An 84,063-nucleotide genomic window follows, 5' to 3' on the forward strand; every position below is an offset into this window, starting at 1 on the left:
AGTTACCGGAGGGGATGCGACGAATTGGCTAGATGTGCCGACAACTCAGGAGAAAGCCAGAATTGGGCGCTGCGGAACTATTAATTACTCTTTGATCCAGGTGATCTTCTCTTCTATTGGCTTGGGAGTGCGGGGAGCAGAAGGAACGCGTACATACCCCAGGTAAAAGAAGCCCATCAGCTTATCATCCGCTTCCAGTCCAACCATGGCTTTGGCCTGTTCAAAAAACGTGATACCACCCGTACTCCAGTAACCGCCGATGCCATAAGCCGTAGCCGTCAGGTAGATATTCTGCACTGCACAGGCAACTGCGGCGATCTCCTCAATTTCAGGAATATCCGCGTGGCGCTTCATGCCAATGGATATTACGTGGGAACAAAGCATGGGCGTGATGAGCAGGGAATCGTATTTACCCTGTTTGAACCTGGGACCGGCATGCGCCTTGTAAATAGCAGCCTGCTGGTCGGCCAGGGTCTGAAGGCCATTGCCACTATATATATTGAAGCGCCAGGGCTCAGTCAGTTTATGGTTAGGCGCCATATTGGCGTTATTGAGTACCTGAAGGATGATTTCGTCCGGGATAACCTTGCCGGGCTCGAACTGGGAAGTGAACACACTTCTGCGCTGCTGTATAACCTCGTTGATCGTCTGTGCCTGGGGCGTCAATGCAATGGAGCCGTTCATATTTTTCTGTTTGACCGCAAAGATATAGGATTATCTTTGGCGCCATAACCAACAACAATTTGATGTTAAAAGTAGGTATCCTGGGCGGCGGTCAGTTAGGAAGAATGTTATTGCAAGCCGCAGCAAATTATCCGGTTGAAACATTTGTGATGGAAAACGATCCGGAATGCCCGGCAGCCCATCTCTGTCATCATTTTACAAAAGGTGATATCAGGAATTATGATGATGTGTTCAATTTCGGTAAGGATCTCGATGCCATCACCATCGAAATTGAATCCGTGAACGAGGATGCCCTGGATGCCCTGGAACAAAAAGGTGTGAAAGTCTATCCCCGCCCTTCGGCCCTCCGCATCATCAAAAACAAGATCGTTCAGAAACAGTATTATAAAAACCTGCAGATCCCCAGCCCGGAATTTTTAATTACCCAGAACCTGGAAGGGCTCAAAGGTCATAGCACCTTTCTGCCAGCCGTTCACAAAATCGCACAGGGTGGTTATGACGGTAAAGGTGTTCAGGTAATTGAAAATGCCAGCGATCTCCACAAAGGATTCGACGCCCCCGGCGTACTGGAAAAAATGGTCCCCATCCAAAAAGAGATCGCACAGATAGTGGCCATCAATGCCAAAGGTGAGACCGCACTCTATCCAGCCGTTGATATGGTGATGGATCCCGTGCTCAACCTGCTGGATTACCAGATCAGTCCAGCCGAAATTCCACAGCAGACACTCTGGAAAATTGAAGCCATTGCACTGGCCGTGGTAAAAGGACTGAAAAGTCCCGGCATCTACGCAGTGGAAATGTTCATCGATAAAAAAGGAGATGTGCTGGTGAACGAAACCGCTCCACGTGTGCATAACAGTGGGCATCATACTATCGAAGCCAATTACAGTTCACAGTTCGATATGCTCTGGCGCGTGATCCTGGATTACCCGCTCGGTAATGCGGATCATATCCTCCCCGGCGCCATCGTGAACCTGGTAGGCGCAGAAGGATTCAGCGGTCCCGCCGTTTACGAAGGACTGGATGAAGTACTGAAAATGGAAAATGTATTCGTGCATATCTATGGAAAAAAAGAAACGAAGCCTGGCCGCAAGATGGGACATGTTACAATCGTCTCAAAAGACAGGCAGGACCTGAGTTTCAAGGCACACCGCATTAAAAACATATTAAAAGTAGTGTCCTAGCTACATATCCTGCCGCCGTTCATAACCTTTTTACAGTCTGCTACATTGAATTGAGTATTTTTAGCAGCCCGTAATTTATAAACTACATTCCCTGATACAAATGAAAGGTTTACGCTGGATAGCAACAGGATTACTACTCAGTAGCGTGATTATTGCCTGCAAAGACAAGAAGAAAGAAGAAAAACCTGCGGCGCCTGCACGCGGAAACGTAAGTCTCCAGGCAGATGCATTTATCGTAAGGACCACCTCCCTCAGTGAGAACCTGGAAATACCGGGAAATATCCTGCCATACGAACAAACAGAAATCAGGCCGGAAATTTCCGGCCGCGTTGTTCAACTGAATATCAATGAAGGCAGCAATGTTCAGAAAGGAACCCTGCTGGTGAAATTGTTCGATGGCGACTTGCAGGCTCAACTCAAAAAATTACAGGTACAGCTGCAGATCTCAGAGAAAACCGCAGAGCGTTACAAAGCCCTGCTCAAGATCAATGGCGTGAGCCAGCAGGAATACGATCTCAGCGAACTGGATGCCAATAATCTCCGTGCGGATATCGACCTGGTAAAGGTCAATATTGCAAAGACCGAGATCCGCGCCCCTTTCAATGGCCGCATGGGCCTGCGCCAGATCAGTCTTGGCGCCTATATCACCCCCACCACGCTCATTTCAACCATCAGTCAGGTTGGACAATTGAAAATGGAATTCTCCGTCCCGGAAAAGTACAGCGATGAAATGCGCAAAGGCCGCAATGTTACTTTCACGGTGGCCGGCACCAACCAGACTTTCAGCGCCAGTATCCTGGCCACGGAATCCGTGATCGAGTCCAATACACGTACGCTCAAAGTGAGAACAGTCATCAAAGGCAATCATGCCCTGCTGGTACCTGGTGCATTCGCCAAAGTATCCCTGCAACTGGGAGAAAATGACGAAGCCCTGATCGTTCCCACACAAGCCGTTATCCCGCAGGCACGCAACAAGCGTGTGATCCTGTACAGGGGTGGTGTTGCGCAGTTCCAGGAAGTAACCACGGGGATCCGCGACTCCTCTTTCGTTCAGATCACTGAAGGATTGAAGAAGGGAGATACCGTTGTGACCACTGCCCTGCTCTCCATCCGTGCCAACAGCAAAATCAAATTATCGAAAGTTCAATAATAACCGGTTATGAATATCTCTGAACTGAGTTTACGCAGGCCGGTACTGGCAACGGTACTGAACGTGATGATCGTGTTGTTCGGTATCATCGGCTTCACCTTCCTGGGCATCCGGGATTATCCGGCCATCGATCCGCCCAACGTGAGTGTGAGCACTTCGTATCCCGGCGCCAATGCGGAGATCGTGGAATCGCAGATCACCGAACCACTGGAAAAAGCCATCAACGGTATTGCCGGTGTAAAGAATATCACCAGTACCAGCAGCCAGGGCACCAGCCGTATCAACGTGGAGTTCGATCTCAGCATCGACCTGGAAGCTGCGGCTAATGATGTACGTGATAAAGTATCGCAGGCATCCCGCTCACTGCCGGATGACCTTCCCGCTCCTCCGGTGGTATCCAAGGCTGACGCCAGCTCCGATGCCATCATCTCCATGACCGTACAAAGCAATACCCGCAACCAGTTGCAGGTTACCGAATATGCCAATAACGTACTGGTGGAAAGATTGCAGACCATTCCCGGTGTGAGCTCCATCCAGGTATGGGGAGAGAAAAGATGGGCGATGCGCATCTGGTTCAACCCTGCCAAACTGAGCGCCTACGGCCTCACACCTACGGATGTTCAGCAGGCCCTGGCCCGCGAGAATGTGGAACTGCCTTCGGGTAAGATTGCCGGAAATGCCACAGAGCTTTCCATCCGCACTTTCGGACGTCTCTTCACCGAAGAGGATTTCAATAATGTAATAGTAAAGAATGTAGGTGGGAATGATATCCGCCTGAAAGATGTGGCGGAAGCCGTACTGGGCCCTGAGAACGAAGAGACCATCCTGAAAGAGAGCGGCGTGCCCATGATCGCACTGGCACTGGTGCCGCAGCCCGGCTCCAACTATGTGGCCATCTCCAATGAATTCTACAAACGCTACGAACAGTTACATAAAGAAGTTCCATCGGATATCACGCTCAACATTGCGATGGACCAGACCAGGTTCATTAAGCAGTCGATCTCCGAAGTGGAAGAGACCCTGATCATCGCCCTCATCCTGGTGGTACTGATCATCTACCTCTTCTTCCGCAGCTGGCTGATCGCCATCCGGCCGCTGATCGATATCCCTGTGGCCCTGATCGGCGCTTTCTTCATCATGTATGTCAGCGGGTTTACCATCAACGTACTCTCACTGCTGGGTATCGTACTGGCAACTGGTCTGGTGGTGGACGATGGCATCGTGGTAACGGAAAATATCTTCAAAAAAATGGAACAGGGCATGGATAAATACCGTGCTGCCAAAGAAGGTTCCAAAGAGATCTACTTCGCTGTTATCTCCACCAGTATCACGCTGGCGGTGATCTTCCTTCCTATCATCTTCCTGGAAGGGTTCGTTGGCCGCCTTTTCCGCGAGTTCGGTATCGTAGTGGCCGGTGCTGTATTGATCTCCGCACTCGTTTCGCTCACGCTGACACCGGTACTCAACGTTAAGCTCACACGAAATGTACATAAGCACGGATGGTTCTACCGCGTTACCGAACCTTTCTTCGAAAAGATGGAGCGCGGCTATTTCAATTCTCTCAGGGGCTTCCTTAAAGTTAGATGGATCGCCCTGGTGATCGTGCTGGTTTGTTTTGGCATCATCTTCTTTATCGGACGTGGATTGCAGTCGGAGCTGGCTCCGCTGGAAGACCGCAGCCAATTCAGACTCTCGCTCACCGCTCCGGAAGGCACCAGCTTTGATTATATGGACCGCTACGTGGATGAGATCGGGCAGCTGATGATCGACAGTGTGCCGGAAAAGAAGATCGTGCTCACCATCACGGCCCCCGGCTTCAGTGGCGCAGGTTCCGTGAACAGCGGCACCGTGCGTGTAACGCTCACAGATCCCAAAGAGCGGACCCGCTCGCAGGATGATATCGTGGCCATGGTGAACCGGAATCTCGGAAAGATCTCCGAAGGCCGCGCCTTCGCCATCCAGGAACAGACCATCTCCGTGAACCGCCGTGCAGGTCAGCCTGTGCAGTTCGTAATACAGAACAATGATTTCGAGAAGATCAAGGCCGTGCTTCCCAAATTCCTGGAAGAAGTGCAGAAGAGCAATGTGCTTACTAACGTGGATGCAGACCTGAAATTCAATAAACCGGAATTACAGATCGATGTTGACAGGATAAAGGCCAGCCAGCTGGGTGTGAGCATCGCCGATGTTTCTCAGACATTGCAACTGGCACTGAGTAACCTGCGCCTCGGCTATTTCTACCGCGAAGGCAAACAGTACCAGGTGATCGGGCAGGTAGCGCGGAGCGACCGCGATGATCCCACCGATCTCAAGAATATTTACGTACGTAATAACAGGGGCGAGATCATTTCCATGGACAACCTGGTAAGTATCCGGGAAGAGACCACGCCTCCTACCCTCTACCATTTCAACCGCTATAAATCGGCTACCATTTCTGCAGGAACTGCACCCGGTAAAACCCTGGGAGACGGTATCAAAGTGATGGAAGAGGTTGCAAAGAAATTGCTGGATGAGTCCTTTGCCACTTCATTGTCCGGTCCCTCGCGTGACTTTGCCGAAAGTTCCGGAAACACCAGCTTTGCCTTTATCCTGGCGCTGGTGCTGATCTTCCTGGTACTGGCCGCACAGTTCGAGAGCTTCATCGATCCGCTGGTGATCATGTTCACTGTTCCCCTGGCCATTGCGGGCGCGGTGCTCAGTCTCTGGATCTTCGACCAGACCCTGAATATCTTCTCGCAGATCGGTATGATCATGCTGATCGGTCTGGTTACCAAGAACGGTATCCTCATTGTGGAGTTTGCCAACCAGAAACAGCTCACCGGTCTGAATAAACGCGAAGCTGTTACGGAAGCCGCACAGGCGAGGCTCCGGCCGATCCTGATGACCAGTCTGGCCATGTCATTAGGCGCATTGCCGATTGCCCTCAGTCTTGGCGCTGCCGCCACCAGCCGTATTCCACTGGGAATCGTGATCGTGGGCGGTATCATGTTCTCCCTGGTGCTGACCCTGTATGTGATCCCGGCGATGTACACTTTCATGGTGGCTAAAAAACAGAAAAGTGCCATGGAGCGAGCTGAAGAAAACAACAACGATGGCCAGCCCAATGAGACTGTACCTCATCAGGATGCAACACATGCATAAACGAATTCAACTATGAGATCTCTTTGTTTTATTATATCCCTCTTTGCTGTAACGGTCAGTCAGGCGCAGGACGTCATGAGCCTGCAGGACGCCATCGCACTGGCACTGAGAAACAATTATGATATCCGCATGAGCAGGAATGACTCTGCCTCGTATGCGCTGGATAACGACTATGCCTATGCGGCTTTCCTGCCACGCCTCAATGCCACCGCCACCAAAGTGTGGAATAACAATTCGCAGAAACAGGAACTCCAGAACGGCAATAAACCCTCTGCCAACGGCATCCGCAGCAATAACCTGCAGGCGTCCGTGAACCTGCAGTGGACATTGTTCGATGGTCTGAAGATGTTTGTAACGCGCGACAAACTGGAAGAATTTGAACGCCTCGGCTCCCTGGGCGTTAAGAACCAGGTGGTGAACACAGTGGCCTCGGTAGTGAACGGTTACTTCGATATCGTTCGCCAGAAACAACAGCTCAAGGCCATCGAAGAGCAGATCTCCATCAACGAAGAAAGGGTGAAACTGGCCGACCGGAAACTTTCCGTTGGCCTGGGCAGCAAACCCGAGCTATTGCAGGCCCGTGTTGATCTGAACGCCCAGAAGGCGCAGCAGCTGCAACAACGAACCCTCATCGCTCAACTCAGGGATAATCTCAATCAGCTGATCGGCTTCAGAACAGGTTCGGTTTATGAGGTGAATGACAGTATCCCTATCAATACGGCACTCCAGTACGGCGATCTCCGCAATGAACTGGAAAAAAACAATCCCGGCCTTCTCTTTGCCAAAAAGAATATTGACATTGCTCAACTCACGGTGAAAGAAAGGAAAGCGGATTTTCTGCCCATCCTCAATTTCAATTCTGCCTATAACTTCTCGCAGACCCGTAATACCACGGTGATCAATACCTTCACCCCGCTCTTCAACCAGAACAAGGGGTTCAACTACGGTTTCGGTCTGAATGTACCCATCCTGAACGGGTTCAATACCCGCCGCCTGGTAAAACAGGCACAGCTGGATGTACAGTACCAGCAACTGGTGTACGACAATGAACTGACCAAAGTGGATGTAGGCCTCAGCAATGCATTCAAGGATTATGAACTGCAAAAGCAATTATTGCAGCTGGAGGAAGACAATATCACGCTGGCCAAGGAAAATGTATTCATTGCCCTGGAAAGATTCAGGCAGGGCGTGAGCACCTGGCTGGAACTCCGGGACGCGCAACAAAGCCTGGAACTCAGTTACAACAGGCTAATTGCCGCCAGGTACAATACCAAACTGGCAGAAACCGAATTGCTCAGGCTCAAGGGGAGTCTGGTATATTAAATTTATTTCTTCTGTTCTGCCACGATTATTTTTCTTTTCTTTGCGGTTCAAACCGCAAGATACATGAGTCCGCAGGTAGGAATTATTATGGGAAGTGACAGTGATCTGAATATTATGCAGGCAGCTGCGGATGTGCTGAAAGGCTTTGGCATATCCTTTGAACTGACTGTTGTATCAGCCCACCGGACGCCGATGCGCATGGTAAAATATGCAGCAGAAGCAAAAGAGAGAGGATTGAAAGTGATCATTGCCGGAGCTGGTGGCGCTGCCCATTTGCCCGGAATGGTTGCCAGCATCACCCCTCTGCCCGTGATTGGTGTTCCCATCAAATCGTCCAATTCCATTGATGGGTGGGACTCTGTGTTGTCGATCCTTCAAATGCCCAATGGCATCCCCGTGGCAACGGTAGCGCTCAATGCCGCCAAAAATGCTGGCATTCTGGCCGCCACTATCCTCGGCGCCTTTGATGCAGCCCTGGGTGAAAAAGTAGCCGCCTACAAACAACAACTGGAAACCGAAGTTTTACATAAGGTAGATAAGCTAAAATCGGAAGGCTGGAATAACAGCTTCGACTAACAGGTGAAGTATGAAAATTAAACTGTTCGATTACAAGGAAGTTCCATCATTTCCTTCAGGATCTGGTATTGAGTTTTATGACGATAAGGTATTTCTCGTGGGAGATGATTCAAGAGAAGTACTGGTACTGAACAAAAGATGGAAAGAGCTGGAACGCGTACCCCTCATAGCGGGTACGGAGCCCCGTGTACCCAAAGCTGTGAAGTCAGATCTGGAAGCCACTACCATCGTTACCATCAACCGGATCCCCCGCCTCCTCGTTCTCGGCTCCGGCTCCCTGGAAAAGAACCGTAACAAAGCCATCCTTTTCAACCTCGACAGCTACCTTAAAGACGAATTTGACCTTACTTCTTTTTACAACCGCATCGCCAAAACCGGTGTAAAAAATATGAATATCGAAGCGGCCGCCCTGGTAGAAGACCATATCATCCTGGGTAACCGCGGCAACCGCAAGAACCCCGTAAACCAACTCATCATCACCCGCAATGCCTTCTGGAAACACCAGGCGCAGGCAGAGATCTCCATCGTGGACCTCGAACTGCCGGTGAAAGACAAGAAAGGTATCGGTATCTCCGGGCTCTCCTACTCCATCCTCAACGACACCCTCATCTTCACAGCCTCCACTGAGCAGACTGATAATGCCGTTGACGATGGCTCTATCGGCGACAGCTACCTTGGGATCATCGAAAATGCTTCCAGGAAGATCGGCCGGAAAAGCCTTAAAGTGAATGAACTGATCAATCTGGGCGATGTGCATGAGCTGTTCAAAGGATTCAAGATAGAATCCGCTTGTATACAGTCAGAGAAATCAAATCGGTTGAAGCTTCACCTCGTGGCGGATAATGATACCGGGAAAAGCTATCTTTTTAAGGTTCGTTTAAAATGGTGAACCCGCTTCAGGGTTTACCAAATCCGTCTGCAAAACATACCCACACCTTTTAGGGGTACTATTGAGATTCTGTGGGGTGTGTTAGGGCTGTGGTGCTATACCGGGTTGTAGGATCGTATGTTTTGAAGGACCGATTTGTCAAACCCTTCCGCTGATGGACACACTGGAGGTGCAGCAGAAAATCACCTTATGGCAGTATCAAAAGCAGTACTGGCGTAACTTTTGAAGGAATGATTTGTCAAACCCTTCCACTATGGGTACACTGAACGTGCAGTAAATAAAAACGTTTATGGCATTATCAAAAGTAATACTGGTGCAACGAATGATTGATGACCTGATCAGACAGGCCGCTTATTTCCTGGAAGAGTCGGGAGAGTTCTATCCTTTTGCATTGTATGCGGATGGGCATCAACAGATCCGCAATATCAGCTTCTTTACCAAAGATGAATTTCCTGCAGCCGATGAAGTGCTCAAGGAATTGGAAGCACTTGTGCTGTCCGGTCTGAAAGCAGGTCAGTATAAAGCCGCTCTGATTGGAGTGAATGTTCATGCAGCTGCTCCCGGCGTATCACCGGAGATCCACAATGCCATGGAAGTACGCAGCTATGATGAGCATGGAAACCTTACGCTCCGCTATTCCAGATATCAAAAAAGAGAAGATGGATATGAGTTCAGCGAACTCATCGATCCCAATAATGATCCCAATAATTAGCAATAATTCAAAACTGCATTCCCTGTATTTCACCCAATATTGACTGATGCACCCTCGGAGCCATAGCGGAAGGGTTTGACAAATCAGTCTTTCAAAACATACGATCCCCAGCCAGGCGTTGCACTCCCCCCCAACACTCCCCACAAAATCTCAATAGTACCCCTAAAAGGTGTGGGTATGTTTTGCAGACGGATTTGTTAAACCCTGGAGCGAACCTAATCTTTGGGGCGAATGATGACGAATTCCTGCTCAAGCGCAAGACTGCTCTTATAAATACAGTCAATGAATTCCTTTCCATACTTCGCATAATACGGCATGAAGTTCTCCACGCGTTCCTGCAGGCCGCCCGTGGGAAACAATGCTTCACGGATCTGCCGAATCTGCTGTTGCTCGGATGCGTACTTCTTCTTTTCAGCACGGATCATTTTCTTTTCAAGCTCCTGCAAAGGCTTTACAGTACGGACTTTGAGGGCTTCGATATGGGCGATGAGAGACGAGTCGATCTGAGTGGCCTTCTCCCGGATAGTGTCATAGAGTTGTGAAGTGGCCTGTAATTCCTGGGTGAGCTTTAGATGACCATTGGCCTGGCGCGTAACCAGATGCGTGAGCAACTGCTGCTCCTTCTGGAAGAAGTCAGCGATCTGCAGGTCCATTCTTTCTACTTTTTCTTCCCATTTTTTTTCAACTACCAGGAAGGAATTGCGGACTACCAGAACGGGGTAAGGCACTTTGTAATGATGGAAGAGATCGCGGAGCTCAAGCCAGTAGCTGGTTTCACCGCCACCGCCAATAAAGGCGATATTGGGAAGCAGGGTCTCCTGAAAGAGGCCGCGGAGGATCACGTTCGGACTGAAGCGATCAGGATGATTGTTCAGTTCAACAGCTATCTCCTCTTTGGTGAAACGGATGCCGGTGTTGCGCACTTCATAAACATCGTTCTTCAGTTCAATGAGCTCACGGATGCCGTCTTTGAGATAAAAAAGATTTACGGCACGGGGATTGGCCTGCACCTTGTAATGTTCGCCGAGACGGGCGATCGTTTTTTCAACGATGCTGCCGGGTGTCTGGTGGAAGAGATCGTCTTCAAACACAGCCACCATCAGCTTTTTCACTTTTGCAGTGTCGGGAATGATGGTGATCAGGCCGTACTCAGCAAAGAGCTGGTGAATGAGTTTGAAAGTGGCGGTCTGAATATTTTCGCTGTTGAGATAAGCGTCTTTGAGCATAGTGATAAGCTCTTCGCCATGCGGTAGCACCGAGAGCTCACCGGCAATGCGGTGAATGAGCTGGTCGAGCCCTTTGGTATTCATGCGGCCTACAGCCCCCGTCTGGCGGGTGTTCCAGACAAGTTTGTCGCCACTGAGCCATACATTGCCCAGTTCATCGAGATCGGCATCTTCGCTGCCCATCCAGAAGACAGGTACGAAATTATATTCAGGCAGTTCCTTTTTGAGTTGGTCAGCCAGCCTGATGGTATGAACGATCTTGTAAATGAAATATAAATGACCGGTAAAGATGGCCGGTTGATGTGCGGTGGTAATAGTAAAGGTATTATCCTGCTGCAAAGCCTGGATATTGTCCTGTACTTTAGCCGAGGCAGGTACAATACTGTACTGATCGGTCAGCGCCTGGGCCAGGAGTTTTCTTTCCTGGATGAACTGCTGCCGTTCCCTGATGGCTGCTTTGATACCTTCGAGGTTTGGGAGATGTTCGTAGAACGGACGTAACTCCGGTGATTCCTGTAAATAATCGATCACCACTTTGGAGAAATATCCTGTTTTGCTGTATGGGAGTTGTGTAGTGCTACAGTTCATAAGCGGACATAAAAGTACGACTTGCCTATCTTTAAAAAATCCTTTGGCCATATTTAACAAAGCCTAAGTGAATTTTGTTCAGCCGTCTATTTCCTTTCCACGTTAAAAGCGTTGTAATCCATACTGGGCGTGGCATGAGTGAGGATCTCCTCTACTGCTTTGCCTGTGCCCGCGGCCAGTGAGAGGCCAAGCATGGCATGCCCGCAGGCGATCACCAGGTTGCTGTAACGGCTATGCCTGCCGATATAGGGAAGTCCGTCAGGGGTAAGTGGACGGTAACCATGCCAGATTTTTTCGGTTGCGGGGAACTCAACAGGCAGGCTGGGGTAATAGAGTTTGGCCGCATTGTAGATGGCCTGCGCCCGCTTCAGCAGTGTAGGAGAACCAAGACCGCTGATCTCCATGGTGCCGCCCATGCGGAGGTCGGCCCCCATCGGGGTCATTGCCGTACGATGGTCTACCAGGATGGCAGGGTATTGAAGGTTGCGCTCCACATTGGGGAAGGTCATGCTATACCCCTTACCTGCCTGCATCAGCAGTTGGATGCCCAGTTGTTTTGTGAGCATGGGCAGCCAGGAGCCGGGCGACAAGACCAGTTCATCGCAACTGAATCTGCCTTTATCCGTGATCACGGCCGTTACTTTATCTCCCCGTTTTTCGAAACCGGTAATATTGGTATTGAGTTGGAATTTTACGCCGTTCTGTTCAAGCTGTGCTTTGAGGGTGCGCATGAAATCGCCGGGATGAAGATGTGCATCTATCGGGTAGAGCACTCCTCCCCTAACCCGGGTCTCCACTTCAGTTTCCATATCCTGCACCTGCTGTGCGTTGCAGATAATGGTTTCCAGTCCGAGCTCATTGGCTTCTTTTGCGAGATCATATTCCTTTTTTTCCGTGGTGGCGTTCTTGTACATCATGAAGATGCCTTTTTCTTCCATGCGGAAATGATCGCCAAGCTCCATTTTCATATCACTGGTGAGCTCGCGGCTCAGCATGAGGAACCGGAAGAGTGGCGGAATATTCCGGTGCATGGTAATATGGTTGGCATTGCGCCAGAAGGCAAGGCACCAGCGGATAAGATCCAGGTTCAGCCGTGGTTTGATATAGAACGGACTGGTAGAACTGAGCATCCAGCGGAGGCCTTTCGCCACAATGCCTGGCGAGGCAAGCGGATGAATATGACTGGGAGAAACATAACCGGCATTACCAAATGAAGTACCTGTAGTGATATCACCACGGTCTATAACGGTTACCTGTAGTCCTTTTTTCTGAAGATACCAGGCGCAGCATAAACCGATCACACCACCGCCTGCAATTGTTACTTGTTGGCTCATGTAAGAAGGGATAAACGATAGCAACAATATACAAAAAATGTAGACTAGAGCGATTCTTTTGAGAGTTCATCGTTCACCGTTCTCCAGATGTTCAGTATATTTTTATTTTTCAGTTCATCCGGCAGCAGGCTGTCCGGCCAGTTCTGAAAACTTACGGGGCGTGCTAATCTTTTGATCCCATCCGCGCCCACAGCGGAAAAGCGGCTGTCGGTAGTAGCAGGGAAAGGTCCTCCATGATGCATACTCAGCGCAACAGTTACACCAGTTGGCACACCATTCATTACAAATCTTCCTGCAATATTTTTTATTGCTTCCACCAGTGCGGGATTTTGCAGCACATCATTCTCTGTTGCCATCAGACTGGCTGTCAGCTGGCCTTCCAGCCGGGTGACAATCTGCATCATCTCCTCCAGGTCCCTGCATCTTACCACGATGGAGTATGGACCGAAAACTTCCTGATGCAGCACGGAATTGCTGAGAAATGCAGCGCCCGGCGCAGTGGCGATAGTGGCAATGCCTTCTGCCTGCGCAGTGCTGTTGCGGCTTTCTGCCACTTCGGTTACACTATCCTGTGATAAGGCCGTTTGCCGTTTTTCGGCATAGGCTTTTGCGATGCCCGGATGCAACATGGGTGCGGCAGGTGTTGCTGCAATCCCCTCGCCCAGCATTTCAATGAAATTGTCGAGCTCATTTCCTTCCACACCAATGATCAGCCCCGGATTGGTACAGAACTGTCCAACACTGGTTGTTACCGATTCAACATACATACCTGCAATTTCCTTTGATGACTGTTTCAGTTTCTCCGGAAAAAGGAAAACAGGATTGACACTTCCCATTTCTGCGAACACAGGTATGGGCTCGGGTCTTGCATTGGCCCAGTCCCACAACTGTTTACCGCCTGCAAAAGAGCCGGTAAAACCAACGGCTTTCACCCTCGGATGTGTCACCAGCGCCTTGCCCACTTCAAAGGAGCTGCCATGCACATGCGCAAATACATGTTCCGGCATACCGGTTTCCCTGGCTGCTTCCAGAATGAGGTCTGCCACCATCTGTGAGGTGGCTGCATGTGCAGGATGTCCTTTCACGATGACGGGGCAGCCGGCTGCCAGTGCGCAGGCGGTATCACCTCCCGGTGTTGAATAAGCGAAGGGGAAATTACTGGCCCCGAATACCACAACGGGTCCCAGCGGCGTCATTGTCTTCCGGAGATCAGGGGTAGCCGGACTGCGATCCGTTTTTGCCGTATCGATCCGTACATCCAGCCAGTTGCCGCGCTCACAGGCATCTGCATAACTGGTCAGCTGAAAAACAGTACGCGTTTTCTCCAACCTCAGTCTCGCCTCTGAAAGATGTGTTTCCTCCATGGCAGTCTGCAAAAGCGCGGCCGGCGCCTTATCCAGCTTTGCTGCAATTGCCCTCATAAAACCGGCACGTTGCTTCAGGCTCAGCAACCTGAACTCATGAAAAGCCTTCCATGCATTGTTACAAATAGTATCGATGGTTTCCAGTGATGCATCAGGTACTGCCATACGTAGGAATTTGAGCGATGAAGAAGAATAAGCACCTGCAATGTACGATGCCTGCCGCAATCTGGCGTTATCTGTGGGTTAATGCAATCCTGAAACAGTCGAAAGAAGGGAACGAAAGAAAATTTTCCGACGGCTGGGTAAGGGGCAAAGTGAAGGATTAAGTGAAGCGTAAAATCTTTATCAGGTAAGGGTGACTGATGGGTTCAGGCCGCAAATTAAGGAATTCCTTAATATAAAATGTAAATGATTATTGAGGCCATCCAAAAAGCCTGCGAAAGTTTCATCTTCCATTTCAAAGTTGAACAGATAACTTCCCGGTGCGGTTTGTTTTGCAGCCGGTGTTCATCATATCACTTTACAGACTGATTTATTGAACCATGGAGCGGTTAAGGAACGATTTCTCCTTCGAGATCATAATCATACGCCTTCGTGATCTTCACATTCACAAACTCTCCGATCCTGAGTTTCTTATCAGTCTGAATGATCACTTCATTATCCACTTCCACTGAATCGAATTCAGTTCTTCCCAGGTATCTTCCTGACTCTTTCTTATCGATCAGGGTCTTGAAAGTCTGTCCGATCTTCTCCTGGTTCTTCTCAAAGCTGATCTCCTGCTGCACTTCCATGATCTCCTGGGCACGTGCTTCCTTCTCTTCTGCAGGGATGGTGTCTTCAAGATCGTAGGCAGTAGTATTCTCTTCGTGCGAGTAAGTGAAGATCCCTACCCTGTCGAACCGGTGCTGACGGAGGAAATCCTTGATAGTGTCCACATCTTCGCGTGTTTCGCCGGGGAAACCGGTGATCAGCGTGGTACGCAGACAGATACCGGGAACAGTTTCGCGGATCCTGGCAATGAGTTCATCCATTTCGCCTTTGGTGATCTGGCGTTTCATGGCCTTGAGCATATTGTCGCTGGCATGTTGCAGCGGCATATCGAGGTAATTACAGATATTATCGCGTTGACGCATTACATCGAGGATTTCAAGGGGGAACTTCGATGGATATGCGTAATGGAGGCGGATCCATTCCAGTCCTTTTACATCTGCGAGGCGATGCAGAAGATCGGGAAGCATTCTTTTTTTATAGATATCAAGACCGTAATAAGTGAGTTCCTGTGCAATGAGCATCACTTCTTTCACTCCCATGCTCACGAGTTTCTCTGCTTCTTTCACCAGGTGTTCGATGGTACGGCTGACATGTTTGCCGCGCATCAGGGGGATGGCGCAGAAACTGCAGGTACGGTTGCAACCTTCGGAGATCTTGAGATAAGCGTAATGTTTGGGGGTAGCCAGGAGGCGTTCACCGATAAGCTCAGCCTTGTAGTCTGCTTCAAACTGTTTGAGGATCAGGGGCAGCTCCATGGTGCCGAAATAGGCATCCACTTCGGGAATTTCTGTTTCCAGGTTATTTTTGTATCTTTCACTTAAGCAACCTGTTACATAAACCTTATCTAATTTTCCTTTACGTTTGAGCTCTACCTGGTCCAGGATGGTATTGATACTTTCTTCCTTGGCCTTATCTATGAAGCCACAGGTATTCACGATCACGATATTATGGTCTTTTTTCGCATTCTCGTGCACCACATCGATCTCGTTTGCAAGAAGCTGTCCGCTGAGCACTTCGCTGTCAACCATATTCTTGCTGCAGCCGAGCGTAATGATGTTTACTTTATCCTGTTTTCTTGTTCTTGTTTTCATACCTGTGGGCGCAAAGGTAATTACATTTAAAATATGGTACGAACCTATTATATTTGCCCCCGCATTTTGGGCACTATTTCCTTGATAAATATTGATTTATCCCTGCCAAGGCCCTTTTTGGGGAGGTTTGGCATAGTTTTTTAAGAATAGCTTTCATCATTAAACAATCACAGTATGAAAAATTTATCGGTTGTGTTAGCACTGGTGTTGGTAATGGGTGCAGGATCTGCGGCAAATGCGCAATCCATGGGGTCAGAGTACAAAACAGCGCTTGGTGTGAAGTTTTATCCCGGAGCGGTGACGCTCAAGCATTTTTACAAAGACAATAAAGCAGTGGAAGGATTGCTGTCTTTCTGGAGGTATGGCGCCCGTATTACCGTTCTGCATGAGTGGCATGGTGATATCAACAATGCCCGCGGCCTGAAATGGTATGCCGGTGGTGGTGCGCACCTTGGTTTCTGGAACAGCGACTGGAAAGACCGTTATCCCAGCCGCGATCATGGCGTTCAGCTTGGTATCGACGGCGTGGTAGGTCTGGATTATAAATTCACAGACGCTCCTATCAACCTGAGCCTCGACTGGCAGCCTTCATTCAACATTGCAGGATATTCCTACTTTGAAGGCAGCTGGGTTGGCCTGGCTATCAGGTACACTTTCTAGGTTCAGGTTTATGATGTAAACTTTTTAAAAGGCGTTCACTGCAGTGAGCGCCTTTTTCGTGTTCCGAAAAAAGTTATCAACGCTATTGCATTATTTCAAAATTCATCATAGCTTAGGAAACACTTCAGCGCAGCCGGCGCATAGTTCATCAACTCTCCACTCCATTTCAGCAACGGTCCTGTACCCTAACGGAAGCATGTTCTGTCGTTTTTTTCAAAGCGGCCGGTTCTATCTTTTATACCTTATCCTTTTGTACCATGCTGAAACTCATAACACCTTTTATCCTTGTTGCTGCACTGGCAGTAACGCTGCTGAATGGTAATGCATTCGGGAGTCCCACGCTTGTATCGCTTTTTCTTTTCTCTCTTCTGACCTGTATTGCCGGCATGATACTCTTCCTCACGCTGGTATTCCGGAAGCGAACAAAACTGCCAAAGCCTCCACTTCCCCTCTGGTTATTTCTATCCCTGGTAATATATGTGCTGGCCGACGGCCTGTTACATGAATTCAATTTAACCCATCTTTTGTGGGCCGCCTATGGTTTATGGTCACTGGTGATCTACTTCTGGGCAACCTTGATGGTATCTGAACGGCGTACTTCCCCTGCAATTGTTTTATACAGGGTGGTCCTTTTCCTGGCTTTAACGGAATCAGTGATCGTATTACTGCAGACCGCAAGGCTTTTTCCTGTTCCTTCACAATGGTTCATTGCCACGGGTACCTGGGTGAACCCCAATGTAACTGCCATCTTTATTGCTCTTTCGCTCTTTGCGGTTTTGAGATTGAAGGAGGCATCTTCCGCTATCATGCAGCATTTTTTTTACTGGCCTGTATTGATCCTGATGATGCTTGCCACGGCATTGCTGCAATGCCGCAGCGCCTGGCTGGCGGCTGTTGTCATATGGCTTGCGGAATACCGCCATTCCCTGTTTGAAACCGTTCGCCGTAATTTCAGATTCAGCTGGAAAGGAGGACTGCTGTTGATTGGGCTGTTGATGGTATTGCAAGCCTTTTATGTACTGTACAGCACAAAAGAAGCTTCAGCCCGGAACCGCTTAAGCATTTGGAAGAACAGTTTACAGATGATAGCAGGCAAGCCATTGACCGGATACGGCTTCGGTATGTTTGAGAAAGAATACAATCTGTTCTCAGCTTCTGCACGGATGCCGGTGAACGATCATGTGAATATGGCCTATAATGATTTTCTTGAACTGGGTGTGGAAGGAGGCATTCCTGCTATAATGCTCTATATCTTTTTTTTGATGGCATGGTGGCAGGCATGCAGGAAGAATCCAGGCTCAGCGGTGTTCTTTTCCATTATTATCGCATTGTTAGTGGTACAACTTACCAATTTCGTATTCCAGGCGGTCCCGGCAATGGCGCTGGTATTGATGTATGCGGCAGTTACCCCCATAGTATTACCGGTTCCGCAACCGGAACAAAGTTTATCAAAAAAGAAAAAAAAGGTGGCGGTATTATCCGCGCCATCTCCCGTATATACCAAATGGTGGATAAGATCACTGACAGGAATCACAGGATTGCTCCTCTCCTTCCTGCTATTCCTGCAGGCTTCGCTGGTAACGAGCGGCTTTTATAACAAAACACTCATCGTTGATTCAGATGCAGTTCCGGCAGCAAAACTGGAACGACTGAACGAACTGTACTTCAAGCTTCATGCAAGTCCTTCGTTCTATGAAGTACGGGCTGATCTCTACATGGCAGTACAACAGCCGGAAGATGCGCTGGGCTTATACCTGAGTGCATTGGAACGAAGCAGCGAGCCAGACCTCTTATCCAAAACAGGTTATTGCTACCAGTTATTGTCGGGGTACGACAGCAGCCGGTTCTATTATGAAACGGCCTGTCATCTTCAGCCGCATCGTTTTACACCGAAGTTGCGCCTGATGCAGCTTTACGCTGAAAAAATGGATACCGTTTCCATGTTACAGACTGCAGGGATCATTTTAAAGATGCCTGTAAAAGTAAGTAGTAAAAAGGTAACAGACATCCAGCAACTGGCAAAGTCTGTGATCGGCATTTATGACAAGCATCCCGGGTTGTCGGCACCTTTCTGATTTATTGAATCCGTACCGTTTCAATTATTCTTCTCCGTGAGTGATAAGAACAGGCCATCCTTTGCCTGCCCCTCCCTGCATACTTATCATTCTTTCGCGGAACAGGTTTCCTATGCCTGTGATCAACCGCATCCGGCCATTCGTATTTCTAACTAAAAAACTTTCACCATGCATGTAGCTACAAAACTGAAATTGCTGCTAACAGGAGTATTGTTCGCTCCCTGCCTGATAGTTCAGGCACAGAAAGCAACGTCTGACACCAGCTTCAATGCGGGGCTCAAGGAAGCCCGTCAGTATCTGACCGGTCTGGGTAAAAAGAAAGACAGGAGCAAAGCCCTGGTGTTGTATACGGCCCTTGCACAAAAAGGCAGCGCAAAAGCGATGAACATTACAGGCGTTTTTTACAAAGATGGACTGGGTATCCCCAAAGACCGCGCTGCTGCCATCAAATGGTTCACCAAAGCCATCAGTGGCGGAGTTCCTGAGGCCTGGTACAATCTGGGCCTTATTTACCAGTATGATGTTGAAGGCGGACAGGATTACGCGAAGGCCTTCGGGTGTTTTGTAAACGGAGCCAAAGCAGGTCACCTGAGAAGCAGTTTTATGGCGGGTTATAACCTGTATAAAGGGCTTGGCGTACAGCAGGATTATAAGAAAGCGGTTGTGTATTTCCGCCAGGGAGCTTCGCGTACGGAGCCACGGAGCCAGTATTTCCTGGGACTTTGCCTCCGCAACGGGTATGGCGTTGCAGCCAGTGAAGACAGCGCCAGATACTGGCTTGGCAAATCCGCTGCACAGAAATTCCAGATGGCGCGCAATGAGCTCGCTTCCCCCAAACCGGAGAACAGTGATGTGTATGCGAAACAAAGGGCAGAACGGCTGCACACCAGTTTCGGAGGTAAAAAGGGATTGCCTTCCTACCAGAAACTTGACCTGCGATCAACTTCAAACCTGCCTGAAGGGAGATACGCAGGCACCCTGATCAAATATGACTGGGGTGGTAATCATGCCATCGGTTCAGCACCTCTGGTGATAGATGTTGCCATTCAGCATAACGAAGTGATCCTGAGCTGGACGGAATCCGATTCGATCCGGGCGCAACTTACAGGTGTATTCAGCAGGAACGGGATCAGTTTCCGGAATACAGGAGCCACCATCAGCAAGTATGATCATTACAGCAAGCGGAAGCCTGAGCAGTATCGTTTTGAAGGCGCAGGACTCAACTGGGCGCGCCGTGGAGATACGGTTTACCTGCAGGGTAATGTTCAGCTCTATTCCATGAGCAGGCATGAACCTGCCAAGCCTGTTTACATCTCCGTTGCAAAAGCAGTTTCCCGCAATGCGGTTCCCAGAACAGGATTTAAAAGTTATCCCAACCCATTCTCTGATCTGCTGACAGTTGAGTTTGAACTGGGCTCTTCCACTGAAGTGACCGTACAGCTCATTGCCGCCGATGGTAAAGCAGTGTATGAAAAGCGTGAGGGCCTGTTGCAGAAAGGCGTTTACCGCTTTCCCGTAAATGCAAGGCAGTTACCGGCAGGCATATACGTAATGCGTGTTCTGGCAGGCAATGATACCAGGATCACGCAGGTGGTCAAGAAATAGAACCTGTTTCCAACAATCAAACCTTCAATCATGAGAAAAATATTAATTACCCTCATATTGTTCTTCAATATGTCGCTCTGTTTCCAGGGTGGGAATATCAGCCTGCTGAGCGGCCCTGAAGTGCATGCACAGCAACGTGTTGACTGCCCTCCGGATCCTAATGGAGGCGGTGGCGGCGGTTTCTGGAGCTGGCTGGGCGGCGCCATCGGCTCCATCGGAAATGGCATCAGCTCCATAGGTCAGGCCATTGGCAATGTGGCTACTTCAATTGGCAACTTTTTCGGCAATATGTTCGGAGGAGGATCAGAAGGTGAAGGACCGGGCGTGGAACCGGGAGAAAGTGACTACGGGTATGATGGGGACGGAGGTACTTTCGGAGCAGAATGGCCATCAGACAACGGAGATCCTTATCAGAACGTGTGGAATGATCCCTATTTCAACTCAGACAACTGGGGCAATGACGAATGGTGGCTGGTAGATAATATGGGCTCTTACGTGGAAACCTACAATAATGGCAGTGATTATAACACCACCACGTACCAGACCTGGGGGGGAGATTTCATAGAGAAACTCTATAATCCTGCAACTACTGGTTCTTCCGCATCTGCACTTCCATGCCAGAACAGCTTCCTGCTCTCTTCAGGCAAGATCATTCACTTTACACCGGAGCAACAGGCCTTTATACAGACCTACCATTTTGATGGCAATAACCTGGAGTACCTGACAGATAAACAGGGATACAAGTTCATTCTTGGCCATCTGCCAACAGTAGTGAACAATATAATAGTCAGTTCCACGCCCACCTTCCAGTTTATCAGTATAGACAGGATCAAGCAGGATATCGCTCACCTGTCAACAGCCTATGGCACTGTTGTTACTCAAAAAATGGATATCAATGGCAATAACAGGGATATCGTAAAACAGGCGCCTGTCAATAACCTTAATTATTGCATCAGGATAGATCAGTCACAGATAGAAGATTGTGGCGTTGGAAAAACGGTAGAGGCCGTTGCAACCAATGGCACCCGTTACTGCAAGACCCTTAAACCCGAAGATTGTGCAAGAGGCATGGGACGCCAGCGGGATGACTACCTGCCATATGGTGGGATCAATCTGCATCACCATGTGAACATGCCCGATGCAGTGCGGCAGTTCCTTCAGAAGATACTCGGCAATATAGCAGGCCCCTGCACCATTTCCTTTATCAATTCCAAACTCAATGATCTCCACAGCAGCGCAGGTTATCAGAGCGCCAGTGAAGCCATCAAAGAAGAAATGGAATACCTCACTGTTGGCTACTATTATGTAATGGGAGCACTGTACTGTGCTTCCAATGAAGAAGCGGCGAAAGGCAAAGGCCCTGTGGTTCAATTTGCCATCGGAGCATTGCACGAAGTGGTCAGCAGTATAGATGTGGTAGCCCTGACGCAGGGATTGATGATGATAGCGGAAGGAGCAGGCAACCTGGTGGATCAGAACGTAACGATCTTACGTAATATCCTGGATCAGATGGTGAATGATGTGATCACAAGCGGCACCATCGATTATGAACAGATCTTCAAGAAGATCGTGGAAGCCGCAACCTCACAGTTGAATGGAGCTTATGACAGGATCAAACAGGTCTGCAGCCACCTGGCGAAGATCTATTTTACCGAATGCGATCAGTATCAGTTTGGCGATGGCAGCGTTGGGGATATCTGCGCTTACCGCCGTGGTGAAATGGCCGTGATGGCTTTGCCCATCATCATTACGGGTGGTCAGTGGGCTGTAGTGAAAGTAACTTCCCTGGCTGGTAAATACCTGGCAAGAACCGGTAAGGCACTGAAGCTGATGGACGAAGCACTGGCCGCGGGAGCCACAATCACAGATGATGCCACCAGGGTAATAGTGAACGAAGCAGCCGATGAGGTAACCACCGTTATCACCAAAGAAGCAGATGATATCCATTTCAAAAGGGATAACAATGAGTTTGATCCTCATCCGCCATCAGAAGTGAATGTACCCACTGTGAATGGCCGTAAACCGCTGAACTCCGAATTTGCAGGAAGAACCTATCGTACTACCAGCGGATACGATGTGCCATTCAATATGCACGGATTCCCTGACTTCGACCAGTTTTCCGCCAGAACAGTACGTATAGAGGGTATGCAGGGCAACTATACCACGGACTTTGCCAAAGCCAACAAAGCAGCTTTCGGGGTGGAAGACGCCAATTACCATCTTACCCAGGGCTATGGAGATTATACCTGGCATCACCACGAAGATACCAAGAGCATGATGCTGGTGCCCAAGGCGGTGAACAACCCTGCCCAGGGAGGTGTTGCACACACCGGAGGAGCAGCTGTGGTCAAGCATAATAATTTATTACCTTCGGGTGCTACACCACTCACCTATTCATCACCACCTTTAAAATAATTATCGATGAATGATATCCAGGCTTTGGAAACTACCATCGGCGCAGTCATTCCTGAATCTCTGAAGGCCATCATTATCAAACCTCCCGTGATCACTCCGGGGAGCGACAGGTTCATGAGGAATGTAGACAGCGATTTCAAGCAGGAACTGAGCTTGCATCGCTTCATGACCATCGCGGAAATGCAGGCTGCCTGGAATAATCTCAAAGGAGATTCATATTTCAGGGATCAGCAATTGCTGGTGTTTGCCGAAACCCTCGGCAGCCCGATGATCTGTATCGGTACCGGAGCAAACAACCATGGAGAGATCTATGTTTTCGATTATGATTTCGACGCTACGCGGATCGCGGGATCTGTCGATGAATTTTTAGGAATGCTGTATTAAAAATAAAAGGTACTGAATGACCGGGCGCCGCAACAGGCGCCCGGTTTATTTTATAAAGTCTGACTGTATACAGGTATCGGCCTACAGACTATAATCACTAATTTAGCGGCTCCCCTCCTTTCATACTTAACCAATCAAAGCATACCTCATGAGATCATTGCTTCTTGCAGGCTGCATCTGCCTGTGCGGGCTGCTGTTTTCCCGTTGCACCAAAGAAAAAGATACAGCAAATGACAATCCGCTAACTGCCCGCTCCGAACACAATTCCAGCAATTACGGTGTTTACAAAGGAATATTTGTGGGATCCACTGGGGTGATTGTGGTGAACCTCCGCAACGATGCGGAATTTGTGATAGCCACCATCAGGATCGATGGCAGGCTGCATCATTTCACCACTACGGGTATCCTGCAAAAAGGGATGTTCACAACGCTTCAATTTAAAAGCGGCGCCAGTTCCTTCCTCTTCACCGTGGGTGCCGATGGTGAAGGTGTTGCTATTTCCGACCTGATAGTGGAAGGCCATCCTGATGCGCGTGTTATACTGCTCAAAGAGAAATCGGATGCACTGATAAGCTGCTATGAAGGTAAATACAAAGGAAGCTCGGAAGGTACCTGGAATGTGATCGTCCGGAAAAACCAGTTACTGGGACTTGTTAAATCAGGAAGTCAGTCAGCAGTGGTTACCGGAATAGTGGCAGCCGACAAAAGCACCAGCGGCGAAGTGAGCAGCGGAGCCGTTTTTGAAGGACTCTTCATAAAAGATCAAGTGAGTGGCACCTGGACAAACGATACCGGGGATATTCCGGAAAGCGGCACCTGGGAAGGTGTAAAAACTTACTGAAAAAAACGGCAGTTTGTATCTGAAAGTTTAGTGTATATATTTGAAGCCGCGCCTTGTTAATCAGGCCGGCATAATAATGAATTACTGGAAACACAGTCTTTTATCCAGGAAGAAATTCGGTGGAGAAGCAGAGGATTATCTCGATATCCACAAGTTTATCGATTCAGGTAAACTATTCTACTTCCACGTTAAACACAGGGTGCTCCTGCACAACACCTATGGCATTGAACTATGCATTCAGAAGTTCGGTGAAATACTGACCAATTCCTCGAACCAGAAAATACTGGTCAGGGATATTGCGGCCGAGCATTGCAAGGAAGACCTGATGAATGTGGTCCCCACGCTCAGCAACTGGTTCAAATATTCTGATGCAGGTTTGCAGGACATGATCCGGCCTATCTATCCATCAGACAATACATTGAAGGAATTCATCATGAAGCCGCTGTTGATGTCCGGCATTCGTTCTTCATTGATCATTACACATAGCAATTTTGGTATATTCCTGACCCGCGAGATCCTGGGGCTGGACTATGCCTTGGAACTGGCCAATTATGTACAGGGCCAGCATATCAACGAACTTCTCCAACATATATCTTTAAAAGACCGGTGGCAATACACACCAGATCTGAAGCAATTAAAAGAAATAGAAAATGGGACTCATTAGAAAGATCATCGACCAGCTGTTTGGAAACAAGCGCGGGCCTGCATTGTCAGCCGAAGCGCAGATGGAAAAATACGAACAGGAGCATCAGCAACGTTTGCTGGATTATGAAACAGAACTGCGTGTATGGCTGGTCCCATTCCTGAAAGAAAAAGCTCAGCTTGCCGTGAGCTGGGAATGTGGGCATGATGAAGGTATTATCTCCTTTAATGAAGGTATTCCTGCAAACCGCGAAGCGGAGTTTCATGATCTGGAGGATTATCTGTTCAATAAGCTGGAATTGCCCTCGGCCGGCGAATTTATGATGACGGGAGGCGGCCATCTTTATCTGCAGGGTAATGCTGTTAAGATCAAATACAATTCTGTGTTCAGGGAGATGCTGGATTATGATGAGGAGCTAGGCAAAGAAATCTACGGTGAAGACATAGAGATAGAAGATTATGCGGGAGATGTAGTCTTGTTCTCTTAGTCCAACAGTTATTTTCGTTTATTCAGCTGTTTGATCAGTCGATCCAATGATATTCATTTTTCTGTCCTGTTCCCCGTTTCTATTTTAGTCAGTTGAACCTTCTTTCATTGACTAAAAGAAAAGCAATGACGCGTAAGAAACAATGGATATCGATGCTGATAGTTGCATTGATCATTAGTGGACTGGCCTCCTGTTCCGGCAAAGACAAACCTGTTGCAGAACCTGATAATCCGGATAATCCCGGTCCTGGTCCGGGCCCTGGTCCTGTACAATATGAGGCAGTACCCGGCTGGACAAAACTGCAGCCTGGTGTGGAAAAGATTCATACCGTTTTCTTTGTGAATGATTCTACCGGTTATGTATGTGGGCAGAATATCGCGAGAACAACAGACAGAGGCAATACCTGGACCCGATTCTCTCTCGCCGACACGGGCTTTTACGAACTTCATTTTTCCGACGCCGCCCACGGCTGGGCTTTACAGAATGAAAAACTGTACAGAACAACAGACAGCGGCCGTAACTGGATCACCAGTCCATACCCACTGGAGTTTGCTTATGCCATTCAGTTCCCCACAGCATCTACAGGGTATATGGCCGGCAAAGGCGGACTGTTCAAATCCGTCGATGGCGGCGCAAACTGGAACCGCATTGCCAACTTCACCAATTTTGTAACCCATATCAGTTTCTTTGAAGAAAACAAAGGTTGGCTTCTGGCTGATGGCAAGAAGCCCTATCTGACAGAGAATGGGGGTGGCACTTATGGTGCGGGCGTTTGGTCAACAGATACGCTACAGTTCATGAATTTTCCTAGTAAGAATTTTGGGTTCAGGCTCGACAAAACAGGAGTGCTGTCATCCTCCACAGATGCAGGTGGAAGTTGGTGGGCACCTACCCAGACAGGCATCTATGCTTATCACCTGGAAGTACCTGTAAACAATGCCGGATATGTACTGCAGGCATTTGGTGTGCAAAAGTTCGATGCAACCGGTATCACGCAAATGATGAAAACGCCCGACTACCTGGCAGACCTTCATTTCCCCGATATGGACCATGGCTGGGCCGTTTCACCGGTATCAGGGGGTGTACTTTACCGTTATGTCAAGCCCTGATTTCTCTGCTTTAAACAATAGCTCATGTAACCCGGCCGGATAATAATCCGGTCCGGTAAATACAAAGGCCGTGATGTAGCGGCCTTTGTTCATTAGATCAAGTGTTGTATTATTTGATATACTTAATCGCTTTGTCGAGATTCTCACTGAATGTATTCTTTAATTCCGTCTGGCTATTGAAACCTGCATTCAAGGCAAAGCCATATCCGAATTCTGCGCTGCCCAGCTGATCCACACTGATACTTCCCGTTCCTTTCAATCCCACATCGGAAAACTTATTATTCTGGTCCCAGGTGATATAAAGTTTACCGGTCATTTCCACTTTGGCAAAATCTCTGAATTTCTCGTCTACACCGGCGGACACCCAAAGCGTGGAGGTACCTGATTTAAACTGCTTTTCAATACCAGCATGCAGGAGGCCGTACATGTCTGCTTCGAAGCTGAATGATTGGCAGTCCAGTTTCAGGGTAGCTGCCTTTACGGGCACTTCCAGCTTCAGCCATTCCGGACAATTGAAATCCAATTCATGTTTGGCCTGCAACAGTACCGAGTCAGCCTGGGCCCTTGTCATCGGAACATGACATTCTGATGGCGGTAAATGGAATTTACCTGCTACCGCCGCCTGCTGAAGGAACACGAAATATTGCGCCACCCTGGAATACACCGTATGCCGGTTACCAGGAGATGGATCCAACTGTACAATATTGATGGCTGCATTGAGATAGGTTTTCCATCTCGGTTGTACGATACCGATACTGTTCCGCACTACATCATTGTACTGACGGAGATACTGATCTATTATGGGTTTCTTTTTATCGCAGCATTTACGCTCATATGCCATGATCACTTCCGCCGTTACATTATTGCCGGTTGGGAATGGAGGGCATTGAACTTCCCGGAGCTTTTGTGCGAATTCCGCATTGAACAGGAGCAACTGCGAATGGTCTGCCTCCGTGAACAGTTCAAGGTTTGGAATATAGGTATTGTCGAGGTCCGCCATCAGTTCAGTAACCAGTTCACTGTAAAGCCCTGGCAATTTGTTTCCTTCCCTTTGCTTCTCCGCAGCATCGGGAATACCTGCTACAGACCAGAATTTGATCTCTTCATCCACAGATCTGGCATACCATTTATTTTTTCGCTGTAAGGAATCCGAAAATTTACTGTCAGACGGAAACTCCGGCATATAGAATTTCGACAAACTGATCTCTTCGAAAAGGTCTCTGTTATTGGTTCCTTCCCTTTTCATTTTCTTTTCACGTAGCGCGGAAAGATCGAGCAGGTGACGGTTTTCTGCTTTTGCCAGATGGGCCAGGGAAGATCGACGGTACGTTACTTCCTCTTCTCTGGCAAAGCAATGTGCTGCTGCCTCCGGCTCCTGTTTTGCCAGGTGGATCATTCCCATTGACCGGTTGGCTTCAGGGTTGAGGCTATCGATGGTGAGGCAGCGGGCGAAAAGGTCTTCAGCCTGTGGGATATCGCCCAGGTTCAACCAGGATTGCCCGAGATTATTGAGCACCATGCTGCTTGTTGGAGCTTTCTGAAGACAGTATTCCAGGAGCGGAATGGCCCTGTGTGGCATCGCCTGCATATTCAGGATGGCCGCCAGGTTATTCACCTGTAAAAGGTCGGCCGGCTTCCGCACAACGGCCTGCAGAGCCAGGTATAGCGCACCTTGGGGATCCTGACGATACCAATGGGCAATAGCAGCAGCTTCAGTTTCTGCAACCGGAATTATGGTTGCCAGTGAATCGTAACTTTTCAACCGGGTAACAGGTACCACTTTCTTAAGAGCCTGCAAAAGGCCATTGACCTGTGTATGCATTGTTTCCGGAGAGAATGGTGTGGTTGCAATCAGGTTGATCCTTCGCGAATCAAGTTCAGGTAATTTCAGGGAACTGCTTTGCAGGAGGCTTTCGTCCAGTCGCAGATTACCCGCCGCAGCAGTTGCCTGCGCCTGTTTTTCGAGCTTCCGGACCATATCCTTCTGGTACTTTTCAAGTTCAGCAGGACTCATTTTTGAAAGCCGCTCCATTTCTTTTGCACTCATACCGCCCGTCTGGGCAATTACAGAATGGATGGAGCAAAGTACTGCCAACAAGCAAATCCACTTCTTCATTACAGGTTTATTTCACGCAAAGCAAGCGAATAGCATTGCCAAAATGAGGCAAATTTGTAATGAAAGGCAGATCCGGGCATATAAATCACCGGATAACTTCAATGAACCGTTCAGGAAATCTGAAGAGAAAATTACCAGAACCTCCACCAGGGCTTTTCTCCCCGCTCCTCTTCAACGTAAGCCTCCGGGTTGATAATATTGTTCTTATCCAGTATATCTCCATCAGGACTGTGCACAGTGGCTTGCAAAGCAGCTGCAATTGCAAACATTTTGATCAGCGTTTCCTTATCCACCCCATGTACCGTTATCATATCATCCTGGTGATCAAAGGCGGGCCGCTCATACAGCAAGTGATATTTCGGGTGACCGGTCCATTCGCAATACCCCGGCCTGCTGTCGATGTAGGCACGTACAGCATCCATGAACTCCTTTCCATCGGGCCTTTGCATTTCATCGTCCCATTCTATGTACAATAACCACTCACTGAGCGTGATATTGCTGTTGTACTGGTTGGAGCCATTCCTGGCTATTTTGAAGCTGAAAGACATGCAGGCGGATTAATTAGTGGTGATCTTAGCTATGGCCAGTTTGCTTTTCCCCATCGTTCTATCGGTTTTGCCAACCAGGTACATTTCTTTACCGATCACTGAGCCCAGCCTTGGCATGGCAGTTGGAACATCCCGGTTGGAAAAGAACATTTTTCGGGTATACTTACCCGTTAGCCCATCCAGTGTTACAATGAAGCAATCTGATTTTCCGTAGCTGGTGATCCTGCTGACCTTTTTACCTGGTTGCAGCACATCCTCATTTTTAGGACTGTCGTTGAAAATGATCCTGATCTCATTGTCTTTCTGGATGGTCCCGAAACCTGCATAGAACGGGCGTCCTGTCCCATCAAAGAAACTATAGGATACAGAAGCCCCGTTCACTCCATACATATCGATGCCACGGATATATTCCCGCTGTGATTTGGGAAGGATCTGTAACCAGCTGATCTCATTGGAGGCATCCAGTTTCACCATCATGATGTCCCCGCAATCATATACATAGTTGGTCTGGTAGGTGGTATATCCTCCGGTAGTGCCGGTTCCCGGCGTATAGTAGGATGTGGTATAAATATATAAATTGTAATGCTCGGCCAGTATTACCAGCCCGTTATCGGAAGTATAAAAGATATCCCGGAATTTCACATACCTGCTGAAGCCCTCTCCTTCATCCTTCAGTTTGGCAAGCCTTTCCCGTTCCTTTCTTTCGGCCCTGCTTTCTTCGTCTTTATCATCCTCCTTGTCAACTTCCGCCTCTCCGTTATCAGTGGTGAGCATTGAATTGTTGATGGCTTTGTCAGCTGTACTGAGCACTTTTCCGGTATTGGGGTCGATGCGCTGAACGATCAGGCCATCCGTGGTTTTGCCTTTCTTTTCTTTACTGTAGAAACCGGCAAGGATAAGGTCTTTGCCTTTCCCTACCATCACTTTGGTGCTGGTGAGCCATTTGCCGTTGATATTGGTGTTGATCTCATTCAGTTGTTTGCCTGATTCGTCGTAAACGCGGATATTATAATTAGCGAAATCGAGGAATCTCTCTCTTTTCTTTTTTCCTTCCTGGTATTCCAGTACACGCCCAACCAGAACGATCTTCTTTTCCGGTGTGTAGATCAGGTCTTCCAGCTGGTAGGTCTTTGCTTCAAACTCATTGCTGATGGTAGCGGCTTTGGACGCGGGTTTCAGCTTTTGGTCAAATTCCTGCACGCGGTAACTTTGCCTTTCCTTTCCGCCGACAGTACTGATCACCACAATCCTGCTGCTGTCTGCGTTCGGGATCAGTTTGAATTCTATCCTGTCTCTTTTCTCTTCTTTCTGAAAGCTGGTGATGGGTTTCCAGGTTTCTTTTATTTCACCTGTATTCTTATCTATTTCCGCACCCAGCACATCTAAAGTGTTCTCACGCTTATGGTATTCGGAGGCAATGATGAGCAATTTATCCCTGAATGGAAAGAACTCTACAAATTCCTTTCCTTTCAGTTCCCTGTTGAAATCCACTCTGTAGAGTTCCTGCAGGTTCTTGTCTACTTTCACCAAAGAGGCAGATCCACGGCCGCCAACTCCGAAAGAGATCCATGCTTTGGCTGTCATATGGCTTTCTTCCAGGTACACACCGCTTTTATCGGTATAAATCACGCTGATATCTGTACTTCCTTTTTTGAGTTTGAAATCTTCGCCCCAGGTAATGGTAGGTTTTTGGGCAAGAGAGGCCAGGGTCATTATGCTAAGGCCCAGAAGCAGCAAAACTGGTTTCATACAGGTTGAGGGGTATTTGACCACAATTTTACAATAAATCCATAAATAAAAACAGCTTGCGGAAACTGGGTGTAAATTTTAAGGTTTCCTGAAGATATCAGCCCCATTGATCAATAGATGAAGGGTTATCATTATTTTCGTGAACCTGCCAGTCCTGGCCACGGAAAGCTGACAGGTACGGTAATAATCCATACATGGAAAACGCCATTTTAAAACTGCACCGGGTCTGGGATCAGACCAGAAAGGCTGAAGAGCAACAGGAGCTACCTATTCCTGCCTTTGAAGACTTCACTTCAAAGATCATCAGTATGGGACCGTTTTACTTCTACGTGGTGGATTTCTTCGATATGTCGATCTCCAATATCAGCAGCTCCATCAAAGAGATCCACGGGCTGGAACCTGGCGCCACCACTTTCAATGATATACTAGCCACCATTCATCCTGAGGACCTTGAATTTGTTGCTGCTACTGAAAAGGCGCTTGCCGGCTTCTATTTCGGAAAACTAAAGCCGGAGCAATTCCTGAAATACAAAATGAGTTACTCCTTCCGCAGCAGAATGGCGGATGGCAGCTATGCGCTGCTGAATCACCAGGCAATTCTGCTGACACTCCACCCAAACGGCGGGCTGGGAAAATCGCTGAACATCCATACGCGTATAGACCATATTGCGCAGACCAGCAATTACAAGTATTCATTGCTGGGTCTGGAGGGTGAGCCTTCATTCATCAACCTGTCGCCCCATGAAAATCCGGTACAGCCCAACCTGAGCAGGCGGGAGATAGAGATCATCAGGCTCCTGGCAGATGGGCTGGATAACACAGCCATCGCCGCAAAACTCTTTATCAGCCCGCTTACCGTTAAAACCCATCGCAAGAATATCCTCAAAAAAACGAATGCCCGCAATACCTCTCAATTGATAAAGACCGGTATCCTGCACGGGTTGATCTGAAAAAATACTCCTTTGGGAGTATTGCACCGGAATTCCTTCAAACCTAGGTTTGCAACTATATTGCCCGTCCTCTGCAAACACAAATAACATGAAAACGAAAATTCTCTTTTTAAATCTGCTGTTCTTTGCATGCGTTCAGGCTTTGGCTGCCCAGGAGCATAATACCAATTGTATGCACTGCGCCTATTATGTAAGCAAAGCCAGCAGCAACCCGGATGCTCCCAGAGCCAACAATGAATGCGGATGCGCGCCCTGCAGCAAAAAGAAACAACAGGAAAAGCAGGCCAAACAGCTGGAGCAAAAAAAACTGGATGAGCAAAATGCGCTCAGACAGAAAGCGGAACAGGAGGCAAAAAGGCTCGCCTTCGAAGAAAAGAAAAGGAAAGAAAGAGAGGAGGCATCAAAGCCAAAATCAGGTGAATTGCTGATCAATGACCAGCGGGCAATTCCTTCCCAACCGGAATCTGTCAATCCGGAATTTGCAAAAGCTGCTGCGAAGATGAATAAAGAGCAGGTAGAGAAAATGTCCTCGGCACAGGTAATGGAAAGAATGAATGAGATCTTTCAATTGTGTCCATCTTATCAAAGCTTCGTTCGCAAAATCTTCCTGGATCAGAAGATTACAGGCAATCAGTTCTATTATAACAATGTTCCGGAATCGGTGGAAGGCGACAGACATGGCTCCTACAGTAAGACCTATCCGAATGTTCCCTGGGAAAAGATCGTTAAAATAAGAGTAAGCAATATTTCTGAACACACAGCAGTAATCACAGCTGATTTTTCAGAAAAATTACCCATTGCCTACCAGGAGATCACCATTCTGAAAAGCGTTATAAACAGAGAGTTCAAGGAGGATTTCATTCCTTTTATAATGGCCATGGAATTTAAAGAGGTATTTGCAAGGTACATCAAAAGATTACAGACACTGGCCCAAAACTAATACAGTCATGAAACGAATAGCTGTACTCATTATATTTATTTTATCTGTTTCATTGAGTTGGGCACAGGAAATCAGTTCCCGTAGTCTCGATTCCCTTTCAGCGCTTATTTCTAAGAATCAAAGCCGTGCAGAGGGCTTACCTTATAAGATCAACGAAAATGATCCGCAGACCCTGAGTTTCCCGAAGGAAAATTTCAGGATCTGGTACTATAATAAACTGGCAACACATGCTGTCCGGAAAACTTCGGGCAACAAAGAAATCCTGGAGATCACGGAAGATATCGATCTGTCAAAGGCTTACCATCTTGGGTTTCACCATTTCTATTTCCACGGCAGTTCACCAGTGTACACCTACCGGATCTGGTTCCCCGCAAATGAAATACAGACTCAGATCTATGAAAATGGAAAACTGGTCAGAAAGGAAACCCGTAGTCATATCGATATCATCGATCTTAGGAGCGCACGCAATGAGCGCTCTTCCAGCGATTATCATAAAGCATATCTAACCCTGGGTTATACGATCAATTTATTGATGAATGCCAAAACTCAGTCTGGATATGATCTTCAGCAGATCAACAATGACCTCATAGCTTCGATGGATGAAAATGAAGAAGAAGAATATCTGAATTTTCAGCAGAAATATCCTCAATCAATCTACAACCAAACCGTAATATCACTTCTCCGCCCATTTGAAAAGGCCAGGGAAAAGGAAAAATCAGATATCAGTTATGTAGATAATTTCCTGTCAAAGTTCAAAGTGAGGAAAGGATTGAATGAAAACAATATCTTCTATGAAATTCCTGAAGCCGCCTATTTACGGCAACATAAACAGGGAAGTTGTTATTATCAAAAGAAATTGAATAAAAAAGACAAGCCTGCAGTTGGCCCCTATGCAGTGAACAGGGTATGTTATTCAGTAGGAAACCCAGACCTGTCGTCCTATTCATACATCATGTATGTTTCAGCATCGCAGGAGGAAGTTTTAAGGGAACGGGATAAACTGATTGAGGAATTTACAAAAAACATTGCCGACAAATACATTTCCAAACAGCCTGACGGCGTTATTATCGTTCATCCCAGAGGTTATAATAAGGGGGTGAGGATTACTATAAAACACGATAATTATACCAGACATCAGCAATGGTACTTTTATACTGTCAGTTTCTCCGAATTCGATAGAAACTGACAGTTTAAACTAACAGGGCAGTATTTACCCTGATAGTTTATAATATTTACGCATTGTGCATACCGGCTACAGCCAGGTTTGCATCCACCAATGCTTTTACCCTGCCGGCTGAATCTGCGGAATTGAATCCATCCGGGGCTGTATTCTGCACATAATCCAGCAAACGGTCAACAGAGGAAACAGCCACATGCATGCGTGTATCCGAAGATGCATAGTAAATATATACTGTTCCATCCGGATCTGCGATCCATCCATTACAGAAGAGTACATTGGACACATCCCCTGTTCTTTCCATCCCTTCTGGTGCCATGAAATAACCGGCAGGTTTTGCAATCACTTTGGTGAGGTCCTGAAGGTCCGTGAGGAAGAGATAGAGCGTGTAACGAAGCCCGGCAGCCGTATTCCTTACGCCATGCGCCAGGTGCAGCCAGCCCTTCCCTGTTTTGATAGGAGCCGGCCCCAGGCCGTTCTTCGCTTCATAAATGGTATGATATCGTTTAGGGTCGATCACCATTTCTTCCGTGATCACCGCTTTTTCAATATTACTGCAAAGCCCGAAGCCAATGCCACCGCCATTACCAGCTTCAATGAATCCGTCCTGCGGACGTGTATAAAAAGCGTACTGCCCGTTTACGAACTCAGGATGCAGCACTACATTCCGTTGCTGGGGCGAAGGGGTCACCAGGTTGGGCAACCGCTCCCAGTCCGTCAGGTCCCTGGTCCTGGCAATTCCACATTGCGCAATAGCGCTGGTCTGGTCGCCCGGAGTAGCGGCAGGATCCCGCTCTTCGGTACAGAAAAGGCCATAGATCCATCCATCCTCATGCTGTACCAGCCTGATGTCGTAGAGATTGGTATCCCCTCCTGCGAGTGATGGCATATGAATGGGATATTGCCGAAACTGGAAATTATCTGTTCCGTTTTCACTTTCTGCCACGGCGAAAAATGATTTCCTGTCTGCCCCTTCCACCCTGGCCACCAGGGCATATTTATCGCCGGATCTGATCGCTCCGGCATTGAAAACGGCATTGATGCCGAACCTTTCCATGAGATAAGGGTTGGTAGCCGGGTTCAGGTCGTACCGCCAGAACAGAGGCGTATGCGAAGCCGTGAGCACAGGATACCGATGCCTTTTGAAAATACCATTGCCGGTTTCTTCAGGAATATTGGGTCTGGTGATGAGTGATACATGTTCCTCCTTCAAGCGCTTCAATCTCAAATCGAAATTCATATTGGTATGGTTCTTTTCTTTTTAATACAATCCTATATCGTCCAGATAAACTTCTCTTGCCAGGTTGGAGAATTCTTTGATGATCACATTGGTAAGTGTTGCAGGGTTACCGAGATTGGTAAATGGAATCTGGAAATCGAGCCATTTGTCCGCTTCGTTAATGGTAAGTGTGTAGCCCAATGTTTCGTTTCCGCTGGCAGACACTTTCACTTTTTTACCTATTGAATTTTGTCCCACGTAAATGGAGAACTTGATTCCCGTATAACCTGCCGTACTTAACGTGGGAGCATTTTTGGAAATACGAAAAGCGCCGTATGCATTCCAGGTGCATTTAACTGAATTGCTTCCTCTTCTGACTGGCGTACTGTTATTGAGGGCAAACGTTCCACCGAAGGAGCTATTGTACCATGTGGCAGCCGGGGCATCGGCATATATCATATAAGCATAACCGAATATCAGCCCTGACTTCACGGTACCACTTGCGGTGGTCACATGGATATAGCCCATTTGCACGCCAGCCGGTACTTTCACCCGGATCTCACTTTTGGTGGAAGACAGTATCTGTGCCGGTGTATTATCGAACCTCACTTCTGTTACACCTCCAAAATAATCGCCTTTGATGGTCACTTCATCATCAGGCTGTCCTCCTACCGGATCGAATGAATAAATCACAGGAGCGGGCTGAAGGATCAGGAACTGATATGTGTCTGATCCGAAGGGGGTGGTTACGGTGATGGGGTTTTCTGAAGGATGTGGCAATACGGCCGGGATCTTGACGGTCACGCTGGTATCATCTGACCAGATCAGAGAGTCAGCAGCCGCCACAGTATTGAATACTACAGATTGTGTTCCTGCCAGGTGTTGTCCCTTGATCATGATCCAGGTGCCGTAATCCGTGGCACTGAGAGCGTTGTTCCGGTCTGTTAAACTGGTAACGCCGGTGATCTTAGGTGCTGAAGCATCCACCGATTTGCTTTTCTTACAAGCCGCTGCCAGTAAGATCATTACCGGAAGAAGCAGGTATATAGATTTGAACAGCTTTTTCATATAAGGCAATTTGAAAATGAAGAATGGTTTACCAACCGGGGTTATTGATTTTGATGGCCTGGTTTGAATTGATCTCACTCAGAGGGATGGGCAGCAGCAGGTTCCTTGGCGCCCTTACTTTGGAGATATTGTTCTGACCGGTGCCGATCTTGTTCATCACCTGCAGGTAAATGCCCCATCTCATCAGGTCGAAACGGCGAATACCTTCCAGCGCAAATTCCCGCGCCCGCTCGGCAATAATGAAACTGCGGAACTGTTCCTTGTCCATACCGGCCGGCGCTTCGGAAGCATGCGCCCTGTCACGCACCTTTTTCAACTGTGTATAGGCTTCTGTGGTTGGACCGTCATTGGCTTCGTTGGCAGCTTCTGCATAGATGAGGTAGATCTCGGAATAACGCATCAGCGGAAAGTAAGCATCACTGTTGGCCAGTGTAGGGTCAGACACAGACGCGTATTTGATCACATAAGCCCTGTCGTCAGTGGTTCCGTTGTTATTGTAGACAATGCCATTCAGATTTTTATAGATGGCTGCCTTCCAGCTCGGATAAAAATAAGGGGTACCGGTATTGGTGGTATAATTATGCACTACACCATCGAGCGCACGGAGATCGGCGTCTTCATAATCTGAATAGTGATGGTTGGTGAACCAGGTGGCCCCCCTTCCGAATGTGGACAGCGCCGAGAAGTAATTGTGAAGATTATTCATGAACGCCGTTCCTGTCATGGATTGCACTTCCCACATATGTTCCTTCCGGTTACGGCTGCCTTTGGCCCACAGTTCCTTCCAGCTATCGTATAATGAATATTCATTATCGAGGATCAGTTCCATGGCTTTATCGCGGGCCAGTTCAGCATACTGCTTGCTGTTGATGTTCTCGTATCCGGCCACAACGGTCTTTGCGTAGGTATAATAACCATTGTCCTGCCCGCCACGTACGCTCACATTACCGGTTGCTGAACCGGAGGCCATGGTGAGATAGGTTTTGGCAAGCATACCCTTGGCGAGCCCGCGTGTTACACGGCCCAGTTCTCCGGCCTTTGCATGACCCGCCGGGAAAAGCATGGTCTCTGCCTTTTTGAAGTCAGCTATGATTGTGGCATACACTTCTTCCACGGAAGAACGAGGCTTACTCCTTATGGGGTCCTCTGATAAAGTCTCCAGTCTTACAGGCACGCCTCCGTATAACTGCACTAACTGAAAATAGGCCCAGCCGCGAAGGAAATAGCATTCGCCCATGATCCTTTGTTTGATCTCGGGATCTATATTGGTTTCGATCTTACTTACATTTTCCAGCACAGTGTTTGCCCTTCCGATAATGGTGTAACAACCTACCCAGGGACCATCCACGCCCCAATACCCTTGCGGGTTTCCGGCGCCTGAAGTACCCAGGAACCAGTCGGCGCCTGACACATGATCATCGTCCAGCACAGTGAGGTTCCAGAATGGCTGCTGGTACATTTCCCAGGTGTACAGGGCGCTGTACACACCGTTCATGGCAATCTTTGCATCACTTTCGTTCTTATAAAAATTCTCAGGGGAATAGAATGAATAGGGAGTCTCCTCAAGCACTTTATTGCAGGAGCCCATCGAGAACAATACGGCAGGAATTGCCAGTATCCTGCAGGCTTTATTGATGATATTTGAAATATTGTTGTTCATGATTGTAGGGATTTAGAAACTGCAACGCAGGCTGAATGAATAAGTACGTGAGTTGGGATAACCACCGAGATCCACGCCAAACATGGCGGGATTGTCGCCGTAACTGTTCACTTCAGGGTCAAACCCACTGTAGTTGGTAAACGTATAAAGATTGTTTACTGCAAATGCCACGCGGATATTGCGGATATTCCGGATCAGGTTCTGCGGGAGATTGTACCCGATGGTGAGGTTCTTGATGCGCACAAAACTGCCGTCTTCAATGAACCGGCGCGTAAACAGCATATTCCTCCAGAACTGGCGCATGGCTTTGGGGCCAGTGGCTTTGGAGTTGTCTTTCCCTTCTACCCAGGCTCCGTTCAGCATGTCTTCCGTAACATTCTTTCCTGCCCCGAAATTATCATTGAAGCGGGTGTTCATATTGATCACATCGTTGCCCTGAACTCCATTCACGAAAATGGAAAGATCGAAATTCCGGTAGCGGAAATTATTGGTGAAACCGAAAATATAATTGGGATTCACATCACCTATAACGGTCTGATCAGACACTGAAATGGCAGTGGGGTCCTTATCCAGGTTGCGGTATTTCACTTCACCGATCATTCTCCGGATAATGCTGTTCTCATTTCCCGTGTACAATGGTGAGTTACGCACTTCCGCTTCGTTATCAAAGAATCCGTCTTCCACATATCCGTACAGTGCGCCGATAGGTAAGCCCACCCGTTGGATGAATGGCGCATCACCGGTAGAAATATTAGCGGCAAACTGTTCGGTAAGACCGCTTCCCAGTTCCAGGATCTTATTCCTGTTGAAAGCAATATTGGCACTTGATTTCCATTCAAAGTCCTTACCATTTACCAGTTTTGCATCCACTGCCAGTTCTATACCCTTGTTCTCAACAGTACCGGAATTTCGCAATTGCCTTTCGAAGCTGGTGGAAGGCGGTGTGGTAACGAATTGCAGAAGATCCTTCGTTTTTTTATAGTAGGCATCCACATGGAAATTCAACCTGCCATCGAACAGGCCCAGATCAAGTCCAAGGTTGTAAGCGGTAGTTGTTTCCCAGATGAGGGAGTCATTGGCTGGGCCGGCGGATACGTCATCAGCCAGGCCTGTATATTGCGTACCATCGAAGGGATAATTATAAACGGCCAGTTTGGCGAGCGAAGAATAAGCACCAATGCCCTGGTTGCCTGTTTGTCCGTAACTGGCGCGGAGACCGAGCTCGCTGATGGCGCCGACCCCTTTCATGAAATCTTCTTTATGTATTTTCCAGGCAATGGCAGCGGAAGGGAAGCCTGCCCATTTGTTGGATTTACCGAATTTGCTGGAGCCATCACGGCGGTAAGAAGCGGTCACCAGGTATTTATCGAACAGTGAATAATTGACCCTGCCCAGGAAGGACACCAGCGCAGAGCTGTAGCGATTATTGGTAACAGGCATCACCAGTGCAGCTGCTTTGAAGTTCTCATTTTCCAGCTGGTCGTTCGGGAAATCCTTTGCTTCTGCACGTTTCCACTGTCCGGAGGTTTTCTCGTAAGTGGCTGCACCCATAAAGTTCAGCGAATGCTCACCAAAGCTTTTTGCATAGCTGAGGATACTTTCTGTAATGAAGCTGGTCCAGAGATTGTCTGATTTCAATCCCCATCCCCTGGCGCTGAAACCTTCATAAACACTGCGGGGATAATACTGGTCCCTGGTATTGGCGCCATAGTTGAAGCCCAGGTTCTGACGGAACTTCAGGTCTTTGCTGAGGTTGATCTCCAGGAAATTGGAAGAGAAGATATTCAGGGCATTCACTTTGTTCAGTACATCATTCGTGTAGATAACGGGGTTAGTGATGAAGTAGCCCTCTCCTGTTCCGTCATATTCTTCAACGGTGGAAATGGTAGTAGGATATGTGAGTGCGGCCCTGATCACACCGGCGCTGGCGGCATCGGATTTATCTGTGCCCGTTTTCACACCGCGGGTGATGCCATTTGATACGGCGGTACTGGTGCCGATACGAAAGACCTTACCAAGATTCCTGTTCAGGTTAAGGTTCAGGCCCATTTTCCGGTAACCGGAATTCTGAACGATACCATCCTGATCTATATAACTGAAAGAGATGCTATGGTTGCCATTCTCATTGGCTCCGGAAATATTGGCGGTATACTGTTGCTGGTAGCCCTTTCTGAAGATCGAGTTCTGCCAGTCGGTGTGATCATTTTCAAACTTTGAAAGATCAGGGTACGGATCATTGAAAGTGGCGCCATCGTATTTCCTGGCGTTGGCGTATGAAAGGTTCTGGAATTTTGCGTATTCGAGGGGCGAGAGCATCTTCAGTTTTTTGGTCACTTCCGCTACTCCTGCATTGGCGAGCAGTTCCACTTTATCTCTCCCCACTTTTCCTTTTCTTGTGGTGATCAAAACCACGCCGTTGGCCCCGCGGGAACCGTAGATAGCGGTTGCGGAGGCATCTTTCAGCACATCGATCGACTCAATATCGGCAGGATTGAGGAATGCCAGTGCATTGAGACTTTGCTTTTCATCTTCGCCAATAGCTGAAGGAGTGGAACCGCTGCTGCTGTTGTTGAAGGGAACGCCATCAATTACGTAGAGTGGCTCAGTACCTCCCAGAAAGGAGTTGCTGCCCCTGATACGGATACTGAGGCCGGCTCCGGGAGCACCGTCGTTCTGGGTAACGTTCACGCCAGCCAGTTTTCCCTGCATGGCTTGCAACACGTTGCCCGGGTTTTCACGTATAAGATCTTCCCTGCCGATCCGCTGAACAGAACCGGTAAGGTCTGATTTCTTGACGGTGCCATACCCCACCACAATCACATCTGAGAGCGCAGTGGCCAGGGGCTTGAGTTGTATGGTATATACGGCAGCGTTGGTGAGTGGAACAATGGCACTGTCCATTCCCACGTAAGTGACTACCAGCGTGGCCGCTCCTGCCGGCACTTCCAGGAAGAATTTACCCTGTGCATTGGTTTTGGTTGAAAAGGCCGTTTTTCTGATGGTCACTGTAGCATTGGAAAGCGGTTCCCCGGTTTCGTTGGTAACAGTTCCGGCAATGGGTTTTGCCTGCGCCAGGCACTGGACCCCGGCAAGCACAAGCAACAGGAGGTTAAAGAAAAACTTTTTTCTCATAAAGCAATATCGTTTGCTCAAAAGTATATCTTATACCATCACACGAATAATACTTTATTATCCTCCTGTTATACTTTATCCGGTCTTTTTTGATCCCCTTTTTTTCAAAAAAAGTATTTACACGTATAATTCAATGATTAAGATTGATTAATATTGACCCGAATTGCTACGGATTCCCGCAAGTCAAATTGTATTTATTTAACACATTTAAAGTAGGATAATGCTCAAGGAGATTACCCCCCTCACCTCCAGTGACTGCTTTACAATTTTTACCCGGACCAAATCTGAGTTCAATTTCCCGCTTCACTACCACGAAGAGCTGGAGCTCAACCTGGTGATCAATGCAAAAGGCGCCCGGCGCATAGTCGGCAGCGTTATGGAAGAGATAGATGATATAGATCTGGTACTTGTTGGCTCCAACCTGCCGCATGCCTGGAAGAATTACAAATGTGAAAGCACGGAGATCCATGAGATCACTATTCAGTTCCATAAAGATTTTTTTGATGAGAAGATGTTACGCAGAAGCCAGCTTCATTTTATCAGGGAGATGTTCGAGAGATCTAAATGCGGCATTCTCTTCTCCAAAGAAACGGCATATGCACTGAGCGGCAGACTGAAAGAACTGCAAACACGTCAGGGCTTCGATTCCGTACTGGAACTGATGAGCATTCTGCATGACCTCTCCGTTTCCCGTAACGCCCGCCTGATCTCGGATGCAGGCTTTGCGCAGAGCCAGCCCAGTTACAACAGCAAGCGGGTGGAGAAAGTGATCGAGTATATCAATCAGAATTTCGATAAATCGGTTCAGTTGTCTGATGCGGCCAGGTTATCCAATATGACCAAAGTATCTTTCAGCCGGTTCTTCAAAGCGCAGACCGGAATGAATTTTATTGATAGTTTACTGGAGATCCGTTTGGGCCATGCATCTAGGTTACTGATAGATACCAATAGATCCATTGCTGAAGTGGCTTATAATTGCGGGTTCAATAATATCTCCAACTTTAACCGGTTGTTCAAGAAGAAAAAGGGATGTACGCCGAAGGAGTTCAGGGAGAATTATACGTATGAGAAGCGGGTGTTTATTTAATGATTTTAGGTTAATCCTAACTCTTTAATACTCATTTCAAAGGCGGTGTAAAATTTGAATAGGGCTTCCTGAGCTTGTTTGAGCGTTTTTTGGCCCAGGAGAACATCATCGATGATGGGTTTGAGATATTCTTTTCTGTAGTCTATGATAGGTTTGAAATTCAGGCCAAGGGTATTGATATCTTCCAGAATTTTTGATTGAAGAGCAAAGTCTCGTGTCCTGTTGGGTAGGAAATTATGAGTTTTGAAATCATAATCCAAGTAATAAAAGGGGTCGTATTTTTCTTCATCAGGCTTCAAAAGTTTGTTAACTTTCCTCTGACCTTTCCTTTTTACATTGATATCACTATGAATAACGAAAAAATTATCCCATTCCCACCCTTTTTTCTTTTTCAGGCTTGAATCATAATGATCCAGCTGACCAAGGAATTCAAGTTTCTTTTCCTTCAATCGTCCTTTTTGCCAGTTTTGAGAATCTACATCTTTAGGGTTAGACAGGAACATTTCTGTATATGCGCATAAACCTTGCTGAACCCAGAGAAGGTTTGCTACAATGTCGTAATAGAATTTGCCTGAGGATTTGTATTCAGGATGATCAGCTTCTAAAGATTCCAACCAGGTTTTATATGCAGAAGCTAAAGTCAAAGTCTTATTGATTTTTCGCATAGCAGCTATTGTAGTTCGAAATCCCAAAATAATTTGGAGGCCAAATCTCGGTAATTCTTATACAATTTCTGAGCTTTTGCGGTTTTAAGCTGATCTTTCTTTTTCAATTCGAGTAATTGATTTCTCAGCATCAAAACTTCAGTGATCTTTTCTGACCTGTCATGTGAATGCGTTTCATCCATATCAAATACTTTACTTAACATCAGGTCGTAGGTTAAGTAAGAAGGAATAATGGTGTAGTTGTCAACGTGTCTTTCTGCTCCCTCAGGATAGTATTTTTCCTGATACACGAAACCTTTTTCATCAAATTTCAATTCCACAATTTCCCAAGGTTCGAATGAGGAAGCTATGATAGGAGAATGGGTCGCGAAAAAGAATTGAGAATTTTGTGTTAAAGATGTATAATAATCAATGATGAATTTTTGCATTGAAGGATACAATGACCTCTCCGGTTCATCGCATAAAATTAAGGTCTGATCTGGCTTTAAAAGGTAAAGTGGTAATGCCGTTAAAAGAATTTGCTTAGTGCCTGTGCTTAACAAATGATAGGGGACTTCATTTCCATTCAAATCTTCTAATTTAACGATTCCCAAATCATCTTTAGATTCAAATTTAAACTCACGTTTTACTCGCAAATTTAGATGTTTCAATATGGGATCAAGACATTCTTCAGCAAGACGCTTAATTGGATTTTCAGCATTTTTTCGCCATTGTTCCAATTTCTTTACTGACTTTCGAATTGCTTTTGTGTCAGTGCTTTTTTCAACAGCCACTTTTGCAATTTCCTGCTGTAGTATTATCTCTTCCTCTTGAAATTTTTGGATCTCGTTAAACACAAGTTTCCATATATCTCCTACTTTTTCATGTCTGAAATTGATTACTTTTTTATCAGCCAGGTTTGTATTCCCAGATTCAAATTCATATTTCAGATCTGCTGGAAAATAAATAAACCTAGTCTTAATTTTTTCCAATTGCTCCTTCCGATATATGACTGCATCTTCAAAATCTACATCTTTTCCGTCCATTAATACATTGGTTGCACTATAAGTATTTATTTTTTCATTAGTGCTGCCTTTCTTTACCTTGATATCATATTCAAGTCTGCCAAATTTCATAGATACATTTACTTCTTCTAATTCTTTGGGACCATACTCTTCAAATAGGTCAAATAGTGTATAGGTATGCCCACCAACAATCTTCAGTAAAGTAGTTTTTCCAGTTCCACTTTGCCCGATTATACAAACTTTATCTAATGGCTCGCCAGCCTTAGGATGACCTTTAGGATAGGTTAAATCGATTGAAATATCCTTAAACTGATGAAAGTCTTTTAGATTAATCTTCGTTATTTTCATTTCCGAAAACGAAATTATAGGTGAGTTCCAATAATTTGCCTGTTTTTTAACCTCTCAAATATACACGAGTAATCTAAAATTTAAGATTCCCCTCTCTACACTTTACCTAAAATACTGAAAATTAGCAATATAACAAAGCAAACAGAAAGGCCGCGGGTTTTGTCCGCGGCCTTTCTGATAACTATAAAAATCAAATCAAACTTATTTTGGGTCCAGCGCCTTGTTGATATTGAACAACAATGCTGCCCTGTGCGCTTTGGTTTCTTCGTTGGTAGAAACGGCGGTGGCCAGCTGGGCCTTGATCTTCTTCAGCGTGTTCAGCGCTGCGGCCTTCGCCACATCATCATAATCCTTGGCTTCCACGATATTCGCCAGCCCCTTTACAAAGATGCCTTGCAGGTACTGACGGTATACATTCACGTTAGTGGCAATGTCTGCACTGAAGATACCTTTCTGAAGATCATTCATCACATCAGCTGCACTGTACTGATTGCCATACAGGCGGCTGTTGGTGATACGCTGCAGGGTAGCCGGATGCAGGATATGTGCGAGAGCGCCATTGGCCTGCATTTGCAGCACATTGGCGGTTGCACGGAAATCTTCCCCGGCATTAGGCTGGTTGAATCCACGACGCTGCATCTGCAGGTAAGGATATACCTGTGCATCCACATCAAAAGCATTGGGAGCAAAAGCATATTTGGTCAGTACGTCCATGGCTTTTTTCTGGGTAGCCAGGGGTACCGGTGTGAATGGCTTTGTTTCTGATTTCTGCTCAGGGAAGCTCCTGTCTACATACACACCACCGATATAACGGCTCACAGCAGAGATCATATTCATACGCTGACCAACCAGGTTGCCGTAACGTGACCTCAGTTCAGCATACGATTGTCCATCCTTTGAATACTTGCCGATCAGTTTCGGAATGGTGGCGTTCACGATCTTGAAGCGTTCTTCAGCATACCCGATAGCATCATTGGTATGATCCATGATGTTCACACGTGGATCGATGGCTTTACCGGGAGCACGCATGTCATCACCGTCGTTACCGAAAGTGAGCTGTGGATCGGTGCTGCGGCTGAGGATCTTCTTCAGTCCTGCTGCTTCTTCCGAAGGAGCAAACTCAGAATATCCATACTCGATAGCCCAGATATCATAAGGGCCTGCTTTTGTTGTATAATAGTCGCCCTGTTTGGATTTATCAGCTGCTATATTCACAGCAGGATAATCCATTACAGAGCCCATGGTGCCGATCTTGCGGGTAATGGCTGTATTGTTGATCTCAGCCGGGCTGAGCATCTGGGATGCTTTCATGTTGTGATTGAGACCAAGTGTATGGCCCATTTCATGCATTACCAGGTATGTAAGGAATTGCTTGTGCATTTCACGCAGTTCTTTGGGAGAAGCGTTGTTCACGTCCAGGAAAGTGGTACCGGCAACAAACTGTGCTTTCAGTTCATGTGCAATGCGGCAGGTAGCCAGGTGATTGTGTTTTACGCCGGGGATCTTCATTTCAGGCTCTTCCTTTACAATAAGATCTTTCATCATTTCCATGGATGGACCTGATTTGAAGAGATCATCCTGGTTAGGAACTGCGCTTCCTGAAGCCCACTCGATGGTGATGTCAGCACCGAGGATCTGTCCTGTTTTCGGATTCACGAAGCTGGGTCCGATAGCACCGTAGCTGGGTTGTGCGCTGGCTACCCAACGGATCACGTTGTAACGGATATCGTCAGGGCTCCAGGTGGCATCATCCGGCATGATCTTCATCTGCACGGCATTCTTGAAACCTGCTTTTTCAAAAGCTTCGTTCCATTTATGTCCTGCTTCAACGATGGCATCGCGGTATTCTACCGGTGTTGTATTCTCCACCCAGTATACCAGTGGTTCAACGGGCTCGCTCAATGCTGCGTTGGGATCCTTTTTCTTCAGGTTCCAGCGGTGGATGAGGTCTTTGTAAGGAGTGGTGCTGATGCTGGTGAGGTTGGTAACGTTTTCTGAGAAATAACCAACGCGTGGATCATCCAGCCTGCCTTTGAAATCGTTCTGCGGCATCTCGATGAGTGAGTGCTGCATGCGTACGCGCACATAGCGGGCGTCTGTGATATCCGGACCGCTTTGTGCAATAGTGCTGGGGTTATCATATGCCATGTCCACCACAATGTCTGTGTTGTTGGGGAAGCTGCGGATGGTATAGTATTTTGACTTTGCCGGATTGAGGCCGCCGAGGTTGAACATCATGGCTGCAAACGGGCTGGGACCGAAGTTGGGCTTCACGCCGTCCATTTTTTCGCTGATGAAAAGTGCGTCTGCACTGATCAGATAGCCATCCCCATCTTCACCTGCCACTTTCTCTGAATGGAAAACAGCTTTTGGTTTATCTACATTCCATGTTTTGCTGACAGCATCGGATGGATCATAGTAGAAGTTGGTGTTAACCTGGGAGAACTCCAGTTTGTCGAATGCCTTCTCCACTTTAAATACAAAGGTAGTGCGGTGCATACCCTGATTGAGGAAGAGTGTGGTGGGGCCGTTTACGGAGAAGCTCTGGTAGATGTACTCTTTACCAAGCTGGTTCTTTTTGATATAGAGTTGAACGCTGCCTGTGGCAGTATCCTGGTATACGGTAAAGAGGCCATCCACTTTGCGTGCGCTCTTCACTTTGTCTGTGATCCCAGCGGGTTTCTTGGGTTTAGCAGTGTCTGCCGCTGCTCCGGGAACCGGTGGCTTGCCTTTGTCCTGCGCATTGGACACTGCCACTACAGTTCCTGAAAGGAAGAATAACAATAGGAGTTTTTTCATGTAATTGCCGTTTTAGTGCCATTGAAAATACAAATCCGGCGGGACAAAAGGGTAACAATTTGTATAAATGGCTAAAACGGACTACCAGCCGCTGGCGAGCACGTCGGCAATATGCATGGTCTTCATGGAAATGCCTTTGTGCCGGATGTATCCGTCGAGGTGCATGAGACAGCTATGGTCTGTGGAGATAATGTAGTCGGCTCCCGTTTCGCGGGCATTGGACACTTTCTGGTCGGCCATGCCGATGGAAATGGGCTCGAACTTTACGGAGAAGGTGCCGCCGAAACCGCAGCAGGTCTCTACATCCTTCATTTCCACTATTTCCAATCCTTTTACATGACTGAGCAGGCGACGGGGTTCTTCCTTGATCTTGCATTCGCGGAGCCCCGCACAACTGTCATGATAAGTTGCCCTGGCATTCAGTTTGGCGCCGAAGTTTTCGATCTTCAGCACATTCACCAGGAATTCGGAGAACTCGAAGGTGCGTTCTTTGAGGTCTTTCACCTCGTTGTGGTGGGAGGAATTATCAAAAAGTTTGGGATAATAGTTACGGATGAAGCCGGTACAGGAGGCGCTGGGGGCCACTACATAGTCCGGTCCGCTGAAGTCTTTGAGGAATTTGGTGCAGACTTCTTTACTGTCTTCCCAGAAACCGGCATTGAATGCGGGTTGTCCGCAGCAGGTCTGATCAGGATTGTATTCAACGGTGCAACCCGCTTTCTGCAGTACTTTCATCATATTGAAAGCGGTCTGCGGATAGAGCTGATCTATGAAGCAGGGGATGAAAAGTTGAACCTTCATTTTACTTTTTGAAAGAGTTGTTCAGTGCAATCATTTTCACGGCGGTGATGGCCGCTTCCTCTCCTTTATGGCCATGGCGGCCACCGATGCGTTCATCGGCCTGTAGCTGGTTATCCACAGTGAGCACACCAAAGATAACGGGCACGGGCAGTTGGAGATTGAGTTGCAGCACGCCATCGGTCACGGCGCGGCAAACATATTCAAAATGCGGTGTGTCTCCACGGAGCACGCATCCGAAAGTGATGATGGCGCAGGGACGGTTGCTCTTATGCTTGTTATTATCCCAATAGGCTTTTACACCGAAGGGGATCTCAAAAGCGCCGGGAACAACAATGGTGCGGATATCCGTGATACCGTATTCTTTCAGCATTTTGATGGCGCCGTTTTCCAGCTCATCCACTACTGCTGAGTTCCATTCGGTTTTCACAATAACGATACAGGCATCCTTTTGAAGAATGCCCGTATCTATTTGAAATAACTTGCTGTTGCTTACTTCTGCCATATTAAATGGTTCTATTTGGTCTCTCCGAGTTTCGCCAGGTACTTGTCCGCTTCATATCCGCGTTGAGTAAGTGGGAAATTCTTCTTCACATCTTTCAGGATAGCGATGGCATCTGCTGTTTTGTTCTCGTCGGCCAGCAGCATAGCGGCGCGGAACAGGTATTCGGAAGAGTTGAAAGTATCTTCAGTGAATGCTTTACCGGCTTTCTTGTAGTTGTCGATCGCTTCGGTTTTCTTACCCAGTTCAGAGTAAGCATCTCCGAGCTGACCATATACGCGAACGTTCAGTACATCCGATGTGGAAGAATAATCTTTCAGGTATTTGATAGCGTTATTGAAATCACCGAGCTGGAGGTAGCAGGAACCTGCATAGAATTTAGCGAGATTGCCTGATTCTGTGCCACCGTATTTGCTGATCACTTTCAGGAAACCGGGGTTGGCAGCGGTATTGTCGCCATTCAGCGCCAGGGCGAATGAATCGTTCCTGAAATTGCTTTCAGCCTTCCACATAGCGTTGCCGGCTTTCAGGTTCTCAGGCCCTTTCACGAAATGGTTATAAGCAAAATATCCACCTACGAGCACCACTACGGCCAGTATTCCGATGGAAACTTTCTTGCCGTTCCTGGCCCAGAATCCTTCGAAGGTATTGGCGAATCTTTCTTCAGCAGATTTTTGAACGGGTGCCGTTGTTTGTTCGGTTTGCTTTACTTCAGTAGCCATTTGGCAAGTGTTGTGTTTAAGGTTGTTTAATAAGCGGATTAGTCCACAATGAATGGATAATCGGGTTGTAATACGATATCTTTCAATACTTCGCTGTCATCCGGCCATGGGGATTCCTCGGCGAACTTCACGGAAGCGTCTACTTTTTCAGCCACGCGTTTGTCGATGGCATCCAGGTCTGCTTCAGTTGCGAATTTATTTTTCAGGATAGTGTCTTTAACCATCGCGATAGGATCGCGCTGTTTGTATTCTTCCACTTCTTCCTTGGTACGGTATTTCTGAGGGTCGGAGATAGAGTGACCTTTATAACGGTAGGTCTTGATCTCCAGCAGGGTTGGACCATCTCCCTCGCGTGCTCTTTTCACGGCGCGGGATACTGCTTCATGTACTGCTTCGGCGCTCATGCCGTCCACAGAGTCTGCGGGCATTTCATAAGCGTCTGCCAGTTTATAGATATCCACGATATTGGAAGTACGCTCAACAGAGGTACCCATTGCATAGTGGTTGTTTTCGCAGATGAAGATAACGGGGAGCTTCCAGGTCATGGCCATATTGAAGGTCTCATGCAGCATACCCTGGCGGGCGGCGCCGTCACCGAAATAGGTCAGGCAAACATTGTCTGTGCCCTTGTATTTTTCAGCGAAAGCCAGTCCGGCTCCGGTACCGATCTGAGCGCCCACGATACCGTGTCCGCCAAAAAAGTACTCGTTCTTTCCGAAAAAGTGCATACTTCCACCCTTGCCTTTGGAGCAACCGGTGGCTTTTCCATACAATTCTGCCATGCAGGATTCAGGGCTCATTCCTTTTGCAAGGCCTAAACCGTGATCGCGGTAAGCTGTAACGAAGGGGTCTTCCTGGCGGGTAGCGGTCATGCAACCGGCAGCGATCGCTTCCTGGCCAACATAAGCGTGGAAAAATCCGCGGATCTTCCCTTCCATCTTATATTTTTCCTCGGCAATCAGCTCAAACTGACGGATCAGTTGCATCAGTTCGTACCAGTACAGATAAGTTTCTTTTGAGAATTTAGTGGCCACAGTACAAAAATTTGAGGGGCAAAGATAAGGGGATAAAGGGAAAAAAGGCCAATATTTGCAATTCGGTTTCTTCCTTTGCCGGAACTACCTTAATCGCTGATAACCCGTACAGTAATTTTAGATCGATTGTTATTCCTCCACTCCATATCGCTGGTGCAGTTCAAGAACTATACCCGGCAAGAGTTTTCCTTCTCCGAAAGGATCGTAGGGATCTGTGGCCGGAACGGTATGGGCAAGACCAACCTCCTGGACGCCATCTACTACTGCTGTTTCACCAAAAGTTATTTCGGCCGCTCAGACGGCGCCCATGTACAACACGGGGCCACCGGATTCCGCCTGGTAGCGGATATGCAACTCAATGGCCGCAAGGAAGAGGCAGTCTGCATACTACGGGAAACCGGGAAAAAAGAATTTTATCTCGAAGGGGAGCTCTACGAGAAATTCGCAAAACATGTGGGCCGCTACCCCTGCGTGATCATCGCCCCCGATGATATCCGCATCATCATGGAAGGCAGCGAGGAACGCCGCCGTTTCATAGATGCACTCCTCTCCCAGCTGGATGCCAGCTACCTGCAACAGCTCATCGATTACAACCGTGTACTCCAGCAACGCAATGGATTTCTCAAATCCATGGCAGAAAAAAATATACGTGATACCGGTCTGCTTGACGTTTACGATCAGCAACTGATCCAATACGGCCAGTATATCTCCGGCAAACGACAGGAATTCCTGGCCGAACTGATCCCTTCCGTAAAAAGTTTTTACAAACAGATCGCGGCCTCGGAGGAGGAACTTGAACTGGAATATGAGAGCCAGTTGCTGAAGGAGCCCTTCCCCCGGTTATTGCAGAGAATGCGACAGAAAGATATCTTACTGCAACGCACAAACGCAGGCGTTCATAAAGATGATATCGATCTGCAATTAAAAAAGCAGGCATTCAAGAATATCGCTTCACAGGGACAGAGAAAGAGCCTGCTCTTTGCCATGAAACTGGCGGAGTTCGAACTGCTGAAAAAACACAAAGGCTTCGCTCCCCTCCTGCTGCTGGATGATGTTTTTGAAAAACTGGATGAGCACCGCATGCATAATTTGCTCGACTGGGTATGTGTGCAGAACGATGGACAGATCTTTTTAACCGATACGCATGAAGCCCGCATCCGCGGCCATTTTGATGCGTTGAAGCAATCTTACCAGGTAATTTCATTGCAGGAAGCAGAATAGATTGTTTACCTTTGATGTTCAAGCAGCAAGTATGGGTGAATATTCTCTGGGCGATGCCATGAAACATTTTCTGAACAGAAGCAAGATCAAAGGATCCATTCAGGCATTACAGATTGAAGATGTGTGGGAACAGATCATGGGCAAGACCATTGCAAAATATACTGACAAGATCGCCATCTACAGCGGAACGCTTTATATTACCACCAACGTTGCTCCTCTCAAACAGGAACTCCTCTATCAGAAAGATCAGATAAGAACACGCGTGAATGAAGTGCTGGGTGAAAGCACAGTGAAGGAAGTGGTGATCAAATAGTTTGGCTGCCAATCACTCGCCTCCGGCGAAGAAATATAAGTAACTCGCGGGGACGCGGCTACCGGGCGCACCTTGACTAATTGGGCACACCTGAATTAATTGGTCTTCACCCGCGGGTCAACTACCCCATACAGCAGGTCTGCCAGTATTCCAATTACAATAAAGAAGAAAGAAGAGATCAGGACCGATCCCATTACTACGGGAAAATCCAGTTTTTCCAGGGCATCGACCGTAACTTTTCCGATACCCTTCCATCCAAAGATGTATTCCACGAAGAAAGCGCCAGCCAGGAGCTCCGCAAACCAGCCTGTAATAGCGGTGATAACGGGATTGAGTGCATTACGCAGGCCATGACGCCAGATGACGGAGCGTTTGCTCAGGCCTTTCGCATAGGCGGTTCGGATATAGTCCTGCGTTAGAACATCCAGCATGGAGCTGCGCGTCAGTTGGGTGATGATGGCCAGCGGCCGGATGCCCAGTGTAAAAGCAGGCAGGATCAGGTTCTGCATACTCCAGTAACGCTCGCCGGTGGTTTCATCAATATCGAACCAGCTGCCGGTCATGTGCAGGCCTGTAACATCACTTAAAAGAAACCCGAAGAGATAAGCCACAACAATTCCCATGAAGAAGCTGGGTGCTGAAATGCCCAGAACGCTGGTGAAAACAGCACTCGTATCCATCCAGGTATTCTTTCTCACGGCGGCCAGGATGCCCAGCGGGATGCCAAGGGCAATGGCGATGATCATGGCTGCTATGGCGAGAATGATAGTGCCTGGTAAGGCTTCCATCAGAACGGTCCAGACATCTTTCTTGGTCTGATACGATCTGCGCAGGTAGGGTACTTTAACGCCCAGCTTCGTTTCCCCGCCCACAAAGAAACCTTTGAGTTGTTTCTTTTCAATAGCTTCTTTGCTGTGGATGGCTACGGGAGAAATATCGTTGAGGTATAAAAAGAATTGTTTCCATTTCGGTTGATCCAGGTAAAGCTCCTTTCGGATATTGTCCTGGGTGGCGGTATCCGCGCGCTGTCCCATCACCAGTCTGCTGGGATCACCGAATCCCTGGAAGAGGAAGAAAACAACTACCACCACGCCCAACATCACGAGGATGCCGTAGAGAATGCGTCTGGTAATGTATTTAATCATGTGAGCGGTTGAATGGCGATGTTATTGTTTCCCGGAGCGTTTTAGAACGGAGCGCTGCTGCTATTGCCGCTGCTGTCTGCTGCCGGCTCAATGGTCATAGTCTCTGCAGGTGTGGCAGGCACCATGGTCTGCACAGGAAGCGCCTGTACAGCTTTCACTGCCTGATCCAGGTCAGCGTACGCCCATTTGCCAAGGATATTTCCATTTTTCACCAGGAAGAGCGTAGGATTGGCCCTGGCAGCGGTTTTGATGGCCACGGCATCACAGGCCAGCGGTGTCATCAGGGTGAACTGTTTCAACGCTTTTCCTCTTAAGTTATCAAAAGGAATGCTGGTCACCAGGAAAGGCTCGATATGTTTATCCTGCGCTGAAGCCAGTATCAGGTTAAGCACCGACGGCCAGTTGCCTGTATTGTAATCATCTTTCAGGAAGAGGTACAATTGGTATCTGTCTTCTCCCAGCAATGCGGCCGTGGTATCGTTACCCCAGAAGGTTTTGAGGGCAAAGTCTTTTATCTTGGGTGAGGCATTGCCTTTGCGCACCACTTTATCATATCTTTTTACGAAAGTGTAAATGCTGTCGTCGAAATCATCAGGGAATGATTCGGCAGTGAACTCCACTTCTTTTCCATCTTTCTTGTACACAAAATTGATCACGGTGCTGTCTGGGATGGAGCCGGGAGGCGCTTTCATCTTTTCAGGGATATTGTTGCCCACTTTGTACGGCAGGCAGTCAACCACCGGCAGGTGCATCAGCACAAACCATTGAAGGGCGATGGTGAGGATGGTGGAGAAGAACAGTATCAGGATGCTGTTACGCACGCTGAGTGCGGGTTTGATGCGATTGCTGTAAATGAAGATCGGGATGATGAGCACCAGCAGGAAGAGGTCCTTCATGAAACTCTGATCGGCCGTGAGCGGGATACAATCGCCGAAGCAGCCGCATTCGCGCACTTTTCCGGAGAAAAGCGCATAACCGGTAAGGAAAGTAAAGAAGATGATCAGCAGCAACAGGAGCCAGCTGAAGAGACGCATTTTATAACCTACCAGTACGGCCACACCTGCAATGATCTCGAAAGTGATCATGAGGATGGAGAATGCCAGGGTATAATCGTTGAGCCAGTGCATATTCCAGATCTCGAAAAACTCCTGCATTTTATAGCTGAGTCCGAGTGGGTCATTGGCTTTCACGAGGCCGGAGAAAATGAATAATACTCCTACGATAAAGCGCGAAATATTCAGGAAGGTCTTCATTGCTGTTGAGGTTTTCTAGTGATAGAGGCCGGATCTTTATGATTTTATCCCTGGTGTTTGCCTTCACCGATGAGGATGAGTGCAAAAATGGAATAGTTGATAATATCTACATAATTGGCATCGATGCCTTCGCTGATGAGGGTTTTACCGTCATTCTGCAGGATCTGGCGGATGCGGATGAGCTTTACAAGGATGAGATCCACCAGACTTTCCTGGCTGAGTGAGCGCCAGGCTTCGCCATAATCGTGATTCTTGGCTTCCATCACCTGTTTCACCAACGCGATCTTCTGGTTATACAGTCTTTCCACTTCAGCAACGGGCAGGTCTTCCACAATGGCATCTTTCAGGTCCAGCTGGATGAGGCCTATAATGCCGTAATTCACCATGGCTTTGAATTCGCCGGTGATGTCCTCTCCTACTTTATTGGTCTTTGTTTCCTGAATGGTGCGGATGCGCTGGGCCTTGATGAAGATCTGGTCCATGATGCTGATGGGGCGCAGCACGCGCCAGCTGGTGCCGTAATCGCTGGTCTTTTTGAGAAAAATATCCCTGCTGGATTGAACTACCTCGTCGTATTGCTGATTCGTCATAGTAAGAATGATGGTACCTTTAGGGCCTAAAAATAAGTAACAAACTACAAATGTTTACACTGAATTGTTCAGGCAGGATGCTGGTGGTGGATAAACCGGTAGTGATGGGGATCCTCAATGTAACGCCGGATTCATTCTTTGGCGGAAGCCGTGTTACTGCGGATACGGTTACAGAGCAGGCCGGGCGCATGCTGGAGCAGGGAGCGGGTATACTGGATATAGGTGGACAATCAACCCGGCCAGGCAGTGAGCGGGTATCGGCCTCCGAGGAAACGGACCGGGTGGCGTCTGCCATCGAAAACATCATGAAGGCCTATCCGGATGCTGTTATTTCCATCGATACATATCATGCCTCAGTGGCGGCGGCGGCCGTCCGCGCGGGCGCTTGTATCGTGAATGATATCAGCAGTGGTGATATGGATGCGGACATGCTTGCAACAGTAGGCAGGCTTCACGTGCCTTATATAGCCATGCACATGCAGGGAACGCCTGATACCATGCAACAGCATCCCGTATACGAAGATGTGACGCGCACTGTACTGGATTATTTCATTCAGAAAATGGAAACCTGCAGGTTGGCAGGGATCAACGATGTGATACTGGACCCCGGTATTGGTTTCGGGAAAACGGCTGCCCATAATTTTGAGCTGATCCGCAACCTGAAAGTGTTTGCAGCGTTAGGAAAGCCGCTGTTACTGGGTGTTTCAAGGAAAGGGTTTATTTACCGGGGGCTTGGGATTACCGCAGAAGAAGCGCTGAACGGCACTACGGTGATGAATACGATCGGGCTGATGAATGGCGCCATGATATTGCGGGTACACGATGTCAAGGAGGCTATAGAGACCGTGAAATTGTTTGAGGCCTGCTATCCATTACGCAGCGGCCAGTAGCTCGCCTCTGGCGGGTTACTTCTATTGGTTCGCCTCTGGCGAACATTGGATCGCCGGGAGGCGACAGAATAAAATCACTCGCGGGGGCGCGAGCGACTGGGCACAGCGAAATAAAATATAAAACAAACGAGGTTATACCAACAGGCACAACCTCGTTTTATATTCACGAAGAATAATGATTAATGACCATGACCTGCGTGAGGTGCAGTTGCCGGTGCATTAGGTGCAACAGGAGCAGCATTGCGTTTCTTCACGTCTACCACTTCGATATCGAAGATGAGGTTTTCGTTTGGTTTGATGGGGCCGCCCGGTTGAGGGTTAGCACCATAAGCCAGTACAGATGGGATCAGCATGCGGCCTTTGTCGCCCTTCTTGAAATGAAGGATGGCTTCAGTCATACCGGGGATGGCACCCTGACCGGCAGCTTCAAACTCAAAAGGAGTCAGCGGGTGAGGCTGGGTCTGCTTGGTGCTGTCCATGTTTGAATCGAAATATTTTCCTTCAGTAGTGTAGCCAGTGTATTTTACGGCAACCACATCACCTGTATCGATGGCCTGGCCATTCTGAGTGGAAGTGATCTCGTAATAAACACCATTTACAGTTTTCTGAACGGTGAGGTTGTTCTTTTTCACGTAAGCATCCAGACCAGCAGCGTCTTTCACTTTCTGACCTTCAGATGCGGCTTTCACGCGTGCTTCTTCTTTCTTCATTTCTGCGTTACGGTCAACCTGTGCCAGGCTGTCGTTGGTGAACACATCAACTACACGGAAGCAAAGCATGATCTTGTCTTTACGTTTGATGAACGGAGGCAGCTGAGCGCCTTTTTTCATCAGTGTGTCAGGAGACATAACAACGGTAACGCTGTCGCCCTTACGCAGCAGCCTGAAAACTTCAGCAGGATTGTAAACAGGTCCTACAGAATCAACGGGTGCGTAGATGGGAAGTTCACCGTAGTTGGTACCGAAAGTGGTGTCAGCTGTTTTCTGAACAACATACACTTTCAGGATGTCGCCTTTCTTGGCAACGGGAAGATTTTTATCGGCAGTTTCGATCTTGTACAATAAACCTGATTTGGTTTTCTTGAAACTACCGCCGGAGCAGGCTGCAAAGCCGAGAGCCATGAGCAGGCCACCGAGGAGAATGGTTGTTTTTTTCATGCTGGGAATTATTAATTGCCTTCTTTTATGATTTAATTTGATGATTTGTGTTCTTCCTGGAGGGATGATGCATTTTCCTGGATGCATTGCATAAAGTAGTCTACCGTATCCTCCAGTGATGCGCTGCTGCGGCCTCCGGCTGCGTTGAAGTGACCGCCCCCTTCAAAGTATTTGCGGGCGAAGGTGTTCACATCAAAATCCCCTTTGCTGCGGAAGCTCCATTTTCTTTCTTCGTCGCGGTCTATCACAATAGCTGCCAGGCGTATACCCTGGATGCTGAGCGGATAGTTCACCAGTCCTTCCGTATCGCCGGTTTTGATCTCAAAGCGCAACAGATCCTTTTTAGGAATGGCTATGAGTGCCGTATTGAATTCATAATAGATCTCCATACGGTGCAGGAGCACATGACCTATAAAGCGCAATTTGTTCTCGAGAAAATTATCATAAATATGCTCATGAACTTTGGTATGGTCAAGTCCCTGGTCTTTAAAATCCGCGATCATACGGTGCACCGCTGCGCTGGCTGCGGGGAATCGAAATGAACCGGTGTCCGTCATCACACCTGCATAGAGGCATTGTGCGGTTTCTTTGTTCACCAGGTGTTTATACCCAGCTTCCACGATGAAATCGTAGATCATTTCGCTGGTAGAGCTCTTGGAGGTATCGCTGATACCGTACGCAAATGTGGGCGTATCGGGTTGCGCATGGTGATCGATGAGTATGCGGGTAACATCCAGCGCTTTGATGATCGGCGCCATATGTTTGGTGCGGAGCAGAATGTTGAAGTCCAGGCAGAACACCCATTCCGCCTCGCGAAGGATACCTTCGGCCTTTTCGCGGGTGAGCTCAAAATCCACCACTTTATTGCAACCGGGCATCCAGTTGAGCCATTTGGCCCAGTTGGTAGGCGAAACAACAGTGGCCTGGTGACCGAGCTGGGTAAGGAAATGATAAAGCCCCAGGGCTGAGCCCATGGCATCTGCATCAGGCTTCTGATGCATAGTGATCACCACTTTCCGTGGTGTGTTCAGTAACGGGTATAAATCTTGGATAGGTAGCATAAAACGGAGGCAAATTTGCGGAAATAAAGTCCAACGGCCAAAAGGAATATCCTTTTGGCGGGAAGTAACAGCTGATTATACGTCCGGACGAGCCCGCCGGCCTGCCTGAGTGAGCAGGGATCAGTTGGGAAGCGGCTTGAGTTTATAGCCTTTTTTGCGGAGGAGGTTGATCACTCCTTTTTCACCTCCCAGGTGGCCGGCGCCCACGGCAAAGAGCACGGAGATCCTGCCTTCCTGGGCAATATTAGGGATATCATGGCTCCAGTTAGCGTTGCGGTTGTACAGGAGCAGGTCCATGTATTCGGTCATGCCGGGATCGCTTTTAACGATGAGGGAGTCCATCTGCTGGAGGTCCTGTTTACGGTATACCTCGGCCAGTTTGAGGGTAGTCTTTTTATAGGTATCGATGCTGTCAATATAGGAGACGAGGTCTTTCGCCTGTTTTTTATAGGGGATGCTATCGAAGATGCTGGCCTGGTAAGCTACGGTTTCGATCCCTTTGATCTCTTTGTTGAATTTCCTGCCCTCATTCATGATCAGTTCTTCCATGCTTTTCTTTTTGGGGCAGTCCATCAGTCTTTCGGAAATGAGACTGGAAATAAAGTACGGCTTGAAACGGGTGATCATGCTCAGGGGCAGCATTGTTTTATTGTCAGAGAAATACTTTTCAATACGGGCATATTCGTCTGGGGTGAGCAGGTCTTTGAGTTGCTGGTTATCGGACATGCGGGCGTATTTCATGAAGCCCAGGGTTTCTTCCTGGTTGTCCATATCCAGCTCAAAGCAGATGAACTCACTGCTGGCGATGATCTTTTTGAGGTTTTCGCTCAGGTTGGCGTCTGCTTCGCAGAGGATATGCATGGTACCGTAGAGATAGGAAGGTTTGGCCATCCCATTGCCGGAGATCTCCCAGAGCAATGTTTTAGCGGTACTGGTGGTGCTGGCATTCGTTTTCTTGGCCGCTGTTTTCGGTGCCTGTGCAAAAGAGAACAGGGACCCGAGGGTAAACAATACTGCCAGTCCTGATGATTTCATAAACCGTTATTTTACACAAATTACTGAGAAATGCTGGTTGGCGGAAGACCCTGGAGGATTTTAACCAACTGCCTGCCCCCTCTCCTGCTTACATAACTTTTTGCGGATTGCAAGGGGAAAAAAAGCGCTGATCAGCGTTATTTTTCCCCTTGTTGCGTATGATGCCGGCCGTTACTTTGGTCTGACAACCTGATTGATGTATAAAAACAAGTTTAATGATCAGTTCAGAATTTGAATGGCAGGCGCGGATCCGGGGTATCCTGCGGAGGCAATTGGGAACGGGTAAAGAGGAATCCCTGCCTGTGGCGGAGGAGATCATCGATCTGATCCGGGAGGACAGGTGGACACGGACGCAGCTGGAACAGTTGCGTGAGCTGGAGGTCCACGAAGCAGAAACGCGCCCGGCCTGGGAGGCAGCGGAGCGGCGGCTTACCAGTCTGGGTTTCCGGCTGGCGGTAGTTCAATTACTGGCAGTTTTGCTGGCGGTGTTATTGCTGGCGGAGTAAGATTTCAATACTCCTGATGGCTGCAGATGTCCCGGGGAGGCTGGTTTTCCGGTCGTTTTGGTGGCTTAAAAACGTTAAAACGCGTTGTGGTCCCGGTCCGGGGTTCCCATTTTTAACCGGGAACTATTATATTTGTTACGAACAAAATTGTAACAGTATGTCTCTGACTTCCAACAACAACAAGAAGAACGACAAAAAGGGCAAGAAAAATAGCAACAGCGTAATTGGTGGATCTGGCAGCAAATTCATCAGCAAACCCGGAGGTAAAGTAGGTGGTGGCTTCAACAAGAAGGTTACTAAAACCGGCGGCACCAGGGGCAGCTGATTAATTAATAAAGACTCCCCCAGATCAATATGGATGATGGATTTGAGATTCCCGTGAGTTACAAAGGGAAGGATTTGTCTTTTCCTGCACAATTGCTGGCGTTCGGTTATACGCACAGGATACTGGTGAATGTGAATGGCGTGGATATGCAGTTGGAGCCGGATGAAGAGCGGAATTACCGGGCTATTGTGGTGGATCCTGAGCAGGCTGGTGCGGAAAAGCTGGAAGCGGGATTGATAGCCGCGATTGTGGAAGTAGTGGAATCAATTGTGAAGTAAATTCAGTTGAGTAAAATTATAACGGGTGTACCGCTGCTGGTGGTACACCCGTTTCATTTTCAGTTTATGTAAGAATTCGGAATGCGGAATGTGAGCATTTATAACATTGGACTGGCGATAACATGTTCTTTCGAGCTATGCCAATGAAAGTTAGTAAATCACTTTACTATAATTCAGTTGCAGGCTTTGATGGTGAGTTCACCGAACTTTTTTTTGACCCAATGGGTTGAAATATAGGTTGATAATGATAATACCCATATATTTGCACCCCGATTGATAATCGTTCGGGTGGTGGCGCAGCCCGGTAGCGCACTTGCATGGGGTGCAAGGGGTCGCTGGTTCGAATCCAGTCCACCCGACAAGTTCTAACAAAGCCTTGGTTTTTAACCAGGGCTTTTCTATTATTTAAAAGTATAGGTTGTTTTATTTTTCTCACCTGTTTTTTTTAATACTCCTTCTTCCACTGCCTCCTTTAAATCCCGGCTGGCTGTAGCTTGCGAGATTTCTTTAAAGTGCCTTAGATATTCTTTCCGTGTAAAAGCTTTCTTTCCTGCAATTGAACTAAACACCAGCACCCTGTCTGAACTTAGCAATGTTCTATTTTGTTGGGATAATAGCTCTTCCAGGGATTCTAAAATTACCCCTAACATGAATTCTATAAAAATTGTTGAATTTCCGGATTTGTCAGATTTGCTTAAGGCCTCATAATATTGTTGCTGTCGCTGCTTAACAATAGTTTCAATAGGTAAATACTCAAAAACCGGATACTGGTGCTTTAAAATTACTGTTTGCCAAAGCCTGCCAATCCGCCCATTACCATCCATGAACGGGTGAATAAATTCCAGTTCATAATGAAACACACAACTTTTTATCAATGCCAGATCCCTGGAAGATTTTAGATACCCAAATAAATCATTCATTAAAGGTTTAACCATTTCCCCAGGAGGAGCAATGTGAGTAATATCACTTCCTTTTACAATCCCCACCGACTTCGTTCTTAGCTTTCCTGATTTATCAATTAACCCCTTCATAAGAAGACTATGAGCATGAAGCAGAGATTGAATACTGTTGGGATTGAATTCATTTAATTTTTCATAAACTATAATTGCATTTTTAACTTCGAGAATATCTTTTTGCGGACCAAGTACCCTTTTGTTTTCTACAATTGCTGTTATTTGTTCAATAGATAATGTATTCCCTTCAATTTCCAACGAAGCCTGAATTGTTTTAATTCGGTTTGATTTTCTTAATTCTGCAGGAGGTTTATGTAAATGTGTCGCATTTATTTCTCCTATTTTTTCGGATATAATAGCTACTAGCTGGAGAATGGCAGAGGTAATATTGTATGGAGGCTGCATATTTGATAGCATCATTTGATACTATCAAATATACATCATTATGCTGATCTATTTAAAATAATCACTGATTATCAATAAGTCAGGAGTAAAAAAGGCTAGACGATGATCCACCCCTCCCCGAAAACTAAAACCCCTTCAGATCGTTGGATTTGAAGGGTTTTTAGTTTAAAGTATTTTCCTTTTGACGCCCATTGTATTCTATACTAATATGTTGATTCGAGCCAAGGGAACTAAGGCTGACTGAGCAAATGTTGATTGCAAAAAAGAAGAATGTTTTTTGTCTAAAACCATAGCAGCTAACCTCAAACTTCCTGAAAGTTTCCCTCGTTTTAATCAGTAGTCATTTCAGCAAGTTCCTTAATAAGTCTGTCATGTTTTGTCTGCCATAATTCATTTCGTTCTATCTCTGGCATGTTGTACAATTCAAATACTTTATTAATTCTAAATTTTGAATATTTCATAAACGTATTTGCACTTTCAAGACTGCTATCAAAATGAGTATGAAACATAAGTCCATAAATTCCAATTGTCACTGCAAATGGAATATTGCCACACTCTTTCTCTAACGTAATTCTTGCACCTTCAATATTCTCTAAATCGATAATAACCTTTCCTCCTTCACTGCCTTTTGTTCCAATTGATTTTTTGTTGTCAAAAGGGATCCAATTAAAATCTTCAAGCAAAGTCATTAAGGTCGTAGTGATTTTAATAACATTGTTATTGTCAGTTTGATTTGCGTATTGAAATAATTTCGGAAAAATTGAAACACCTGTATAGATATTATAATGCAAGCAGAGCATTGAATTATCATAAAGAAAGTCCAAATAGAAACTGTCAAAGTCCATAAGCTGTTCAGCAAAAGTGATGTTCAAATTAGTTTTTATAATTGAAGCAATTTTTTCAAACTTGGAAAATTCACAATCGCTATCAATTATTGCTTCTGTCCAACCTTTTGATGTGTCTATTTGAAATATCATAGTGAAATGATTGTTGTCTAAACTTAAAGCAAAGATCAGCAAAAAAAGATGTTTGTAGTCCACATCACACTCTTCCTAGAAATATAGTTCAGACATCGTATCATCCTAAAACCTATCGCCTATAACGGGTATCATTATGAACCATTAATTAGCATTTATTTTATACCGAAACCTTTAAATTTTCTATCAAATCGTCCGAACACTGGTTCGAGATTGACTTGTCATATTAAGCTCATTTCTTCAATAAATCTAGCTCAATTCCTTAAATAATGAGCTTAATTATGAAATTTGGGGATGTAAAGTGAGCTCAATGTTGGATTTAGCTTACCCTTGTCAAAAATAAACCTCATGGTCCACTCTATTCATGCATCGAAAAACAGCTTTATTTAATCTCATTTAGTAATGGTATCAAAATCTCCATCCAACGAATAAAGACTATCACCAATAAACTATTTATTGATTTCCAACAATTCAGAAACGAAAAGATTAGATATCTGTCCTATCCTCCCGACAGTTCTAACAAAAGCCTTGGCATATTGCCAAGGCTTTTCCTTTTAAAGTTTTTCAAAAAAACAGAATCAGTCATCCCAGTGAATCATTTCTTATTCTTCGAATTTCTTATTTATTAAAATTCATTGTCCATACTCCCCTCGAGGCCCTAATCGGTACAGGAATTATTCCCAACCAAACAAAGCCGAATTTGATTTTCCACGTCCCTGTTACAGTATGTCCATTTTCAGAAAGGTTTCCTGTATAAAATATTGGGCGATGCTTTTTTTTGAGAGTTTTTCTTGTCCCTTTTCTGTCAACAATTAAAGTCATAACCGGCATAATTTTTACAAAGTCAACTCTATTCCCTTGTATTTTTCCGTGTATTTCGCCAATTCCTTCTGTCCCACCAGTAGCCAGATCATCTTGAACTGTCCCTGTGAATTCGTTGTCATTGAATGTCAAAATTTGAATATCAAAATTAGTATTCAAAAACCCTCGGATCTTATTAATCTCACCGTCTGAGAAACTATAGAATCCAGTCCATATCCCAATTTTCATACTAAATTTATTTACTAAAAGTTAATTTATTCTATTACCCTGCCCTATCAATTTCCTAAAATAGTAAAAAGCACTTATATCCCTAATATGCTTAATGGTAGATCATTGTAAGGACTAATGTTAGAATTATGCCCAACTCTTCCGACTAAACAAGACAAGGCAGCAGAAATGCTGCCTTGTTTGTTTTTGGGGTCTTCTGAAACCTGCGCCAGCAGGGCAATACATTCAAAGACCGGATTTATCTCAGAGGTCAGAAATGTTCCTATTTTGAAATTGTAGACAATTCCTTGTGGAAAGATGGTTTTCTGAATTTTCTCTTTTATGGCTACTGGGCTGGAGTAATGAATGCCCAGTAGTGAGGAACTGAATCGACACTGGTTTTCTATAAAATTTAATGGGAACATTTTTGATACAACTCCTTATTTAGCATTCGTCAGCTCGCCTTCTATGTTATTTATCACCTTGCCGATACTTCTTATGCCGGATCTACTCTAAATTATTCACTGATTTCCAATAAGTCAGGAGCAAAAGGTTAGATGATTGTCCCCCCTCCCGACAGTTCTAACAGAAAACCCTGGCTAATGCCAGAGCTTTCTGTTTCAGCAATATTTTAGCTTAGTCTGACGCTGCTCCGAAAACAAATATCGTGCTTGTGTCATTGCAGAAAATAACAAATCGAACATCCCACCACTCCCCGCCTGCATCAGTTGCTGCTTCATGTATTTGCTCTCTCTCGCTTAAGCAATGTTGTGCGTTTCTTTCTGCCATTGCACATATGACCGTATGTTTCCCTTAATCGTATCACCGATCTGTTATTTGTTAAGTGTTGCTGCGCACATGATTTGTCACTTAAATAACTCCTTGTAGTCATTCACAAATTGCTCAAAACCTGTAGGCGCCATATTAGTCACATCACTCACTGTATCATAAACTTCTGCTGCTTCGCCCCGGGCATAATGCGCATAGTCTTCAATCAATCCTTTCACCTGCCATTCCGGAAATCCTGCGGCCCTTATGGCCTCTTCCATTTGATCAGGTGTAACATCAATAAACATGATCTTTTTTCCGAGCACACGGGAAAAAACATCTGCCATCTGATAGTGGGTGATGGCATCCTTTCCAGTTATATTGTAGATTTTATTTTCATGTCCGGTTTCAGTCAATGCTTTGGCGGCAACCGCTGCAATATCTCTGATATCCACAGCGCTGATGGCGGCATTACCTACTGATGCGTAAAACTTTCCGTCTTTTTTAATATAGTCCTTAAATGCGATCAGGCCCTGCATGTATAAATTGGGACGAAGGAATGTATAGCTCAATCCCAACTCTTTGACCTTGTTTTCAACCCTGGCATGGTAACGAAGGAAACGAACAGGAGAATTTTCATTGGCGGCAAATTGGGATAACTTTACAAGATGCTTTATGCCGGATCGATGCGCCGCATATACAAAATTCAATTGCAACTGTTCTGCATGTTCTGAGGAATTGGTAAGCAGGAATGCTTTTTCGATGCCTTGCATAGCATCAAGCAACTTCGGTTCATCAGCCAGGTCACCTATGATGATCTCAGCCTGTGGCAGGCATTTTAGCAATTCGAGGTTGTCGCTGCTACGTACCAGGGCCTTAAACGGTGTGTTTAACGCTGAAAGACGCCTTACTAACTGGGAGCCTACATTACCGGTGGCACCGGAAATAAGAATTTTTGCCTGTGTCATAAAAATAATTTTTAAAATGTTCTTGATGACACAAAAGTGGCTTCTGTTGATCTTCTAAAATTGTAAGAAAACGAAACTCAGGATCTGGGGTTGCAGATGCATTGCTGGAACTTCAGGTATTTGGATGGGCTAAGGTTTAAATAATGTTTAAAGTCGTGGATCAACTGGCTTTGGTCATAATAACCGCATTCATCAATAATATCGAACCAGTCCATACTCGCATCATTTGATGAAGCAATTGATTGTATGTGCTGTATAGCTTTTAAAAATCGGTGGTAGCGGGTTATCTCTTTAGCAGAGTAGCCGAAATATTTTTTATGATTCAGCTGGACTGTTCTTTCCGATACCCCGTTCTTGTCAGAAATTTCTTTAACGGGACTCAGGTTGTCTGTGTCAAAGCCTGCAATTTGACCAGCTATCTGGCTTCGGTTTCTGATATATGGGGTACAAAAATTAAGTATGTGATCGACCCGGCTTTCATTTCCTGTTATTTTACTTAATTCCGCCCATAAAAAACTGAAACAGTTCTCGTTCAATAATTCATCAGGGTCTACAGCAATATTTTGTTTTAATATGGCATTCCCGAAAAAACGGAAAAAAGCATCGTCTTTAAAATTGGCTACAAGAATTTCTGACCCGGAAGGCAATGTATAATCGAAAGCCTGTTTGATTGGGCCAATCACCAGGCATTTCTCTACTGACATCTCATCATTTTCTTTGGTTGTGAACGATACAGGCGTACCAAAGCAAAAAACCATAATTGTTTGGAAAGAGGGCAACAATGTCTGAGTAACTACAGTGCCGGATTTGTTTTCGGCAAAATAGAAATGTGAAAACAATTCTTCGAATACCACCGAAACAGCGATCCGGCAGCTATTATAACCTTCATTATTCTCCATTCAATGAAGATAACAAATACCTTATTTTTAATGCAATTGAAATACAATATCTACTATCATGAACTTCATCATATTCCTCATGAGCCAGTTAGACATTTGCCCAGCCACCCCGAATGCAAACGAAAAAGCCTTCTTTGCGTCAAGTCGATTTGCCCCAAATATGGCAAGTCAATATTCGCCATTTTCCGGTTGGGCTTTTTGTTTGCAGGAATTGCGCTAATAGAACTTACAGACAGGCTGCAATGATCACGCCGGCACATTCAAAATGATACGCAACACCACCTGGTGAAGTGTCAAAGTGTGACCACAATTTTTCCAACTGTTTTTGCTGCTTCTATCTGAGTATGTGCTTTAGCGATCTCCTCAAAAGAATATGTTTGCGAGACAAAAGGTATTATCGATTGCTGTTCTATCAGGTTCGCAATATGACTCAGATCTCCTCCACTGGATTTGACAAGAATAAAGTATCCGTTCACTCCGGCCTGTTTAAACTTTGATGAGGCCTCATTACTTATGCCAGTTGGTATGCTGATGATTGTTCCTCCGGTTTTTGTGACAGCTATTGAATTATCGATATTGTTGCCGCCAACCGTGTCCAAAACAAAATCATATTCTTTTTGCTGACCAGCCCAATTATAGTCTTTGTAATCAATATGCTTGTCCGCACCCAGGCTGAGTACAAAATCTCGGTTCACTGCCGATGATGTACCCGTAACTTCAGCTCCCAAATACCTGGCAAGCTGCACGGCGATATGGCCAACTCCACCAGATGCTGCATGCATGAGCACTTTCTGCCCCTTTTTCCACCTTTGCGTTGTTTACCATGGCCTGCCAGGCAGTCAGCATATTCGGATTTGCCAAAGTACGGTAATAATCGGCGGAAGCAAAACTATGCTTTCACGAAAGAAAAACGATCAATGGTTTTGCTTCCTTGCACCCGTGGCTGACCAAAAGGGATATCACCATTACCCGGGAGCAGTCGCTCGCGTCCGCGCGAATGACCGGGTACAACAAAATAAATGGGGCTAACCATTGGTCAGCCCCGGCTGGATGAATATCCTCATCTAACTTTTAATCATTCAACTTAAGATATGCCTTTGCTGCGCTATAATCAGTCCAGTTAACCTTATTGGCTGCGTTAGCTTTGGTATTACCTGGTATGATCATATAGCGGAATTGCTGAACCTTTGTGCCCTTGACAACTGTTGTACTCACATCTGCGTTTGAATACATGCTGATCGTATCCTTATACGCCTGCATACTGATGTACAGACCGGAATTGCTGAAATAAGGTATAGTAAGAATGGTTGGATCAGCGGCACTGCCGGTATTGATATATACTTTTACATCTGATTTACCTAACATGTCCACGGTGAGTTTGGTTGCACGGATACTGGCAAAGTAGCCTACCGTATCGATACTGCCACCTGCGGTATGAATGGTATCCGGCTTAAACGGTACATCCAGCCAGTCGGAATAGAATACTTCGCTGGAGCCGGCACCGGGATCTCCTTTAGGGCCAACCGGACCCTCAGGACCAATAGGACCAGCATCTCCATCCTTACCGCAGGATATCATGAAGATTACAAAGAACAGTCCTGACAACAGCACTAACGGGGAGATAAGGTTTCTTCTTTTCATAGCTGAACAGGGAACCGGTACGGAGAATAACTGTCTCATAATTTTTTTTTGAATAGGTTATTGTGTGGTTTAATAAATGCGGGGGGGGTAGGCACAAAATTACCTGTCCGCCCCGCCGGAGGGGTGTAAAAAAATCGTCAGAGACTACCAGTTTTTGATCATTTCTGCTTTGAAACCCAATCTGATGGCGATAATCCGAATTGTTCCTTAAAGCATTGACTGAAATAAGAGGGACTGCTGAAACCGGTCTGATAGGCAGCGGTGGCAATGTCAAGTCCACCTGCAATCAACCCGGAAGCGTGCTGCAATCTGTATTGACGGATGAGATCAACGGCAGTAATATTGAGTAATGCCTTTATTTTCCGGTTGAGGGTACTGCGGCTGGCCGCCATCGCTTTACAGAGATAATCCACATCGAGCCCGGGATCGTCGAGCCTGGATGCTATTTCCTGGTATAGCTTCTCCAGGAAAGGATCGGTAACGGCAGGCAGTGGTTCAGCGGGAGCCAGGTTTTCCAATTGCATCTGCCATCTTTCTCTTTGCTTTTTCTGCAACTGGTACAGATTGGCGGCACGCAGCTCCAGCTCCCGTAAACTGAATGGCTTGGTGATATAGTCATCAGCCCCGGATCCCAACCCTTTCAGGCGGGCATCATGAGCGGATTTGGAGGTCAGCAGGATAAAACCTATATGCGCCGTACGTGGATCTGCCTTCACTTGCTGGCAGAGATCAAAGCCATCTTTCTCTGGCATCATCACATCGCTGATCACCAATTCAGGTAATTCCTGTAAAATGATCTCCCAGGCTTTGAGCCCGTCTGAGGCCTCCAGTACCCTATACTGGCTGCTCAGGGTTTCCACCAGGAAAGCGCGCAACTCGTCATTATCCTCCGCTACAAGCAGTAATGGAAGGTCTTCCTGTGTTGTCTGCGCATTTTTCTTTGTTGAAAGCGGCTCTTCAGTTACTGGCATGGTAGAAAGAGCGGTTGCTTTTGCAAGTGGAACAATTACAGTAAACAGGGTCTGATTGCCTGGGTCGCTTTCCACTGTAATGCTGCCATTCATCAGGGTTGTCAGTTCCTTAACCAACGACAGGCCGATTCCCGTTCCACCGTAATTGCGCAAGGCGGAATCATCCACCTGGTAAAAACGGGTGAATATTTCTGGCAGCAATGCAGCTGGTATACCCACACCATTATCATAAACCTCCAGCTTGAGCAGATCATCTGCGGCAGACGAAAGGGTTACGGCAACCGTACCATTTACGGGCGTAAACTTCAAGGCATTGCTGAGCAGATTGTTTACGATCTTCTCCCATTTTTCCTCATCAAACAGGTAATAACCGTTTACAGTTGATGTAAAACTGAGTGCAATATTCTTTTCTTTGGCTGCGGCATCGAAAGAGCTCACGCAACCGGCGGTGAAAACATCTATTTCACCAGCGGTTGTTTTCAGCTTGAGTTGCCCGTTGTTCAATTTGGCAAAATCAAGGAATTGATTAACGAGCCGTAATAATTGTGTTGAATTCTTCCGGGCCGATATGATGTTCTTTACAGCTGCTGGTGGCAGAGCAGGATCATGCGCCAGGTTTTCAAGTGGGGTATGAATAAGGGTCAGGGGCGTTCTGAACTCATGCGTGATATTACTGAAGAACCGGTCTTTCATTTCATCGAGCTCCCGTAAACGCAGGGCCTCTCTTTTTTCAAAAAGGAGGTTTTGCTGTTCCTTCAGCCTTCGTTCCCTGAATACCAGGTACCATCTTAAAAGTGCCAGCGCAGCTAATATGTACAATGTCCATGCCCACCAGGTGCGCCAGAAAGGTGGTTCTATATTCACTTTTATGGAAGTGATGGCGCTGCTCCATTCACCATTCTGGTCTGTAGCATTCAGCAATAATGTATAATTGCCGGGAGATAGTGCAGAGTAATTGGCCAGGTTGGAGTACCCGGTTTCAATCCAGCCCTTGTCGGCGCCCAACAACCGGTACCGGTATTTTATCTTCTGCGGTTGGTTGTACATCAGTGCGGCAAACTCAAAAGACAAATAATTCCTGTCGTATGGCAATGTGATAACTGATAATGTACTGAGCGATTCTTTTACCATACTACCGGGCAGATTAATATCCTGCGGTTCATTGTTGATCTGCAAACCAGTCAGCAAAACGGGCACCGGAGCGGCTTTACCGGTTCTTTCAAAATCGTCCGGATTGAAGATGGTATATCCGTCAAGCCCTCCGAACAGTAATTGGCCATCAGGCAGGATCAGTTTGTGGGCCCTGTTGAATTCATTGCCCTGCAGCCCGTCGGTCTTTTCAAATACAGTAATATGGCTGGTACGGGGATCGAGCCTGAAGATGCCTTTGTTAGTACTGCACCAGATCTTTCCCGATCTGTCGGGGAGGATACAATAGATGGTATTGTTTGGCAGACCGTCTTCTTCTGTGTAAATACGCTGTAATCCTTTTTGTGCATCCCACAACATCAAGCCACCTCCCCGGGAACCTACCCAGAATTTATTTTTATCGGCCGGGTCGGCACAGATCTCAGTGAGCGCATTGGGAACCGTATTATTTTCTAACGGTCCGGCATATTTGCTGATAAGCTTCTTCCCATCAAACTGGAATAATCCATGAGTACTGGTAGCCATCCAGATGAAACCTCCGATGTAACGCGCATCGGTCAATTCCACATTTTCAAAATTTCCGGGATCTGGTTCCAGCTTTCTGGGCATAGCATCCGGATTGCTCCAGGCATACCATACCGATTCGATCTGATCGAATGCCCAGATCTCATTTCCCGGCATACACACAACAGCCGTAAACATCTTTTGCTGCGGCAGATGGGTAAAACGCCGGAATCCCTGTTTGGTGAATTGAAAAACAGCTGAACGGTCATACCAGTTATTGCAGGAATATAACTGCCCCTTGTGATCCCATGCCTGCCTGAAGTAATAACCGGCATCAGGATCTTTCCATCCTGCGGGCAACAGCTCCCTCCTGCTATGAAGCAGTGGCATCACCACTTCTATGAAGTTCCCTGTATTTTTGAAGGATTGAAAATGGAGGGACTGCAGGTCTATTTTCAAGAGGCCCTGTGCATTCAAACTCACCCACAGTACATCTGATCTGTCTATGTAAAATGCGCTGATGCGGCTGGGCGGTCCGTTATTTTCCCAGAGTAATTCAAGCACTCCCCTCTCCGTAAGACGATAGATACTTCCATAATATTCGAAATAGATGCGACCTGCCGGATCTACCTGTAATCCATTATCTCCCTTGATCGCATTGTTTTTGGGAGCTGGTAAAGTAATGATGCTGCTTGTCTTTTTATCGATATCCAGTACATTCAGCCTATTCTTTTCCAAGGTAGCCACTTTATTTCCCTGAAAGGGTGCAATGGAAAATTTCTCTCCGAAGACCATGAACGGGTCTACAAACCAGGACAATGGAGCGATATTGGTTTTAAAGGCAACCCATTTGAAATTTTTCCGGGCAGTATCACTCACGTGAACTCCTGATTCATTGATCACAAAAATTCTTCCTTCGCCCGATTCTGCGATAGCGCATATCGTGTCGTTTTGCAATAGTCCATTGGCCTTATTTGCATACCGGACCTCTTCTGTCAGTCTATTGATCCAGCCAATTCCTTTGTGCCCGTTTACAGTGAAGAACCAGTTATTGGTAGTGTAACCGAACCTGTAGGATTTCCACCTGATCCCTGGCATGCCTGCCAGCTGGCTACGGATATTGTTACGGGTAGCCTTGAACGATCTCAGATCAAATTCATCAGCCTTAGCCGGATCATAATAGATGGTAACAGCATTGCCGACCAGTTTCCCCAAACCACCGAGCGTATTGGCAGTAAGGCTCGAGCTGTCTTTGGGATTATACCGGAAAGTCCTGAACTTCCTGCCATCATAACGGTTAAACCCATCCATGGTGCTTAGCCAGATGAAACCATCGGCATCCTGAACGATGCCGGATATATAACTCTGGGAGAGCCCATCTTCCACTCCAAAATGTTGCTGATTGGTAAAGAGGCGTTGCTGTCCGGATACAGACAGGGATATAGTAAACAGACCGATGACCAGGGCCAGTCCTGCCCTGATTGGGGTAAATGAATAGAAAACCGTCGTTCTCAACTTGCAAGGGTTTGAAGGAATTGCAGGATCCTGTACTTTATTTCGAAATAAACACTAAGTAAGGCAATTATTTCAATCTCCCCCAGAGGTTTTGATCTACCCTGGAATATTTATTCAGGCTGCACATTAAATTGAAGTAATAATTTTGTTCCGTCCTTAAAAAAATATCCACAATTTTATATGATGCTACTGAGACGTTTATTGATACTGCCCTGTTTGATATGGGTAAGCGCTGCTGCAATGGCACAGATGGATTCCACTGAACTTCAACGCTGGAAAAACCTCAAGTACTCTATGTTCATTCACTTCGGCATATACTCTCAACTGGGAGGTGTATGGAATGGACAAAATATCGACAGGGGCCTTAGCGAACAGATCCAGGCCCATGCCGGCATCTACAGCGACACTTATGCCGATGTAGCTCACAACTTCAACCCATACCGCTGGGATCCGGACTCCATTGCCCTCCTGGCAAAAGCCGCCGGAATGGGCTCCATCGTCATTACATCCAAACACCATGATGGCTTCTCGATGTTCAACTCTGCCAATACGGATTTCGATATCATCGACAGAACGCCCTATAAAAAGGATATCCTGAAAGGACTTTCCGAAGCCTGTCATCGCCATGGTCTCAAGTTCGGCCTCTACTTCTCCCTTATTGACTGGCATTATCCGCAGGCAGCTCCTATCTCCAGCCACAACTCTGATATCATTACACCCGAACATCACGAGTTCAATAAAAAACAGATCACCGAACTGCTCACCAACTACGGTCCTGTTTCCGAGCTCTGGTTTGACATGGGGTCAATGACCGTGGCACAAAGCCAGGAAATGCGGACATTGGTCCACCACCTGCAACCCAATTGTATGATCGGCAGCCGCATTGGCAATAATATGGGAGATTTCATGGTGATGGGCGATAACCAGGAACCCGACTATATCATCGGTGTTCCCTGGCAAAGCCCTGCTTCCTTCTTTGATGAAACCTGGGGCTACCGGTCCTGGCAACACCGGACCGACCCGCAGGAAAAAATGCGCGAAAAGCTGACAAGCCTCATCCGCGTGGCGAGCCGCGGCGGCAACTTCCTGCTCAATATCGGCCCTAAAGGCGATGGCTCTGTAGTGCCTTACGAAAAAGATATCCTGCTCGGCATTGGCGACTGGTTGCAGAAGAACCATGAAGCCATTTACAATACCCACCCAGACCCTTTCTTTGTTAAATTCAACTGGGGCAGCATTACCAGCAAAACAGACCGGCTTTACCTGCATGTATTGTCACTACCAACCGGCAACAACATTGAATTACCAGGTCTGAAAGGGAAGGTCACCAAAGCCTATATCCTGGGAGAGAAACAATCCTGTAAAACAGCTGCCTCCGCTTCCGGCATCACGGTACAATTACCTGCCGGTTTCAGTGTAGCTGAAACGCCGAAAGTGGTGGTACTGGAACTTCCTGCCGGTTATACCACTCCTCCCGCCAACATCCTTCAATTGGACAAACAGACCACTGTTCTCAACACGCACAATGCATTCAAATACTTCAGCAATTCAGGGGTGGATTACAATGCACGCTTCACCAGCACGGTACGGGAAAGCTGGACGATGCATGCAAAAAAAGCAGCATACTACACACCGGAACTGGTGTACACGAATGAAGAAACAGGCAGGACCATTGACCTTGACCTGAATGGTAATTCACAAACCATTACACTCCATGAAGACGAGCCACTTCCGTTGCCTGTCAATATCAGCAGCCTGAACTTCGGGCCACAATACCTGCAGGGCCCATTCTACTCGGGCCCCGAGGGCACGCATGCAGGTATACGCGATATCGATATCAGCAAACCCTGGCCCAATCACAATGACCGTCCCTGGCAGGCACAGCCTGGCTGGAAAAATGGCGTAACCCAATGGCTTCCTGCAGACCCGATGCGGGCTTATTATATCCTGCAAAACATTACATCGCCCGCACCACAGCCGTTGCTGGTAAAGATCACAAGTGGTGACGGACTGATGGTGTTCCTCAATGGGCAGCAATTGTTCATACAAATGAACCTGACGAAGAATGACAGTGTGGAACACTTTATTCTGCTGCCTTTACAGGCGGGCAATAATCAATTGGTGGTGAAATATTTCAATCATCAGCATCGTCAAACTCCACTTGGTATCAACTACCAGGTTCCGCAGGTATTTTACAAAAAGCAACTCCCTGCCATCAAATTGTCCAAAGGCTCTTATTACCATGTTGACTGGAAATTACATGCACCCTTTTCTCCACATGACCACCTTGGATTGGAAAACCTCTCGCTTCGGTTCATTCAAAAATGATCATCGGGGATATTTGGTTTGATGAAGGCCGCTACAACATTCTTAAGAATACACAATGAATAAAAATGCTGTTACTTACTGGCTGTTGCCACCCTCTTGCTGACAGGAGCCGTTACTATGGCGCAGCCTTTCTTCTATTCACAATAGTTAAGGCGCGGGTTGGAAAGATGATTACACGGAAACTGGTACTTATTCTGGGGATATTTCGCAGAAGGATCATCTGTTACTTCCAATGGTGCCATGGCCTGGCCGTTATAGGACGGCATGGTAACCTGGGCTGAAGATCCATTACCCAATGCAATATTTTTTGCATTTGTGTTACCATTAAAGCTATAATCGATCATGGCATCCAGCAAACGGTACACTCCATAATAATCCAACGCATCATACGCTTTCCGGGTAGTTGGCATTACATGATCTGTCAGATAATCATATCCTGCGATGAAAGAAGATCTGAAATAAATGTAGTCTTTCTCACTGGCAGGAATGTTGATATGCCTGAAGATATCTATAGCAAGACGGTGATCGTTGACATCATCCTCGTCGTAAACCTGGGTGATCATTTTGGTATTGGCAGGAAAGTTCTGCAATTGTTGTTCCGTAGTAAACGTACTGGCCCAATTATAAGAATACCAGGGAGCCATGGTAAAAAGAAAACGTCCGTTTTCTCCCCATCCTTTTTCTGTAAATGCCTTGAAAGCTAAATCAATGGTTGCACCTCCACCAAAAGAATGGCCCATGAAACCAACTTGCTTTGTGTCAATGATACCGGGATAATCACTGGCTGCTTTCAAAAAGCCTTCCCATAGCGTCTGATAACGATGATCTATTGTGATATCAATCGTTCTATAAGGAACAAATACGATCACATACCCTTTTCTAGCTACAAAATTATACAAGCCCATATTGTATGATTTATCCTCCCCACCATATGGATGCGCATAAAAGATGACAGGTTTGGGGCCGGAGAGGCCTTTTGGATAGAAAACAGAAACCTGGGTGCTGGTATATTGCGGGTTTGTAAAGTTAATCTCGGCCACTTCATAACTGCCATCGGACCCATAACCGGATACCGGTTTCTGAACAGGTCCCTGAAGAAGTTCGTTATTTAAAGGCGTAGCCGGATCATCTTTCTTTTTACATGAGAAACAAAAAGTACAAATCGATAAAAAAAGGGTAAACCTGCTGATCAGCATAAATTAAAGGATTTCGACTATAGATCACTGTAGACCAGGAAAGTTTAATTCATCCCTGAAACTGTTATAAATCATCCCGGTATCCCTCTGCAAGTTAAGCGAACCAAATAAAGAAAGCATCCCAGGGAATCGTACAAATTGGCAAGAAAAAGATCTAAAATTACTGTCCGGTTTGATTCCCGCTACTTATCAGTATCAAGCTCATCATTGATTATACTCATACTTCTCCACAACATGTACTGATACCTTCGGCATTCAAACAACAGATTATGAAAAGAATCATTATCGCCGTTGCGTTGATCACTATCAGTGCAGCCGCATTTAGTCAGCAGAAAGGTGAATGGCGTGCAAGAGTAAGAGCAACCTGGGTAATCCCGGATGCAAGCGCTTCAATAACCACCATCGGCGGAAGTGCAGAAATATCGAAGACGGTCATACCTGAACTGGACTTTACGTATTTCATGCTGGATAGATTTTCGGCGAACCTGATACTGGGAACAACCAAACATAAAGTGACCGCAACCCATACCGCTCTGGGTAATGTGGATCTGGGGAAGGTCTGGTTATTGCCACCTACCCTTACCTTCCTGTATCATCAGCCGGTAACAAAGTGCATTTTGCCTTATGCCGGTGCAGGTGTAAACTATACTATCTTTTATGGAGAGAAAGGCGGACCTGCCATCGCGAAGATCACCTATAAAGATAAATTCAGTTTTGCTGCGCAGGCCGGTGTTGATATCGATATCAACAAGAAATTCTTCCTGAACCTAGATGCAAAAAGACTTTGGCTGAAAACAGAAAACACTGTTACTGCAATACCTACTGTAGCCGGTGGAGCAACGGTGTATAGTGATACTAAGATCGATCCCTGGTTGATCAGTGTTGGGGTGGGACTGAAATTCTGATGACCATCAGCATGCCTTTAGATACCTTTCGGAAAAGCCTCGTATAAATCCGGGGCTTTTCTTATCAAACTAATCATGATTCGTCATCTGCCAGTATAAACGCAGCTTTCCATCTTTTTCCCTTTTCCAGATATTGATGCTTTTACCGGTAACCAATCCGGAATTTCCTCCAGCCCGCCATTTTACATTATAAAAGCCATTGACAAGGGTAAAATCGCCGGCCGGCAATATGCGGGATATATTGATCTGCACATCATCGATAGTAACAGCAGGATCTTCGTGTTTTACATAATAACTGTGAATACTGTCTTTCCCTATCACCATGGGTGTATAATAAGGCATATAGATCGCATCATCCGTATAAAAGGCTGAAAAAGCAGGGCCGTTACGTTCTTTGACGAGGCGGGCTACCTCTGCATTGTTATCTATTATGCTATCGGCCAGCAGCTTCTCCGCTGGCTTGACCGGTATTATCTGAACCGGAGCAGCCGTATCCGATGACAGAGGCATTGAAGAACGGTCAAACCATGAAGCGGATCCCCATATCTCAGAGACTAACGTCAGCGCCTGCTTTTTATCGATCCGCCAAACATGAATGTATTTTCCAGAGTAATGAAAAGGCTGATGCCCTGTCTGGGTGAAATCATGGGTGAATGTTCCGCTTTCCAGCAGGTAGCCATCAATTATTTTTATTGAATAAATGCTACGCTGGTAGCGGTTATCCTTGGTAGCCGAAAGCCAGCGTTTATAATAGCTGGCAATAGCTGTTACATTATAAAGCGTGGAATGATATTCCGGCATACTTGTAGCATCGGCCGCGTAGTATTGTATTATTGCCTGCACATCTTCCTTTTCCAAAGCTCTTGCAAATTGCAGGTTCAAATGCTCTACTTTTTTTTGATAATCATCAATAACTGATGCCTGCTTTTTATCCTTCGCAAGCACCGGATTGAGGAGAATGAAGAATGGAACTAAAAACAGGGATAAAGCAGAAGCCAGTTTTTGATAGCTATAACCATTAAGGAGATGCATATTTACTTCTTTATAAAAGTAAAATACAAATTAATTTACATTTTTTTCAAGTCGTAAAATGATGATATTACCAGTGTCGATGTAAACTATTCAAAGACATCCAACCCCAACATGAAAATTGTTACTCAATTTATGCAGTTTGTTTCTTCTCTTCCTTATACCGCCGCCAATCCGGCCTATTTAATTACTCCCCGTTGGCATCAGAACTCAGCAACTCGCTCATATAATCGAAAAATGGACGCATATGCCTGAAAGTCTGATCAGCAGCCTTCACAAAGCCGGCACTGAGTACCTCTTCATCTGTAAAAGGGCGGATCAGCAGAAACTGCTTATACCGCAGGAGGTCTATGGATTCATGGGCTGCATCAAAGCCCTTGGGTGTGGACTTCAATTGCTCTCCTTTTAAAGTACCGAATGTGGTTTTAAAGGACTTACTGCTGACGATCTTCCTCAATGGCTGGTCATCAAAAGCAATATCCTCCCGGATCCGCTTCAGGTCAGCAGGTACCGGCCCCCAGAATCCACCGGCAATAAAGCTGTTGCCAGGTTCGATATTATAATAATAACCGCCTCTGCGGAACTTTGTAGCCCGTTTGAAGCCACCACTCCAGTTGTTTTTATACGGAGTTTTATTTTGGGAGAAACGGATATCCCTGTAAATACGATGGAGACTTGCTTTACCTGATGTGGTGTCTATCAGATCATGCTTGCTGAGCTCCAGCAAAAGAGCATCAGCGAAATTTACAATTATTTCCTGTTCGCGCTGGAATTCCGCTTTATGCAGCTGGAACCATTCCTTGTTGTTATTCTTTTTAAGCGCCGTTAAAAAACGTAAACACGAAAGAGAAACCTGAGCTTGTTTACCCATAGTTAGTTGCCGTTTTAACCATAATGGCAGGCAGGCAAAGATACAAATCCACCACTGTAACTTAATCCCTGGAGCTCTGTTGCATAAATACAACAACTATTATTGGCTCAAAGCATGTTTCATGTATTCCATGATTTTGCTGTTTGGCGACAATTCTGTTCCCCTGGCATTTTTGAGGGTTGTATATCGACTGGCAGCCTTGATCTGATTGGCAAAAAATAGTTTTGCGCAATTATTCTTCCTTCTATATGAGCGACATAAAAAAGCAAACCAAAAATCATATGACTCTTGCAGCAAAATGGGCCTGTCTCTGCTTCTTCCTTACAGGAACCCTGTTTTCCAATTATGTCTTTTCGCAAAAGAAACCAACAACACAGGAAATACAAAAGAAGGTGGAAGAGCTGCAAAAGAAAGCAGCTGAAGAGGAGGAAATGTCAGATGAGGAAATTGAAGAGCTGGCAAAACAATTCGGAGGAGATACAAAAAAAGGAAATGCTTCCCTGGCAAAGCCGGTGTCCGCACCAAATCCTTCCCGCACACTACCCGGGGAAGTCTCAAAGAAATCGATTACTGGCGAAGCCATAATTACCCATGTACAAGGCCTGCAGCAAAAAATAATCTCACATCTTTCGAAAGATGAGCTGGCCGTAGTAAATAAATCTGTTGAAGTAGCAAAAGGTGATGCTGTATTGCTGGGCCAGCTCTCGGTGTTTGTGTATTACAAAGGTGCACAACCACAGGGCCTGTTGCTTGCCATGAAAGCAGTGCTGGCTGACCGGAACAATGCACTCAATGTAAATAACCTTTGTGCATTACTTACTATCAGTGGTGTTGCCCGTGAGGCCGTTCCTGTATTGCGCGGCCTTGTTGCTGCTTACCCAAAAGACCCGATGGTATTGAATAATATCGGACAGGCGTTTGCCAGTGCAGGTATGAAGGACAGTGCCATGCACTACCTCAACAAATGCATGGCCATCAGCCCTAAACACGGACAGGCAAATACAACAGCAGCTAAGATTGCAAAGGCAAATGGAAATACTGCAAAAGCGGTAGAACATGCTAAAACTGCGATGGCAGAAGATCCTAACCTGGAAGCAATGGCTATCATTGCAGAAAATGATAAATCAGGTATCAGTTTCCATTATGGGAAAGTGGGAGAAAACATACCTGATTACTTCAACATGTACAAGCTCAGGAAGCCGATGCATCCCACAAAAGTAGAAATGACTGCTGAGGCGGAAGCACAAAAAGCGGCCTTTCTTCAAAAACTCGCAAAACTGGATGAAGAAATCACTGATATTTCTGATGAGGAAAGGGAGGCAGGTGCAGAGCAGGTGAGAGAGGATGCAAAAAAAATATCAGCAGCGGCCTGGAAAGCAGCAGCTGCAGGCGGCGGAACCGTGAAAGCAGGCTACGATCCAGCCGCAGCAACAGCACTCAGATTATTAGCAACAAAATACGTACAGGAAATTGTCCCTGCCGATCTGAGAAAAAATGAAGCAAAATACAATGCAGCGATCAAAAACGAACTTGACGCGCTAAATGCAGATCTGGCTAGGCTTTCCGCCAAATACAAGACGGAACTGGCAAAATATTACTGCGGTGAAGGCAGGGGTGCTGACTGCATAAAAATTGACCAGCTGAACAAACAATGGTGTCGTGAAAAAGATGCCCGTTACAACCTTTACATGCAGGCATGCGCGTTAGCAGCGGATGATTTCGACAGGAAACAAATTCTGTTTTCAGCAGAAATATTTCATTACAAGGAAAAACTACTCCGGGCAGCAGGTGTAAATCAACATCTTTCCAACGTAGGTTATTATACTGCCGCATCCGAATACCTGAAAAATATTGAAAAGATTGCAGGCTATCCCACATTTTATCCAACCTGTGATACAGCCAGCAGGGCTGCATTATACAGCGACACCTCCTCTCCTGCCGGTAAATGTCCGGTGAAACTGGAAAAGAAGTTTGGCATATTCTCCGTAAAGCTTGATTGTAAAAATGTCAATTTTACACTGAACACTCCGGAAATTGCAGAGCCTTTCAGCCTTAAGTTTGCTTACAGGTACAATTATGTAAAGGGCCAGTCAACAGTGGCGGCAATACTCGGCGCTAAAAAATCATTGAGCACGCCTTCCATACCGGGTGTAAAAGGGTCAGTTTCGGGAGAAGGATATGAAGCCATTTTTATCTCTTTCGGAAAAGACGTAACATTTGACGCCGGTGTACGTACGGGCGTAAAAGGAAGCATATCCGCAACTATCGGAGACCAGGGTTACAGCGGGTCCAGAAGCCTGGAGACCAGCTTTGGCATTACCTCTGGTTATACGCAAACGGGAAACCTGGATGGAATGACAAACGATCCTGGAATGGAGAGCTGGTTCTGATACCCATGCCAGCCTGCAATCATATTTCCCTGCCGCCTGCCAGGTTCTAACGGTCAGCCTACTGTTTTACAAATCTTGTTACTTTATTATTGATCGTTTTCACAGAGCCAAGGTATTTGAAAATGGCTTTGAGATCACTTGTATCCATCCCGGCATACATGAACCAGGGCATGGGCGTGTTAAAATCATTGGCTCCCAGCACCTGCTTATGGTAGGTTGAGTCTGAGTATTGTTTGAATTTCTGAACGAAGAGCTCGCTTGTCCAGTTACCTATTCCCGTTTCCTTATCAAAGGTGATATTGGGCGTTGTAACGATCATTCCACCCGGGAAATTAAATGATCTTCCGCCGCCGAATTTAGTGCCTTCGATCATATTCCCTTTATCGTCGAACTGGCTATGGCAATCGGCGCAGTTTGCCACCGATACCAGGTAGTTCCCATATGCCACTTCATCGGTTTTTGCAGGCCTGGGAGCCATAGACGCTTTAGTGGGGATCGTATTTACTATAAAGTTTACAGGAAAATCAAGTTCTCTTTCGGGTACATCGTTGGCAATTGACGGAATGGTACGCAGGTAGGCAATGATGCTGTAAATGTCTTCCTGATCCATTTTTCCATAATTCAGGTAGCCCATCAACGGGAATAATGCCTTTCCATGTTTGGTCTGTCCGGTGGTAATAGCTCTTAAGATCTCACCGTCAGTCCAGCTGCCAAGCGCATACGGAGTGATATTGGCTGAATACAAGTTTCCGGGGAATTGCATTTCCCGCCCAAACTTCTCTCCTCCTGCCCCGAATGTACCTTCTTTAATGGGAGCACCAAATACAGACCAGTCGCGCTGACTATGACAATCCATACAGGCAACCACATGATTGGCCAGGTATTTTCCTCTTTCCACCCTGTCCTTTGTAAGATCCACTTTTATGTCCGGGGCATCCCCTACATCTGGTAATACCTTCTTTACATAAAAGCCAACCAGGGCGATGCCGGTGATGACTATAACCAGGATCAGAGCTAATACCTTAAAGATCTTTTTCATCAATTATATTGTTTTTTCTTACTGTTTTTCTTGATTTTACCGGCATAAAATTAATGCTCCCCCCTGCCGGAGGGCTGTAACAAAATCGTCAGATACTATCAGTTTTTATTCTTTTTTGCCCGTAAACCCAGTCTGATGGCGATAACCGGTATTGTACTTTAAGAGGAAGCTGAACCAATTGGGGGGAGTTGAATCCGGTTGACAGGTAGTTGTAGCAAAGCCCCGGACCAGCTCTTATTTTATATGAATGGCCCAGTCAATCCTGTAATGTAATGAATCATACCCGCTTTGATAGAGTACAGTTGTAAGACAAAGGCCTCTTTATTCAAATCCTCATAAAAAAGGGCTTCCTGTCCCTGAAGGATCCCGTCCTGTATAGTCTACCTGAAAACCAGTAGCAGCCACAACTTAGTTCCCGGTAAAACAGAACAAAACTTGATCTGGCAAGCCTTTTTCCAATAAAATATTATAGCTTTCTACTCGCAGGAATTACATATTCAACTCTATTAAAGTAAAAGCTATGCTGACAGCTATTAACCCTAAGCTTCCCATGCGGGATAAATCCATCACACGGGATTATTATGTAAACAAGCTGGGGTTTACCGATACAGGAAGTGCAGACTATGATGGATATTTAATTATTCAAAAAGACAATGTTCAGATTCACTTTTTTGGATTCCCGGCACTTGATCCCAAAGAAAATTATGGGCAGGTTTATATCAGGTCCAATGATATAGAGCAACTATATCAGTCAATGGCTGATAATAAAGTTGACATTCATCCGGCTGGACATTTACAGGTAAAACCCTGGGGGCAAAAAGAGTTTTCTTTACTTGACCCGGACAATAACCTGTTGACATTCGGACAGTCAGTGTAGATTAAGCAAAGCGGAATTCCTCCCTGCTGTTATTTAGCCTTTTTAGCGGTGACTTTCCGGTTTGGAGTACCGGCCTTTTTTGCTTTTTGCAATTGTGTCTTCCTGATACTCAACCTGCGCTTTGCAGCATCTGCTGCTTTGAGGATAGCGTCTTCAAAAATCGGAGAGCTGGCTTTGATATATTCGTCTTTACCAGGCACACGCAGATTCAGGATACAAATAATGTTCTCACGTGTCCCACGGGGCTTACTTTCAATCGTAACCTCAATCTCCTGAAGATCCTTGTAGAATTTGTCCAATGAAGAAAGTTTCAAAGTGATGAACGATTTCAAAGATGGACTGATCTTGTGGCCTGGGGATTCGATTCTGAACTTCATATCATGCTCCTTTATGATTAATAAAACTTAGTGACAGCTGTAATTTATCAGAATTACACTACATCGGGCATTTAAAATGATTAAAATCTGATAAAAGACGCAAGAAAGAATTATGCCGGGATCCATTTTCAAACACCATTCAATATCTATCACACCATCTTTAATGATCCAGGTGCCCTAACCATCTCAACGGAGAATAACTATCACCAATACACGCTTTCACAATCAAATAACTGACTTTCTCAAAATTCTCACTGTTACTCAACAATACCACAGCAATGCCTTTTTCCGGAAAAGCCACTGCATAATTCTGATTGGCATCTCCATGCCCGGTATGAAAGAAGCCTGTTCCATAAGGTGACTGAAACAATCCAATGCCTAATCCCCAGGATAATCTGATCGCATCATTTTCATGTGTGGCGCTATCTCTTAATGGACCAAAGCCGCGTTTACTGGTTACACGGATCTGTGGAGATAACATTTGTTGATAAGAAGCCCTGTTCAATCCCTTTTCTTTCATCAGGTTACTATAGAATTTCGCATAATCATCTGCGGTAGTTGACATGGAGCCTGCTGCCCGGCTGGTCTCCCTTCTTTCGGAACCATATTTTTTCCCGTCTTTAAAGTACGCATAGGAGAAATTGTTCTCGAAAGTCTTATCCCAGATCATACTGGTATGTGACATTTGCAGAGGTACAAACACCTCTTCACGTGCTAAATCCTCCAGCTTTTTCCCGGTATATTCTTCCATCATGAAACCAAGCAGGTTTATCCCTTCGTTTGAATAATAGAATTTTTCACCTGGCTTCGCAATCAGGTTTGTTTTGTTCCCATACAATTGACGTAGAACCGGCAGCCCGGAACTATGGCTTAGCAACATCCGGGGTGTGATCAGATTGAAGGAAACTGTATCAGCTGCCAGGTCCTTCCATTTGGGGTACTCTCCAATTGTTTTTTTCAGGTAAGTATGTACAGGAGTATCCAGATTGAAAATTCCATTCTCCGCCATGCGCAGAAAAATATAACTGGCAACAGGTTTGGTAAGAGAAGCGGCATACATGACGGTGCTGTCATTCAGGCGTTGCTTGTTTTCAATGTCTTTATAGCCGAAACTGGAAGTCCAGACAGTTTTGTTTCCGTTAATGATCGCAACCTGTAAGCCGGCAATCTTTGCACTGTCAACCAGTTTTTCCAGTTTCTTTTGAATGGATGCGGTGCTGACTGACTGACCATTGAGTTGTTTGATGCGGGTGCTTTTTTGTGCAAAAGAATAAGATAAACAGAACGAGCAGGTAAGGATAAGTAATAATTTGGTCATAGATGAAATTATACCTCAATTTAAGGTATTGATAGGTAAAAAGCAATGAGATCTTACTCGGTCTGGTTTTCCAGCTTCCCATTTTCCTTAAACCAGATCTTAAGGCGTACCTGATCACTAATAGGTTTGCCTTTGTCCCTGATAATGTCAAACTTCATTTTTCGCAAGGCTTTGAGCATTGTATTGATGCAGTAATCATATTCTACTTTGTCCCAGTATTTATCAATACTATCAACGGATCTGTAATCCGTCATAACAACATTGGAAACCCGGCCGCTTGTATCTATTGTTATATCGTAATATTCGGAGCAATCGCAGTCAACACTGTATTTACACCATGCCTTTTTCACCTGTCTGAAAATTTTATTTGTAATTTAACTATTATACCTTCTATAGATTAAGTTACGGAC

69 protein-coding genes and 1 tRNA gene are annotated in these 84,063 nt (G+C 46.4%); 31 read left to right on the forward strand and 39 right to left on the reverse strand.

The features are described 5' to 3' along the window. Nucleotides 1-84: 84 nt before the first annotated feature. Nucleotides 85-684, reverse strand: a complete 600-nt coding sequence (locus tag ACTHMC_RS28330) for a nitroreductase family protein (protein ID WP_440418446.1) — start codon at nt 682-684, stop codon at nt 85-87. 62 nt (nt 685-746) lie between these two features. Between ACTHMC_RS28330 and ACTHMC_RS28335 the strand changes: the two genes are divergently transcribed. The 7 genes from ACTHMC_RS28335 to ACTHMC_RS28365 all read left to right on the forward strand — a co-directional run bounded on the left by ACTHMC_RS28335 (nt 747) and on the right by ACTHMC_RS28365 (nt 9,659). Further along, complete coding sequence (locus tag ACTHMC_RS28335) at nt 747-1,868, forward strand: 5-(carboxyamino)imidazole ribonucleotide synthase (RefSeq protein WP_440418447.1); 1,122 nt, start codon at nt 747-749, stop codon at nt 1,866-1,868. Nucleotides 1,869-1,968: 100 nt separating this feature from the next. Further along, on the forward strand, nt 1,969-3,018 hold the full coding sequence (locus ACTHMC_RS28340) for an efflux RND transporter periplasmic adaptor subunit (RefSeq protein WP_440418448.1): 1,050 nt from the start codon (nt 1,969-1,971) through the stop codon (nt 3,016-3,018). Between the two features lie 9 nt (nt 3,019-3,027). Beyond that, the gene (locus ACTHMC_RS28345; protein WP_440418449.1) at nt 3,028-6,159 is read left to right on the forward strand and encodes an efflux RND transporter permease subunit; all 3,132 of its coding nucleotides are present in this window, start codon (nt 3,028-3,030) and stop codon (nt 6,157-6,159) included. Between the two features lie 12 nt (nt 6,160-6,171). Continuing rightward, nucleotides 6,172-7,482, forward strand: a complete 1,311-nt coding sequence (locus ACTHMC_RS28350) for a TolC family protein (RefSeq protein ID WP_440418450.1) — start codon at nt 6,172-6,174, stop codon at nt 7,480-7,482. Between the two features lie 63 nt (nt 7,483-7,545). After that, on the forward strand, nt 7,546-8,058 hold the full coding sequence (gene purE, locus ACTHMC_RS28355) for a 5-(carboxyamino)imidazole ribonucleotide mutase (protein ID WP_440418451.1): 513 nt from the start codon (nt 7,546-7,548) through the stop codon (nt 8,056-8,058). Between the two features lie 10 nt (nt 8,059-8,068). Continuing rightward, on the forward strand, nt 8,069-8,947 hold the full coding sequence (locus tag ACTHMC_RS28360; protein ID WP_440418452.1) for a DUF6929 family protein: 879 nt from the start codon (nt 8,069-8,071) through the stop codon (nt 8,945-8,947). A 289-nt stretch (nt 8,948-9,236) separates the two neighbouring features. Further along, nucleotides 9,237-9,659, forward strand: coding sequence for a hypothetical protein (locus ACTHMC_RS28365; RefSeq protein ID WP_440418453.1), 423 nt, complete (start codon nt 9,237-9,239; stop codon nt 9,657-9,659). Between the two features lie 215 nt (nt 9,660-9,874). Here the strand turns inward: ACTHMC_RS28365 and bshC are convergent, their stop codons facing one another. The 4 genes from bshC to rimO form a co-directional block, all read right to left on the reverse strand. After that, nucleotides 9,875-11,473: a bacillithiol biosynthesis cysteine-adding enzyme BshC gene (gene bshC, locus ACTHMC_RS28370; protein ID WP_440418454.1), complete on the reverse strand. Its 1,599-nt coding sequence runs from the start codon at nt 11,471-11,473 to the stop codon at nt 9,875-9,877. Between the two features lie 86 nt (nt 11,474-11,559). Continuing rightward, nucleotides 11,560-12,807 (reverse strand): NAD(P)/FAD-dependent oxidoreductase, encoded by a 1,248-nt coding sequence (locus ACTHMC_RS28375; protein WP_440418455.1) that lies wholly within the window; start codon nt 12,805-12,807, stop codon nt 11,560-11,562. A 44-nt stretch (nt 12,808-12,851) separates the two neighbouring features. Then, a complete protein-coding gene (locus ACTHMC_RS28380) occupies nt 12,852-14,336 on the reverse strand; it encodes an aldehyde dehydrogenase (NADP(+)) (protein ID WP_440418456.1) in 1,485 nt (494 codons plus the stop codon). 386 nt (nt 14,337-14,722) lie between these two features. Further along, on the reverse strand, nt 14,723-16,033 hold the full coding sequence (rimO, locus tag ACTHMC_RS28385; RefSeq protein WP_440418457.1) for a 30S ribosomal protein S12 methylthiotransferase RimO: 1,311 nt from the start codon (nt 16,031-16,033) through the stop codon (nt 14,723-14,725). Nucleotides 16,034-16,207: 174 nt separating this feature from the next. Between rimO and ACTHMC_RS28390 the strand changes: the two genes are divergently transcribed. The 9 genes from ACTHMC_RS28390 to ACTHMC_RS28430 all read left to right on the forward strand — a co-directional run bounded on the left by ACTHMC_RS28390 (nt 16,208) and on the right by ACTHMC_RS28430 (nt 26,252). Beyond that, nucleotides 16,208-16,693 (forward strand): hypothetical protein, encoded by a 486-nt coding sequence (locus ACTHMC_RS28390; RefSeq protein WP_440418458.1) that lies wholly within the window; start codon nt 16,208-16,210, stop codon nt 16,691-16,693. Between the two features lie 257 nt (nt 16,694-16,950). After that, nucleotides 16,951-18,768 (forward strand): O-antigen ligase family protein, encoded by a 1,818-nt coding sequence (locus ACTHMC_RS28395; protein ID WP_440418459.1) that lies wholly within the window; start codon nt 16,951-16,953, stop codon nt 18,766-18,768. A gap of 168 nt (nt 18,769-18,936) precedes the next feature. Beyond that, nucleotides 18,937-20,373: a T9SS type A sorting domain-containing protein gene (locus ACTHMC_RS28400; protein WP_440418460.1), complete on the forward strand. Its 1,437-nt coding sequence runs from the start codon at nt 18,937-18,939 to the stop codon at nt 20,371-20,373. 30 nt (nt 20,374-20,403) lie between these two features. After that, nucleotides 20,404-22,788, forward strand: coding sequence for an HNH endonuclease (locus tag ACTHMC_RS28405; RefSeq protein ID WP_440418461.1), 2,385 nt, complete (start codon nt 20,404-20,406; stop codon nt 22,786-22,788). 6 nt (nt 22,789-22,794) lie between these two features. Then, complete coding sequence (locus ACTHMC_RS28410; RefSeq protein WP_440418462.1) at nt 22,795-23,172, forward strand: SMI1/KNR4 family protein; 378 nt, start codon at nt 22,795-22,797, stop codon at nt 23,170-23,172. Nucleotides 23,173-23,320: 148 nt separating this feature from the next. Continuing rightward, nucleotides 23,321-24,013, forward strand: coding sequence for a hypothetical protein (locus ACTHMC_RS28415; protein ID WP_440418463.1), 693 nt, complete (start codon nt 23,321-23,323; stop codon nt 24,011-24,013). Between the two features lie 76 nt (nt 24,014-24,089). Continuing rightward, on the forward strand, nt 24,090-24,677 hold the full coding sequence (locus tag ACTHMC_RS28420; RefSeq protein WP_440418464.1) for a DUF6915 family protein: 588 nt from the start codon (nt 24,090-24,092) through the stop codon (nt 24,675-24,677). Further along, nucleotides 24,664-25,143, forward strand: coding sequence for a hypothetical protein (locus ACTHMC_RS28425; protein WP_440418465.1), 480 nt, complete (start codon nt 24,664-24,666; stop codon nt 25,141-25,143). Before ACTHMC_RS28420 ends, ACTHMC_RS28425 begins: the two co-directional genes overlap by 14 nt. A gap of 125 nt (nt 25,144-25,268) precedes the next feature. After that, the gene (locus ACTHMC_RS28430; protein WP_440418466.1) at nt 25,269-26,252 is read left to right on the forward strand and encodes a WD40/YVTN/BNR-like repeat-containing protein; all 984 of its coding nucleotides are present in this window, start codon (nt 25,269-25,271) and stop codon (nt 26,250-26,252) included. A gap of 109 nt (nt 26,253-26,361) precedes the next feature. Here the strand turns inward: ACTHMC_RS28430 and ACTHMC_RS28435 are convergent, their stop codons facing one another. The 3 genes from ACTHMC_RS28435 to ACTHMC_RS28445 all read right to left on the reverse strand — a co-directional run bounded on the left by ACTHMC_RS28435 (nt 26,362) and on the right by ACTHMC_RS28445 (nt 30,665). Beyond that, entirely contained in the window at nt 26,362-28,368 is a 2,007-nt protein-coding gene (locus tag ACTHMC_RS28435) for a tetratricopeptide repeat protein (protein WP_440418467.1), read from the reverse strand. A 131-nt stretch (nt 28,369-28,499) separates the two neighbouring features. Next, entirely contained in the window at nt 28,500-28,916 is a 417-nt protein-coding gene (locus tag ACTHMC_RS28440; RefSeq protein WP_440418468.1) for a hypothetical protein, read from the reverse strand. A 9-nt stretch (nt 28,917-28,925) separates the two neighbouring features. Then, nucleotides 28,926-30,665 (reverse strand): hypothetical protein, encoded by a 1,740-nt coding sequence (locus tag ACTHMC_RS28445; RefSeq protein ID WP_440418469.1) that lies wholly within the window; start codon nt 30,663-30,665, stop codon nt 28,926-28,928. A 194-nt stretch (nt 30,666-30,859) separates the two neighbouring features. Here ACTHMC_RS28445 and ACTHMC_RS28450 point away from each other — a divergent pair, with 194 nt between their 5' ends. From ACTHMC_RS28450 to ACTHMC_RS28460, 3 genes are all read left to right on the forward strand, one after another. Continuing rightward, nucleotides 30,860-31,615 (forward strand): response regulator transcription factor, encoded by a 756-nt coding sequence (locus ACTHMC_RS28450; protein WP_440418470.1) that lies wholly within the window; start codon nt 30,860-30,862, stop codon nt 31,613-31,615. Between the two features lie 88 nt (nt 31,616-31,703). Continuing rightward, entirely contained in the window at nt 31,704-32,555 is an 852-nt protein-coding gene (locus ACTHMC_RS28455; protein ID WP_440418471.1) for a hypothetical protein, read from the forward strand. A 7-nt stretch (nt 32,556-32,562) separates the two neighbouring features. Continuing rightward, nucleotides 32,563-33,741: a hypothetical protein gene (locus ACTHMC_RS28460; RefSeq protein WP_440418472.1), complete on the forward strand. Its 1,179-nt coding sequence runs from the start codon at nt 32,563-32,565 to the stop codon at nt 33,739-33,741. A 46-nt stretch (nt 33,742-33,787) separates the two neighbouring features. Here ACTHMC_RS28460 and ACTHMC_RS28465 read toward each other — a convergent pair whose 3' ends face one another. The 4 genes from ACTHMC_RS28465 to ACTHMC_RS28480 are packed head-to-tail and all read right to left on the reverse strand — an operon-like array spanning nt 33,788 to nt 40,811. Then, nucleotides 33,788-34,972, reverse strand: a complete 1,185-nt coding sequence (locus ACTHMC_RS28465) for a glycoside hydrolase family 130 protein (protein ID WP_440418473.1) — start codon at nt 34,970-34,972, stop codon at nt 33,788-33,790. Nucleotides 34,973-34,993: 21 nt separating this feature from the next. Next, nucleotides 34,994-36,019 carry an IPT/TIG domain-containing protein gene (locus ACTHMC_RS28470; protein WP_440418474.1) on the reverse strand — a complete coding sequence of 342 codons (1,026 nt, stop codon included), beginning with the start codon at nt 36,017-36,019 and terminating at the stop codon, nt 34,994-34,996. 28 nt (nt 36,020-36,047) lie between these two features. Continuing rightward, entirely contained in the window at nt 36,048-37,679 is a 1,632-nt protein-coding gene (locus tag ACTHMC_RS28475) for a RagB/SusD family nutrient uptake outer membrane protein (RefSeq protein WP_440418475.1), read from the reverse strand. A 12-nt stretch (nt 37,680-37,691) separates the two neighbouring features. Continuing rightward, nucleotides 37,692-40,811, reverse strand: a complete 3,120-nt coding sequence (locus ACTHMC_RS28480) for a SusC/RagA family TonB-linked outer membrane protein (protein WP_440418476.1) — start codon at nt 40,809-40,811, stop codon at nt 37,692-37,694. Between the two features lie 220 nt (nt 40,812-41,031). On the opposite strand from ACTHMC_RS28480, the gene ACTHMC_RS28485 reads away from it, so the two are divergent. Further along, complete coding sequence (locus ACTHMC_RS28485) at nt 41,032-41,898, forward strand: AraC family transcriptional regulator (protein WP_440418477.1); 867 nt, start codon at nt 41,032-41,034, stop codon at nt 41,896-41,898. Between the two features lie 5 nt (nt 41,899-41,903). Here ACTHMC_RS28485 and ACTHMC_RS28490 read toward each other — a convergent pair whose 3' ends face one another. From ACTHMC_RS28490 to pdhA, 7 genes are all read right to left on the reverse strand, one after another. Further along, complete coding sequence (locus ACTHMC_RS28490; protein ID WP_440418478.1) at nt 41,904-42,563, reverse strand: hypothetical protein; 660 nt, start codon at nt 42,561-42,563, stop codon at nt 41,904-41,906. Nucleotides 42,564-42,568: 5 nt separating this feature from the next. Next, nucleotides 42,569-43,915: an AAA family ATPase gene (locus ACTHMC_RS28495; RefSeq protein WP_440418479.1), complete on the reverse strand. Its 1,347-nt coding sequence runs from the start codon at nt 43,913-43,915 to the stop codon at nt 42,569-42,571. 201 nt (nt 43,916-44,116) lie between these two features. Next, nucleotides 44,117-46,714, reverse strand: a complete 2,598-nt coding sequence (locus tag ACTHMC_RS28500; RefSeq protein ID WP_440418480.1) for a zinc-dependent metalloprotease — start codon at nt 46,712-46,714, stop codon at nt 44,117-44,119. Nucleotides 46,715-46,795: 81 nt separating this feature from the next. Next, nucleotides 46,796-47,515 (reverse strand): (Fe-S)-binding protein, encoded by a 720-nt coding sequence (locus ACTHMC_RS28505; RefSeq protein WP_440418481.1) that lies wholly within the window; start codon nt 47,513-47,515, stop codon nt 46,796-46,798. 1 nt (nt 47,516) lies between these two features. Then, nucleotides 47,517-48,017 (reverse strand): 6,7-dimethyl-8-ribityllumazine synthase, encoded by a 501-nt coding sequence (gene ribH / locus ACTHMC_RS28510; protein WP_440418482.1) that lies wholly within the window; start codon nt 48,015-48,017, stop codon nt 47,517-47,519. Nucleotides 48,018-48,028: 11 nt separating this feature from the next. Further along, nucleotides 48,029-48,736, reverse strand: a complete 708-nt coding sequence (locus ACTHMC_RS28515; RefSeq protein ID WP_440418483.1) for a tetratricopeptide repeat protein — start codon at nt 48,734-48,736, stop codon at nt 48,029-48,031. Between the two features lie 38 nt (nt 48,737-48,774). Continuing rightward, on the reverse strand, nt 48,775-49,770 hold the full coding sequence (pdhA, locus tag ACTHMC_RS28520; RefSeq protein WP_440418484.1) for a pyruvate dehydrogenase (acetyl-transferring) E1 component subunit alpha: 996 nt from the start codon (nt 49,768-49,770) through the stop codon (nt 48,775-48,777). A 126-nt stretch (nt 49,771-49,896) separates the two neighbouring features. On the opposite strand from pdhA, the gene recF reads away from it, so the two are divergent. Beyond that, nucleotides 49,897-50,991, forward strand: a complete 1,095-nt coding sequence (gene recF, locus ACTHMC_RS28525; protein WP_440418485.1) for a DNA replication/repair protein RecF — start codon at nt 49,897-49,899, stop codon at nt 50,989-50,991. Nucleotides 50,992-51,022: 31 nt separating this feature from the next. Further along, the gene (locus ACTHMC_RS28530) at nt 51,023-51,304 is read left to right on the forward strand and encodes a DUF721 domain-containing protein (RefSeq protein ID WP_440418486.1); all 282 of its coding nucleotides are present in this window, start codon (nt 51,023-51,025) and stop codon (nt 51,302-51,304) included. Between the two features lie 95 nt (nt 51,305-51,399). On the opposite strand, the gene ACTHMC_RS28535 is transcribed toward ACTHMC_RS28530, so the two are convergent. From ACTHMC_RS28535 to ACTHMC_RS28545, 3 genes are read right to left on the reverse strand one after another with little or no spacing between them, the layout of a single operon-like run. Beyond that, a complete protein-coding gene (locus tag ACTHMC_RS28535; RefSeq protein WP_440418487.1) occupies nt 51,400-52,449 on the reverse strand; it encodes an ABC transporter permease in 1,050 nt (349 codons plus the stop codon). Nucleotides 52,450-52,490: 41 nt separating this feature from the next. After that, a complete protein-coding gene (locus tag ACTHMC_RS28540) occupies nt 52,491-53,702 on the reverse strand; it encodes a BT_3928 family protein (RefSeq protein ID WP_440418488.1) in 1,212 nt (403 codons plus the stop codon). A 44-nt stretch (nt 53,703-53,746) separates the two neighbouring features. After that, nucleotides 53,747-54,292, reverse strand: a complete 546-nt coding sequence (locus ACTHMC_RS28545) for a DUF1599 domain-containing protein (protein ID WP_440418489.1) — start codon at nt 54,290-54,292, stop codon at nt 53,747-53,749. 50 nt (nt 54,293-54,342) lie between these two features. Here ACTHMC_RS28545 and folP point away from each other — a divergent pair, with 50 nt between their 5' ends. Beyond that, nucleotides 54,343-55,182, forward strand: coding sequence for a dihydropteroate synthase (gene folP, locus ACTHMC_RS28550; protein WP_440418490.1), 840 nt, complete (start codon nt 54,343-54,345; stop codon nt 55,180-55,182). A 179-nt stretch (nt 55,183-55,361) separates the two neighbouring features. Here the strand turns inward: folP and ACTHMC_RS28555 are convergent, their stop codons facing one another. The 3 genes from ACTHMC_RS28555 to ACTHMC_RS28565 form a co-directional block, all read right to left on the reverse strand. Beyond that, nucleotides 55,362-56,339 carry an FKBP-type peptidyl-prolyl cis-trans isomerase gene (locus tag ACTHMC_RS28555; protein WP_440418491.1) on the reverse strand — a complete coding sequence of 326 codons (978 nt, stop codon included), beginning with the start codon at nt 56,337-56,339 and terminating at the stop codon, nt 55,362-55,364. Between the two features lie 32 nt (nt 56,340-56,371). Continuing rightward, nucleotides 56,372-57,400 carry a DHH family phosphoesterase gene (locus ACTHMC_RS28560; protein ID WP_440418492.1) on the reverse strand — a complete coding sequence of 343 codons (1,029 nt, stop codon included), beginning with the start codon at nt 57,398-57,400 and terminating at the stop codon, nt 56,372-56,374. A 120-nt stretch (nt 57,401-57,520) separates the two neighbouring features. Next, nucleotides 57,521-58,435, reverse strand: a complete 915-nt coding sequence (locus ACTHMC_RS28565) for a TraB/GumN family protein (protein WP_440418493.1) — start codon at nt 58,433-58,435, stop codon at nt 57,521-57,523. A gap of 215 nt (nt 58,436-58,650) precedes the next feature. On the opposite strand from ACTHMC_RS28565, the gene ACTHMC_RS28570 reads away from it, so the two are divergent. From ACTHMC_RS28570 to ACTHMC_RS28585, 4 genes are all read left to right on the forward strand, one after another. Then, nucleotides 58,651-58,941 (forward strand): hypothetical protein, encoded by a 291-nt coding sequence (locus ACTHMC_RS28570; protein WP_440418494.1) that lies wholly within the window; start codon nt 58,651-58,653, stop codon nt 58,939-58,941. A gap of 157 nt (nt 58,942-59,098) precedes the next feature. Next, nucleotides 59,099-59,266, forward strand: coding sequence for a hypothetical protein (locus ACTHMC_RS28575; RefSeq protein ID WP_440418495.1), 168 nt, complete (start codon nt 59,099-59,101; stop codon nt 59,264-59,266). Between the two features lie 29 nt (nt 59,267-59,295). After that, nucleotides 59,296-59,544, forward strand: coding sequence for a hypothetical protein (locus ACTHMC_RS28580; RefSeq protein ID WP_440418496.1), 249 nt, complete (start codon nt 59,296-59,298; stop codon nt 59,542-59,544). 285 nt (nt 59,545-59,829) lie between these two features. Next, nucleotides 59,830-59,903: transfer RNA gene (locus ACTHMC_RS28585), tRNA-Pro, on the forward strand. Nucleotides 59,904-59,945: 42 nt separating this feature from the next. On the opposite strand, the gene ACTHMC_RS28590 is transcribed toward ACTHMC_RS28585, so the two are convergent. The 8 genes from ACTHMC_RS28590 to ACTHMC_RS28625 all read right to left on the reverse strand — a co-directional run bounded on the left by ACTHMC_RS28590 (nt 59,946) and on the right by ACTHMC_RS28625 (nt 71,323). Continuing rightward, entirely contained in the window at nt 59,946-60,902 is a 957-nt protein-coding gene (locus ACTHMC_RS28590) for a Fic family protein (RefSeq protein ID WP_440418497.1), read from the reverse strand. Nucleotides 60,903-61,231: 329 nt separating this feature from the next. After that, nucleotides 61,232-61,879, reverse strand: coding sequence for a hypothetical protein (locus ACTHMC_RS28595; protein ID WP_440418498.1), 648 nt, complete (start codon nt 61,877-61,879; stop codon nt 61,232-61,234). Between the two features lie 618 nt (nt 61,880-62,497). Continuing rightward, nucleotides 62,498-62,929, reverse strand: a complete 432-nt coding sequence (locus ACTHMC_RS28600) for a hypothetical protein (RefSeq protein ID WP_440418499.1) — start codon at nt 62,927-62,929, stop codon at nt 62,498-62,500. Between the two features lie 845 nt (nt 62,930-63,774). Beyond that, nucleotides 63,775-64,644 carry an SDR family oxidoreductase gene (locus ACTHMC_RS28605; protein ID WP_440418500.1) on the reverse strand — a complete coding sequence of 290 codons (870 nt, stop codon included), beginning with the start codon at nt 64,642-64,644 and terminating at the stop codon, nt 63,775-63,777. 77 nt (nt 64,645-64,721) lie between these two features. Then, nucleotides 64,722-65,543, reverse strand: a complete 822-nt coding sequence (locus tag ACTHMC_RS28610) for a helix-turn-helix domain-containing protein (protein WP_440418501.1) — start codon at nt 65,541-65,543, stop codon at nt 64,722-64,724. Between the two features lie 293 nt (nt 65,544-65,836). Beyond that, nucleotides 65,837-66,325, reverse strand: coding sequence for a zinc-binding dehydrogenase (locus ACTHMC_RS28615; protein ID WP_440418502.1), 489 nt, complete (start codon nt 66,323-66,325; stop codon nt 65,837-65,839). A 289-nt stretch (nt 66,326-66,614) separates the two neighbouring features. After that, the gene (locus ACTHMC_RS28620; RefSeq protein ID WP_440418503.1) at nt 66,615-67,223 is read right to left on the reverse strand and encodes a collagen-like triple helix repeat-containing protein; all 609 of its coding nucleotides are present in this window, start codon (nt 67,221-67,223) and stop codon (nt 66,615-66,617) included. 119 nt (nt 67,224-67,342) lie between these two features. Then, on the reverse strand, nt 67,343-71,323 hold the full coding sequence (locus ACTHMC_RS28625; RefSeq protein WP_440418504.1) for an ATP-binding protein: 3,981 nt from the start codon (nt 71,321-71,323) through the stop codon (nt 67,343-67,345). A 240-nt stretch (nt 71,324-71,563) separates the two neighbouring features. On the opposite strand from ACTHMC_RS28625, the gene ACTHMC_RS28630 reads away from it, so the two are divergent. Beyond that, nucleotides 71,564-73,651, forward strand: coding sequence for an alpha-L-fucosidase (locus ACTHMC_RS28630; protein WP_440418505.1), 2,088 nt, complete (start codon nt 71,564-71,566; stop codon nt 73,649-73,651). Between the two features lie 134 nt (nt 73,652-73,785). Here ACTHMC_RS28630 and ACTHMC_RS28635 read toward each other — a convergent pair whose 3' ends face one another. Further along, the gene (locus tag ACTHMC_RS28635) at nt 73,786-74,847 is read right to left on the reverse strand and encodes an alpha/beta hydrolase (protein ID WP_440418506.1); all 1,062 of its coding nucleotides are present in this window, start codon (nt 74,845-74,847) and stop codon (nt 73,786-73,788) included. A 269-nt stretch (nt 74,848-75,116) separates the two neighbouring features. On the opposite strand from ACTHMC_RS28635, the gene ACTHMC_RS28640 reads away from it, so the two are divergent. Then, entirely contained in the window at nt 75,117-75,752 is a 636-nt protein-coding gene (locus ACTHMC_RS28640) for an OmpW/AlkL family protein (protein WP_440418507.1), read from the forward strand. Between the two features lie 69 nt (nt 75,753-75,821). Here ACTHMC_RS28640 and ACTHMC_RS28645 read toward each other — a convergent pair whose 3' ends face one another. Next, nucleotides 75,822-76,784, reverse strand: a complete 963-nt coding sequence (locus ACTHMC_RS28645) for a YybH family protein (RefSeq protein WP_440418508.1) — start codon at nt 76,782-76,784, stop codon at nt 75,822-75,824. Between the two features lie 184 nt (nt 76,785-76,968). After that, nucleotides 76,969-77,652, reverse strand: a complete 684-nt coding sequence (locus ACTHMC_RS28650) for a DUF2461 domain-containing protein (protein ID WP_440418509.1) — start codon at nt 77,650-77,652, stop codon at nt 76,969-76,971. A 281-nt stretch (nt 77,653-77,933) separates the two neighbouring features. Here ACTHMC_RS28650 and ACTHMC_RS28655 point away from each other — a divergent pair, with 281 nt between their 5' ends. Further along, nucleotides 77,934-80,042, forward strand: coding sequence for a tetratricopeptide repeat protein (locus ACTHMC_RS28655; RefSeq protein WP_440418510.1), 2,109 nt, complete (start codon nt 77,934-77,936; stop codon nt 80,040-80,042). Between the two features lie 58 nt (nt 80,043-80,100). On the opposite strand, the gene ACTHMC_RS28660 is transcribed toward ACTHMC_RS28655, so the two are convergent. Continuing rightward, complete coding sequence (locus tag ACTHMC_RS28660) at nt 80,101-81,081, reverse strand: cytochrome C (RefSeq protein WP_440418511.1); 981 nt, start codon at nt 81,079-81,081, stop codon at nt 80,101-80,103. Between the two features lie 520 nt (nt 81,082-81,601). Here ACTHMC_RS28660 and ACTHMC_RS28665 point away from each other — a divergent pair. Then, the gene (locus tag ACTHMC_RS28665) at nt 81,602-81,958 is read left to right on the forward strand and encodes a bleomycin resistance protein (protein WP_440418512.1); all 357 of its coding nucleotides are present in this window, start codon (nt 81,602-81,604) and stop codon (nt 81,956-81,958) included. A gap of 29 nt (nt 81,959-81,987) precedes the next feature. On the opposite strand, the gene ACTHMC_RS28670 is transcribed toward ACTHMC_RS28665, so the two are convergent. Next, nucleotides 81,988-82,335, reverse strand: coding sequence for an HPF/RaiA family ribosome-associated protein (locus tag ACTHMC_RS28670; RefSeq protein ID WP_440418513.1), 348 nt, complete (start codon nt 82,333-82,335; stop codon nt 81,988-81,990). 160 nt (nt 82,336-82,495) lie between these two features. Beyond that, nucleotides 82,496-83,653, reverse strand: a complete 1,158-nt coding sequence (locus tag ACTHMC_RS28675) for a serine hydrolase domain-containing protein (RefSeq protein ID WP_440418514.1) — start codon at nt 83,651-83,653, stop codon at nt 82,496-82,498. Between the last annotated feature and the right edge of the window lie 410 nt (nt 83,654-84,063).

Source organism: Pseudobacter sp., assembly GCF_051955275.1.
Lineage (GTDB): Bacteria > Bacteroidota > Bacteroidia > Chitinophagales > Chitinophagaceae > Pseudobacter.

Excerpts from the sequence above, each read along its gene's own strand:
- ACTHMC_RS28560 (WP_440418492.1), bottom strand. The coding sequence starts at position 57,400 with ATGCTACCTATCCAAGATTTATACCCGTTACTGAACACACCACGGAAA.
- ACTHMC_RS28415 (WP_440418463.1), top strand. The coding sequence starts at position 23,321 with ATGAGATCATTGCTTCTTGCAGGCTGCATCTGCCTGTGCGGGCTGCTG.
- ACTHMC_RS28480 (WP_440418476.1), bottom strand. The coding sequence starts at position 40,811 with ATGAGAAAAAAGTTTTTCTTTAACCTCCTGTTGCTTGTGCTTGCCGGG.
- ACTHMC_RS28485 (WP_440418477.1), top strand. The coding sequence starts at position 41,032 with ATGCTCAAGGAGATTACCCCCCTCACCTCCAGTGACTGCTTTACAATT.
- ACTHMC_RS28395 (WP_440418459.1), top strand. The coding sequence starts at position 16,951 with ATGCTGAAACTCATAACACCTTTTATCCTTGTTGCTGCACTGGCAGTA.
- ACTHMC_RS28665 (WP_440418512.1), top strand. The coding sequence starts at position 81,602 with ATGCTGACAGCTATTAACCCTAAGCTTCCCATGCGGGATAAATCCATC.
- ACTHMC_RS28615 (WP_440418502.1), bottom strand. The coding sequence starts at position 66,325 with ATGCATGCAGCATCTGGTGGAGTTGGCCATATCGCCGTGCAGCTTGCC.
- ACTHMC_RS28380 (WP_440418456.1), bottom strand. The coding sequence starts at position 14,336 with ATGGCAGTACCTGATGCATCACTGGAAACCATCGATACTATTTGTAAC.
- ACTHMC_RS28405 (WP_440418461.1), top strand. The coding sequence starts at position 20,404 with ATGAGAAAAATATTAATTACCCTCATATTGTTCTTCAATATGTCGCTC.
- ACTHMC_RS28570 (WP_440418494.1), top strand. The coding sequence starts at position 58,651 with ATGATCAGTTCAGAATTTGAATGGCAGGCGCGGATCCGGGGTATCCTG.
- ACTHMC_RS28655 (WP_440418510.1), top strand. The coding sequence starts at position 77,934 with ATGACTCTTGCAGCAAAATGGGCCTGTCTCTGCTTCTTCCTTACAGGA.
- ACTHMC_RS28545 (WP_440418489.1), bottom strand. The coding sequence starts at position 54,292 with ATGACGAATCAGCAATACGACGAGGTAGTTCAATCCAGCAGGGATATT.
- ACTHMC_RS28375 (WP_440418455.1), bottom strand. The coding sequence starts at position 12,807 with ATGAGCCAACAAGTAACAATTGCAGGCGGTGGTGTGATCGGTTTATGC.
- ACTHMC_RS28500 (WP_440418480.1), bottom strand. The coding sequence starts at position 46,714 with ATGAAAAAACTCCTATTGTTATTCTTCCTTTCAGGAACTGTAGTGGCA.
- ACTHMC_RS28340 (WP_440418448.1), top strand. The coding sequence starts at position 1,969 with ATGAAAGGTTTACGCTGGATAGCAACAGGATTACTACTCAGTAGCGTG.
- ACTHMC_RS28455 (WP_440418471.1), top strand. The coding sequence starts at position 31,704 with ATGAAAACGAAAATTCTCTTTTTAAATCTGCTGTTCTTTGCATGCGTT.
- ribH (WP_440418482.1), bottom strand. The coding sequence starts at position 48,017 with ATGGCAGAAGTAAGCAACAGCAAGTTATTTCAAATAGATACGGGCATT.
- ACTHMC_RS28505 (WP_440418481.1), bottom strand. The coding sequence starts at position 47,515 with ATGAAGGTTCAACTTTTCATCCCCTGCTTCATAGATCAGCTCTATCCG.
- ACTHMC_RS28495 (WP_440418479.1), bottom strand. The coding sequence starts at position 43,915 with ATGAAAATAACGAAGATTAATCTAAAAGACTTTCATCAGTTTAAGGAT.
- ACTHMC_RS28470 (WP_440418474.1), bottom strand. The coding sequence starts at position 36,019 with ATGAAAAAGCTGTTCAAATCTATATACCTGCTTCTTCCGGTAATGATC.
- ACTHMC_RS28450 (WP_440418470.1), top strand. The coding sequence starts at position 30,860 with ATGGAAAACGCCATTTTAAAACTGCACCGGGTCTGGGATCAGACCAGA.
- ACTHMC_RS28555 (WP_440418491.1), bottom strand. The coding sequence starts at position 56,339 with ATGAAAAAAACAACCATTCTCCTCGGTGGCCTGCTCATGGCTCTCGGC.
- ACTHMC_RS28435 (WP_440418467.1), bottom strand. The coding sequence starts at position 28,368 with ATGAAGAAGTGGATTTGCTTGTTGGCAGTACTTTGCTCCATCCATTCT.
- ACTHMC_RS28640 (WP_440418507.1), top strand. The coding sequence starts at position 75,117 with ATGAAAAGAATCATTATCGCCGTTGCGTTGATCACTATCAGTGCAGCC.
- ACTHMC_RS28645 (WP_440418508.1), bottom strand. The coding sequence starts at position 76,784 with ATGCATCTCCTTAATGGTTATAGCTATCAAAAACTGGCTTCTGCTTTA.
- ACTHMC_RS28360 (WP_440418452.1), top strand. The coding sequence starts at position 8,069 with ATGAAAATTAAACTGTTCGATTACAAGGAAGTTCCATCATTTCCTTCA.
- ACTHMC_RS28330 (WP_440418446.1), bottom strand. The coding sequence starts at position 684 with ATGAACGGCTCCATTGCATTGACGCCCCAGGCACAGACGATCAACGAG.
- ACTHMC_RS28400 (WP_440418460.1), top strand. The coding sequence starts at position 18,937 with ATGCATGTAGCTACAAAACTGAAATTGCTGCTAACAGGAGTATTGTTC.
- ACTHMC_RS28535 (WP_440418487.1), bottom strand. The coding sequence starts at position 52,449 with ATGATTAAATACATTACCAGACGCATTCTCTACGGCATCCTCGTGATG.
- ACTHMC_RS28350 (WP_440418450.1), top strand. The coding sequence starts at position 6,172 with ATGAGATCTCTTTGTTTTATTATATCCCTCTTTGCTGTAACGGTCAGT.
- ACTHMC_RS28610 (WP_440418501.1), bottom strand. The coding sequence starts at position 65,543 with ATGGAGAATAATGAAGGTTATAATAGCTGCCGGATCGCTGTTTCGGTG.
- ACTHMC_RS28390 (WP_440418458.1), top strand. The coding sequence starts at position 16,208 with ATGAAAAATTTATCGGTTGTGTTAGCACTGGTGTTGGTAATGGGTGCA.
- ACTHMC_RS28660 (WP_440418511.1), bottom strand. The coding sequence starts at position 81,081 with ATGAAAAAGATCTTTAAGGTATTAGCTCTGATCCTGGTTATAGTCATC.
- bshC (WP_440418454.1), bottom strand. The coding sequence starts at position 11,473 with ATGAACTGTAGCACTACACAACTCCCATACAGCAAAACAGGATATTTC.
- rimO (WP_440418457.1), bottom strand. The coding sequence starts at position 16,033 with ATGAAAACAAGAACAAGAAAACAGGATAAAGTAAACATCATTACGCTC.
- ACTHMC_RS28515 (WP_440418483.1), bottom strand. The coding sequence starts at position 48,736 with ATGGCTACTGAAGTAAAGCAAACCGAACAAACAACGGCACCCGTTCAA.
- ACTHMC_RS28595 (WP_440418498.1), bottom strand. The coding sequence starts at position 61,879 with ATGATATTTCAAATAGACACATCAAAAGGTTGGACAGAAGCAATAATT.
- folP (WP_440418490.1), top strand. The coding sequence starts at position 54,343 with ATGTTTACACTGAATTGTTCAGGCAGGATGCTGGTGGTGGATAAACCG.
- ACTHMC_RS28465 (WP_440418473.1), bottom strand. The coding sequence starts at position 34,972 with ATGAATTTCGATTTGAGATTGAAGCGCTTGAAGGAGGAACATGTATCA.
- ACTHMC_RS28425 (WP_440418465.1), top strand. The coding sequence starts at position 24,664 with ATGGGACTCATTAGAAAGATCATCGACCAGCTGTTTGGAAACAAGCGC.
- ACTHMC_RS28675 (WP_440418514.1), bottom strand. The coding sequence starts at position 83,653 with ATGACCAAATTATTACTTATCCTTACCTGCTCGTTCTGTTTATCTTAT.
- ACTHMC_RS28620 (WP_440418503.1), bottom strand. The coding sequence starts at position 67,223 with ATGAGACAGTTATTCTCCGTACCGGTTCCCTGTTCAGCTATGAAAAGA.
- ACTHMC_RS28630 (WP_440418505.1), top strand. The coding sequence starts at position 71,564 with ATGGCACAGATGGATTCCACTGAACTTCAACGCTGGAAAAACCTCAAG.
- ACTHMC_RS28420 (WP_440418464.1), top strand. The coding sequence starts at position 24,090 with ATGAATTACTGGAAACACAGTCTTTTATCCAGGAAGAAATTCGGTGGA.
- ACTHMC_RS28335 (WP_440418447.1), top strand. The coding sequence starts at position 747 with ATGTTAAAAGTAGGTATCCTGGGCGGCGGTCAGTTAGGAAGAATGTTA.
- ACTHMC_RS28445 (WP_440418469.1), bottom strand. The coding sequence starts at position 30,665 with ATGAAACCAGTTTTGCTGCTTCTGGGCCTTAGCATAATGACCCTGGCC.
- ACTHMC_RS28650 (WP_440418509.1), bottom strand. The coding sequence starts at position 77,652 with ATGGGTAAACAAGCTCAGGTTTCTCTTTCGTGTTTACGTTTTTTAACG.
- ACTHMC_RS28600 (WP_440418499.1), bottom strand. The coding sequence starts at position 62,929 with ATGAAAATTGGGATATGGACTGGATTCTATAGTTTCTCAGACGGTGAG.
- ACTHMC_RS28590 (WP_440418497.1), bottom strand. The coding sequence starts at position 60,902 with ATGCAGCCTCCATACAATATTACCTCTGCCATTCTCCAGCTAGTAGCT.
- ACTHMC_RS28430 (WP_440418466.1), top strand. The coding sequence starts at position 25,269 with ATGACGCGTAAGAAACAATGGATATCGATGCTGATAGTTGCATTGATC.
- ACTHMC_RS28490 (WP_440418478.1), bottom strand. The coding sequence starts at position 42,563 with ATGCGAAAAATCAATAAGACTTTGACTTTAGCTTCTGCATATAAAACC.
- ACTHMC_RS28365 (WP_440418453.1), top strand. The coding sequence starts at position 9,237 with ATGGCATTATCAAAAGTAATACTGGTGCAACGAATGATTGATGACCTG.
- ACTHMC_RS28605 (WP_440418500.1), bottom strand. The coding sequence starts at position 64,644 with ATGACACAGGCAAAAATTCTTATTTCCGGTGCCACCGGTAATGTAGGC.
- ACTHMC_RS28460 (WP_440418472.1), top strand. The coding sequence starts at position 32,563 with ATGAAACGAATAGCTGTACTCATTATATTTATTTTATCTGTTTCATTG.
- ACTHMC_RS28530 (WP_440418486.1), top strand. The coding sequence starts at position 51,023 with ATGGGTGAATATTCTCTGGGCGATGCCATGAAACATTTTCTGAACAGA.
- ACTHMC_RS28410 (WP_440418462.1), top strand. The coding sequence starts at position 22,795 with ATGAATGATATCCAGGCTTTGGAAACTACCATCGGCGCAGTCATTCCT.
- ACTHMC_RS28565 (WP_440418493.1), bottom strand. The coding sequence starts at position 58,435 with ATGAAATCATCAGGACTGGCAGTATTGTTTACCCTCGGGTCCCTGTTC.
- ACTHMC_RS28440 (WP_440418468.1), bottom strand. The coding sequence starts at position 28,916 with ATGTCTTTCAGCTTCAAAATAGCCAGGAATGGCTCCAACCAGTACAAC.
- purE (WP_440418451.1), top strand. The coding sequence starts at position 7,546 with ATGAGTCCGCAGGTAGGAATTATTATGGGAAGTGACAGTGATCTGAAT.
- ACTHMC_RS28635 (WP_440418506.1), bottom strand. The coding sequence starts at position 74,847 with ATGCTGATCAGCAGGTTTACCCTTTTTTTATCGATTTGTACTTTTTGT.
- ACTHMC_RS28670 (WP_440418513.1), bottom strand. The coding sequence starts at position 82,335 with ATGAAGTTCAGAATCGAATCCCCAGGCCACAAGATCAGTCCATCTTTG.
- ACTHMC_RS28580 (WP_440418496.1), top strand. The coding sequence starts at position 59,296 with ATGGATGATGGATTTGAGATTCCCGTGAGTTACAAAGGGAAGGATTTG.
- ACTHMC_RS28475 (WP_440418475.1), bottom strand. The coding sequence starts at position 37,679 with ATGAACAACAATATTTCAAATATCATCAATAAAGCCTGCAGGATACTG.
- ACTHMC_RS28575 (WP_440418495.1), top strand. The coding sequence starts at position 59,099 with ATGTCTCTGACTTCCAACAACAACAAGAAGAACGACAAAAAGGGCAAG.
- ACTHMC_RS28345 (WP_440418449.1), top strand. The coding sequence starts at position 3,028 with ATGAATATCTCTGAACTGAGTTTACGCAGGCCGGTACTGGCAACGGTA.
- ACTHMC_RS28540 (WP_440418488.1), bottom strand. The coding sequence starts at position 53,702 with ATGAAGACCTTCCTGAATATTTCGCGCTTTATCGTAGGAGTATTATTC.